The organism is Streptomyces sp. NPDC127108, assembly GCF_042677545.1.
In the GTDB taxonomy this organism is placed as follows: Bacteria; Actinomycetota; Actinomycetes; order Streptomycetales; family Streptomycetaceae; genus Streptomyces.
In genome coordinates this window covers 1-114674 of record NZ_JBHXTE010000031.1, presented here as the reverse complement: position 1 = coordinate 114674, position 114674 = coordinate 1, and the positions used below count along the sequence as shown (strand labels likewise).

Here is a 114674-nt window from a genome sequence, read left to right as displayed (position 1 = left end):
CCCACCTACGGCGGCTACTCCACCCGCATCGTCGTCGACGAGGCCTTCACCCTCCGCATCCCCGACGGCCTCTCCCTGGACGTGGCCGCGCCGCTGCTGTGCGCGGGCATCACCACGTACTCCCCGCTGGCCCACTGGAACGCGGGCCCCGGCAAGAAGGTCGCCGTCGTCGGGCTCGGCGGTCTCGGCCACATGGCCGTCAAGATCGCGCACGCCATGGGCGCCGAGGTGACCGTCCTGTCGCAGTCCCTGCGCAAGAAGGACGACGGCCTGCGCCTCGGCGCCGACCACTACTACGCGACCAGCGACGACGCCACCTTCGAGCAGCTCGCGGGCAGCCTCGACCTGATCGTCTCCACGGTGTCGGCGCCGCTGCCCCTGGACAAGTACCTCGGCCTCCTGAAGACGGACGGCGCGTTCGTGAACGTGGGCGCCCCCGAGGAGCCCGTGTCGCTCAACCTCTTCTCCCTGATCCTGGGCCGCAGGAGCCTCGCGGGCTCCGGCATCGGCGGCATCCAGGAGACCCAGGAGATGCTGGACTTCTGCGCCGAGCACGGCCTGGGCGCGGAGATCGAGCTGATCTCGGCCGAGCAGATCAACGAGGCGTACGAGCGGGTGCTCGCGAGCGACGTGCGCTACCGCTTCGTGATCGACGCGGCGACGATCTGACCTGGTGGGACGGCCCGGCCTGGGGGCCGGCGGCCTGGGGCGTACGCGCCATCGCCGCCCCCTGACCGGATTTCGTCTGGGACCAGCGGCCTAGGGCGCAATGCGCAGCGCGCGCCGAACCGCTGACCGATGTCGGGCCGGGCGGCCGAACGTAGCGTGGTGGATGTCAGGCACACACGTCACCCACCGCGAGGCCGGGCAGAGTGGCACCGGCCGGACTACGAGGAGGTCCGCACGATGACCATCGAGCTGAACCACACGATTGTGGCGGCCACGGACAAGAAGGCGTCCGCGCAGTTCCTCGCCGACATCCTGGGGCTCGAAGTCAGCCCGCAGTACGGCCCGTTCATCCCCGTGGAGATCCCCAACGGCGTCACGCTCGACTACTACGAGGGCGACGGCGGCCCGTTGGTGCCCCAGCACTACGCGTTCCTCGTCTCCGAGGACGAGTTCGACGCGATCTTCGGCCGCATCAAGGAGCGGGGCCTGACCTACTGGGCGGACCCGTACCACAAGCAGGAGAACCAGATCAACACGAACGACGGCGGCCGCGGGGTGTACTGGGACGACCCGGACGGCCACAAGCTGGAGATCATCACGCGGGCGTACGGGTCGGGGGAGTAGCACTGCCGGGCGGCCGGCCGCCCCGACTTCGGGCCCCCACGCCCTCCCCTCCGCCTCACGCCTCGCCGTCGCGCAGGAATCCGAGCACCAGAGGCGTGGCCACGTCCGCGAACTCCTCGAAGTAGGCGTGCCGCGCGCCCGGGACGAGCCGCATCCGGGCGTCCGGCAGGCGCCGCGCGAGCAGGGGCGCGTTGGCGGTGGGGTTGAAGGCGTCGTCGCTCCCGTGCACGACGAGCGTCGGCGCCTTGATCCGGACGAGCGCGTCCCACGCGTCGTGCCGGGCGCTGGCCCGCAGATGGCGGCGGCGGGCGTGCGCGGGCATCGACGGATCGCCGAGCGTGCCGAACTCCCGCCGACCGGCCGCCTCCTGGGCGTCGATCCACGCGGGCGTGTACATCAGCTCGAGCAGCGCCCGCCGCGCCGCCGCCGGATCACCCTGTGTGAGCGCCCGCCGCACCTCGGGCCCGCGCTCGACACCGTGCGGCGCCCCCGGCGACGTACACCCGAGCACGAGCCGCTCCACCCGCTCCGGAAACTCCGCAGCGATCCACTGCGCGACCCGCCCGCCCATCGACGTCCCGTACACACGGGCCCGCCCGATCCCCGCGTCATCGAGCACGGCGACGACATCATCGGCGAACCCCCGCGTGCTGTACGTGTCGGTGTCGGGCCGATCACTGTCCCCCGTCCCCCGCCAGTCCACCGTGACGACGGTGAACACGGCGGCGAAGTCCTCGACCACCGGATCCCACCAGTGCCGGTCGTTGGACTGCCCGCTCAACAACACCAACGGCTCACCGGAGCCCCGGAGTTCGTAGTGCAGGGCGGTGCCGTCGGGGGCGTAGGCGTGGGGCATGGGGGTCCTTGGCGGGCCGTGTGGGTGGGCGATGCTTCCCGGCGCCTACTGCTGTGACGTCTCCGGGGCCGGGGCGATCCCCGTCGGGCAGGACACGCCCCAGTTCGTCTCGAAGGGGTCGCCCAGCTTCACGCCCGTGCCGCCGATGCCGCAGTAGCCGTCGGGGTTCTTGTCCAGGTACTGCTGGTGGTAGGCCTCGGCGGGCCAGAAGGTGCGGTCGGCTGCGGGGAGGACCGTTGTGGTGATCTCGCTGTGGCCCGCTGCCGTGAGGACCTGCTGGTAGGCGTCGCGGGAGGCCGTGGCGGTGGTCTCCTGGGCGGGGGTGTGGGTGTAGATCGCGGAGCGGTACTGGGTGCCCACGTCGTTGCCCTGGCGGAAGCCCTGGGTGGGGTTGTGGGACTCCCAGAAGAGCTTGAGGAGCTCGGCGTACGTGACCTTCGTGGGGTCGAAGACCACGCGGACGACCTCCGTGTGGCCGGTCAGGCCGGAGCAGACCTCTTCGTAGGACGGGTTCCGGGTGTAGCCGCCCTGGTAGCCGACGAGGGTCGTCCAGACGCCGTCGGTCTGCCAGAACTTGCGCTCGGCGCCCCAGAAGCAGCCGAGGCCGAAGTCCGCGACCTCCAGGCCCTCGGGGTAGGGGCCGAGCAGGGCGTTGCCGAGCACCGTGTGCCGGGAGGGGACCTCGAACTCGGGCGTCTCGCGGCCCTTCAGGGCCTCCTCGGGCGTGGGGAGGACGGGCGTGCGGCCGAAGATCATGGGGTTTCACTCCTTGTGGCGGGCCGGGCGGCGGCCAGTAGGCGGCGGCAAGTAGTAAGAACGCCGCTACGGGGTCCGGCATTCCTGCCGGTCAGCGCGGCAGCGTGGCCGGGCTGCCGCCGTTGGCCTCGTAGCCGGCGACGGCCAGGGCGCGGTAGACCGCGTAGTCCGCGGCCGGGTCGGGGGACAGGGTCCAGGGGAGGGCGCCGACGTGGCCGTCGACGTGGATCAGCTGGTCCATGGCCTCGCCCCAGCGCTCGCAGCGCACCAGGAAGAAGACCAGGAGATGGCGGACGTGGGCCAGCATCGGGTCGTCCGGGCGGGCGGAGTGCACCGCGAACTTGGCGCCCTCGATGGCCTTGGTGACGACCTCGCTCTGGTAGAACCCGCGGACCAGGTTCACCTCGGGCAGGTGCTCGTACACCGCGAACAGGGGGAGCGCGGAGAGCAGGGAGCCCTTGGGGGCGCGGGCCGCCGCGGCCTCCGCGAAGGAGTACGCCTCCTCGCGGGTGCCGTGCCACTTCTCGCACCAGTAGTGCAGCGCCGCCAGATGCGCCCCCATGTGGGCCGGGGCGCGGTCCAGGATCTTCAGCCACAGCTGCTCGAAGTCCGCGCGCGGGTACGCCATGCCGCGGGCGATCGACAGCTCGACGATGTACGGAATCGGGTCCCCGGGGGAGAGCAGCGCGGCCTGGCCGCAGGCCTCCTTCGCCTCCTCCAGGATGATCCGGAACTCGTCCGTCCCCGCCGTCGAGGAGCGCCAGGCCTGCTGCACCAGGAACTCCGCGTGCACGGCCGCACCGCCCGCGTCCTTCGGGGCCTCCGCACGCCACACCCGCAGCCACTGCCCGCCGGGAGTGTCACTGACCCCGCCCGGCCGCTGCGCCAGCTCCAGGGACGCCGCGCCCGCGAACGCCTGCACACGCTGCCACCGCTGCTCACCGTGCACCTCCGTCCCGGCGAGCAACTGCGACGCGGCACGCCAGTCCTGCGTGCGCTGCACCAGGTCGAGGACCTCGATCAGGTCCGCGTCCGGCCCCGGCATGCGGATGTCCAGCTCCTCCTGGCGCGCGAAGCCGTAGTTCGCCGGGTCCGCCGCGTCCGGGGCGCCCGGGTGCACCTGGCGGATTCCGCCGCGCCTGCGCAGCAGGACCGGCCCGAGAACCGCCCCGATCATGACCACTGCCATCAGGACCCAGAGAATCTCCATACGTACAAGCGAACCAGACGCCTGTGACAATTGGCCAACCTGGCCGCCCCCGCCGGTCAACCTGCGGCGCCGGACCCCGGCCACCACTCGCCCCGCCCGGCCCCGGGCGTCGCGCCGCATTACGCTCAGGCCGCATGAGTGACTCGCACAGCAGCCAGAATTTCGAGACCGTCGCCATTCACGCGGGCAACACCGCCGACCCGCTCACCGGCGCCGTCGTCCCGCCCATCTACCAGGTGTCCACGTACAAGCAGGACGGAGTCGGCGGACTCCGCGGCGGCTACGAGTACAGCCGCAGCGCCAACCCGACGCGCACCGCCCTGGAGGAGAACCTCGCCGCCCTGGAAGGCGGCCGCCGCGGCCTCGCCTTCGCCTCCGGCCTCGCCGCCGAGGACTGCCTGCTGCGTACGCTGCTCGGCCCCGGTGACCACGTCGTCATCCCCAATGACGCGTACGGCGGGACGTTCCGCCTGTTCGCCAAGGTCGTCTCGCGCTGGGGCGTGGAGTGGTCGGTCGCCGACACCTCCGACCCGGCGTCGGTGCGGGCCGCGCTCACGCCGCGCACGAAGGCCGTGTGGGTGGAGACCCCCTCCAACCCGCTGCTCGGCATCACCGACATCGAGGCCGTCGCCCAGATCGCCCGCGAGGCCGGGGCGAAGCTCGTCGTCGACAACACCTTCGCCAGCCCCTACCTCCAGCAGCCGCTCGCCCTCGGCGCGGACGTCGTCGTGCACTCCATGACGAAGTACATGGGCGGCCACTCCGACGTCGTCGGCGGCGCCCTCGTCGTCAACGACGCCGAGCTCGGCGACGAGTTGGCGTTCCACCAGAACGCGATGGGTGCCGTCGCCGGGCCCTTCGACTCCTGGCTCGTCCTGCGGGGCATCAAGACGCTGGCCGTCCGCATGGACCGGCACAGCGAGAACGCCGAGCGCGTCGTCGACATGCTCACGCGGCACGCGCGCGTGACGAAGGTGCTGTACCCGGGGCTCGCCTCGCACCCCGGCCACGAGATCGCCGCCAAGCAGATGAAGTCCTTCGGCGGAATGGTGTCCTTCCAGGTCGAGGGCGGCGAGGAGGCGGCCGTCGCGGTCTGCGACCGGGCTCGCCTGTTCACCCTCGGCGAGTCCCTCGGCGGCGTCGAGTCGCTCATCGAGCACCCCGGCCGCATGACCCACGCCTCCGTCGCGGGCTCCGCCCTGGAGGTCCCGGCCGACCTGGTCCGCCTCTCCGTGGGCATCGAGTCGGCGGACGACCTGCTGGCGGACCTGCAGCAGGCGCTGGGCTAGGCGCGCGGGCGCTTCGGCGGCATGGGGCGGTCGGGGGTCTCCCCGGCCGCCCCTGGCTGCCCGGCCGCCCACAGCGGGTGACCGACGTTCCCCTGTGCCAGCAGGGGTTCCCGGCCCGCAGCAGCCCTACCAGCTGGTCAGGGGCGGGGTGCGGTTCGAGGGGGGCTCCACCCAGGGTTGGGTCTCGGCCGCCCAGACGGTGAACGCGATGACGGCGACGAGCAGGAGGAGCCACAGCAGCCGCCGCACGACGGTGCGCCGCCGCAGCATCCGGGCCCCGCGCCGCACCGCGTCCGCGTGCAGGTCGGGCGGTACCGACACGGGCCCCTCGGCGTCGAGCATCCCCCGTACGACGGCCTCCCGCCGCTCCTGCTGGCTCATGACGGGGCCGCCTTCCCGAGGGGGGCACCGGGCGGCACGGCGGGTGCGGCGGGCGCCGGCCCCCGCGGCGGATGCAGCACCGCGGCGACGGCCCGGGCGCACAGCACCCGCACCCGCTCCACGGCGAGGCCGAGCAGCGCCGCCGTCTGCTCCTCGGCGACGCCCTCGTACAGGCGAAGGACGAGGACGAGCCGCTCCTGCGGGGACAGCCGGGCGAGCAGCCCACCGCGCCCGCGGGAGCGCCGCCAGGCGCCCCGCGCGAAGCGGACGACGAGGACCGTGCGGGTGCGGTCGTACGGATCCTCGCCGCGCAGCCTGTCCCAGGAGGCGTACGTGGACGCGAGCGCGGCCGTGAGCAGCGCCCGCGCGCGCGGGTTGGCGTCAGGACGCTCACCGGTGAGCAGCGTGGCGGCATGCAGGAGACGCCCTGCCGCGCCCGCGACGAACGCCTGGAACTCCCGGGCACGGCGGGCCTGTTGGGCGGCCTGCCGCTCTCGCACCGTGCCTCCCGCCGTCCGGCGTAGGGGGACTCGGTTTCATCTGAGGCCAGGCACGGTGCCCAGGTCAAGAGCCCTGCGCGAGCGGACACTGCCGCCCTGCGCCCGGCCGCGGTGGTCGGCGTACCGCGGCCGGTGGCTCAGGAGTCGGTCGGAGTGACGGAGTCCGGTACGGCCTGGGACGACTGCCGTGCCGAGAGCGCGGTGTTGAAGCGGGTCAGGAGCGCGGTGAAGCTCTCGCGTTCAGCCGGAGCCCAGTCCTGCGTGAGCTCCGCCATCAGCTCGCGCCGTGAGGAGCGGACCTCGTCGAGGCGGGCCTGTCCGCGCGGGGACAGCTGGAGGACGACGGCACGGCCGTCCTCGGGGTGGGAGGTGCGCTTGACCAGGCCGGTGTCGACCAGGGGCGCGACCTGACGGGTCACGGTCGACGAGTCGATGCCCATGCTCGCCGCGAGCGCCTTGACGCCCATGGGACCTTCCTTGTCGAGGCGGTTGAGCAGCAGGTACGCGGCGCGGTCCATGGAGTTGCGGACCTGTCCGACGCCGCCGAGGCGGGTCTGCTCCGCACGCCGTGCGAACACCGCAACCTGGTGCTGCAGCGTATCGAGGAGGCCGGGATCGCTGGCGGTCGTCATGTCCGGAGTTGTGGGCATGGCCGGGGGCTCACTTCATGGGAAGGGTGGTGGGTTGGGGGACAGGGTACGCGGCCCGGGCGCTACCCGTACCGGCGCTGCGCAAACCCGTCTCGCCGCTTGGTCACGCCGGGAGGGGACGGGCGTGAACTGCGAGACTGCAGTCATGAGCTACCGCACGACTCGCTCCTTTCCCGCTGTCACGCTCGACGACGTACGGGGCGCCCAGAAGATGCTCGTCGGCGTCTCCAGGGTCACCGCCATGGAAGGCAGCAGGCACCTGTCGCAACTGGTCGGCGCGCCGGTGCACCTGAAGTGCGAGAACCTCCAGCGGACCGGCTCGTTCAAGCTCCGCGGCGCCTACGTGCGCATCTCCGGGCTGCTGCCCGAGGAGCGGGCCGCCGGAGTCGTCGCGGCCAGCGCCGGGAACCACGCGCAGGGCGTGGCCCTCGCCTCCGCCCTGCTGGGCGTCCGCGCCACGGTGTTCATGCCGGCCGGGGCCCCGCTGCCGAAGGTCGCGGCGACCCGGGACTACGGCGCGGAGGTCCGGCTGCGGGGCAACGTTGTCGACGAGACGCTGGCCGCCGCGCAGGACTACGCGCGCGAGACGGGCGCGGTCTTCATCCACCCCTTCGACCACCCTGACATCGTCGCCGGGCAGGGCACCGTCGGCCTGGAGATCCTGGAGCAGTGCCCGGAGGTGCGCACGCTCGTCGTCGGCGTGGGCGGCGGCGGCCTCGCCGCGGGCATCGCGGTCGCGGTGAAGTCGCTGCGTCCGGACGTGCGCCTGGTGGGGGTGCAGGCGGCGGGCGCGGCGGCGTACCCGCCCTCGCTGGCCGCGGGACGTCCGACGTCGATCGACAACCCCGTGACCATGGCGGACGGCATCAAGGTGGGTCGCCCCGGAGACGTGCCGTTCCGGCTCGTCGAGGAGCTCGTGGACGACGTCGTCACGGTCTCCGAGGACGACTTGTCGAGTGCCTTGCTGCTCTGCCTGGAGCGGGCCAAGATGGTCGTCGAACCCGCGGGCGCGAGCCCGGTGGCGGCGCTGCTGAGAGATCCGCGGGCCTTCGAGGGCCCGGTCGTCGCGCTCCTGTCCGGCGGCAATGTGGACCCGCTGCTGATGCAGCGCATCCTGCGCCACGGCATGGCGGCGGCGGGCCGCTATCTGTCGCTGCGGCTGCGTCTGACGGACCGGCCGGGCGCCCTGGCGACCCTGCTCGGGGTGCTGTCGGCGGTCGACGCCAACGTCCTCGACGTGAGCCATGTGCGGACCGACCCCCGGCTCGGGCTCACGGAGGCGGAGGTGGAGCTGCAGTTGGAGACCAAGGGTCCGGAGCACTGCGCGGAGGTCGCGACGGCGTTGCGGGACGCCGGGTACACGGTCATCGGCTGACGTAGGAGCACGTCGATCGGCCGATGCCGGGGCACAGCCGTCGGCTGACGCGGGGCACGTTGATCGAATGACGCCGGGTACGTCACGTGTGCCCGGGAGGGCGCGCGGACGACGCGGGGGGCGTGCGGCGGATCCCGTGCCCCGTCGGTTTTCGCAAGATTCGCCGAATGCGTTGAGTGACGCGATGTATCGCGTTAGTGTTGTGACTCACGCCACTGAGAGCCGGGCGATCGGAACCCGGCGATCCTAAGCTTTTCGCTAGGAAACCACCCAAAACATGGGAGACCCTATGCCAGGCGCCATCTACGCCGAAGGTCTCGTGAAGACCTTCGGTGACGTAAAGGCTCTGGACGGCGTCGATCTCGATGTCCCGGAAGGCACCGTCCTCGGCCTCCTCGGGCCGAACGGCGCGGGAAAGACGACGGCGGTCCGCTGTCTGACCACACTCCTCACCCCCGACAGCGGCAAGGCGTTCGTCGCCGGGATCGACGTCCTGAAGCATCCGAACGAAGTGCGGCGCTCCATCGGCCTCTCCGGCCAATTCGCCGCCGTGGACGAGTATCTGACAGGCCGTGAGAATCTCCAGATGGTCGGCCAGCTCTACGAGATGCGGGCCAAGGAGGCCAAGGAACGGGCGGGCGAGCTGCTCGAGCGCTTCAATCTCGCGGACGCGGCGGACCGCCCCTCCAAGACGTACTCGGGCGGTATGCGCCGCCGCCTCGACCTCGCCGCCGCCCTCGTCGTGTCGCCGCCGGTGATGTTCATGGACGAGCCCACGACCGGCCTGGACCCGCGCAACCGCCAGCAGTTGTGGGAGGTCATCCAGGAGCTCGTCGCCGGCGGCACCACCCTCCTGCTGACCACGCAGTATCTGGAGGAGGCCGACCACCTGGCGCACGACATCTGCGTCGTGGACCACGGCCGCGTCATCGCCCGCGGCACCGCCGACCAGCTCAAGGCCCAGATCGGCGGCGAGCGCGTCGAGGTCGTGGTGCACGAGCCGGACCACATCACGACCGCCGTCGAGGTCCTGACCGGCTTCGGCAAGGGCGAGGCCACCGTCGACCGGCACACCCGCAAGCTGACCGTCCCCGTCACCGGCGGCGCGAAGCTGCTCGCCGAGGTCATCCGCGAACTCGACACCCGCGGCATCGAGATCGACGACATCGGCCTGCGCCGCCCCACGCTCGACGACGTGTTCATCTCCCTGACGGGCCACCTGGCCGAGGTCAAGGACGAAGAGAACGGCGCGAACGGCGCGAACGGCGCGGCCGTCGCCAAGGACAAGCACCAGAAGGAGGCCGCCTCGTGAGTGCCGTCACGCGCACCGCTCCCGCCCCCAGACCCGCGGGCGGCATCGGCAAGTCCGTCCGCGACTCCCTGGTCATCGCCCGCCGGAATCTGATCAGGATGTCCCGGATCCCCGAGATGGTGCTTTTCGGCCTGATCCAGCCGGTGATGTTCGTGGTCCTGTTCACGTACGTCTTCGGCGGGTCCATCCAGGTCGGCGGCTCGCTCTCGTCGCAGGACTACCGCGAGTTCCTGATGGCCGGAATCTTCGCCCAGACGGTCACCTTCGCCACGGCCGGTGCGGGCGCCGGTATCGCGGACGACATGCACAAGGGCCTCATCGACCGCTTCCGCTCGCTGCCCATGGCGCGCGGCGCCGTCCTCACCGGCCGCACCGTGGCGGACCTGGTGCAGACCGCTCTGACCCTGGTCGTGCTGGCCCTGGTCGCGCTCCTCATCGGCTGGCGCACCCATGAGAACTTCGGCAAGATCCTCGCGGGCTTCGCCCTGCTGCTCCTGCTCGGGTACGCCTTCTCGTGGATCGGAGCCCTGATCGGCCTGTCGGTGCGCACACCGGAGGCCGCGACCTCCGGCGGGCTCATCTGGCTCTTCCCGCTGACGTTCATCTCGAACGCCTTCGTCGACTCCAACAACCTGCCGACGTTCTTCCGGCACATCGCCGAGTGGAACCCGTTCAGCACCACCGTGCAGGCGTGCCGCGAGCTGTTCGGCAATCTGCCGCCCGGCTTCAAGACGCCGGACGCCTGGCCCATGCAGCACCCGGTCCTGGCCTCGGTGCTCTGGTCGATCCTGATCCTGGTGGTCTTCCGCACGCTCGCGGTGCGCAAGTACCGCTCGGCGGCCGCCTGACACCCCGGCCGCCGGTCACCCGCAGGCGGCGTGCACCCGGCCGTCCGCGGGGGTCCGTCGCCCGGTGAGCCCCGCCTGCCAGGCGACGCGGGCCACCTGCAGCCTGCCCCGGATGCCGAGCTTGCCGCAGATGCTGCCGACGTGGTCCTTGGCGGTGTCGGAGCTGATGGTGAGGGCGGCGGCGATCTGCGGGTTCGACAGGCCCTCGCCGACGAGTTCGAGCACTTCGAGCTCGCGTGTGGACAGGGTGGCGAGGAGGGCCCGGGCCTCGTCCCGCGCCGACGGGGCGCAGCCGGGGCACGGACAGGCACCGGCCACCACGTCGACCAGCTCGGGGCCGAGGACGGGACCGCCCGCGGCGGCCGCGCCGACCGCCCACGGCAGATGGGCGGCCGCGGTGGCCCGGTGCAGGACGCCCGCCGGACGGCAGGACAGGATCCGGCGAAGGCCGCCGCAGGTGAACCGTCCGGCGAGCAGCAGGACGGCCACCGGCGCGGGCGCGGCGGCGAGCCGGTGCAGCGCGGCGGCCGCCGACTCCTCGTCGCCCTGGCTGACCACGACCACCCGGGGCCGGGCGCGGCGCACGAGCGCCACCTCCCGGCCCGGCTCGTCCTCGGCGACGATCAGATGCCGCCCCTCCGCCTCCAGGGCGGCACGCAGCTCCGCCCGTTCCGGTCCGCCGCGCGCGATGACACCGACCGAAATCACAGTTGACCCCCGTGTCTCACTGCTTCCCCGTGGTGAGTGCGCAGCCGGTGGTCCATCACGGCAGTGACTACGTGATCAGGCTGCATACGCCCAAGATGGTGCGACGCGGAAGGTGAACTCCGAGTGACATGAACATGAACCATCGGCACGAAAGTGCGTCGGGCGTGGCGCGAAAAGATCCCCTGGGCGGGGGGTACTGCCGGGGAGCGCGGGGCTGGAGGCTACAGACGCCGAGAACGTCCGGGTGGCGCGCCCCGGCCGGTCCGGCCGACCGACGTACAGCCAACGAGGGGAAGACCATGTCGAAGGTGCGGATGGGGGCGGCCGCGGCCGTGATGGCGGCCGCGATGGTGACGGGGGCGGCGTCCCAGTCGTCGGCCGCGGCCCAGGAGTTGGAGCTGGTGGCGTACCAGCCCAAGGCGCAGAACGGCAAGGTGTGGGCCAGCGGGTTCTACGAGGGTTACAAGAAGGTCTGCGTCACGCTGCTCCAGGAGAGCCTCGGGACCATCCCGCCGATCCCGGTGACGAGCAAGTGCCAGAACGTGTCGCCCAGTTCGCTGGGCAGCATCAGCGTCGGCGCCAAGTGTCCCCGGGAGGGCATCTTCCGGACCCTGCTCTCGGGCACCCGGACCAACAACCGCAAGGACATCAAGGACTCGGCGCCGCGCTTCGTCAAGTGCAGGTGACCATCACGGGCGCGACCGACCGACAGAGCGAGGGGAAGTCCATGTCGAAGGTGTCCAAGGCGCGGATGAGCGCGGCCGCGGCCGTGATGGCGGCCGGAATGGTGATGGGGGCGGCGTCCCAGTCGTCGGCCGCGGCCCAGGAGCTGGAACTGATCGCGTACACACCGAAGGTCCAGAACGGCAAGGTCTGGGGCAACGGGTTCTACGAGGGCTACAAGAAGGTCTGCGTCTCGCTGCTCGGGCAGACGCTCTCCGGCTGGGTGCAGCTCACCAACAAGTGCCAGAACGTGTCGCCCAGCTCGCTGGGCAGCATCAACACGTCCGTGAAGTGCCCCACCCGCGGTGCCTTCAAGACCTTCCTGTCGGGCACCAGGACCAACAACAGGGTGGATGTGAAGCAGTCCGGCGGCATCTACCTCGAATGCAGGTGACACCCGCGACGCACAAGACCCCCGGCGCGGATCGCGCCGGGGGTCTTCGGGTGTTCCGAGGGGCTCGCGCCCCGGTCCGCGGGGACTCAGCCCTGGTACGGCTTGGCCTCGAGGATCTTGACGGAGGCCAGCTTGCCGTTCGGCAGTTCGTACTGGGCGTCCGCGCCGATCTTCTTGCCGTTGACGCCGCTGCCGAGCGGTGACTGCGGCGAGTACGTCTCGATGTCGCCGCTCGCGTACTCCCGGGAGGCGAGCAGGAAGGTCACCGTGTCGTCCTCGTCGCCGTCGAAGGCGATCGTGACGACCATGCCGGGGGCGACGACGCCGTCCTCCGCCGGCGCCTCACCGACCTTGGCATGCTCCAGGAGCTGGGTCAGCTGGCGGACGCGGAGCTCCTGCTTGCCCTGCTCCTCCTTGGCCGCGTGGTACCCGCCGTTCTCGCGCAGGTCGCCCTCCTCACGCGCCGCCGCGATCTTGGCCGCGATCTCGGTGCGCGCAGGACCAGACAGGTACTCCAGCTCGGCCTTGAGCTGGTTGTACGCCTCCTGGGTCAGCCAGGTGACGTTGTCGCTGGTCTGGGTCACAGGTGCTCCTCGTAGGTACTGGGAATACAAAGCATCGCCCTACCCAGAAGGATGTTCCCTAACGGGTGGGCGAAACCACGAGCCTAACAATTTCGGTGCCTGAGGGGGAGGACATAAGCCATCAGAAATGTGTTAGCGCAGGTGAGCGCGTGGGCGCCGGGAGCAGTGGGGCGTGTCGCCGCGTCCGTGCGTGCCGTCAGTCGGCGTGGCAGCCGACGAGCTCCGCGCTGGTGGCGCGCTCGGCCGTGCGCAGCGTGACGACCTTGTCGACGCGCCCCTTGTCCTGATCGAAGCGGAAGTCGGCGCGGCCCACCTCGGCGCCGTTCTCGGCCTGGGAGCGGAGCGTGCAGTAGCCGTTCGCATCCGCGTCCTTGCGCACTTCGAGGTGCACCTCGACGGCCTTGTCGGACACCACGTCGAATTTGATCATCTCGCCGCTGAGCTTGGACCCGGCGGAGATCGAGCCGTACCCGATCCAGCCGACCACACCCAGCAGCAGCACGCCGAGGACGGAGCCGACGATCTTCAGCGTGCGGTCGGCGCGCTCGTCCGCGGACCTGCCGTAGCGGTCCTCCGGAACGCGCGTGGCCACACCGCCGCTGTCACCGCCGCTCACCGCGGTCATGATCGTCCTCCAGACGGGCAGGGAATGCCGGAATTTTCCGCCCCCCGGTTCCGTCACTATAGAAGCCCCGTACAACGCCTGATGACCGAGGGCGCCACAGCACGCACCGGCGCCGGACACCTGAGGATCGAGTCTTGACTGAGCAGCTTCGACTGATGGCCGTTCACGCCCACCCCGACGACGAGTCGAGCAAGGGCGCGGCCACCATGGCCAAGTACGTGTCCGAAGGGGTGGACGTGCTCGTCGTGACCTGCACGGGCGGAGAGCGCGGCGACATCCTCAACCCCAAGCTCCAGGGGGACACGTACATCCAGGAGCACATTCACGAGGTGCGCAAGAAGGAGATGGACGAGGCCCGCGAGATCCTCGGGGTCAAGCAGGAGTGGCTCGGCTTCGTCGACTCGGGCCTGCCGGAGGGCGACCCGCTGCCGCCGCTGCCCGAGGGCTGCTTCGCCCTGGAGGACGTCGACAAGGCGGCCGGGGAGCTGGTGAAGCAGATCCGTACGTTCCGCCCGCAGGTGATCACGACGTACGACGAGAACGGCGGGTATCCGCACCCGGACCACATCATGACCCACAAGATCTCGATGGTGGCCTTCGACGGCGCGGCGGACGCCGAGAAGTACCCGGAGAGCGAGTTCGGCCCCGTCTTCACGCCGCAGAAGCTGTACTACAACCAGGGCTTCAACCGGCCGCGCACCGAGGCGCTGCACCAGGCCATGCTGGACCGCGGCCTGGAGTCGCCGTACGGGGAGTGGCTGAAGCGCTGGGACGAGTTCGAGCGGGTCGAGCGCACGCTGACCACGCACGTTCCGTGCGCCGACTTCTATGAGATCCGCGACAAGGCACTGATCGCGCACGCCACGCAGATCGACCCCGACGGCGGCTGGTTCCGCGTCCCGATGGACATCCAGCGGGAGGTCTGGCCGACCGAGGAGTACGAGCTCGCGAAGTCTCTCGTCGATACCTCCCTCCCCGAGGACGACCTCTTCGCGGGCATCCGCGACAATGCCTGACATGAGCGGAAGCGCAAGCCTGGCAGTGACGCACCTCGTCCCCCTCGCCAAGGAGGTCGACGAGAACAAGGTGACCCCCGGGGTCCTGGGGTTCATCGTGTTCGCGGTGATGGCGCTCGCTGTGTGGCGACTGATGAAGTCCATGAACCGGCACATGGGGAAGGTCGACTTCAAGGAGTCGTCTGGCGGGGGCGCCTCGGAGGACTCGGGTGTCGCCCCGGACGCCGAGCCCGCCGAGCCCGCCGCGTCCGGGGCGACGCCCGCCTCCGGCGCGGTGGGCGACAAGGGGGCCAAGGGGGCCAAGGGGGTCTGAGGCTTCTGGCGGGGCGCCCGGGCCAGGTCGTCCGGCGCGCCCCTCTCGGGGGCTCCGCCCCCGGACCCCCGTTTGTCGGCGCTCCGCGCCTCGTCCTCAAACGCCGGACGGGCTGAAATTCTGCGCGCCTCGTCCTTGAGTGCCGGTCGGGCTGAAATTCTGCGCGCCTCGTCCTTGAGCGCCGGGCGGGCTGAAATACGCCGCGCCTCGTCCTGGAACGCTCACCGCGAGTGGTCCGCCAGTGACAGCAGCAGGTGTGCCGACTCCGGGCGCAGGTGGTCCGAGTGTGCGCCCGCCGGGCCCCGGCCGTGGACGAAGACCTCGCTCGCGTCGACGCTGACGAAGCGGTGGTCGAGGGTGGTGTGCGGGTACGGCTCGGCCGTGGGGCGCATGCGGATGCACGAGACAGGGGCGGGGGCCGTGCCGATGCCCGCGTACCCGATGCCCGCCCGTTTCTCGGCCCGCAGGTGCCAGAAGCCGGTGGCGCGGTCGTGTTGCGAGTACGTCGCCACGACGGGGCCGCGCAGCGGCGCGCCCCCGAGTGCGGTGAACGTGGCCGCGAAGGCGTCCCGCGCCGCCGCCATCTGCAACAGCAGCATCGAGTCGACGGTGAACGGCCGCCCCGGCGGCGCGGGCGTGCTCCACCCCAGCGTCCCGCCCGGCGGCGCGGCGGCCCACTGCACGGCCTCGCACAGCAGTCGGCAGCCGAACGAGTGCCCGACGAGGTGCAGGTACTGGCCGCCCCGGGCGGCGAGGACGGGTGCGGCGCGCGGGTCGCCCCGGTGGGCGTCCAGATAGCCCAGGAGCTGCGCTATCACGCGGGCGGCATGCCCCTCCGTACCCATCGCGTGGGCGCGGTCGCGGATGCGGCGGTAGCCGCCGAGGGAGGGCAGGGAGCGCGACGGCCAGCGGACCAGGACCGGCCACGGGGCGAAGCCTCGGTGCGCGGGGGTGTCTTCCCGGCGCGCGGAGATGTCTTCCCGGAGTCGTCCGGAAGCGTTCCCCCGAAGCCGACCGGAAGCATCCCCCTGGAGTCGTGGATACAGCTCCGCCCGTTCGCCCCGCTGCCGCTCCACGAGCCCCATCAGCGTCCGCAGCGCCCCCAGCGCCGACGCCTGCGAGGTCTGCCACCCGTGGACGTACACGACGATGTCCGTCGCCCAGGGCGGCGGGGTCAGCCGCTGCGCGAGGTACGTGTCGAGGCCGGGCGGTGGCACGGGGCGCGGTCCTTCGCGGGTGGGGCGCAGGGGCCAGCCGGTCTCGTCGAGGTCGACCACGGTGACGGCGGTGGCGTCGGGATCGTCCTCGTTCACGCCGTGCGCTCCAAGCGGCTGTCCATGCCGCTGTGCAGGGCGTACGCGAAGCCCAGCGGGTTGTGGCAGGTGTCGGCGAAGTGCCGGGACAGGGCGTGGGCGATGTCGCCCGCCGTCTCCCGGCCGGTCAGATAGCGGGTGACGAAGGCGAGCGCGTACTCGGCGGCGAAGCGCTGCGGCATCTCGATCTGCGGCCCGAGGATCCCGCTGGCGCCCGCGTCGAACAGGGCCCTGCCGAGGTAGGCCAGGTCGGCGTTGCCGGGGAGCCCCGCGTAGCAGGCGTTGAGCAGCACGAAGGGCCGGAACGGCACACAGGAGCGCGGGGGCGGGCGGTGGGCGCGCAGGCTGTGCGCGTCGATGGCCCGCTGGTCGGTCAACTTCAGTACAAGGTACGGGGGTTCGTCGCCGGACGCGGTGAAGTGGCCGTGGCACCAGAAGTACATCAGCTGCTCGTCGAGCAGGGTGTCGCCGAGGGCGCGCTCCAGTTCGGCACGGGTGGTACGTTCGACGAGGTCGCCGCCGTCGGCGAGGGCGGTGGCGACGTCGGCGGCCCGGGTCAGGCCCTCCGCGTCGACGCCCGTGTCGTGGTTGAGGCTGACGGCGGGGGCCGAGCGGGACGGCGGGTCGCGGTCGTCGGCGACGCGGGCGTAGGCGTTGCCGCCGGTGTGTTCGAGCTGGTGGCGGTAGCCCAGGAAGCGGCCGAACAGGCCCGTGAGGCCCGGCTCCGGGCCTTCGTCCGGGGCGGCGGGCAGAGACAGCATCGGCCAGGGCAGGTAGAGGTCCGAGTGGAAGCGGACGCGCAGCGGCCGGTCGCTGCCGAGGACGTCCGTCAGGAAGCCGCGGAAGAGCTTCAGCTCCTCGGACTCGCCGCCGAGGAGGACGTCGTACAGCAACTGGGTGCCGTCCAGGGCCAGTCGGGCGAGCGCCGCGCGCAGTTCGGCCGCGGGCTCGGCGGTCAGGTCGACGAGGGAGGCGTACGGGAGCGGGGTGCGGCCGAGGGCGGGGCGGCCGGACTCGTCCACCGGCTGCAGTGCCACGAACTCGTCCTTCCACACCTGCCGCAGCCGTGCCGCCACCGAACGGACCTCGCGCGGGCGGACGTTGAGCGTCACCGTGTGCTCGGAGCCGCTCAGCGAGGGCACGGCGGGCCCGTACATCCGGGCCTGCACCGGCTCGTCCTCGCGGCGCGCGTCGAGGCCGACGACCAGGTCGGGGTGGCGGATCACATGCCGGGGGAGCCGGGTGAAGCCGAGGCTGGGGTCGTGCGTGACGCGCGTCGGGAGTTCGTGGGCCATCGGTCCTAGGCCCTCCGCAGCGCTTCGGGCGACAGCGCGTCCCGCGGACCGCTCTCGCCGTCCGTGACGTCGATGTAGGTCTCGACCTGCTGGAGGACGGTGGCCGTCGCGGAGTCCTCCACGGTGAAGAGCAGCCGGTGGCGGCCCGCCCTGCGCGGTGTGAAGAGGAACTCCGCGCCGTCCGGGTCGTGGGGAGAGGGCTTGAGCGTCAGGGCGTGCGCGGGCTCGACGTCGGCGGCGGTGAGGGGGGTGGCGCGGGCTGTCAGCCAGGGGAGGGCGGGGGAGGGACTCGACCAGGGGTGCTCGGGGCCCGGTTCGATGCGCAGGGCGATGCGGGATGCGGTGCCGGGGGTGGATTCGTCGTCGAGGAGGGTGAGGCGGATGTGGGAGAGGGTGGTGGGGAAGGAGGCGGGGGCGCCTGGTTCCGGGATGAGGTGGCGGACGGCCAGGGGAATGGGTTGGGGGCCGCGGCCGTGGTCCAGGGTGTGGGCACGCAGCGACATGGCCCACGCCCGACCGTGGGGGTCGCCGATGGCCTCGAACCGGCGCTCGGCGTCCCCGTACAGCCCGGCCGCCGACAACGGACTCCCCTCCCCTCGCCGCCACAGCTGCGCCAGCTCCAGGGTGTTCCAAGCCTGGCCGTGGAGGCAGCTGGACATCTGGAAGCGGTTCATCGCCGATTGGAGCTGTGCCAGTGCCGTCGGCGATCCCGGGCCGCCGACGAACGGCAGGAGCGCGCGACAGTGCAATGCCCAGGCGTGGCCCAGCTGATCGGGGACGGCGCTCAGTTCATTCTCCGCCGTGCGGGCCAGGGGCGTGGCACCCTCCCGGTCCCCGGAGGCCTCGTGGGCCAGGGCGAGATACAGGTAGGTCCACCCCTTGCCCCGCGTGTCGCCGTTCACCAGGTGAAGGCCGAGCGCCTTGTGCAACTGGTGGAGTGCCTCCGCGTGGCCGCCGAACAGCACTTGGTTCCTGCCGAGTTCGGTCTCCGTCCAGGCCTGGCCCTGGAGGTCACCCAGCTCCATGAACATGTGCCGGGCGGCCTCCAGGCGCTTCTGCGCCTCCTCCAGGTCGCCCCGGACCATCCGCAGCCGCCCATAGTGGTGAACGGCCCAGGCCTCGCCTCGCGCGTCCCCTCGCACCTGGTGCGCCTCCACGGCGCTGCGCAACAGCCGGTCGGCGCCATGCAGCTGGCCCATGTCGCACTGGACGGCGGCACGGGTGTGCAGCACCCAGCCGTCCGGCGGTACGGCGTCGGGGATCGCGTCGAGCGTGTCCGCGGCCTCGCGCAGCAGACCGGCGTGGCGCAGGGTGATCGCCTTGTGGACGGCGGCGCGCGAGGAGTCGAGGGCGGCCAGGGCTTCCAGAGCGGACAGAGGGCTGCCGGTCTCCCTGGCGGAGGCGGCCGCCACGAGCTTCAGCGGCTCCCAGTGACCCGTCGCGTGCCAGTGGGACTGCTTGAGCCGCAGCAGCCTGAACAGGCCCTGGCGGCCCATCAGTTGGGGTTCGAGCCGGTTGAGCAGGGCGGCGGCGGTCTCCTCCGCCCCGGCGCGGGTGAGGCGCGCCACGAGGTCGACATACGCGTCCACCCCGTCGCGCGGGTCGGCGGTGCCGTCGAGCACCGCCTTGGCGAGGTCGAGGTCCAGGTGGGGGAGGCTCCCTGCGCGCTCGGTCGGGCGCAGCCGGTACCACTCATGCCGCGTGGCCTGGACCAGCCCGCTCGCGTACAGGTCCCGTAGCGCCCTCCGGACCTGATCGACGGGCTGCGACTGCCCCGTGCGCAGCCTGGCTGCCACCGGTGCGTTGACCTCGTCGCCCTGCCAGCGTTCAAGTGACTTCAGCAGCGTCCGGGCCAGTGCGTTGATCTCGGGTGCACGGCCCTCCGGGCCATCCGTCACCTCGTAGGCGATCAACGGCACCACGGTCGCCTCGTGCACGGCCTCGGAGACGGCCAGGACCCGGGAGTCCGTGCCCGCCACAAGCCAGTGGACCATGCGCAGCAGATCGAGCCCGGGCTCCCCGGCGGGCAGTCCGTCGAGCACCACCAGGCGGCGTCCGTGCCGCAGAATTTCACGGCACGGCCAGGCCAGCGCCTCATCAAGCCCGGCGGGCTCGGCCAGCACCAGGTCGTACAAGGAACGCGGAGGGCGGCCGTCGAGCAACTGCTCCAGGAGCGGCAGCAGGACGAGATCGGGCGTGGTGCCCACGGCGCCGAGAGGCACCCAGCAGGGTGTGAACCGCGCCGCCTCCTCCGCCGTGTCCCGCGCCAGATGCGCAAGCCGGACCGCCAGCGGATACGTCTCGGCGCCCGGCGCCCCGTACAGCTCCAGGATCGCGGGGTTCCAGCCGCCGGGCTGGAGGAACGCCCGCAGCGCGGGCGGCAACTCGGCCACCTCACGAGGCCCGTCGTACGGCGACAGATCCTCCGGCAGCCACCCCTCCACGAACCCCACCCCCGCCCCTGTTCCCCTCAACTCCCCACTATGGCGCGCCACTCAAGGCGCAGTCACCGAAACCCCCATGATCTCCCTGGCATGCCGATCCGGCGTCATCCCGAGCCGCCACGCCTGCCACCCCGCATCCAGCTCGGCCCCCCGCTCCAGAAGCAACAGATACGCCTCGACGTACTGGTCGAGCTTGCCGTCCCGCAACGGATGGACCGCGCGGGCCAGTTGGACCAGCTCCTCCTGGGCGACGGCCGTGCCGATCTCCCAGCCGCCGGGGGAGGCGTAGGGCAGGAGCGTGGCGCGCAGGAAGTGGGCCCAGTCCTCGCCGCGGCGGTCGCCGTAGGAGGCGAAGAGGGCGATGGCCTCGTCGCAGAGGGAGAGCGCGGCCTGCGTGCGGGCGTTACCGGCGTCGACGACGGCCAGCTCCAGGCACGTCCACCCCTCGCCGTGGGCGACCCCGATGCGCTGGAAGTCGGCGCGGGCGTCCATCAGGAGCTGGCGGGCGAAGCCGGAGTTGCGCAGGGAGCCGGTCTGCGCGGCGCGCTGGTCGCGGGTGACGCGGGCCGAGTGGTGGCGGGCGCAGGCGAGGCCGTAGACGTCCCGCATGCGGGAGAACATCGTGCGGGCCCGCTCCAGGTCGCGGACGGCCTGTTCGAGGTCGCCGGTCTCCTCCAGGGCCTGGCCGAGGTAGTACAGGGACCAGGCCTCGCCGCGGGCGTCCTCGTTGTCGCGGTGCCGGGAGACGGCCTGGCGCAGGCCGTCGACGGCGGGCGCCGGGTCGCCCGTGACGAGCCGGGCCCGGGAGAGCTGGGTGAGGGCCCAGGCCTCGCCGCGGGAGTCACGGGTGCTGCCGTACAGGTCGAGGGCGCGCCGCAACTCCTCCTCCGCGCGCGGCACGTCGCCCATGCGCAGGCACACCTGCCCGAGCTGGAAGTGGGCCCAGGCCTCGCCGTGCACGGACTCGCTCTCGCGGTGCAGGACCAGGGCGGTGCGCAGCATGTCCTGGGCCTCGCCGAGGCGGGAGCGGTCGCGTTCGACGGCGGCCAGGGCGTGCAGGGTCCAGGCGCGGTCGCCCGCGAGCTGGTCGGACACCTGCAGGTCGAGGGCCTCGCGCAGGCGGGCCGCGGCCTCGGACAGATTGCCCTGGTGGTGCAGGGTGATGCCGAGGGAGCCGAGCGCGCGGGCCGCGCCCGCGTCCTGGTGGGCCTCGAAGTAGAGGTCGACGACGGACGACAGGGTGGAGCGGGCCTGGTCGAGGTCGCCGATCTGGCGAGCCGCGATGCCGGTGCGCCACTGCACGCTGCGCTCCATCCGGCCCTGCCCGGACCGCCCTCCGGCGGTGGCCCCGTCCTTCTCCAGGGACTGCGCGAACTCGCTGATCTCACCGAGGCGGTAGAGGTCGCCGCGCAGCAGGCAGTAGTCGCACAGGGCGCCCAGGAGATTGAGGACGGCCTGCTGGTCCACGCCCTCGGCGTGCCGCAGCGCCGCCGTGATGAAGCTCGACTCGTCGTCGAGCCAGCGCAGCGCGGAGTCCAGGGACGTGAAACCGTGCTGCCCGAAGTGGTCGGCGCGGGTGGAGGTCTTGCCGTCGACGAGGCGGATCACGGAGTCGGCGAGCTCGCCGTAGCTGACGATGAGACGTTCCTGCGCGGCGGTGCGCTCCCCGGGCTCCTCCTCGTCGGCGAGGCGGGCCTGGGCGAAGGAGCGCACGAGGTCGTGCAGCCGGTAGCGGGCGCCCCGGACGTGGTCGACGAGGCCCGCCCGGGACAGCGCGGTGAGCTGGCGGCCCGCCTCGGCCTCGTCGGTGGCGAGCAGCGCGGCGGCCGCGGCCGCGCCGAGCGAGGCGCGCCCGGCGAGCGCGAGCCGTCGCAGGAGGCGGCGGGCGGGCTCCGCCTGGTCGGCGTAGCGCAGTGAGAGGGCGCGCTCGACGGGGGCGAAGGCTTCCGGAGGGCCGTACGCGGAGAGGTCGTTGACGAGCTCCAGCGGGGTGCGCGGTCCGAGCGAGGACCCGGCGGCGCGCAGCGCGAGCGGCAGCCCGCCGCACAGGTCGCGCACGGTCTCCAGGGACGCCGCGTCGTAGGGGCCCGTCAGCTCCTCCGCGGAGGTGCGCAGCAACTGCTCGGCGCCCGCCGCGTCCAGCTCCGCCACCGGCAGCTGGTGCACCCACGCGGGCAGGTCCTCGGGCAGGTCGAGGGGTTTGCGGGCGGTGACGAGGACGAGGCTGTCGGAGCGCTCGGGGATGAGGGTGCGCACCTGCTCCGGGTCGCAGGCGTCGTCGAGGACGACGACCACCTCAAGGCCCGTCAGATGCTGGTGGTAGATCTCGCTGAGCCGTCTGAGCTGCTGCTCCTGCGTGGACCGCTCGCGGAACAGGAGCTGCTCGCGGGGCGCGCCGAGGCGGTTGAGGAGGTGCAGGAGCGCGTCGCGGGTCGACAGGGGCGGGGTGTCGGGGCTCTCGCCGCGCAGGTCCACCAGGCAGGCCCCGCGAAACTGGTCCTTCACGTCGTGCGCCGCCCGCACGGCGAGCGCGGAGCGGCCGGCGCCGGGCGCCCCGTGCAGCACCACCACCGTCGGCTTCGTCTGGGTGCTCGCGCGCGCCGCGTGCACCCACTGCGCGATCCGGCCGAGCTCCGCCCGTCGTCCCGCGAACGTGCCGTCGGGCTGCGGGAGTTGGGCGAAGGACTGTTCGAGGACGGTACGCCGCCGGGCCGCCGCGCTCTTGTCGGTGCGGCGCAGCTGCGGCGCCGCCTTCTTCTGGCCGCCGCTGCCGCCGGTCACCCCGCCGCCGCTCGCGGCGTTGAGGACCCGCTGCTGGTCGAGGAACGGCCGGATGCCGCGCACTTCGAGGGCCGTCAGCCACTGCAGCCGCAACTGCTCGGGCCCGCCCGGCTGGCTCACCGCGCCCGCGTGCCGCTGGGCGGCCGGGACGTGCGAGGCCGTCACCTTCACCACCGTCGCGGCGGCACCCGCCACCGCGACCGCCGCGCCCGCCCCGATGGCCGTGCCGCCGCCCGTGCCGAGCGCGAGGTCGGCGGCCGTGGCGGCGACGGCGGCGACGGCCACGACGAGCAGCGGCGTGCCCGCGCCCTCCTTCGCGTACCGCTGGGCGAAGGTGAGCTGTCCGGCCGCCGCCTCGTCCAGGGACCGGGTGTACGCCTCGTACTCCTCGGCCGCCGTCTGCGCCATGGCGTCGAGCGCGCCGCGCGCCCGCGACAGGAGCACCCCGCCGTCCGTGCGCCCGCCGGTGCGCCGGACCTCCTCCTCGACCGCCCGTGCCAACAGCCGCTCGGCTTCGGCCCGATGGCTGTCCCGCATGTGGTCCCCCTCCGAGAGCGGCACGTGCCGTCGACACGTGTCCGTGCGTGTGCCCCGTGCAGGGGTACGTCTGCCCCGTACCTCTACATGTACGTGTCAGTGTCCTGCGTACGTGGCGTCGGCGCGAGGGAGTCGGCGGATCAGGGGCCGGTGTGCGCGAGGATGGGGCCATGCCGAACCGACTGGCCCATGAGACGTCCCCCTACCTCCTCCAGCACGCCGACAACCCGGTCGACTGGTGGCCCTGGTCGGCCGAAGCGTTCGCCGCCGCCCGTGAGCGCGGGGTGCCGGTGCTCCTGTCCGTCGGATATTCGAGCTGCCACTGGTGTCATGTGATGGCGCACGAATCGTTCGAGGACGAGGCGACGGCCGCACTCATGAACGAGCACTTCGTGAACATCAAGGTCGACCGCGAGGAGCGCCCCGACGTCGACGCCGTCTACATGGAGGCCGTGCAGGCCGCCACCGGGCAGGGCGGCTGGCCCATGACGGTCTTCCTCACCGCCGACGCCGAACCCTTCTACTTCGGCACCTACTTCCCGCCCGAGCCCCGCCACGGCATGCCGTCCTTCCCGCAGGTCCTCGACGGCGTGCGGCGGGCGTGGACGGACCGCCGTGACGAGGTCGCCGAGGTCGCCGCGAAGATCACCCTGGACCTGTCGGAGCGTCAACTGGCCGTCGGCGACGGCGGCCGCCCCGGCGAGGAGGAGCTGTCCCAGGCGCTCCTCGGCCTCACCCGGGACTACGACGCCACCCACGGCGGCTTCGGCGGCGCCCCCAAGTTCCCGCCGTCCATGGTCGTCGAGTTCCTGCTGCGCACCCACGCCCGCACCGGCTCCGAGGGCGCCCTGCAGATGGCCGCCGACACCTGCGAGCACATGGCGCGCGGCGGCATCTACGACCAGCTCGGCGGCGGCTTCGCCCGCTACTCCGTCGACCGCGAGTGGGTCGTGCCGCACTTCGAGAAGATGCTGTACGACAACGCCCTGCTGTGCCGCGCGTACGCCCACCTGTGGCGGACCACCGGATCGGACCTGGCGCGCCGCGTCGCCCTGGAGACGGCCGACTTCATGGTCCGCGAACTGCGCACCAACGAGGGCGGGTTCGCCTCCGCCCTGGACGCCGACAGCCCCGACGCCACGGGCAGGCTCGTCGAGGGCGCGTACTACGTGTGGACGCCCGCGCAGTTGCGCGAGGTCCTCGGCGAGGACGACGGGGACCTCGCGGCCGCGTACTTCGGCGTGACCGAGGAGGGCACCTTCGAGGAGGGCGCGTCCGTGCTCCAGCTCCCCCGGGGAGAGGACGGCACGGTCGCCGACGCCGACCGGATCGCCGGCATCCGCGAACGGCTCCTCGCGGCCCGCGCCGAGCGGCCCGCGCCCGGACGCGACGACAAGGTGGTCGCGGCCTGGAACGGCCTCGCCATCGCCGCGCTCGCCGAGACGGGCGCCCTCTTCGACCGCCCCGACCTGGTCGCGGCGGCCGTCGCGGCGGGCGACCTGCTGGTCCGCCTCCACCTCGACGACCGCGCCCGGCTCGCCCGCACCTCCAAGGACGGGCACGTCGGCGCCAACGCCGGGGTCCTGGAGGACTACGCCGACGTCGCCGAGGGCTTCCTCGCCCTCGCCTCCGTGACCGGCGAGGGTGTGTGGCTGGACTTCGCCGGGTTCCTGCTCGACCACGTCCTCGCGCAGTTCGTCGACGCGGACTCCGGGGCGCTGTACGACACGGCGGCGGACGGGGAGCGGCTCATCCGGCGCCCGCAGGACCCCACGGACAACGCGGCTCCCTCCGGGTGGACGGCTGCGGCGGGCGCGCTCCTCTCGTACGCGGCGCAGACCGGGGCGACGCCCCACCGGGAGGCGGCCGAGCGAGCGCTGGGCGTCGTCGCGGCCCTGGCGCCGCGCGCGCCGCGGTTCATCGGGCACGGGCTCGCCGTGGCGGAGGCCGCCCTCGACGGGCCGCGCGAGGTGGCCGTCGCCGGTGCGGTCGGCGGCGCCCTGCACCGCGTCGCGCTCCTGGGGACCGCGCCCGGCGCCGTCGTCGCCGCCGGGCAGCCGGACGGCGAACTCCCGCTGCTCGCGGGGCGGACGCTGGTGGACGGTGAGGAGACGGCGTACGTGTGCCGGGGGTTCGTCTGCGACCTTCCGACGACGGACGCGGAGGAACTGGCGCGGGTGTTGGGGGCGGCCCGGTAGCGCCCTCCGCACGCCCCGGGGGCCGCGCCCCTGCCCGCCCCGGACCGTGATCCGTCAGCGGGCCGTCAGCGGTCCCCGGCAAGGATCGACTGCCATCGGCATGCACCCCTTTGATGGAGGTCCCATGGCAGTCAGTCGGCGCAACCTGCTGCGGTCCGCCGCGGCCGTCGTACCGGCGCTCGCGGTCGGGGGCGCGCTGCCCGGCGCGGCCTCGGCGGCGGGCGCGGCCCAGGCGCAGTGGCAGCTCTTCCCGGTCAGCGGCGGCTCGGGGGGCGGTTACGCCTTCAACCGGCTCGGCCTCGCCCCGAACGGCAGCGCCACCGCGCTCGCCACGTACATCACCTTCGACGGGAACAGCACCGAGGAGGAACCCGCCGCGTTCGGGTTCGACGGCAGGACCTGGGAGTCGTACCGGCACAGCCGCTTCCCCGACGGCACCAGACCCCTGAACGGCCTGTCGGTCGAGACGGGCGGAGCCTGGGGCGTGGGCTCGAGATGGAACAAGCAGACGATGCGGGACGACGCCCAGATCCTGTACTGGGACGGCAGCACGTGGGCCGACAGGACCGCGGGTGCCGCCATCGGTGAGCCCCATGACGTCGACGGGACCGGGGCCGACGTCTGGGTGGTCGGCGGCGCGAAGCATCCGGCCACCGGTGCGGTGGCGTTGCGCCGCGGCGGCTCGGGCTGGACGTCGGTGCCGCTGCCGTCCGGGCTCGGCGCCGGGGCGCGGCTGCTCACCGTGCGGGTCGTCGCCGCCGACGACGTCTGGGCGGGCGGCTTCACGGCGGCCGAGGCCTTCGGGACGCGGACGCCGCTGGTGCTGCACTGGAACGGGTCGTCCTGGAAGAAGCTGCCCAACCCCTTCGGCACGGCCAACGGGCAGGTGTCCTCGCTCCTGTCGCACGGCGGCGCGCTGTGGGCCGGGGGCTTCACCGGGCCCGGCATCGGCGGCGGGGTCGGCGACCGTGCCGCCGTGGCCGCGTGGAACGGCGGCGCGTGGTCGTCGCGGACCCCGGCGGGCCTGGAGGCCTCCGAGGCCACGCAGTTGGCGGCGTACGGCTCGGAGGTGTGGGTCGCCGGCAGGCGCACGCCGCTGCAGCGCTGGACCGGCGGGTCCTGGTCCCCGGCGGCCGGACCGAAGCCGGAGCCGCTGACCGTAGGTGCGCTGGCCACCGCCGCGGACGGGTCGCTGTGGCTCGGTGGCAACACCGAGGGCGGCAGCGCGTACTTCTTCGCGCGGCTCCCGGCGGCCTCCTGACCGAACCGGCTTCCGGGGGACCGGGGGAGGCGTCAGCCGGGCGGCAGCGCGACCGTGCCCTCCGACGCGGCGACGGCCTGCCGGACGATGGACTGCAGGCGTTCGTGGTGGGCGCCCCGCCAGTACACGCGGGCGCAGTCGCCGCACTCCGCGAACACGTCGTACGTCCCCCGGGTGCCGCCTTCGAGCCGCTCGGCCACGTCCTCCTTGGTGGCGGCCCGCAGCGTGCCGTTGCAGGCCGTGCAGCGCGTCCACGGCCGCAGCGGCGGCGCGAACCGCTCCAGGACGTCGCTGAGCTGGTCATCGGGCCGGTCGCTGTAGACGTACGCCCCCGCCCACAGCTCACGGCGGCGCAGCAGTCCCCGGTCCCGGCTCAGCAGGACGCGGCGCTCGGCGGCGGAGCGGGCGGCGAGCGCGGGGTCGCCGATGTCCGTGCTCTCGTACGCGGTGTCGACGCCGAGCAGCCGCAGGCGCCGGGCGAGGGTGCCGAGGTGGACGTCGAGCAGGAAGCGCAGCGGTTCCTCGGGGGACTGCTCGTCGGGCCGCACCCGCTGGGGCCGCGGCACGCAGCGCACCTCGACCCGCTGTCCCGCGGCGGGCACATGGCCCGCCGGGACCTCGCGGCCGTCCACGACGAGCGCGCCGACCTCGGTGAGGGGGACGCCGAGCGACTCCACGACATGCCCCAGCGAGGACGCGCCGTCGGTGACGGCGGTGGTGGCGCGTCCGCGGCGCTCGTGCGGGACGAACAGGGCCAGGTCTGGGGCGAAGTCGATGAGGATCTCCGGACCGTTCATCGGCCCAGGATGGCATGTTCTGGCGGGGGCGCCCTGGGGTTTGTGGCTTGCCGTTCTCGGCTGGGGCTGCGCCCCTTTCCCCCCTGTTGGCGCTTCGCGCCTCGTCCTCAAGCGCCGGACGGGCTGATTCGTGCCTCGGTTGGTTCAGACGTGTGCGGGTCAGAGCCCCCGGGCCATGCCACCCGACCGTGCCCCTGCCCCCCTGCCACCTCACGCGTGCTGATACGCCACCATCGAGATCCCCACGTAGTGCACCGCGAACGCCGCCAGGGTGAACGAGTGGAAGACCTCGTGGAAGCCGAACCAGCGGGGGGAGGGGTTGGGGCGTTTGAAGCCGTAGACCACGCCGCCGACGCTGTAGAGGAGGCCGCCCACGACGACCAGGACCAGGACGGCGATGCCGCCGGTGCGCAGGAAGTCGGGGAGGAAGAAGACGGCTGCCCAGCCCATGGCCAGGTAGCAGGGGGTGTAGAGCCAGCGCGGGGCGCCGACCCAGAAGACGCGGAAGACGATGCCCGCGGCGGCGGCCGCCCAGATGCCCCACATCAGCCACTGGCCCTTGGCGTCGGGCAGGAGCAGCAGGGTCAGCGGGGTGTACGTGCCCGCGATGATCAGGAAGATGTTGGCGTGGTCGAGCCTGCGCAGGACGCCGTCCGCGCGGGGGCTCCAGTTGCCGCGGTGGTAGAGCGCGCTGACGCCGAACAGCAGGCAGGCCGTGAGGACGTAGATCCCGCACGCTATGCGGCCGCGGGTGGAGTCGGCGAGGGCGGTCAGGAAGAGGCCGGAGACGAGCACCGCGGGGAACATCCCGGCGTGCAGCCAGCCGCGCAGCTTGGGCTTCACCGGATGGACGGGCGCGGACGTGTCGGCCGGGGCCGCGTCGGGGCCGCCTTCGGGGGCGTTCACGAGCGCGTCGGGGACGGGTGAAGTCATGGGCGGCATCGTACCTACGGAACCGTAAGTTAGGTGTCAAAGGGGATGCGGACTGAGCTTACTAGTGGTGAGGCTCACGGTCACGGGGTGGGGAGAAGTGCGGTGGGCGGGAGTGGCAATGCTCACGCCGCTCAGTTGTGGGGCACTCTGGACAGATGCGCATATGCGTCGGATGATCAAATGAGTGCGGTCGGCACCGGATGAGCGCCAGGAAGATCGAAGCAGTGAAGCATCCGGGTCGCAGCCCCCACGGGGCCCCAACCACAAAAACCCTCGTATAGGAGCAATCGTGGCGCGCGATATCGCGGCTCCCCCGTCAGTGACGTCCCCGGACACCGTCCCCACCGACCACCAGGCCCTCGTGTCCTGGGTGAACGAGATCGCCGAACTGACCCAGCCGGACAGCGTGGTCTGGTGTGACGGCTCCGAGGCCGAGTACGAGCGCCTGTGCGAGGAGCTCGTGGCCAAGGGCACCTTCAAGAAGCTGGACCCGATCAAGCGGCCCAACTCCTACTACGCGGCCTCCGACCCGACCGACGTCGCCCGCGTCGAGGACCGCACGTACATCTGCTCCGAGAAGGAGGCGGACGCCGGGCCCACCAACCACTGGAAGGCCCCCGCGGAGATGCGGGAGGTCTTCTCCGGCACGGGCGGCGAGGGCGGGATCTTCCGGGGCTCCATGCGCGGGCGCACGATGTACGTCGTGCCGTTCTGCATGGGCCCGCTCGGCTCGCCGCTGTCCGCGATCGGCGTCGAGATCACCGACTCCGCGTACGTCGCCGTGTCCATGCGCACCATGACCCGCATGGGACAGCCGGTCCTGGACGAGCTCGGCTCCGACGGCTTCTTCGTGAAGGCCGTGCACACCCTCGGCGCCCCGCTGGAGCCCGGCCAGGCGGACGTACCGTGGCCCTGCAACTCCACGAAGTACATCTCGCACTTCCCGGAGTCCCGCGAGATCTGGTCGTACGGCTCCGGCTACGGCGGCAACGCCCTGCTCGGCAAGAAGTGCTACGCCCTGCGCATCGCGTCCGTCATGGCGCGCGACGAGGGCTGGCTCGCCGAGCACATGCTGATCCTCAAGCTGACGCCGCCGACCGGTGAGTCCAAGTACGTCGCCGCCGCCTTCCCGTCCGCCTGCGGCAAGACCAACCTGGCCATGCTGGAGCCCACGATCTCCGGCTGGACCGTGGAGACCATCGGCGACGACATCGCCTGGATGCGGTTCGGCGCGGACGGCCGCCTCTACGCGATCAACCCCGAGGCCGGCTTCTTCGGCGTCGCGCCCGGCACCGGCGAGCACACCAACGCCAACGCGATGAAGACGCTGTGGGGCAACTCCGTCTTCACCAACGTCGCCCTCACCGACGACAACGACGTCTGGTGGGAGGGCATGACCGAGGAGCAGCCCAAGCACCTCACGGACTGGAAGGGCAACGACTGGACGCCCGACTCGGAGACCCCGGCGGCCCACCCCAACGCCCGGTTCACCGTACCCGCGTCGCAGTGCCCGATCATCGCGCCCGAGTGGGAGGACCCCAAGGGCGTGCCGATCTCGGCGATCCTCTTCGGCGGCCGCCGCGCCTCCGCGGTGCCGCTCGTCACCGAGTCCCTCAGCTGGAACCACGGTGTCTTCCTGGGTGCGAACGTCGCCTCCGAGAAGACCGCCGCGGCCGAGGGCAAGGTCGGCGAACTGCGCCGCGACCCGTTCGCGATGCTGCCGTTCTGCGGCTACAACATGGGCGACTACATGGCCCACTGGGTGGACGTGGCCAAGGACAAGGACCAGTCCAAGCTGCCGAAGATCTACTACGTGAACTGGTTCCGCAAGAACGCGGACGGCAAGTTCGTGTGGCCCGGCTTCGGTGAGAACTCCCGCGTCCTGAAGTGGATCGTCGACCGTCTCGACGGGCGCGCCGAGGGCGTGGAGACCCCCATCGGCGTCCTTCCGACGCCCGCGTCCCTGGACACGAACGGCCTCGAACTGCCCGCCGCCGACCTGGAGTTCCTGCTCACGGTCGACAAGGAGGTCTGGCGCGAGGAGGCCGCGCTCGTCCCCGAGCACCTGAACACCTTCGGGGACCACACCCCGAAGGAGCTGTGGGACGAGTACCGCGCGCTGGTCGCCCGTCTGGGCTGACCCGACCGGTACCGACAGGTGCCTGACCGGTAGATGACACCCGGGCCGCACGCCGCTGAGGCGCGCGGCCCGGGGTCGTTCAGGCGGCGCCCACGAGGTGGGCGGCGGCCGCGTGCGCGTCCATGCGCTCGGCGGCCAGGATCGCCGCGCCGGTGTCGGCGCGGGAGGCGGCCACCACCAGGGCGCGGCCCGCGAGGGCGTGCGCGCGCTGGTGCAGGCCCGACACGTGCGGCTCGTGGATGGCGGCGACCACGGCCGAGCGGACCGGCGGCAGCCCGCCGCGCAGGCGGGTGACCTGGGCGGCCAGCTGCTCGGCGGCGGCGTCGAGGTCCGGCGAGGGGGTGAGCCCGCGCAGCTCGTCGGTCACGGCGAGCAGGGCGGCGAGGTGTCCGGCGAGCTGGATGTCCAGCTCCTCCTCGCGGGAGCGGTGCGGGAAGTCGCCCGGGTCGGCCATGGCATGGACCGACTTGGTGCGGATCGGCTCGTACATGAGATGGCCTCCAAGCGGGTTGCTTGAAAGTCATCCTAGCTTAGATTCTGTCTAAAGTTGAGTCGATCCTGGAAAGCGGGGGCGCGCCCGGCCGCGAGCGGGGCTACGGCTGGCTGTAGCCGTCCAGGAAGCTGCCGATCCGGGTCACCGCGTCCGCCAGGTCCGGCGCCGTCGGCAGCGTCACCACGCGGAAGTGGTCGGGCTCGGGCCAGTTGAAGCCGGTGCCGTGGACGACCATGATCTTCTCGGCGCGGAGCAGGTCGAGGACGAGCTGACGGTCGTCCTTGACCTTGAAGACCTTCGGGTCGAGCCGCGGGAAGAGGTACAGCGACCCCTTCGGCTTCACGCAGGTCACGCCCGGGATCTGGGTCAGCAGGTCGTACGCCGTGTCGCGCTGTTCGAGCAGGCGTCCGCCCGGGAGCACCAGGTCGTTGATGGTCTGCCTGCCGCTGAGCGCGGCGACCACGCCGTGCTGGCCCGGCATGTTCGCGCACAGGCGCATGTTCGCCAGGATCGTCAGGCCCTCGATGTACGAGGCGGCGTGGGCCTTCGGTCCGGAGACCGACATCCAGCCGACGCGGTATCCGGCCACGCGGTACGCCTTCGACATGCCGTTGAACGTGAGCGTCAGGAGGTCCGGGGCGACCGCGGCGGTCGGCGTGTGCGTGGCGCCGTCGTACAGGATCTTGTCGTAGATCTCGTCCGAGCAGACCAGGAGGTTGTGGCGGCGCGCGATGTCGGTGAGGGCGCGGACCATCGCCTCGTCGTAGACCGCCCCGGTCGGGTTGTTCGGGTTGATGATCACCATCGCCTTGGTGCGGTCGGTGATCTTGCGCTCGATGTCGGCGAGGTCGGGCATCCAGTCGGCCTGCTCGTCGCAGCGGTAGTGCACGGCGGTGCCGCCGGAGAGGGAGACCGCGGCGGTCCACAGGGGGTAGTCGGGTGCCGGGACCAGGACCTCGTCGCCGTCGTCGAGCAGGCCCTGCATGGCCATCACGATCAGCTCGGAGACGCCGTTGCCGATGAAGACGTGCTCGACGTCGGTCTCGATGCCGAGCGTCTGGTTGTGCATCACCACGGCGCGGCGCGCCGCCAGCAGGCCCTTCGCGTCGCCGTACCCGTGGGCGTCGCCGACGTTGCGGAGGATGTCCTCAAGGATCTCCGGCGGGCACTCGAAGCCGAAGGCCGCGGGGTTGCCGGTGTTGAGCTTGAGGATGCGGTGGCCTGCGGCTTCCAGGCGCATCGCCTCCTCGAGCACCGGGCCCCGGATCTCGTAACAGACGTTGGCGAGCTTGGTCGACTGGATCACCTGCATCCCCCGAGGGTATCGGGCGGGGGCGCCTTGGGTGGGGAGAGCTCGGTCACCTGTGCCCGTTGTCGGGTGCGGGTTCGTTCGGGTTGCTCGCGCAGTTCCCCGCGCCCCTGGCCATACATCTCTGGCGTCGGACTTGGCTGTACGCGGTCTTGTGGTGGCGTCGGCGGGACCCAACAATGCGCATGACAAACCTGAGGGCTCAAGAGGCTCTCGGTCGTGCAGTCATTCAGAGGGGACCCCCACATGAACAAGCCTCTCGTCGGAACCGCGCTCGCCGCCGTACTCCTCGGTGCCGCGAGCGTGCCCGCGGCGGCCGTCAGCAATGACGCGCCGTCGTCCGACAAGCGGACGGCGGCCGCCGTCAAGGCACCGGCCGCCAAGGCCGTGAGCTTCGCCGGCACCGTGGCGCTCAGCAACTGTTCCGGCTCCGTCGTCCGCGTACCGTCGTCGCAGCCGACCGACCCGGCGCTCGTGATGTCCAACGGGCACTGCCTGGAGACCGGCTTCCCGGCCCCCGGCCAGGTCATCGTCGACCGCGCCTCGTCCCGCAGCTTCACGCTCCTGAACGCGAGCGGCGGGAACGCGGGCACCGTGCGCGCCAGCAAGATCGCGTACGGCACGATGACCGACACGGACGTCTCGCTCTACCAGCTCACCAGCACGTACAAGGACATCGAGACCCGGTACGGGATCAAGGCCCTTGAGCTGGACTCCGCGCGGCCCGCGCAGGGCAAGGCCATCACGGTCGTGTCCGGCTACTGGAAGCGGATGTACAAGTGCAACGTCGACGGCTTCGCGTACCAGTTGAAGGAGGGGCGCTGGACCTGGAAGGACTCGGTCCGCTACACCTCCGCGTGCCAGACGATCGGCGGTACCTCGGGCTCGCCGGTGGTCGACGACGCGACCGGCAAGGTCGTCGCCGTCAACAACACCGGCAATGAGAACGGCGAGCGCTGCACGGACAACAACCCGTGCGAGGTCGACCAGAACGGCAAGGTGACCGTCCGCCAGGGCATCAACTACGGCCAGCAGACCTACACGATCGTGCCGTGCGTCGGCGCGGGCAACAAGATCGACCTGAACCGTCCGGGCTGCACGCTGCCCAAGCCCTGACCCTCCCGGGGATCAGGTCCCGGTCCGGCGCACGGCACGTCCCGCGAGGACGTCCGTGCGCCGGCCGTCCTCGATCACGAACCTGCCGTCGATCAGAACGTGCGGGATGCCGACGGGGAGCGTGCGCGGAGCCTCGAACGTCGAGCCCGCCGCGACCGTGTCCGGGTCGAAGAGGACCAGGTCGGCGCGGTAGCCCTCGCGGACGAGGCCCCGGTCGGGCAGGCGGAGGCGGGCCGCCGGACGCGAGGTGAGGTGCGCGACGCACTCCTCCAGGGACAGCACCCCCAACTCCCTCACGTACTTGCCGAGGTACTGCGGGAACGTGCCGTACGCCCGCGGGTGCGGCTTGAAGCCCTGCAGGATGCCGTCGCTGCCGCCCGTGTGCACCGGATGGCGCATGATCGCCCGGACGTTCTCCTCGTGGCCCACGTGCTGGAGGATCGTCGAGCCGAGCCGGTCGTTGATCAGCAGCCGCCGCGCCGTCACCCAGGGCTCCTCGCCGCGCATGTCCGCCGACTGCTGGATCGTCTTGCCCACGCAGGAGGCGAGACCCGGGTCGGAGACCCCTGAGATCTCGATCGTGTCCCACTCGATGGGCACGCCGTGGCACCCGTCCGCGCCGACGACCTCCATGTGGTGGCGGATCCGCGCGGCCGTCCCGTCGTCCTGGAGCCGGGCGAGGATCGCGTCGGGGCCGCCCTCGCTCGCCCAGCTCGGCAGCATCGCCACGAGCGTCGTGCAGCCGGGCGTGTACGGGTACGTGTCCAGGGTGATGTCGGCCCCGGCCGCGAGCGCGTCGTCCAGGAGCGCGAGGAGGTCCGGTGCCTTTCCCTTGTTCACGCCGAAGTTCATGGTGGCGTGGGCGAGGTGGAGGGGGCAGTCCGCGGAGCGCGTCAGCTCCACCATCTCCTCGTACGCCTCCAGGGCGCCCGCGCCGTAACTGCGGTGGTGCGGGCAGTAGTAGCCGCCGTACGACGCCACCACCCGGCACAGCTCGGTGAGTTCGGCGTCCTTCGCGTACATGCCCGGGGTGTACGTCAGGCCCGACGACATGCCGACGGCGCCCTCGCGCATGCCCCGCGCGACCAGCTCCCTCATCCGCTCCAGCTCGGCCGCCGTCGCCTCGCGGTCCTCCCAGCCCATCGCGTACATCCGGACCGTGCCCTGCGGGATCAGGTACGCCGCGTTCACCGCGATGCCGCGGCCGCCGTGCGCCCCGTCCAGGCGGTCCAGGTACTCGCCGACCGAGCGCCAGTCGAAGTCGATGGAGGTGTCCCCGGGCGCACCGCCGTTCCAGCCCGTGATGGCCTGGCGGACCTGGGCCAGGGTGCGGTCGTCCACCGGGGCGTACGACAGGCCGTCCTGGCCGATGACCTCCAGGGTGACGCCCTGGGCCGCCTTCGCGCTGTGGTCGGGGTCGCGGAGCAGGGCTAGGTCGCTGTGGGCGTGCATGTCGATGAAGCCGGGGGCGAGGGCGAGGCCGTCGGCCTCCACCGTCCTCGTGCCCGCCGGTGCGGTCGGGCGGGGGCCCGTGCCCTCTCGGTGGATCTCCGTAATGCGGCCCTCTGCTATGGCCACGTCGGCTCTGTACGAGGCGTCGCCCGTGCCGTCGATGAGGCGGGCTCCGCGGATGACCAGGTCCATGGTGTGGGTGCCTTTCTGGTGCGGGTGGTTGCGTCCTCGCGGGGGCGCCCCAGTCCCACCCCTTTCCCGAAACCATGGGCTTCGCCCCTGGACCCCGGGGGTGGGTGTCCCGTTGCCGTGGGACAGTCCGCCCCCGATCGGCGCTCCGCGCCTCGTCCTCAAACGCCGGACGGGCTGAGAACAACTTCGCCGAGGCGGGCTGAAAGGGACCGGGCGGGCTCTCCCAGGCAGACAGGCCGGGCAGATGGTGCCGACCGCCAGGGTCGAACGACTGGTGGGGGCGGGTGGGTGGGAGATAGCCCGTCCGGCGATTGAGGACGAGGCGCGGAGCGCCGATTGGGGGAGGGGTGGCCCAGCCGCACCGGACGTGGGGTCAGAAGTAGGTGCGGATGTAGTCCGTGACCGTTCCGTCGGCCTCGACGAGGGGGATCAGCTGCCACTTGTCGAAGGACGTGCAGGGGTGGGAGAGCCCGAGCCCGACCCAGTCCCCGACGTCGAGGTCCGCGCCGGAGGAGGTCCGGAGCCACCCGTGCTGGTCGGAGAGCCCGGTCACGGTGACCCCGTCGGCGGCGGTCTCCGTCCCGTCGGCCCGCCGGACGACCTGCGCGGCGGGCAGATCCAGGTCGTACGCGGCGTCCCGCTTACCGGCGTTGACGAAGGCCTGCTCGGACGTGGGCCGCGAGACGACCTGTGCCCACAGCCGGAAGGCGGGCTGGAGGGCCCCCTCCGAGGGGACGCGGTTGAACGGCGTGAGGTGCGCGTAGTGCCCGTCGTCGTGGGAGACGTACGCCCCGGAGCGAAGGAGCTTCAGGACGGGCAGCGAGAGCCGCGGGACGGAGGCGAACTCGTCGGCCACCGCGTCGAACCACGCGGACCCCCCGGCACTGAGGACGATCTCGTCGAGCCCGCCGGACTTGAACCGCCCCGCCACGTCGAACTCCTCGGCGAGCGCGACGAGCCGCCGCAGCCAGGCGTGCACGCGCTCGGGCGTGGCGTCCGGCACCTCCCCTTCGTACCCGGCGACACCGACGAGCCGCAGCGTCCCGACCTCGGCGACGGCGTCGGCGACGGCGGCGCAGTCGGCCTCGGTGCGCGCGCCGGTGCGGGCACCGTCGCCGGCGGCGAGTTCGACGACGACGTCGACGGGGCGGCGCGCGCCCGCCGAGCGGAGGGCGGCGTCCATCAACTCCACGCCGCGTACCGAGTCGACGTAGCAGACGAAGCGGAAGTCGGGGTCGGCGTCGAGCTCGGCGGCGAGCCAGGCGAGGGCGGCCGCGTCGACGAGTTCGTTGGCGAGGAAGATCCGGGCGACGCCGAACTCGCGTGCCACGCGCACCTGGTGGGGGACGGCGAGGGTGATGCCCCAGGCGCCGTGGGCGAGTTGGCGCTCGAAGAGCTGGGGGGCCATGGACGTCTTGCCGTGCGGCGCGAAGGCGAGGGCGTGCCGGGTGGCGTACTCCTCCATGAGCGCCAGGTTGTGCTCCAGGCGCTCGGCGGACAGGGCGAGCACGGGGGTGGTGAAGCCGCCGGTGAAGAGGTTGCGGCGCTCGGCGGCGAGCTCGCCGACGGTCAGCCCGTCGGCGTCCGGCGGCAGCGCCTTGAAGCGGTGGTCGATCCGCTCGTCGGCGAGGCGCTGGGCGGTGTGCGCGCGGCGGTCGGCGGGGGCGGGCTTGTCGGCGGCCATGGGGCGCCTCCTCGGCTCTTCGGGCCCGTCAGCCTGGCGCTGCGCGAGCTCCTCGGTGTGGCTTCGCAACGCCCCCCATCGCGGGCGTTGCACAATATGCAACGTTCATTGCGTATGTCGCTTACTGCTGTCTAACATCCGAGCCAACGCCGGGTCAACGGATCCGGCGGGCGAGTGAAGCGAGCGAGAGGCTGACACCGACGTGACCCGAGCAGGCGCCGCCGGAGACACGAACTCCCTGGACACCGACGTGGTGGCGGTGGGCGAGTCCATGGTGACGTTCCTGCCGTCGCGCCCGGGACGGCTCGCCGACGTGCCGTCGTTCGAGCGCGGCATCGGCGGCGCCGAGTCGAACGTCGCCTGCGCCCTGGCCGCCGCGGGCCACCGCACCCGCTGGGTCGGCCGCGTCGGCGCCGACGGCTTCGGCGACCACCTGATCGAGACGATCGGGCACTACGGCGTCGACACCTCCGCCGTCGGCCGCGACCCGCACCGCCCCACCGGCATCTACTTCCGCACCGCCGACGACCGCGGCACCGACGCCCACGAGGTCGTCTACTACCGCGCGGGCTCCGCCGCCTCCGCGATGTCGCCCGCGAACATGCCCTACGACGCCCTCTGGTCGGGCCGCGTCCTGCACCTCTCCGGCATCACCGCCGCCCTCTCCGCCGACTGCCTCGCCCTCGTCCGCGACCTGTGCGACCGCAAGCCCGGCCGCCGCTCCCTGGTCTCCTTCGACGTCAACCACCGCCCAGGGCTCTGGCGCGACGGCGACGGCGCCGGCGTGCTTCTCGACCTCGCGCGCGGCGCCGACCTCGTCTTCGTCGGCGAGGACGAGGCCGCGGCGGCCTGGGACGTCACCGGCGGCCCGGCCGCGATCCGGGCGGCGCTCCCCGAGCCCGCCGTGCTCGTCGTCAAGCAGGGCGCCCGCGGCGCGACGGTCTTCGCCGCCGACCACGCCACCGGGTGCGACACCATCACCTTCGTGCCCGCGCTGCGCGTCGACGTCGTCGCGCCCGTCGGCGCCGGGGACGCCTTCGCCGCCGGTTTCCTCTCCGCGACCCTGCGCGGCCTGCCCGCCGAGCGCCGCCTGCGCCACGGCCACCTGATGGCCGCCGCCGCGCTCACCGTCCCCGGTGACCTCGCGACCCCGCCGTCGCGCGGCCACGCCGACACGCTCGCCGCCCTGGACCCCGCCGACTGGGAGACTCTGCGTCTTCGCCCCGGCTGGACGGCGGCCGACCCGACCCGGGCCACCGCCGTGGCCGACGAGGAGGTACGTACGTCATGAGCCAGACCGTCGACCGCGCCCTGTCCATCCTGCCGCTTCTCGCCGAGGGCCCCGCCGACCTCGGCCAGGTCGCCGACCGCCTCGGCGTGCACAAGTCCACGGCCCTGCGGCTCCTGCGCACCCTGCACGAACACGGCCTGGTCTTCCGCCAGTCCGACCAGCGCTACCGCCTGGGCGCCCGGCTCTTCGCGCTCGCCCAGGAGGCCGTGGAGAACCTCGACGTCCGCGAGATCGCGCACCCGCACCTGCTCGCCCTCAACGAGAAGTGCGGGCACACCGTCCACCTCGCCGTGTACGAGGAGCAGGAAGTCCTCTACATCGACAAGGTCGAGAGCCGCTACCCGGTCCGCATGTACTCGCGCATCGGCAAGCCCGTCGCCATCACCGTCGCCGCCGTCGCCAAGCTGCTGCTCTCCGACTTCCCCGAGGCCGAGCGCCGCGCCTTCGCGGAGAAGCTCGACTATCCCGCGTACACGTCCCGTTCCACCCCCAACGCCGCCGCCTTCCTCAAGGAGCTGGCGCAGGTGCGCGAACAGGGCTGGGCCACCGACCTCGGCGGCCACGAGGAGTCCATCAACTGCGTCGGCGCCCCCATCCGCGGCGCCGACGGCCGGGTCGTCGCCGCCATGTCGGTGTCCGCCCCGAACGTCGTGGTCACCGCCGAGGAACTGCTGCGGCTCCTTCCGCTGGTGCGGCGCACGGCGGAGGCCATCAGCAGGGAGTACTCGGGCCACGCCCCGGAGAAGTAGTCCCAGGGAACCCCGGGTTCCGTCAGCCCGGCGCCACTCGGCACCCAGCACCCGTAACACCCCTGAAGGAAAGAGCAAGTTCATGAGCGAGAAGACCGCCATCACCCCCGCCACCCACACCGCCCCGCCCGCGAAGTTCTCGCACGGCGTCAAGAAGGGCAACATCCTCCAGGTCGCGGGCCAGGTCGGCTTCCTGCCCGCCGAGGAGGGCAAGGCCCCCACCCCCGCGGGCCCCACCCTGCGCGAGCAGACCCTGCAGACCTTCGCCAACGTCAAGGCGATCCTCGAAGAGGGCGGCGCCACCTGGGACGACGTGATGATGATGCGCGTCTACCTCACGGACGTGGACCACTTCGCGGAGATGAACGAGATCTACAACCAGTACTTCGAGGAGCAGGGCCTCAAGGCCCCGGCGTCCGCCCGCACCACCGTGTACGTCGGCCTGCCCAAGGGCCTGCTCATCGAGATCGACGCGCTGGCCGTACTCGGCTGACCGCCGTCGCCCGCGCCGGCTGAGCGGGGCAGGCCGCACCCGGCCTCCCCGTCTCCCGCCGCACCCCACCCCCCGCACGCAAGCCGCACGTCGTCACGGCGCCGCGCCCCACTCCCCCAAGCTCTCGGCTTCGCTCGAGCAGGGGGGGACCCCCATCCGGGGCGCCGCGCCGCGATCCCCCCTGCCCAAGAAAGCCCCATGCACTTACGAGGTCAACGATGTCCCCGTCCTCCCCCCTGTCCGCGACACTCGCGGCCACCGCCCCCGCACCAGAGACACCACCGCACACCGGCGGCCTGATGGCCCTGATCGACGGCACGGCAGGCCTGCTGACCGTCGCGGCCCTCGGGATCCTGCTGCTCCTCTTCCTGATCATCAAGGTCAGGCTCCAGCCGTTCGTCGCGCTCCTCGCGGTCTCCATAGCCGTCGGCCTGGCGGCGGGCCTCTCGGTCACCGAACTCTTCGGCACCGTCCAGAAGTCGGACGCGGTCTCCCTCATCGAGTCCGGCATGGGCGGCATCCTCGGCCATGTCGCGATCATCATCGGCCTCGGCACCATGCTCGGCGCGATCCTGGAGGTCTCCGGCGGCGCCGAGGTGCTGTCCAAGCGCCTCCTCGACCTCTTCGGCGAGAAGCGCGCCCCCGTGGCCATGGGCCTGACCGGCCTCATCTTCGGCATCCCGGTCTTCTTCGACGTCGGCATCTTCGTCCTCGCGCCGATCGTGTACGCCGCCGCCAAGCGCAGCGGCAAGTCGATCCTGCTCTACTGCCTGCCGCTGCTCGCGGGCCTGTCCATGACCCACGCCTTCCTGCCCCCGCACCCCGGGCCCGTGGCGGCCGCGGGGCTGCTGAAGGTGGACCTCGGCTGGGTCATCCTCATGGGCATCGTCTGCGGCGTCCCGGCCGTGCTCGCGGCCTGGGTGTTCGCCGCCTGGATCGGCAAGCGGATCTTCGTCCCCGTACCGCAGGACATGCTGGAGGCCTCCGAGGAGGCGAAGGCGGCCGTCGCCGAGGAGCAGCGCGCGCAGGGCCTGACCCCGACGGAGGAGCCGGTCGCGCTGAGCACCGTCTTCCTGATCATCGGCACCCCGCTCCTTCTCATCCTGCTCGCGACGTTCTCCTCGATCGCCTTCGACCCGTCCACGCTCCGCAGCGTGATCGAGTTCTTCGGCCACCCCTTCGTCGCCCTGACGATCGCGCTCCTGATGGCGTACTACCTGCTCGGCATCCGCCGCGGCTGGTCCCGCAAGTCCCTGGAGACGGTGTCCACGGCGTCCCTGAAGCCGGTCGGCAACATCCTGCTCGTGGTCGGCGCGGGCGGGGTCTTCGGCGCCGTGCTCAAGGGCAGCGGCGTCGCGGGCGCCCTCGCCGACACCTTCAACGACGTGGGTCTGCCGGTCATCGTCCTCGCGTACCTCATCTCCCTGGTCCTGCGCGTGGCCCAGGGATCGGCGACGGTCGCGATCGTCACCACGGCGGGCATCGTCGCGCCGCTGCTCGCCGAGGGCGACTACTCCAACGCCTTCACGGCCCTGGTCATCATGGCCATCTCCGCGGGCTCGATCTTCGCCTCGCACGTCAACGACGGCGGCTTCTGGATCGTGGCGAAGTACTTCGGCATCTCCGAGCGCGACACCCTGAAGACCTGGACGGTCCTGGAGTCGGTGCTCTCGGTCGCGGGGTTCGCGGTGGCGGCGGTGGTGAGCCTGTTCGTGTAGCCGTACCTCCGGTCTCCGGCGGTACGGGAACGGGGATGCGCGGCGACCCGTCCGCGCATCCCCGTCCGCGTGCTCAGTACGGCTGCTTCTTGCTGACCGCGCGGGCCACGGCGAAGGCGCCGACCATGGCCACGGCCAGGCCCGCGAGGGCGATGCCGGCGTCGACGCGCTCCCACCAGAACTTGTGCGGAGACGTGGGCTCGTTGTCCAGCATCGTCTCCAGCAGGTCGGTGCCGCCGATGTCGAGCAGGGTGAACACATAGCCGTTGGTGACGCCGAGGTACGCGCCGAGCGCGGCCAGGACGCCGGCCCAGACGGCCGGTCCGGCGCTCCGGCCGCCCGTGCGGCCGGTCACCACGCCCACGACCACCGCGAGCACCGCGGCACAGGCCAGATAGCTGGCCTGGAGCCCCACCCGGGAGAGGTCCTCGTGGCTCGCGACCAGCAGGCCCGCGTAGGCGAGGCCGACACCCGCCGAGATGAGCAGGCCGAGGAAGAAGGCCTTGCCCGGCTGCGCGCCGCCGGGGGGCGGGAAGCCGGGTGAGTAGGGGTAGGCGTGCGGCACCGGCTGCTGGGGCGGGTAGGGGCCCGTGTTCTGGCCCGGGCCCGGATAGCCGTATCCCGGCTGCTGCGGTGGCTGGCCGTACTGCGGCTGCTGGCCGTACTGCGGTGGCTGTGGCTGCCAGGGATGGCTCATGGGTCCCCCGATGGTGGATGTGCTCCCTGCACATGAGTGCGGGAGCGGTCAAGGTACCAAGGGGTCCGTGCGGTCATGGAGTCCGAGACGCGGGACGGTGCCGTACGGCCGAGGAGTCCGCCGTGGCGAGCTACAGGTTGGGCACGGGAGCGCAACGGGAGTGCTACGGGAGCGGCCTCCCACGGATTTCCGGGAGCGACCGGGTAGCCTGCCCGGGGCTCTTTGCCTTTCAATCACGTGTTCGCACCGTCCGCACCGTCCGATCCATGCGCTCTGTGCGCTCTGTACGAACTATGCGAACTGTGCGAACTATCGGAAGAATTCAGTACTCGGGGGATCAGTACATGCGTGTTCGTCGCACCGTCGGCGCCGCCGCTCTCGCTCTCGCCGCCGTCGCCGTGCTCTCCGGTTGCACCGACGACCCGGAGGACAAGGCCTTCGGCGGCGGCGACGCGCCCGCGCCACCGACCATGCCGACCATGCCGAACCCTTCGCTGTCGCCCAGCGGACTGCCCGACTCCCCGGGCACGTCGTCGGGCGGCTCCAGCGACTCCGGCGGCCTCAGCTCCGGTGGCTCCAGCGGCTCCGGCGGGCTCAGCTCGGGCGGTTCCAGCGGCTCGGGCGGGCTCAGCTCCGGCAGCAGCAGCCAGCCGACGTACGACTCGAACGCCATCGGCGAGGTGATCGGCCAGAACTGCAGCTACGAGCGCAGCACCGGGCGGATCAACTACGACGTCGACATCCAGAACTCCTCTTCCGACCAGGCGTTCCGGTACTCCTTCTCGGTGGTGTTCAAGGTCGGCCAGTCACCCAGCTCCGCGGTCGCGAGCAGGACCATCGCCTACCGGAGCGACACGGTGACCGTCTCCTCGGGCGGCGACCGGACCGTCAAGATGCACGCGTCGTACAGCACCAACGACCGCCTCGTCTACTCCTGCCAGGTGTCCTCGGCCACCAAGTACCCGGCGACGTAGCGGACGCGGCAAAGGCCGCGCCGGTCGCGGACGGACCGTCGTCCGACCCGGATCCGACCCCGAACCGCCCCGCCGCGACCCGTCCCCGACCGGCCCCTCCTGTGCAATGGAAGGCAGAGGGGGGAGCCGGGTGGGCGGGGCTTGTGGTGGGTGTGGGGCGATGCGATCCTTGCCGCCATGCCGGTCACTCCCCGCCCACCCGATCACGGATCGGTTCTCGCGGAGGTGAGGAGAGTGCGGCGAGCCGGACTCCTCAGGCTGCGCGAGCTGGAGACACCCGAACTGATCCGCATAGCCCGCGAGTTACCCTCGGCCTCGCCGTCCTCGACGGACAGCGGGGCCGTCGAGCGGCTGCTGCGGACCGCCGTCTCCGCCGTCGGCGGCGGCTCGCTCCAGGAGGCCGCCGAGTTCACCCTCGGACTCGCCCAGGGCACCCGGGACTGGCCCGCCTCCTCCCGGCGCAGGCGCGCGGCTCAGGTCTACGGCGTCAGCGTCGAACGCTTCCGCAAACACCATGAGCTGATGGTGCTCGGGCAGGTCGCGGAGCGGATCGTGGACATCGCGGCGCCGCCCGCGCCCGCACCGCCGCAGCCGTTGCCCCTACCGGGAGTGGCGGCGGCGGCTTCGGGGGCCGTGGTCGAGGGGCGTCCGGGCGTCGGCAGGTTGGCCCTCCCGCCCGCCCACCGCACCGTCCGCGTCCGCCTCGCCCACCGCACCGTCCCCGTCACCGTGCACGTCCACTCGGTGGACCTGCTGCGCGACGTCGACGTCGTCCTCTCGCCGTCCAACACCTACTTCTCGCTGCCCGCCGCCTACAAGTCGTCCGTGGCGGCGACCCTGCGGCGGGCCGGGGCGCGCAGGGACGTGTCGGGAGGACTCGTCGAGGACCGCGTCCACGACGAGTTGGCGCGGTGGGCCGCACGGCACGCGGCGCCGGGGCGGGAGGCGCTGCCCGGCACGGTCGCCGCCACCTCGGCGGGAGCGCTCGCCGGACAGGGCATCCGGCGCATCTACCACGTGGCCGTGGCCGTGCCCCGGCCCGGCACCAACGACTACGACGTCCAGCCCGCCGACCTGACCCGCGGCGTCGCCCGCGCCCTCGCGCTGCTCGCGGCCGAGAACGCGCACGCCGAACCACCGCTCACCTCCATCTGCCTGCCGCTCCTCGGGGCGGGCCGTGGCGGCCTCTCGCCGCTGGAGAGCTTCTCCGCGCTGTGGGCGGCCGTGGAGGCGGAACTCGTCCGCGGCGCCGAACTCGACGTGCACTTCGTGGTGCGCAGGCACGCCCGCGCCGACCTCGTCGAGCGACTCCTCGCCGGACTCGGCGGTGAGGGGCCCGGCCCTGGTGGGGGCCTTGGACTCGGCGGTGAGGGATCCAGGCCTGGTGGGGGCCTTGGACTCGGCGGTGAGGGATCCGGGCCTGGTGGGGGCCTCGGACTCGGCGGCGAGGGACCCGGACCCGGTGGTGAGGGCCTCGGACCTGGCGGCGAGGGACTCGGACCTGGCAGCGGGGGCCTCGGGCCCGGCGAGAGCCGGTCATGACCGGGGCAGGGACAGCGGGCGCCCACCGCGGCGCCCGGGCCACCAGCAGAGGAGAGGTGGAAGAACCGTGAACCCCTACGTCGTCCTGGCCGCCACCGCCGCGGCCTGGGACCGCCTCGCCGACCGGCTCGCCGGGCCACCCCGCGACACCCTCACCGGCCTGCTCGCCGTCGTACGCCGCCGGGGCGCGGCCGAGACCGAACGGCGGGCCGCGGCCGAGGAAGCCGCCGCGCTCCTTGTGCGCCACCTCCCGGACGAGTTCGGCGGCGCCGGACCGCAGGGGCGGTTCGCGGGCGCCCTCGCCGACGCCGCCCCCGACACCGAACCGCACCCCACCTACCAGGGCTTCTCGGCCGAGGACCTCGCCGTCCTGCTCACCGACGGGCACCGCATGGTCGGGCCGGTGCTCGGACCCGTACGGGAACGCCTGCTCGCCGCGCCCGCCTGGGACGCGGACGCCCTGACGCGGCTCGGCGGCGCCCCCGACCAGCCCGGCCTCATCAGGCTCCCCGGCGCGGGCGGCCGGCCACGCCTGCCCCGGTTCCAGTTCACCGCGGCCGGGGCGGCGAGGCCCGTCGTCATCGAGGTCAACACCCACCTCGCCGCCGACCGGGACCCGTGGGGCGCCGCCGACTGGTGGCTGTCGGACAACGCCTGGCTCGGCGACCGCCCCGCCCGGCTCCTCGGCACCGACCGGGACCGCCAACTCGCCGACACCGCCCGGCTGTTGATGGAGGAGGGGTAGACGTGCCGAACTACCGCCCCCCGGAGCGGCCGCAGGGCACGCCCACCAAGGCGACCCTGCCGCGCGGCACCACCCTGTACCGCGTGCACTCCGGCCACCGCGACGCCGCCGCCTTCAACCCGCGCCCCTCCCACTGCCTGTACGGCGGCGGCCGGTTCGACGGCACGTCCTGCGATCCGTACCCCTACCTCTACGCGGGCATCGGCACGGCCGCCGCCGTCTGCGAGACCCTGCTGCGCTCGCTGCCCTTCGACCCGGCCGGCGGGCCGCGCCTGCTGCCCCGGGTGAGCGTCGAGCACCGGCGCCTGAGCACCCTGCGCCTCGCCGCCGACACCGACGTCGTCTCCCTGACCACCGCGCGGGACCTCGCCGCCGTGCATCAGGACAGCTGGCTCGTGCACACCGAGGCGAACGAGTACGCGTACACCCGTGACTGGGCGCACTGGATCCGGGGTCATACCGGTCCCTGGGCGCAGGGGCTCGTCTGGGCGTCCAAGCGGGAACCCGGCGAACGGGCGGTCGTGCTCTTCGGGGACCGCTGCCCGCCGGGGACCGTCGAGGTCGTCGAGGACGGCGTCGTGGACTTCGGCACGAAGGACGGCCAGGAGTGGCTCGACTCCCTGCTTGAGCCGTACTTCGTGCGGATCGCGCCCTGACTTCCGCTCCTTCCCGTCCTGTGCGCGGGTCCGCCCCGCGCTTCCCGTTCCGTGAAGGCCGCCCGTACCCACTCCTGTGAAGGCCGCCCGTGACCACTGAAGACGCCGCAGAGACCACAGAAACCGCAGAAGGCTCCGCAGAGACCACTGAGGACACCGCGGCCTCCGCGACCGCCGACGGCCTCCGCGCCCAGCGGGACGAAGTCCTCGACGCGCTCTCCGGCCTGGCCCCCGACGACCCGGACGCGCCCGAACTGTGCGCCCGCGCCGGGTTCCTGGGCTTCCTCGCGTTCATGGAGGACTGGCGCCCGGAGGACCTGAGCCAGGCGGCCGAGGCGTTCGACGTGGCCTTCCGGGCACCCGGTGACTCGGCCGACTGGAGCCTGTGGCGGGCCGCGTACGCCCACGTCACCGCGTTCCGCTACGAGGCCGACCCGCGGCTCGAACTCCTCGACGAGGCCCTGCGCCGGTACGAGGAAGTGGGCCGCTGCGCGGGACTGGACGACGCCGTCGTCCTCGGAGTGCGCCGGAACCAGGGCCAGTTGTGCCTCCAGCGCAAGCTCCGGCACGGTGGCGGCGCTGCCGACGCCGAGGCGGCCGTCGCGCACTACGGGGCGGTCCTCGAAGCGGGTCATCCGTCCAGCGACCTCCCGGAGGCGCGGTACGGACGGGGCGCCGCGCTGACGGAGTTCGCGTTCGCGTCCGGCACCCTCCTGTCGAGGACGATCGACCGCGCCGGGCTCGAAGAGGCCGCGGCGGAGTTGGACCGCGCGCTGAGCGAGGCGCGGCAGCGGCCCGGAGACGAGCCGCCCTGGGCGAAGGACGCGACGATCCGCTCCGCCTACGTCCACGGCGCGGTCTGGAGCACCTGGCCCGACCCGCAGCAGGCCGCGGCCGTGGAGGAGAAGGTGCTCCGCGTGCTCGACGACCCGGAGACCGAGGCCCTGCTCGGTCCGGCCCACTTCGACGGCTTCGGGAAGCTCCTCTACGAGCAGTCGACGCTCCGCGGCGACACCGAGGGACGCGAACGGGCCATCGCCCTGATACGGCGCGCGATCGCCGAATGGCGGCCCGAGCGGGAGGGCAGCGTGGCCAGGACGGCGCTGTGTCTGGCCGTCTTCCTCCAGGCGCGCTACTACGACGACAAGGACGTCCGCCGTCTCCACGAAGTCACCGAGGTCGCGAACCTGATCCTCGCCGAGGGCAGGTCCGAGGAGGACCGGGTGTCCCGCACCGTGTACGCGGGCGGGCAGATGATGGCCGGCTGGGCCCGCTTCCTCCTGCAGGAACGCGGGCTCGTCCCGGACTCCGACGAGGCGACATCCGCCGCCGTCCAAGGGCTGATGAACGCCGTGGAGGAGGGGGACCTCTACATCGACCACAGCGGTCGTGTCGAGGGCATGCCCGGCTGGTCCGCGGGGGCCACGGCGGCGGACGAGCTGATACCCCGCTTCAACCGGGGGTTCGAGGCCTGGAGCGGCACGGAGTCCGAGGAGCGGCGCGCGGACGCGGCGCTGGAACTCCTGAGGTACCTGCCGCACATGCCGATGTTCTTCGACCGGGCGAAGGAGAAGGACGCGCTGATCGCTTGCGTCCTCGCGTTCCGCCCGGACGACCCCGACTGGCAGCGCCAGGCCCACGCCGCCGTCGGCAACGTACGGCTGCGGGACGCCGCAGCAGGACGCGGCGCACAGTTCGACGAGATCGTCGACCACTTCACGCGGGCCGGAGCCCGCCCGCCCACGGGAGCACCGGGCGCCTCCGAGGACGGAGCCGACGCCGCGACGGACGCCGAGAGGCAGCACCAGCACGCCGCCGACATCGGCTACATCCAGGCCCTCGGCGCCCGCTCGCAGCACGCCGCGACCGGCGACGACCGGGACGCCGCCCGGGCCGAGTGGGCGCGGGTGCGCCACAGCCCGCAGGTCACCGAGCACAACCGCCGCCTCATGGACGCGAAGTTCGCCGCTGTGGACGCAGAGCAGGCCGTGGCACGCGGCGACGTGGCGGCGGCCGACCGGCACATCCGCATCGCGGCCGAGGCCCGCGACGGCCTCGCGCACGACCACCCGGCACGCGCCGAACTCGGCACGGTCCTCGAGGAACTGCTTTACTCCCGCGACCAGCTCGCCCGCACCCTCGGAGTTCCGGCCGCACCGCCCCTGGCCGACCGGCCCACCGCGGACCGGCTGCGCGCCGAGGCCCGGCGCCTGGAGCCCGACCGCCAGGCCCGGGTCCTCGGGGACACCGGCGCCGCGCGCCTGGCACGCGCCTCCGACGCCCGGGATCCGGCCGCGTTCCAGGAAGCCATGGAGCTGCTGCAAGAGGCGTACGACCTGGCCGCGCAGGGCAGCGACGACGGCCTGCGGTACGCCACGGCTCTCGGAGGGGGCCACTGCGCCCTCGCCGAGGCGGAGCCCGACGCCGCCGCCCGCGACCGCTCCCTCGCGCGCGGCGTCGACTTCCTGGAGACGGTGCTGCGCGGCTGCGGCGGCCCCGAGCACCGCCTCTACGCCCACGCGGGCCTCACACTCGCCGGTGCCCACCGCTTCCGCGGCGACCACGCGTCGTCCCGCCGCATCGGACTCGACGCCCTGCGCGGCCACGCCTGGGCGGCGCTCCTCCAGTCCGGCACCGGCCACGCCGCACAGGCGGCCGCGAGCGCCACCTACGCCGCGCTCGAAGTCGCCGCCTGGTGCCTTGACGACAACGCCCTGGCCGACGCGGTGCAGGCCCTCGACGCCTGCCGCGGCCTGGTGCTGCACGCGGCGACCACGTCGAGCACCGTGCCCGAGCGGCTGCTCGCCGCGGGCCGCCAGGACCTCGCCGAGGAGTGGCGGGCGGCCGCCACGGACACCGCCCCGGACCCGTCGGGGGCGCCGCCCACCGTGCCGAGCTCGTTGCGCCGCCGCGTCCTCGCGGTCCTCACCACCGCCGACGGCGGCCCGCAGGACCGGCTCCTGAATCCACCCACGACCACCGAGATCGCCGACGCCCTGCGCGCCTCCAGCAAGGACGCGCTGGTGTATCTCGTGCCCGCGTCCGAGGGCGCGGGCGGCACCGCCGTCGTCGTCACGTCGACCGGCGACATACACGCCGTACCGCTGCCGCTCCTGACGTCGGACGCGGCACCGCTGCGGGACTACGACCCCGCCGCCACGGCCGCCCGCGACGTGGGCCCGGTGCCGGGTGGGGTTTCGGGTGGTGGTCCGCTGTTGTCGGGGGAGGGTGACTTCGCGGCTGGGGCTGTCCGTGGCGTGGGTTCGGTGCCGGGTGTGGTTTCGGGTGATCGTCCGCTGCCGTCCGGGGAGCGTGACTCCGCCGATGGGGCTGCCCGCGACGTGGGCCAGGTGCCGCAGGAGGCTCCGGGTGATCGCCCGGAGCCGTTGCGGGCGCGTGACTCCGCCCCTGCGGGCGCCCCCGACTTGGGCCCGACTCCGGGCGCCGACCTCAGCCCGACTCCGGGCCCCGCCCTGAGCCCGGCTCCGGGCGCGTCTCCCGGACCGCTGCGGTGGTACGACCTTCCCGCCGCGCCTGCTCGCGATGTCGGCTCGGTGCCGGGTGGGGCTCCCGGTCACCGCCCACCACCCCTGCGGGAGCGCGATGCCGCTGCCGCGCCTGCTCGCGATGTCGGTCCGGTGCCGGGCGGGGCTCCCGGCCACCGCCCGCCACCCCTGGGGGAGCGTGACCCTGCTGCCATGCCCGCCCGCGACCTCGGCCCGGTGCCGGGCGGGGCTCCCGGCCACCGCCCACCACCCCTGCGGGAGCACGACCCCGCCACCACCCCCGCCCGCGACCTCGGCCCCGTCCCCGGCACGCCCCCGGCCCACCGCCCCCCACCCCTGCGCGCCCAGCTCGACCGCCTCTGCGCCTGGGCCTGGCACGCCGCCGTCAAGCCCCTGTTCGACACCCTCGACACCCTCGACTCCTTCGACACCCCCGCGGGGCGCGGCCCGCGTCTGGTGCTCGTGCCGATGGGCACCCTCGGCCTCGTACCCTGGCACGCGGCCTGGGCCGAAGGGCCCGACGGTCGCCGCCGGTACGCGCTCGCCGAGTCGGAGATCTCCTACGCCGCGTCGGCGCGGCTGCTCTGCGAGGTGGCCGCCCGTACCGTCGTCCCGCACACGGGCGCCGCCCTGGTCGTCGGCGACCCCACCGGGGACCTGCGGTACGCGGGCGAGGAGGCGGACGCCGTGCAGCGCGTCTTCTACCCGCGCGGCCAGTTCCTCGGGCGTCGCGCGGGCGCGGGCGGCACCGGTACCGGGACGCCGCGCGAGGTGGTGTCCTGGCTGACGCGCGACGGCGGCGACGACGGCGCGGTCCTGCACCTCGCCTGCCACGCCACCGTCACGCCCAGCGCCCGGCGCAGCTCCCATCTGAGCCTGTACGGCGGCGAGTTGTCGGCCGAGGAACTCACCGAGGCGGTGGGCGCGGGCCGCCGGGGACGGCTCGGCCTCGTCCTGCTCGCGGCCTGCCGCAGCCATGTCTCCGGACACGGCCACAACGAGGCGTACAGTCTCGCGACCGCGTTCCTGGTGGCGGGCGCGCGGTCCGTCGTGGGCTCGCTCTGGCCGGTGCCCGACGACGCCACGTCGGTCCTGATGTTCATGGCCCACCACTACCTCAGGGCCGAGGGCGAGCCGCCCGCGCGGGCCCTGCGCCGCGCCCAGCTGTGGATGGTCGACCCGGACCGGGTCCTGCCGCCCACGCTGCCCCCGTCCCTGGCGTTCCGGGCCCGGCACGTCGACCCGGACGACCTGAGCGCGTGGGCGGGGTTCACGCACCTCGGTCAGTAGCCGCCGGGCACGACGGTGCGCAGGTTGATCGTGCGGGCGGTCCAGCGGCCGGGGGAGCCCGAGGTGACGCCGCCGAGGTCGCGGCTGCCGACGGCGGCCTCGGGCGGGTCGAGCCGCAGCGCCCCCGTGCCGAGGCCGACGACGGCGTCCCGCGCCCCGGAGCGGTCCGCGTCCCACGCGGGCAGGTGGAACGGCACCGTGTTCAACTCGCCCTCGGCGACGACGAGCTTCAGCCAGTCGCGCGCCGACGCCCCCGGCACGGCGGGCCGCGACGCGGGCAGGGACAACTGCACCGGCTCGCCGTCCAGCGCGTGCCCGGTACGGCCCGGCCCGATGAAGTGGCCCGGGAACAGCGCGGAGTGGCTGCCGTAGCTGTCGGTGAGGTCGAGCAGCAGACACCACAGGGTGCGTCCGGGCGACCGGTTGTGCAGCCGGATGGACACCCAGGGCTCCCGCGGCTCCGCCCCCTCCGGCCCGTACGAGCAGACGATCTCACCGCTGCCGTTCGGCACCAGCGCCTGTCCCGGCGGGGCGCCCCACGGTGTGATCTCCACCTGGATCAGGTTGTCGAGCCCCGAGGGGCGCGGCGCCAGATCGCGGATCTGGTGCCAACGGGTGAGGTGCGCGAGGCAGTCCACGAGGCGCGGTACGTCGCCGGGGCCGGCCAGGGGCAGCGGTGCGGTGAAGGGGGTGTCGTCGCGCCGGAGTATGTGGGCGAGGCCGTCGCGGGGTTCTACGCGGAAGTGGAGGTCGGCGGGGGCGGTGGTGGTGGCGTGTGTGTCGGGGGCGGCGTGCGTGTCGGCGTCGGCGTCGGCGTCGGCTTTCACGTCCGCGTCGGCGTCCGCGTCCGCGCCGGTGGAGGCGTCGGTGCCGGTGGGCGTGGTGATCAGGCGGAGCAGGGGAGAGGGGCCGTTGCCCGGGCCGGAGGTCGCCACGGCCTGCGTGAAGTCGGCCTTGAAGGTGGGGTGTTGGGGCCTGCCGGCTTCCGTCGCGCGCGGTCCGCCCGACGGCGTCCCGAAGCTCACCGTGGCGGGCGCGAGGGCCAGCGCCGAGAGGGCCACCGGGTACACCCGTCCGGCGTCCGGCTCCCACCCCAGCGGGTCCACGAGCGTGTGGTCGGCGTACACCTCCCGCGCCCGCAGCTCCCGGGCCTGCGCCCGAGTTCGTGCCTGGACCTGGGCCTGGGCATGGGAATCGGCGTGGGCGTGGGAATCGGCGTGGGCCTGGACCTGGGCCTGGGCCTGGGCTTGGACCCGAGCCTGCGGCCACCCCTCGACCGCGTCCCCGTCCTCTCCACGACCCCCTTCCTCTTCGTCCCCCACGACCCGGAACTCCGTCCCCGCCGCCCCCGCCCCGTCCCGCAGCCCGTGCCCCGTCCCGCAGTCGACCTCCCACCCGCGCGCGCCGAGCCGCAGCAGATGCGGGCCCGGCGTTCGGGCCACGGCCCCGCCCAGGAACGGCAGGTCCGCGACGCCCCCCGGAGCCGCCGGGAACAACACCGGCTGCTGGCCGACGCCGCCGCGCTGGACTCGCGCGTCCGCCGCGGCGAGGAGGTTGCGGTACGTCACGTCGGGCCCCGCGTCCCGGACCGCGCCGAGGAGCGCGTACGTGAACGCGCCGTGCGGTCGGCCGCCGAACCGCCCCTCGTACGAAAGCTGGTCGAGCCGACTGGCGGCGAGCAGCACGTGCTGCCCGGCGTCCTCGCGCACCGGCACGTCGCGGCTTTCGGCCGCCCACGGCTCGCGCGGGTGCGACGGCTGCGGGGCGGGCGACTGCTCAGTGCGGGGTGACTGCTCCGCGTCGGACGACAGCCCCATGCCGGACGACTGCTCCGGGCCGGACGGCGGCTCCACGCCGGACGACTGCTCCGCGCCGGACGACTGCTCCGCGTCGGACGGCGGCGCGAACCGTGCGACGAGGCCCTCCGGCTCCCGCGTCGCACCGCCCGAGAAGCAGCAGTCCAGGACGGCGGCGACATGCGCGCCGCGCGCGGCCACCGCGTCGAGCAGCGCGCCGAGGCGCTTGTCGGGCAGCGGCCCGTCCGCGCACAGCAGGGCCTGGTTGCGGCCGGTCGCCTCGACGAGCAGGTCGGCGCCCGTCGCCCGGGTGTGCGTGCCGTGCCCGGAGAACCAGAACAGCGCCGTGTCGCCCGGACCGGCGGCGCCCAGGAAGCGACGGATGCCGTCCTCCACCACGGCCACGGTCACCTCGGCGTCGCACACCACGGCGGTCCTGGCCGCGCCGTTCGTGCGCCGGGTCAGCAGCTCGCGGGCGGCGGTGACGTCGTTGACGCAGCCGCGCAGGGGTCTGGCGAGCCGCGGATCGTAGGCGTTGACGCCCGCGAGGAAGGCGAAGATCGATCCCATGCCGGGAGTCTGGCAGCCCGCCGCCCTCGGCGAAATGCTTCAACTGGGCGCCAGCTGACCGTCTTTGGGCTCGATTCGGGGCACACTCCAGCCAAAGCACTCGATGTTGCTCATGATTGACGGCGCGTCACAAAAACGCATGTCTTGCGGGCGAGGGAGCGACAGTCGCAACAAGAGGCGACTGGCGCGACCACGCGAGAGACGAATCGCGTCGGCCGGGGGTGCGCCGTCGCGGCGGACCGTGGTCATGGGCAACCGAAGGGTGCACGTTCGGTGACGTGAGGCGCACTGAACGTGTCCGAAGTGGCTATAGTTGCCCGTCGGGTCGACGCCGGGTGACGGTCGACGCCCGGTGGCGCAGGTGCTCGTCGGGGGAGGCCGCGGGATGGTGTGGGACGAGTGGGAGCAGCTGAAGGCGCGCGCCGCCGAACGGCACGCGGACCGTACCCGGTTGACCGGTGACTCACCCGCCAACTCTCCCTCCGGACCGGCAGCCACCGCCGACCTCGTCGTCCACGACGATGAACTCGGCAGGCTCGGCGGCCTCGCCCACAGGCTCCGCGATCGCCTCCGGCGGGACTCCGACCACGCGCGCGAGGCGACGTTCGGCGCCGCCGTCGAACTGTCCAACGAAGGACTCGACATGGGCTCCGCCCTCACCACGCTGCACGACGCCTGGAACTCCAAGTCGAGGACCCTCGTCGACGCGTGCGGCCACATCTCCAACCACCTCGACTTCACGCGCGCACAGCACAAGAAGGACGACGACGAGGTCGCCACGTCTGTCTCGGTGTCGGTCATCAGCACGTACATGAAGTGACGGGGGCGGGACGGAGCCGGGGTGAGGGCATGCTGACCGTTCAGGACCTCCTCGGGCTGAGGCTGGGCAAGCTGGCGTCCGCCGTGGACGACTGGGAGGTGATGGCGCGGCGTCTGGACGCGCTGGCCTCCGGCGCGGGCGGCGGCGACAGCGCGGCCCTGCTCAAGCGCAAGGCGGAGCTGGCCGACTGGAAGGGCGTCAACGCCACGGTGGGCAAGGCGTTCGTGGTCAGGACGGCATCCGAGTTCGACGACGCCGTCGCGTCGGCTCGGAGTGTCCTCGCGATCCTGCAGGGCGCGCACAAGGCGTTCACCCACCACAAGCAAGAGATGGAGCGGGTGGCGGACAGCGCCGCGAAGCGCAACATCCGCATCACGCCCGAGGGCGGGGCGGAGGCCCGCTCTCCCGGGGACGCCGCCAAGGACGGCGCCCCCACCCAAATGGACCTGATCGCGACCATGCGGGACGCGACGCGCGTCCTCCAGGAGGCGGACGAGACGGACCAGGTCGCCGAACGGGCCCTGCGGGCCCTGGCCCGCGGCAAGCACGACTTCTCCGACGTCCGCGTGAACGGCCTCGCGCACGCGAAGGACCTTCAGGGCCGCGCGGACGCCGACCGCTGGGCCAAGGAGGTCGCCAAGGGCGACGTCGCCGGGTGGAGCGACGAGAAGCTCAAGCGCTTCAACGAGGACCTCGACAGGTACCGCGACACCCCCGCCTTCGCGGAGCGCTTCGCCACCGCGATGGGCGCCGAGGGCACTCTCCGTTTCTGGCGCGACCTCGCCCATCCGGCCGACACCATGGGCGTGGTGGGGCGCGAACGCGCCGAGATCCTCGGCGGCGTACAGGAGAACCTGAGCCTCACGCTGGCCGCGGCCACACAGGTCGACAGCCCGGCGATGGACGCGTGGAAGCGGGACATGATCGAGGCCGGCGGCCAACGCCTGCCCGCCGCCCCGGGAGCCGGCGCGGGCTCCTCGCCGTACGGCTTCGACGTCATGTCGAGCCTGATGCAGCGGGGGAAGTTCGACACCGAGTTCCTCCAGGACTACGGCGACAGACTCCTGGACCACGAGAAGGGCCTCGCCCCGTTCGAGTCACGCCCTCCCGCGGACCAGCTCAACCACCTCCCCGGCGACGCCCCCAGCGACGCCGTCTCCGGCTTCATGGAATCCCTCGGCCACAACCCGGAGGCGTCCCTCCAGTTCTTCCACAGCGGTCCTGACGCCAAGAGCCACTGGGACTACCTCGTCGGCCACGGGGACGGCTCCCGCAACAGCTTCTACGACGCCGCCGAACCGTTGGGCGTGGGCGGTGGCCCCCGCGACCAGTACGAGACCAGCCTCGGCCACGCCCTCGAATCGGCGGCCATCCGCACCCCCTACGACGCCGACGCCCCACCCCGGCCCCACTCGGCCGCCAGCGCGTCCTTCGTCAACCGTCTTGTGGACTACTACGGCAGCAATCCGGAGTACTTGGAGGACTCGAAGCTGCGGGGCAGCATGGGGAACATCGCGGCGGAGTACATGCGGGACTTCCAGGACGGGATGAACGGGGAGAGGCGGATCGCGACCAACGGAAGCAACGCGGACCTCGGCTCCCTGGGAGGTTCCACACCGCGGGACTTCCTGGGTGCGGTCGGGAAGGACCCCGACGCCTACGGTGCCATCCTCAACGCCCAGCAGTCCGTCACCACGGACCTCGTCAACGAGACCCTTCGGAACCGAGAGGGAATGTCCGACGGCATGATCGCGACGGACGTGAAGAACCTGGTTTCTCCAGGCGGCCAGATTGCGGGAGTCATGGCAGAAGCGCGCACGCAGGCCGTCTACGACGACAGAATCGCGCAGGACGCCGAGTTCAACGAGGGCATTCGCACCGCTGACAAGTGGGCTGGGCGCGTCATTGATCTCGGAGCCAATAGGCTTCCGGTCGTCGGTGATGTGATCAGTTGGGTCGCCGAGGATGCCCGTGAGTCCGTCGTTGAGAAATACACTCGAGACTCAAGTGTTGTGGCAGGGCAGGAGAGAAGAGATTTCTTGATCGATCAACTCGACAGTTCCGGCAAGGCGGTCTTTGACGCAACCCATCGTGCCGCCCTGGAGCAGGGCTACTCGGAGCGTAAGGCAACTGTACTGGCTGATGCTGCGCAAAAGGACATTCAGGTCTTCTACAGAATTGAGATGCAAGGTGGAGGTGGCGCCGGGTGAGGAGGACCTTGTGGGGCGCCGTTTCAGCCGCGGTTGCAGCCTCCGTGGGCGTTGCCGTATGGCAGCTTTCACCATCTGATGAGACGGCTGTTTCAGTTCCTGCCAGGGTGTGCGATGAATCGTTGCCCGCGAAAGCCGTCGCCCAGATTCTGCCGAAGAGCGGGAAGGAGTACTTCGAGTACATCAACGGGAATGCGTTCGGAACGACCTTCCGTCCCGGTGAGTCGCCTCCGATCTGTACCGTCACCGGCGGGGGGCAGCGGATAAGGGTTGAGTACAACCGTCACTTCAACGCACCCTCCCTTGAGATCATGGCGGCCGACGATGCGAGGAAGCAGGCCAAGAAGGAGTCCAAGGCTCCGGGCAATGCGTCACTCTCTGCCGGAGAGTCATACGGATACGCGTCGGAGCATGGCGCAGCACTCCTGCTCGACTGCCGAGACGACGGTGAGACGGGAATCGTAGAGGTGAGCGTCGACGCAGGGAAGGACTTCTCGGCCGACAGCTCTGACATCAAAGCCTTCGCCGAACTGGCCGCAGAAACCCTTCGCATGGCTACCCGCCAGGTGTACCACTGCGATGACAGCAAGCCCCTCCCGGCGGGCCCGCCCGCCCTCGGTGCACCGAGGGGAGCCTGACGGCAAGCCACGCGGGCGTGGGGCGCCCGAACCGGACGCCCCACGTCGTACGTCGGACAGGCTCACGTGCCGGAGCAGTACTGCTGCTCCTTCCCAATAGACCGATACATACAATCCGCGTTCTCCAGAAGCTGAAGCACAGCATCCCGGTTCCGCGACGTCTCGCGTTCGATGACCTCGTCGGGCGGGTAGAAGCCGCCGCCACCCGAGCGCGGGTACATCTCGAAGGTGTAGCTGAAGATCTTCTGGTTGCCCCACAGCCAGTCGTCGATGGAGCCGTCGGTGATGTAGAGGTCGCTGGCCTGTTCGGGGGTGTAGCCGTTGCTCGCGGCCATCTTGCGGCCGACCGCCGCGTGCGCGTCGCGGTCGTCCTGGGTGAGGCCGGGGGCCGTGTCGGCGGTGGTGTAGCCGTAGGGCCACAGGATCAGTTCGCTGTACGTGTGGAAGTCGATGCCGGCCTTGATCTGCTGCTTGCCGCCGACGACCCGGCTGCGTACGAAGTCCGCGACGACCTTGACCTCGGGGGCCGACTCGGCGCGCGGGCCGCGGTAGGTCTCGGATCCGGTGGAGCCGGAGGAACCGCCGCAGCAGCCCCACTTGAAGTTCCAGTTGCGGTTCATGTCGGTGCCGACGTTGCTCGAACCGGCGTTGGGCTGACGGTTCTTGCGCCAGCTGCGGTAGGACCCGCTGGCGATGTCGTACTCGCCGCCGTCGGGGTTGAGGTCCGGCACGATCCAGATCTCGCGGGAGTCGACGACCTTCTTGACGCGGGCGTCGGTGGAGTAGCCGGCGCCGAGCTCGCGCATCAGGTAGAGGGCCATCTCCACGGTGAGGTGCTCACGCGCGTGCTGGTGGTGGGTGAAGAGGACCTCGGGCTCGCTCTCGTCCGTGCCGACGTTGTCGCTGATCTTGATGGCGACGATGTCGCGGCCCTGGTGCGTCTTGCCGATGACGCGCTTGCTCATCAGGTTCGGGTACTGCTGGAGCCGCTGGTCGATCTCCGCGTTCATCTCCGCGTAGTTGTGGTAGCGGGAGTCGGCGGGCGGGAAGTCCCGTACCTCGACGCGCTTGCCGTCGGTGCGGGCGGGCGGCGCGGGGAGCACCTTGAGCTTGTACCCGAGGGCCCGCAGCTTCTTGGCCTGGGCGGCGTCCGCGGTGACGACGACCGCGTGGTCGTCGGCCTCGTCGATGGACACGCCGGTGGCGGCGACCGCCGTGCGGGCGGCGGGGGTCGAGGGACCCGGGATGGAGTACTGGCGGACGTCCTCGTCGGCCGCGGTGGCGGCGGCCGCCTTCTTGGCCGAGGGCGACGAGGAGTCGGAGGCGTTGGCGCTGAGGGGCGCCGCGACCGCGAGGGCCAGCATGGCCGCGAGGGCCGCTGATCTCTTTCCGCGTATGCGAAGTCGCATGAATGCTCCTGTGGGGGTGGGGGGTCGAGCCGTGCGACGTGCGGGCGTGCGGCCCCATGGTCGCGGTGTGGCATGCTCCGGTCAATGGCGCGTTTGAGCCGTCCCTGCGCGCCTCTTGTGCACCAGGAGTCTTTGCGCTTTCTTGATCGCATGGCCGAAACCAAGGGTGGACCCACCGCATCCGGCGGGGACGTCGCGTCCGCGCCCCGCAAGTCCAGTTGGAAGTACATCGGGCCCGGCATCGTCGTCGCCGCCACCGGCGTGGGCGCCGGTGACCTGGTCGCGACCCTGATCGCGGGCAGCAACTTCGGCTACACCCTGCTGTGGGCCGCCGTCATCGGCTGCGTCGTGAAGATCTCCCTGGCGGAGGCGGCCGGCCGCTGGCACCTGGCCACGGGCCGCACCCTCTTCGACGGCTGGTCGAGCCTCGGGCGCTGGACCACGTGGTTCTTCGTCGTGTACGTCGTGATCTGGGGCTTCGTGTACGGCGCCGCCGCGATGTCGTCGTCGGGACTGCCGCTGCAGGCGTTGTTCCCGGACGTCATGGAACTCAAGTGGTGGGCGATCCTCACCGGCGTGGTCGGCCTGGTCTTCGTCTGGTTCAACAAGTACGCGGTCTTCGAGAAGGTCATGACGGTCCTTGTCGGCGTCATGTTCGTGGTCACCGTGTACCTGGCGATCCGCGTCACCCCGAACCTCGGCGACGCCTTCGCGGGCCTGCTGCCCGTCGTACCGGACGAGAAGGACTCGATCCTCAACACCCTCGGCCTGATCGGCGGCGTCGGCGGCACCATCACGCTGGCCGCGTACGGCTACTGGGTGAACGCCAAGGGCTGGACCAACACGGGCTGGATGAAGGTGATGCGTCTCGACAACCGCGTCGCGTACATCACCACCGGCATCTTCGTCGTCGCGATGCTCTTCGTGGGCGCCGAGATGCTGCACTCCACGAACATCGCCATCGCCAGTGGTGACAAGGGTCTGGTCCAGCTCGGCGACATCCTGGAGAAGGAGTACGGAACGGCCACGTCCAAGCTGTTCCTGATCGGCTTCCTCGCCACGTCCTTCACGTCCCTGATCGGCGTGTGGCACGGCGTGAGCCTGATGTTCGCGGACTTCGTCGAGCGCTACCGCAAGCCGAAGGCGGGCGCCGGCAGCGAGGCCCGCACCGGCGAGGAGGTGGCCTCCGGCGCCCGCGAGAAGTCCGTGCCGTTCCGCGCCTACCTCCTCTGGCTGACGTTCCCGCCCATGATCCTGCTCTTCGAGGGCCAGCCGTTCCGCCTGATCATCATCTACGGAGTGCTGGGCGCGGCCTTCATGCCATTCCTCGCCCTGACCCTGATCTGGCTGCTCAACTCCGCGCGCACACCGGCCGAGTGGCGCAACGGCTGGGTGAGCAACGGCATGCTGGCGATCGCGGGCCTGCTGTTCCTGATCCTGTGCGTCAAGCAGATCACGGATCAGGACTGGGGCAGCTTCTTCTAGTACGCGTGCGGCGCCTGAACGCACAGCAGCGCCGCCGGGGGAGCGGCGGCGCTGCGGAGGAAGGGGCCGCGCGCGGGCCAGGGGCCGCGCGCGGCCCGGGGCCTACGGGAGCCCGTGTACGTGCGGACCCACGGCGTTGGACCACGCGTTGCCGCCCGCCGCGTCCCAGTTGGTCGACCAGGTCATCGCGCCCCGGATGCCGGGGTAGGTCTTGGACGGCTTGAAGGAGCCGCAGTTGGTGCCCTTGGCCAGGCAGTCGAGGGCGTTGTTGACGACGGACGGGGCGACGTAGCCCGATCCGGCGCCGCGCGTCGACGCGGGGGTGCCGATGCCGACCTGGGACGGCGCGAGGCCGCCCTCCAGCTGGATGCAGGCGAGGGCGGTCAGGAAGTCCACGGACCCCTGGCTGTACACCTTGCCGTCGCACCCGAGCATGGAACCGCTGTTGTAGTACTGCATGTTGACGACCGTGAGGATGTCCTTCACGTTCAGCGCCGTCTTGAAGTACTCGTTGTTCTTGTTCTGCATGTCGATGGTCTGCGGCGCCATGGTCAGGACGAACCCGGGGCCCGCCTTCTGCCCGAGCGACTTCAGGGCCTGCGTCATATACGTGGAGTTGAGCCCGTTCTCCAGGTCGATGTCGACGCCGTCGAACCCGTACTGCTGCATCAGCGAGTAGACGGAGTTCGCGAAGTTCGTCGCGGCGGCGGAGCTGTTGACCGCGACGGCGCCACGCTCACCGCCGACCGAGATGATGACGGACTTGCCCGCCGCCTTCTTGGCCTTGATGTCCGCCTTGAACTGGTCGACGGTGTACCCGCCGAGCCCGGCCGAGTCCAGGTTGAAGGTCACCTGCCCGGGCGTCCCGGTGGCATCGGCGAAGGCCACCGCGATGATGTCGTACTGGTTCTGCACCTGGCTGAGCTTCTGCACGGTGGCACCGTTGTTGAAGTTCTGCCAGTAGCCGGTGACGGCGTGCTTGGGCACGGCCTTGGCCCCGGCGGCGGCCTGCGTCCCGGCGGCGCTCCGGGCCCCGGCGTCCTTCGCACCCGGCGAGGTGTCCGCACTCGCGGTACCACCGGTCGCGAGCCCGGCGATCGCGAGCCCGAGCGCGGCGAGCCCGCCGACGAGGGCACTCCTTCTTCTGCGTGCGCGGTCCATCTTCTGCCTCCGTGGGGGGGAGTGGGGGAGGAGGTACGAAAACGGTGGCCACCGCTGCTGCTTGGTCGTACAACGTGGTCCAGACCAATGGGGATGTCAAGGGTTTTGGCGGAGGGCAGAGAGGTGATGGTTCGTCAGGTGGGGCGTCAGTGCCGCTACGTGAAGTGACCGCACCGCTCCTCTTGTGGCCATATCTGCTCGCTCGCGGCCGGTTGAAGGCTGGGGCGGCAACGTCGCTCCGGCAAACCCTGCACCCATTCAAACCGTTCTCGCTTCGCGTTTCCGCAAGTGGCGCAAACGCGTCACCGGAGCGCATGGGTGGTCACGGTGCGTAATAGTGGCGCGTCAAGAGGTTCCGGGCGGAGTCGTAAGTTCCGGTTTTCTGGAGCCCATCAGGGTCGCGTCATTGCTCAATTTTGTGCCGCAGTTCACCTTGACTTGGGGAACTCGCCCCGCGTTAACTCACTCCGCCTGCAAACTGTGAAGCTTTCGTGACTCTGGGGTGGGGACTGTGGGGTTGAGGTGGGGGCATCGCCATGCCCGGACGCGTGAGAGATCGCGCCGCGTGACGGGGGGAGCGGCCGCGGCAGTCGTACTCGCCTCGCTGCTGCCCGGGGTCGCGTTCGCCGTTCCCGATGGTGAGGCTCACACCTCGGTGTCGGGCGCTGGGCGGACGGAGCAGATGGCGTCGGAACGGGCTGCGGCGACCGGGGAGCCGGTCGAAGTGAGCTCGGAGCGCACCGAGTACACGACGACCATGGCCAATCCCGACGGCAGCTACGTCCTGACGCAGTCCACGGAGCCGCAGCGGGCCCGCGACGAGAACGGGGTTTGGCAGGACATCGACGTCACGCTGGAGAAGCGGGCGGACGGCACGGTCGGGCCGAAGGCGGCCGTCGTCGATCTCGCCTTCTCGGGTGGCGGCAGCGGAGCGGGGCTGCTGAGCCTCGGGATGGGCGAGCAGCGGCTCAAGCTCGGTTGGCCGACCTCCCTTCCCGAGCCGTCACTCGACGGCGCCACCGCCACGTACGCGAACGTGCCCGTCAACGGCGTGGACCTGCAACTGACCGCGACCGCGGAGGGATACCGCGAAGTCCTCGTGGTCAAGTCGGCCGACGCCGCCGCAAGTCCCGAGCTGGAGAAGGTCAAGCTCAGCGCGGCCGGTGAAGGCCTGAGCGTGGTGCCGGGGGCGGACGGCGGCCTGCGCGCTGTCGACGCGGACGGCAACGCCGTCTTCCGCGGCCCTTCCGGCCAGATGTGGGACTCGGCGGGCGATGTCGCGCCCACTGTTCGCAAGGGGCTGCGGTCGGCTGCCGCGGGAGAGCAGCCGAACAAGCACGATGCCCCCGGGGACCCCGCGCAGCCCGGAGCGGGCGACGTGACCGCCGACCTGCCCGTGTCCGTCGGCGACGGCGCGGTGTCGGTGACCCCCGACCTCGATCTGCTGCGCGGCAAGAAGACCGTGTACCCGGTCTTCATCGACCCGTCGGTGGGCCTGGGCAAGTCGGAGTGGACGAAGCTGTCGTCGGACGGAGACAGGTTCTGGAAGTTCAGCGAGCCCGAGGGCGTGGGGCGCTGCGGCATCGCTGACGACTACTACTGCAGTCTGAAGGGCTACACCGACCGGATGTACTTCGAGTTCGGCCCGTCGAAGCTGGCAGGCAAGCATGTCCTGGACGCCACTTTCCGGGCGTACGAGACCTGGTCGTACAACTGCTCGCCGCACTGGGTCGACCTGGAGCGCACCGACAACATCTCCGAGGGCACACGGTGGCCCGGACCGAAGCAGTTGAACCAGATGGGCGACCGTTACGTCTCGGCGGGCCGGGGTGACCTGTGCAGTCCCGAACAGCCCAACTCCTGGATCGAGTTCAACGACAACCCGGCCGAGAAGGACGAGAACCTCACCTCGACGGTGCGGGCGCTCGCGAACGGCAAGATGTCCCGGCTCACGCTGATGCTGCGGGCCAAGGACGAGGGGGATCCGCGGGCGTGGAAGCGGTTCGACAAGAACGCTGAACTCAAGGTCTGGTACATGCACAAGCCGGGGGTGCCCACCTCTGTCGGGGCGATTCCGGGAACCGGCAACAAGGCGCAGTGCCGGCCTGCGAAGGATCCGCTGACGGTGACAGTCGACTCCCCAAGGGTCCAGGCCAGCGTTCAGACCAAAGTCGAGCAGCATCAGGGTGACGAAGAGGGCTCGTTGCAGGCCGAGTTCGTGATGCAGCGCTCCAGCACGGATACGACGTCCGGTTCGTGGTCGGAAGTGTGGAAGGACTATGAGCCCGACTCTGGCTGGTCCCCGGACGGCACGAGGGAAGAGACGACCACCACCAAGCGCGCCGACGGCGGGCTGTATCGCTTCAAGGCACGGACCCAGTCGCACTGGGTCTACGGCGGCAAGAAGGGCGACCTCTTCTCCCCGTACTCGAAGTGGTGCTACCTGCGCATCGACTCGACGGCACCGAAGGAGCCGACGATCGTTTCGCACATGCCGTTCACGGAGTGCGTGGCCGATGACTGCGTGGCCAACGGGCACCCCGGGACGAACGGCGCCTTCACCTTCAAGCCGAACAAGGCTGACAAGGATGTGAAGCAGTACAGGTGGCGCCTTCTGACATCGGAGGCGGACGCCACGCAAACAAGGCCCGCTCGGCCCGACGGCACGGCTCCCGTCGCCGTCAGACCGGGACTCGCAGGCACCCAGACACTTTCGGTGGAGGCCAGCGACCTGAAGCTGGACAAGGAAGGCCGGGTGCGTTGGGGCCCGCCCGCGGAGTTCGTCTTCAAGGTCGGCCTGGCCGAGGGATCCACCGGGCGTTGGCGGTTCGACGACGCCGGCCCGGGGTCGAGCAGGCTGACCGCCAATGACACCGGCCAGGTCGGTGCGCGCCACGACGTCATCCTGCGCGAAGAGGCGGCGACCGGCTGGTCGACGATGGGCCGCCGGGGCGCCGGGGACTACTCGCTGCGCCTCAACGACAACCAGAGCGACCCGGACAAGCAGGTCGGCTACGCCTCCACGGACGGCGTCCCCGTCAACTCGCAGGACTCCTTCACGGTGTCCGCATGGACGTATCTGACCGACGCCTCCGCCAACCGCGCGGTCCTGTCCGCCCCGGGCGAGCACGGCTCGGCCTTCACGCTCTACTACTCGTCCGCTGCCAAGAAGTGGGTGTTCAACCGCACCGACCGGGACAAGGACGGCCCTGTCTACATCCGGTCCCTGGCCGATGCCGAGAACCCGCCGCTGAAGGTGTGGACGCATCTCGTCGGCGTCTTCGACACACAGGGCGACGCGGACAAGAGCAACGACACGATCCAGCTCTACGTCAACGGACGCCCGCAGGGGAAGCCGGTGGTCCTCGCGGACGAGGCCCCCGCGTACACACCGTGGACGGCCGACCGGAACATGATGGTCGGGCGCTCCAAGGTCGGCGGCGGCTACGGCGAATACTTCCTGGGCCGGCTCGACGAGATCGCCACGTGGCAGCGGCCGTTGGAACCCGACGAGATCCGTGAGGAGAGCCGCCTCGAACGCAAGGGGGCGCCCACCAACGAACTGGTGGCGCATTGGGACGCCACCATCTCCTCCGGCGGCAAGGTCACAGAGAGCCCGGAGGACCCGGACGATCCGTCCAGCACAGCTTTCCCCTACCGCAGGGGTGCGATGGACCTGTCGGACTCGGGTGCCCGGCTGACGGGCGACGACGCGACGGCCCTCGTACTGGACGGCAAGAGCGGGTACGCCTCGGCCGCGGGCCCCGTCGTCGACGAGACCGGCTCGTTCACGGCGTCGGCGCGGGTGCGGCTGACCAAGTCCGAGTTCGCGGGCAAGGACATCGGCTACCGAGGGCTCGTGGCCGGGCAGACCACGCCGGTGGGCAAGGAGTCGTCATGGGCGCTGTGGGTGGAGAAGACCGGCGACGACATCTATCGGTGGAAGTTCGGTCGGACCGCGGTCAGCGCCAGTGGAAAGGTCGCCGCCAGTGCTGTCGTCGAGGCGGAGGAGCCGATCGGCCCCGAGGAGTGGGACACCTGGGTCGACGTGACCGGTGTCTTCGACGCGGGTCTCGACTTCACGGACGACGAGGGCGACCAGCGCTTCGGCGTGGCCAAGCTCTACGTCGGGCAGTTCGCCCAGCAGGGCGAGGACGACGCCGGACTCGCACGGCCTCAGCAGGGCGACGGTGCCCTGACGGCAGGGCGCGGGGCGGCGAAGGGCGCGACCGGCCACTACCTGCCGGGGGATCTCGCGAAGCTGCGGGTGTGGACGGGCGCGATGACCCCAGCGCAGGTGACCGACCAGATCGCTGAGCCCTCGACGTAGGCGCGAGGCGGTCTCTCACCGCAGGCCACGCCCCCTGCATCTGCCCGGCTTCCCTCTGCCTTTCGACCGCGTGGGGTCGCCGCCGAGCGACCCCACGCAAGGAGACACGCAATGAATCAGCTCGGCCTCGGGCTGCCCGGAATAGGTAGTTCCGTCAGACGCCGATGGAGTCTGCGGATCGCCGCCGTCACCGGCTTCGCCCTTCTGCCAGGCCTCCTGTCGCCGGTGGCGTTCACGAACACGGCGTCCGCGGCCACCGATCCGCTGGGCCGCCCCAAGCTGGACGCGCCACGCTCAGCGAAGGTGTCGCCGTTCACAGCTCGGACGAACGACAAGAACGCGGCCGTCGTACGGAAGTCCGCCGACGCGGGCCGCAAGGCGGCCGCGCGGGCGCGGGCCGACCAGCGCCGCACGGTGACCTGGCCCAAGGGCGGCAAGGCGACCCTGGAAGTAACCGAATCCGGAGCCGCGAAGGCGGCCCCCGGAGCGCTGCCGCTCACACTCGCGGAGCCGAAGGCCACGAAGGGCGCACCCCAGCGGACGGCCGAGCAGCTCAAGGTCGAGGTCATGGACCAGCGGGAAGCGAGCAAGCTCGGCGTCAAGGGCGTCGTGCTCACGGCCACCGCACCCAAGGACGGCGGCAAGGCACGCCTGGGTATCGACTACTCGGCGTTCGCCTCGGCATACGGCGGCGACTGGGCCGGACGTCTCCAGGTCCTGAGCCTGCCGGACTGTGCCCTCGACACGCCCGGCAAGGCCGACTGCCGTACCCGCGCGCCGGTCGAGTTCACCAACGACCGCAAGGACGAGCGGCTGAACGCGTCGCTGTCCTTCCCCGCGGCCAAGTCCAGTGCGAAGGCCGGACGGACGATGGTCCTCGCCCTCGCCGCCGGCACCAAGTCGGGCTCCGGCGACTACAAGGCCACCCCGCTCGCGGCCTCCTCGACCTGGGAGGCAGGCGGCTCGTCAGGCTCCTTCACCTGGTCCTATCCGCTGCGGACGCCTCCGTCCGCGGCGGGCCCGAAGCCGGAGCTGTCGATCTCCTACGACTCCGGCAGCGTGGACGGCCGCACGGCGTCGACGAACAACCAGGGCACGGTCATCGGTGAGGGCTTCGACATCACCTCCTCGTACATCGAGCGCAAGTACGGCTCCTGCGACGACGACGGGCAGGAGAAGAAGTACGACCTGTGCTGGAAGTACGACAACGCGTCGCTGGTCCTGAACGGCAAGGCCACCGAGTTGGTCAAGGACGACAAGAGCGGCCAGTGGAGGCTGAAGGACGACGACGCGTCGACCGTCAAGCACCACACCGGCGCCACCAACGGTGACGACAACGGTGAGTACTGGACCGTCACGACCGGCGACGGCACGACGTACACCTTCGGCCTCAACAAGCTGGAGGGCGCGGGCGCGGACGTCCGCACCGAGTCGGTGTGGACGGTCCCGGTCTTCGGTGACGACAAGGACGAGCCCGGCCACGAGGGCGGCTCGAGCTTCTCCGACCGGGACAAGAAGCAGGCATGGCGCTGGAACCTCGACCTCGTCCAGGACACCCGCGAAAACGCCATGACGTACTGGTACGAGGCCGAGCACAACAACTACGACAAACTCGGTGACGACAACACGGGCACCGACTACACGCGCGGCGGCTACCTCAAGGAGATCCGCTACGGCCAGCGCGCCGACGCGCTCTTCTCCGCCACGCCCGACGCCTCCCACAAGGTCACCTTCTCCTACGCCGAGCGCTGCGAGGCCTCCGGCACCGGCTGCGACGAACTGACCGAGGACAAGCGGGACAACTGGCCCGACGTGCCGTTCGACAGCGTCTGCAAGGACGACAAGAAGTGCACCGGCAACGTGGGTCCGTCCTTCTTCACCCGCAAGCGCATGACCGGCATCAACACGTACGCCTGGAACGCCTCCCTGCCCAAGCCCGCCTACTGGGGGATCGACGGCTGGAAGCTGAAGCAGCGCTACCTCGACCCGGGTGACACTGGTGACTCCACCGACCAGGCGCTGTGGCTGGAAGAGCTCCAGCACACCGGGAAGCGCGGCGCCGACGACATCGCCCTGGAGCCGGTGAAGTTCACACACGAATTCCAGCCCAACAGGGTCGACGGCGCCGCCGACAACATCATCTCCCTCGACAAGCCCCGCCTGAAGACGGTCACTTCGGAGACGGGCGCGCAGACGATCGTCTCGTACAAGCCCGCCGAATGCGTGGCCGGTCAGACCATGCCCAAGCCGGACGAGAACACCCGGCGCTGCTACCCGGTGTACTGGTCCCCCAACGGCGAGAAGACCCCGAAGCTGGACTGGTTCCAGAAGTACCCGGTCTACGCCGTCTCCACGACCGACCCGCGCGGCGGCGGGGAAGCCGTCCAGCACACGTACGAGTACTCCGGCGGCGGCGCCTGGCACTACAACGACGACCCGATGACGCCGGAGAAGGAGCGCACCTGGTCGATCTGGCGGGGTTACGAGAAGGTCACCCACTACACCGGTGACAAGGGCACTGACCGGCTGAAGACGGTCAACGTCTACATGCGCGGCATGAACGGTGACCGCGTCGCGAAGCTGGACGACGAGAAGACGCCCGACCCCGACAAGCGCAGGACGGCCGACACCGAGGGCATCAAGGCCCCCAAGATCACCGACTCCGAGCAGTACGCCGGCTTTGCCCGCGAGACGGTGACGTACGACGGCGACACCGAGGTCTCCGCGACCGTCAACGACCCCTGGTCCAAGCGGACGGCCACGCAGCACAAGTCGTACGCCGACACCGAGGCGTACTACGTCCGCACCGGCGCCACACACGGACGCACCCGCGTGACCAGCGGCTCCGAGCCCCGCGACCGTGTCCGTTCCACCAAGACCACGTACGACGAGTACGGCATGGCCGAGACCGTCGAGGACCGGGGCGACGACGACGCCGCGGGCGACGAGACGTGCACCCGCACCTGGTACGCCCGCAACGACGAGGGCCTCAACTCGCTCGTCTCGCGCACCCGCACGGTCGCGAAGGCGTGTGGAACCTCGGACGCGGACCTCGACCTGCCCGCCGACTCCAAGAAGCCCGGCGACGTCATCTCCGACACGGCGACCGTCTACGACGACCCCGACGCCACGACCTGGTCGGCCTCTCAGAAGCCGACCAAGGGCCAGGCGACCTGGAGCGGCCGCGCGAAGTCGTACGGCACCGACAACGCCCCCGCCTGGCAGAAGACGGCGACGACGACGTACGACACGCTCGGCCGTCCCGTGGAGGTCAAGGACACCAACGGTCTGGCGACCGCCACCACGACCTACGAGCCCAAGGCTTCGGGTCCGCTCACGTCCAGCACCGTGACCAACGCCAAGCAGCACAAGACCACCACGGAGCTGGACTTCGGCACCGGCGCCGCCGTGAAGGTCACGGACCCGAACGGCAAGGTCACCGAGACGGCGTACGACGCCCTCGGCCGCACCACCCAGGTGTGGCTGCCCAACCGCCTCAGGGCCGACAAGACCCCCAACTACGTCTACGACTACAAGGTCCACAGCAAGGACATGTCCTGGGTGTCCACCGGCACCCTCAAGGGCGACGGCTCCGGCTACAACACTTCCTACGAGTTCTACGACTCCCTGCTGCGCCCGAGGCAGACCCAGACCCCGACCCCTGTCGGCGGACGCCTGATCGGCATCACCCTCTACGACACGCGCGGACTTGCCGTCAGTACGCAGGGCGACACCTGGGACGAGTCGAAGGCGCCCGAGGGTAAACCTGTGCAGACCGAGGGCAGCCAGGCCCCGGTGCAGACCGATACCACCTACGACGCGGCGGGCCGTCCCACGAAGGCCGTCACAAAGAACTTCGGCGTGACGCGCTGGTCTACCACCACGGCGTACACCGGTGACACGGTGACCACGACCGCTCCCGAGGGCGGCCAGGCGACCGCCGAGGTCACCGATGCCCGCGGCCAGATCACGCTGCGCCGCGAGTACGGCAGCCCGAAGCCGACCGGAACCGACTTCACGTCCACGCGGTACACGTACACGCCGGGTGGTCAGCAGGAGACGATCACCGGCCCCGACAAGGCCAAGTGGTCTTACTCCTACGACCTGTTCGGTCGCCAGATGAGCGCCGATGACCCGGACAAGGGCGTCACGACCACCTCGTACGACAGCCTCGACCGCGCCCTGAGCACGACGGACGTGGAGAAGCGGAAGCTGTTGTACGGCTATGACGACCTCGGTCGCAAGACGGGGATGTGGCAGAACGAGAAGACGGACGCCAACAAGCTCGCCGCCTGGACCTTCGACGGTCTCGCCAAGGGGCAGCAGGACACGGTGGTGCGCTACGAGGGCGGCCTGACCGGGAAGGCGTACACCCAGAAGGTCACCAGCTACACGAGCCTCTATGAGGTCAGAGGCAGTGAGCTCACGTTGCCCGACGACGATCCGCTGGTGACGGCGGGCGTCCCGAAGAAGCTGTCCTTCAGCACGGGCTACCGCTTCGACGGCAGCGTCAGCCAGGCCTCCCAGCCCGCCGTGGCCGGGCTCGACGCCGAGACGGTCGACTACACCTACAACGACACCGGCCAGCAGCTCAAGCTGCGCGGAACCACCGGCTACCTCCAGGGCGCCGCGTTCTCGCCCCAGGGCGACCTGCGCCAGCTCACGCTCGGCATGAGCGGCGGCGCCACCGACAAGAAGGCCTACCTCAACTACGACTACGAGGCCGGCACCCGCCGCCTGACGCGCTCCTACGTCACCGACGACGTCCACGGCTACATGCCGCAGGAGCTGAAGTTCACGCGCGACGACGCAGGCAACGTCACGTCGATCTTCGACGCGACGACGCAGGGCGGCACGAAGGAAGCCGACTTCCAGTGCTTCGACTACGACGGCTACAGCCGCTTGACCGACGCCTGGACCCCGAAGACGGCGGACTGCGCCGCCGCGAAGCGCACGAAGTCCAACATCGACGGGGCGGCCCCGTACTGGACGTCGTACACGTACAACGAGGCGGGTCAGCGCAAGACGGAGACCCAGCACACGGCGTCGGCCGACGAGACGACGACGTACGACTACGGCACCCCCGAGGGCCAGCCGCACCCGCTCACCAAGACCACCGGCGCGCGGGCGGCCACGTACGAGTACGACAAGACGGGCAACACCACGAAGCGCCCCGGGCCGAAGTCCCAGCAGAGCTTGACCTGGAGCCCCGAGGGCAAACTGGCCAAGACCCTCGAAGGCACCGCGGAGACGGGCTACCTGTACGACGCCGACGGCGAACTCCTCATCCGCCGCGCGAAGGGTGACGGGGACACGATCCTCTACCTCGGCGCCACAGAAGTCCGCCTGACGACGAAGGGCACGAAGAAGACCCTCTCCGGCACCCGCTACTACACGGCCAACGGCCAGACGATCGCGGTCCGCACAGCTGCCGACGGCACTGCGGAATCACAACTGAGCTTCCTCGCGGCTGACCATCACGGCACGTCGAGCGTGGCGTTGGACGCGACGACGTATGCGGTGACCAAGCGGTACACGTCGCCCTTCGGAGCGCCACGCGGAGAGAAGACACCGAACTGGCCGGACGACAAGGGGTTCTTGGGGAAGCCGGCGGACAAGGGGACTGGGCTCACGCACGTCGGCGCACGCGAGTACGACCCCACAATTGGCCAGTTCATCAGCGTGGATCCGCTCCTCGAGCATCAGAAGCCCGGCAGCCTCAACGGCTACAGCTACGCGGAGAACAGCCCCGTCACAGCATCGGACCCGTCGGGTCTGGGCAGCCAATTCACGTGCAAGGGCAGTTCGTGTGGTGGCGGAGCAGCAGACTTCATTGACTCCAACGCCTCACCGGACTTCTCCTCCGGTCAGACTTGGGCTGACAAGTACCCGAACTTCCCGAACAACTCCGGTTACGGCAACGCGAGGGATACCTATCAGTGCGGTTACCCCGGTTGCGGCAGCCGTGGAGTGACAGGCTACGGGCCACGTATCGACAGGTTGCACGCATTCAAGAAGGGCCCTGGGGACAACGATAATTGGTTCACCAAAGCCATTGGTGTGGTGGTCGGTGTCATCGCTCCCGACTTCGGAGCCTGGCAGCGTTGTTCGAAGGAACTGAGCGCGGGCTGTGGCGTGCTGCTGCTGGATACCCCGATTGGCAAGCCCTTCAAGGCAGGGAAGGGCATCCTCAAGCTGGTCAAGAGGGGCGACAAGGGCGCGGACAAGGCGAAGAAGGGGGGAGTCCCCTCCAACTGCAAGTGCTTCCTCGCTGGAACCGAAGTCCTCATGGCGGACGGCAAGACGAAGGACATCGAAGACGTCAAGCTCGGCGACAGAGTCCTCGCCACGGACCCGAAGAGCGGCAAAACAGCGCTTAAGAAGGTAACGCGCCTCATCGTCACGGAGAGCGACAAGCACTTCAACAAGCTCTCCATAGCAACGGACAACGGGATCGAGAGCCTCACCGCGACCCATGAGCATCCGTTCTGGTCACCGTCCGAGCGCCGCTGGGTAGAGGCAAAGAACCTCGAACCAGGCATGACGCTCCGGACCGATGACGGCGACACCGTCACCGTGACGAAGAACGGCGCCTTCTCACAGCCTGCCCGGACGTACAACCTCACTGTCGAGGACATCCATACGTACTATGCGCTGGCTGGTGAGACTCCGGTTCTCGTTCACAACTCGACGCCATGCCCTCCTGCCATCGGCCCTCAGCGTCCCGCTGGAGTGGGTGACGACTGGGTGGCGCGAGCAGCTGACAACGGAAAGGGAAGTGTGTGGCAGAAGCCTGGGTCGACTGGAAATTCCGATATGCTTCGCGTTATGAATCCGACTGGCAGGTACCCGAATGGCTATGTGCGTTTCACCAATAAGCATGGCCAGCCGATCGGGGTCGATGGAAAGCCTGGCTCGAAAGCAGAAACGCATATCCCGATGAATCCTGACGGCACTTATCCGCTTCCGGTGGGGTGGTAAGCATGAATCTGAACCTTCAGGGTCAAGCGGTCGCTCGTGTCTGCTTCGATGCGGCTCTCACGATCCTGACCAGTGGGGATTGTGAACTGCGTGTCGAGACTGAGGCGCTTCTTGAGGTGGCGGCAGGGGAGCACGTTTCTTTCGATCCGGAATCGCCGGACGTTGCTGCGGTCCATCTCGTCCGGTTGGTCCGTGACGTGATTGCTGAAGCTGAGGTGGGAAGAGCCGGAGATCTCGTGATCAAATTTGAGAGCGGAACGGCACTGACCGTCAGGGCGAATGATGACTATGAGGCTTGGGGGCTTGGTGGGCCGAAGGGGAGGCGAGTGACCTGTATGCCTGGCGGGGAGATTGCAGTGTGGGGCGGGGCATGACATTCGGGAGCGGCTGGAAAGCTTGACCCTCATATGCAAGAGCAGTCTGTGGCCCCGGCGGAGTTCCTGGCGGGGCCACAGAACGTCTGACGGGAGTACAGGACGTCAGGTCGTTGGTGCGGGCAGGAGGGTCACCGGTGCGGGGCGCCGACCTGTCGGCCACCCGCGCCTACGCTCCCGATCTTCCGTCGGCTCAATGCTCCGCGCCCACTCCTGACAGCGGAGCCTCACGACAACCCGGAGGTGAACAGTGCGAAGTTGGGTGTTAGCCGGGGCCCCGCGTGGATATGGTGCACAGTCAGAGGCGCACGTGAACGCTGGCGTGCGGACGGGAGCGTGAGGACTCGGAGCCGGGGGTGTGCGCATGCCGACCGCGATAGCCGTCACCAGCCCCGAGCTGGTGCTGCCCTCGCCCGACCGGCACACCCCGACCGCCGCCGTCCTGCAGAGCGCCGTGCAGGCCGCGCGGGCGCACGCGGGCAAGGGGTACGCCGCCAAGTCGGCGGCCACGAAGGTCTCCACCAAGGCGTCGGCGAAGGCGCAGGGGCCCCAGGCGCAGACCCTGGACCAGGCCCTCACGGAGATGCACACCCTCATCGAGCACCACGGCTATGTGATCGTGCTGTGCCCGTCCTCCGCCCCGCCCGCCGTCCTGCACCGGCTGCATGCCATCCGGTCGGTCCTTGAGAGCGACCGCATCGCGCTCGTGCGCAGTGACCTGCCGCCCCTCGGGCTCTCCGTCCTCGCCCTGCAGCTGCGGCAGTTGTCGATCTGCGACTTCAGCCCCGGCGTGCTCGCCTGCGCCGCCCGGCTGCTCAGCCACTACATCTACGCGGGTGCCCTCCTCGGCTCGGTCGCCAAGCTCGACCGGGTCCCGGTGACGCTGCGGTCGCACACCAAGTCATGGGTTCCGGGAGCGCAGTTCGCGGTACTCGCCGCGCCGCGGCCCGAGCTGGTGAAGGTGGGCGGCGACGGGCTGCCCGCCGGGCCCGGGTTCAGCACGAAGCTGCTGTACGCGGCCGGGCAGCTCGCCCCCGACTGGGTCGTGGACACCCTCGCGCCCGCGTGGAACGTCCAGGGCTGCGTCGACGTGGAGCTGTCCGCGGACTCGCCCCGCTGGTGGGCCACCGGCAAGCTCGTCGAGTTCGCCGCGGCCATCCCGGACATCTCCGTGCTCTACCAACTGGTGTCGTCCGTGCGGAGGGAGGACTGCCACTGGTGCGGTCTCGAACTCATCGGTGACCGCTGCGCGTTCTGCGCCGCCCCGATGCCACCGGCCGCGCCCGAACCGGCAGTGCACGCCCTGCCCCGCGGCGGGACCTAACGCCGCACCCGCTCGCGTACCCACGCGTCCGACACCCACGCACCATCCCGCTCACTGTCCGTAGCCACACGCACTCGCTGCACGAACGAGGTAGGTAGTCCGGCCCATGAACTCACGCCAGCGCCGAGGTGTCATCCTGCTGGTCCTGTCGGTCCTGTGCGCGCTCGGCGCGTTCGCCGGGGTGCTCTCGGTGATCCGCGACGTGAACTCCAAGGTCGGGCCCGAGGTCGAGGCGTACGAGCTGAAGCGGGACATCGCGCCGTACAAGGAACTGGAGCCGGACCAGTTCAAGAAGGTCGAGATGCCCGAGCGGTGGCTGTCCGACAACGCCGTGACCAACCTCCGGGAGATCCGCGGGAAGATCGCCGTCACGCAGCTGCGCAAGGGGTCGCTGCTCCAGACCGACATGATCGTGAAGCGGCCCCGACTGGACCCCGGGCAGCAGGAGATCGCGATCATGATCGACGCGGCGACAGGGGTGGCGGGGAAGATCACGCCCGGCTCCACCGTCAACATCTACGCCACCTTCAAGGCCGAGACCGACCGCGGCAAGGACCAGTCGAAGGTCATCGTGGAGGGCGCCAAGGTCATCGACGTCGGGAAGCTGACCGCCCTCGACGGCGACCGCGACGACCGCAACCGCCGCCGCGCGGACGAAGCCGTGCCGATCACGTTCGCCCTCGACACGCGGGACGCCCAACGCGTCGCGTACGCCGAGTCGTTCGCCTCCCATGTGCGGCTCGCCCTGGTCGGGCAGGGCGGCGAGGCCGACGTGCCGCGCGGGGACCGTACGTACACCCTGGACGAGGACAAGTAAGGGGAGCAGGCCCATGAACGTTCCCGCTCAGCACACCCGCCGGGTCCGGCCCCGGGGAGGCCGCGCGTGATCACCCGCATCCTGCCCGCCGTCGGCGACGTCGACGCCGCCCGCGCCCTCACCGGCCTCGCCGCGCAGCTCCCCGACGCCGAACCCGCCCCGCCCGTCGCCGACTCCACGGCGCTGCTCGACACCCTGGCCCGGCTCGCCGCGACCTCCCTCGACGAGCTGCCCGAGGTCGTCCTCGTCCACGAACGCATCGCGCCCGTGCCCGCCCTCGACCTGATCCGCGACCTGGTCCTGCGCTTCCCCGCGGTCGGCGTCGTGCTCGTCACGGCCGACACCAGCCCGGCCCTGCTCACCGCCGCGATGGACAGCGGCGCCCGCGGCATCGTCACCTTCCCGCTCGGCTACGACGCCCTCGCCGAGCGGGTGCAGGCCGCGGCGGCCTGGTCGAGCGGGATGCGGCGCCACCTCGGGTCGAGCGCCGTCGAGCTGTACGGCGGCGGGCCCGGCGCGGCCGTCCCCGGCGGCGGCCAGGTCGTGGCCGTCACGGGCGCGAAGGGCGGCGTCGGCACCACCCTCGCCGCCGTCCAGCTCGCCCTCGCCGCCCAGGCCTCGGGCCGCAGCACCGCGCTGCTCGACCTGGACCTCCAGTCCGGCGACGTCGCCTCGTACCTGGACGTGCAGTTCCGCCGCTCCGTCGCCGACCTCGCCACCATCAGCGACATCTCGCCGCGCGTGGTCCAGGACGCCGTGTACGCCCACGAGACCGGCGTCGGCCTGCTGCTCGCCCCGGCCGACGGCGAGCGCGGCGAGGAGATCACCGACCGGGTCGCCCGGCAGACGGTCAACGCGCTGCGCGGGCGGTACGACGTCGTGGTCGTCGACTGCGGCACGTACGTCACGTCCGCCACCGCCACCGCCGTCGAGATGGCCGACCAGGCCGTCCTCCTCGTGACCCCCGACGTGGTCGCCGTACGCGCCGCCAAACGCATGGTGCGGCTCTGGGACCGGCTCCAGATCCGCAAGGCCGAGGAGACGGTGACGGTCCTCAACCGCGCCGCCCGCGGCTCCGAGATCCAGTCGTCCCTCGTCTCCCGCGTCACCGGCACCCGGGCGGCCCGCACCGCGGTCCCCGACGCCCCCAAGGAACTCCAGGCCCCCGTCGACGCGGGCCGCCTCCAGGACCTCGACAGCAAGTCGACGGTCAAGCAGGCGCTGTGGGGGCTCGCGGGTGAACTGGGGCTTGTGGAGCCGGAGTCGGCGGGGCACGGGCGGAAGGGTGGACGGGGGACGCGGCGGCTCGGGAAGTCGGAGCGGGGGCGGGGGGACGGCGCTGGAGCCGGGCCCGGGGCCGGATCCGGGGCCGGGGCCGGTGTCGGCAAGGACGGGCTGCGGTCCGACCGGGGTGCCGTCACTCTCGAATTCGCCGGGATGTTCCCGCTGGTCCTGACCGTCATCGGGCTGCTGTGGCAGTGCGCCTTGTACGGATACACGTACTCGTTGGCCGGGAACGCGGCCGACGAGGCGGCGCGGGCCGCGACCGCCGCGTACGCCGTGGACGGTGGCGGCCAGGGTGCCTGCGAGGCCGCCGGCAAGGAACACCTCCCCGGGGCCTGGCAGGACGCCGACATCTCCTGTGCGCCGGTGGGCGACGTGGTCGAGGCCACCGTCAAGGTGAAGGTGCCGCTGTTCTTCCCCGGGGTGGAGACGGGGTGGTCCGTCGACGCGAAGGCGGGGGCGGCGCGTGAGGGGGAGGACTCGCCGTGAGGGGCGTGCGTCGGCGTACGCCTGTCGCCCTGGACCGCGGTTGCCCCGGTGCGGCGGGGCGGGGGTGGCTGTCCGCGCGCCCGGCCGCCGGAGCGCGTCTCCGCACCCGGGTCACCGGCCCCCGCCCTCCGAGACGCCCGCACGCCCCGAGACGCCTGCATGCCCCGAGACGTCCGCACGCCCCGAGACGCCGCCGCCCCTACGACGACGCAGGCGTCTCCATGCTCGAATTCGCCGGGTTCCTCCCCATCCTCCTCATCATCGGCATGGCCGCGATCCAGCTCGGCCTCGTCGGCTACGCCGCGAACCAGGCGGGCTCCGGGGCACGGGCCGCCGCCCGGGTGGCCTCGCAGGGGGAGGGCGGCGGGGAGGCGGCCGGGCACGCCGCCATGGACGGCGGGATCGACGCCGACGTGAGTGTCAGCGAGGGCGGCGACACGTCGAAGGCGACCGTCGTCGTCCAGGTCCCCACCCTCCTCCCCTTCATCGACACCGACTGGACCGTCGAGAAGTCCGCGACGATGCCCAACGACGACCCCGAGGCCGGAGGCTGACCCGGATGAGCCTGAGAGCCCGTATCGCCTCGCCCGCCGACGCGGTCACGCCCGACCGCGACGAGGGCCTCGTGGCGACGTACCGCGCGAAGCTCCTCGAAGAGATCGACCTCGCCGAGATGTCGTCCCTCTCCGCGGCCGACCGCCGAGCCCGCCTCGAACGCGTCCTCAACCACATCATCAGCCGCGAGGGCCCGGTCCTCTCCTCCTCCGAGCGCGCCCACCTGGTCCGCCGCGTCGTCGACGAGGCACTCGGCCTCGGCGTCCTGGAACCGCTCCTCGCCGACGCCTCCATCACGGAGATCATGGTCAACGGCCCCGACTCGATCTTCGTGGAGCGGGCCGGACGTGTCGAACAGCTCCCCCTCCGCTTCGCGTCCGAGGACCAGCTCATGCAGACGATCGAACGCATCGTCTCCACCGTGAACCGCCGCGTCGACGAGTCCAACCCCATGGTCGACGCCCGCCTGCCCACCGGCGAACGCGTCAACGTCATCATCCCGCCGCTGGCCCTCACCGGCGCGACCCTCACCATCCGCCGCTTCCCGCGCGCGTACACGCTCCCCGAACTCATCGGCCTCGGCTCGCTCGACGAGCACATGCTGATGCTGTTCGCCGCGTTCGTACGGGCCCGCTTCAACATCATCGTCAGCGGCGGCACCGGCTCCGGCAAGACGACCCTCCTCAACGCCCTCTCCGGCCTGCTCCCCGCCCACGAACGCATCATCACCATTGAGGACTCCGCGGAACTCCAGCTCCAGCAGGACCACGTGATCCGCCTGGAGTCCCGCCCCCCGAACGTCGAGGGCAAGGGCCAGATAACGATCCGCGACCTGGTACGCAACTCCCTGCGCATGCGCCCCGACCGCATCATCGTCGGCGAGGTCCGCGGCGGCGAGACCCTCGACATGCTCCAGGCCATGTCCACGGGCCACGACGGCTCCCTCGCCACGGTCCACGCGAACACCGCCGAGGACGCCCTCACCCGCCTCCAGACCCTCGGCTCCATGTCCGAGGTCCAGGTCCCCTTCGAAGCCCTGCGCGACCAGATCAACTCGGCCGTCGACGTCGTCGTCCAGCTCGCCCGGCACGCCGACGGCTCCCGCAAGGTCGCCGAGATCGTGCTCCTGGTCAGCCACGGTCGCCAGCAGTTCCGCATCGCGCCCGTGACCCGCTTCGTCCCGCGCCCGGTCGGGCCCGACCGCATCGTCCACGGCTACTTCGAGCACCTGCCGCTGCCGCGCCCCGTCGCGGAGAAGCTGTACGTGGCGGGGGAGCCGGTGCCGCCCGCCTACGGCGTGGCCGAGGCCATCGACGTACTGAACACGAGGGAAGCGATCGGCTGATGGACAAGCACACGAGGGACGCCTCGGGCGCCTGGGACGCGAAGGAACTGACCGGCTGATGAACAACCCCACGCTGCTGGCCCTGGGCGCCACGCTCCTCACCGGCACGCTGGCCGTCGCCGGACTCCAGACGTACGCCTCCGGGCGCGCCCAGCGCCAGGCCCTGGAGGACCGCCTGACGGGCGAGGGCACCCGACCGGCCCTGGAGGGCGGCGGCCGCGTCCGCCGCTTCACGGCCGTGGACCGCCGCCTGCGCCGCACGCGCCTGGGCCGCGAACTCCAACTCCGCCTCTCCGCGACGGGCCTGGACCTGACCCCCGGCGAGTTCTTCACGTACGTCATGGCGGTCGTCGCCGCCCTCTGGCTGATAGCGGCCGCGTCCCTGGCCCCCTTCTTCGGCCCCATCGCCGGGATCGTGGCCGTCTGGAGCGCGGTCATCTTCCTCAACTGGCAACGCCAGAAACGCATCGAGGCCTTCATCAACCAGCTCCCCGACGTGGCCCGCATCCTCGCCAACGCGACGGCGGCGGGCCTCGCCCTGCGCACGTCCCTGGCAATGGCGGCGGAGGAACTGGAGGCCCCCGCGGGCGAGGAACTCTCCCACGTGGCGCACCAGCTCACCCTCGGCCGCTCCATCGACGACACCCTGGAGGAACTGGCCCGACGCCTCCCGTCCCGGGAGTTGATAGTGCTGGTAACGACGTTGGTCCTGTCCAACAAAGCGGGCGGATCCGTCGTCAACTCCCTCCGCAACCTCACCCAGACCCTGGAGGACCGCAAGGAGACCCGGCGCGAGGTCCGCACGATGCTCTCGGAGGTCCACGCGACGGCGTTCACGGTCCCGCTCCTGGGACTGGGATCGCTGCTGCTGATCAACTCGTCGAACGAGGGCGCCCTGGAGCGCGTGACCGGCTCCCCCCTCGGCCAGACCCTGATCCTGATCTCGCTGGGCCTCTACGCCGTGGGCTTCTTCGTGATCAGGCGCTTGGGAAAGATCGAGGTGTGAGGGTGGACGTCGGACGTGTACGAGGGGGGCTGGGGCTCTTCGCCCGAGGGGAGTCGGGGTTCTCCGCCCGAGGCGACTTGGGGCCCTCCGTCCGAGGGAAGCTGAGGCTCCGATGACCGCACTGCTCCTCGCCGCCCTCATGGGCCTGGCCGTCGCCGGCGCGGCACAGGGCATCCGCATGTACCGCGCCGAGGCGAAACTCCCGGCCGACCTCGCCGTAGCCCTGGAGGTGGGCGCGTCCCGCGTCTCGGTCGCGGGCGGGGCGGTGGACCGCCTGGGCATGCGCTTCGCGCCACTCGTCCTGCGGCTCATGGGCCCGAAGCGGGTGACGGCGAAGCGCCGCCGCATCGACATGGCGGGCAACCCGGGCGGCCTGACGATCGACCGCTACGCGGCGCGCCGCGCGGTGTACGGCATCTTCGGCCTGGTCCTCGGCCTCGTCTTCCTCACGAACTCCCAACCCCTCTTCGCGGCCATGACCTTCGTCTTCGGCGCGGTAGCGGCGGACGCCCTGATCTGGCAGGCGGTACGCGAACGCCGCGAGGTCATCGACCGCACGCTCCCCGACTTCCTGGACGTCCTCGCCGTGGTCGTCTCCGCGGGCCTGGGCTTCCGCCAGGCACTGGACCGCGTGGCCGAGAAGTACGAGGGCCCGTGGGCCGACGAACTCCGCATCACCCTCCGCCAGATGGACATGGGCGTAAGCCGCCGCCAGGCCTTCGACGAACTCCGCAAACGCAACGCGTCCGAACAGGTGGCCCAGTTCGTCTCCGCCCTCCAACAGGGCGAGGAACTCGGCTCCCCCATCGCCGAAACCCTGATCCAACTCGCCACCGACATGCGCCGCACCGACGCCCAGAACTCCCGCCGCCGGGCAGCGAAGACGATCCCGAAGGCGACGATGGTGACGCTCGTCTTCATGCTTCCGGCGACGATGATTCTGATCGCGGCGGGCATGTTCCTCGGGTCAGGGTCGGACTTCGGTTCGATTTTGGGACGGTGAGGATCGTCAAATGACTTCCTGCATGGTTTCCCGCATGACTTCGCGCATAGCCGCGTGCCGGGCGAGGCTGGAGCAACGCACGGGGAGGCGCGCGCGGAGGCGGACCGCACCGCGAGAATTACGCCAACCTTTCAGCGTCGGCTCAAGCCGGTTGCGCAAGGCGCCTCTTGGGGCAGTTGATGTGTCGTACGGTGCGCGCGTGCGCGTGATCGGTCAAGTTGTCGGTTTCGGGTGGGAGAGAAGGGTCGTCCGTCATGCTGAAGGATCGCGTGCTGGGAGCGTGGATGACGTGGACGCAGGCGGTGGCTACCAGGGTCCGGGTGACTCGGGGGAGCGAACGGGACCGGGGAGCGGGGTTCGTGGAGTACGCGGGATTGATGATTCTCATCGCGGGAATCTTCGTCCTCATCGACGGACTGGGACTGGACGGCCAGATCTCCGGAGCCATTCAGGACGCCGTGTCCGACGTCATTGGCGGCTGAGGCGCGCTCTACTCCACAGCGACAAGGGCGGAACACTGCCGCTCTACATCTGGCTGACGGGGATTCTGCTCTTCGTGTCCCTGGCGTTCTTCGCATTCGCCCAAGCCGCGTCCGCGCGCAATGGAGCCCAATCAGCCGCGGACGCGGCGGCATTGGCGGCAGCGCAGGACGCCCGTGACGAGATGGTCGAAGGGCTGGGCGACGCCATCGAGGCGGGCGAGGGGGACGAGTGGCTTGACTGGCTCCTGGGCGACATGGTCGCCGATGACGGAGCGGGGGGTGCGGCGGACTCGCTGGCGGCCGACAACGACGCACACGTGACGGGATTCGACACGGCAGAGGTCAACGGCTATCCGGGCTTCCGCGTGGAGGTCACCACCAACTACACCGTCGGCGATTCGATCATTCCGGGCACGGAGGGACAGCACGCGCGGGCTGACGCGACCGCTGTCATCAAGCCCCGTTGCGACCTGGCTCGGTCAGCTGACCCGGAGAAGGCGGTGGAGTTCGTCTGCGACGGCGATGATGCCCCCATCGTGATCGACCCGGACGACTTCGACCTGGACGATCTCCCGGACTCGTCGACACTCTTCTCGGTACACCTGGCCAACTGACAAGTGAGCAAAGAGAGAAGGAAGCCGTAGCGATGATACTTCGGCGCACCAAGAAGACTCGCAGGGCAATGACCGCGGCTGCGATCACGACTGGGCTGGTCCTCGCGGTGGCTGGCTGCGGCGGCAGCGACGGCGGAGGTGACGAATCGAAGGACTCCGACAAGAAGAACACGTCCTCGGGCACCTCCAACAACGACACGGGTGGTGACGACAAGGGGCAGGAGGAACAGCAGCCCCAGTCCTCCGACGACGTGCTGGCCGAGGTCAAGGGTGAGGAAAGCATCACGCTGACCGTCAAGTCGGCGGTTCGTGACGAGGGTGGCTTCGTCACGGTCTCCGGCACCGTCACGAACAACGGAAGCCGCTTCTTCGCAGCGGCCAACTGGCGTGGTGAAGAGCGTGAGTTGAACAAGAACGGCTCGTCGGTGGCAGGTGCCAACCTTGTCGACGGCAAGGGCAAGAAGCGCTACCTCGTACTGCGAGACACCGAAGGCCGCTGCCTGTGCACCAAGTTCACCGGTGGCGTCAAGCCGGGGCAGACCAGTGAGTGGTACGCGCAGTTCCCCGCCCCGCCCGAGGGGACGACCGCGGTGAACTTCCAGGTCGGCGCGATGCCGCCCGCGCCCATCGAGATCTCCGAGGGCGAGTAGCCATGACCCGCTCCCGATCCCTGGCCACCGCGACAGTCACCACCCTCAGCGCCTTCCTCCTCCTCGCCCCCGCCCCCACGGCCTGGGCCGACGACGACGATCCCAGCGCACCCCCCGGCAGCACCAGCACCTCCCCACCCCCCAAAGTCGACTCCAACAGCCCCGGCCTGAAGCTCGCCGACGGCGCCACCCTCGCCCCCGCCAAGGTCCTCGACATCAAGTCCGTCGTGGAGGACATGGGCGGCGAGGAGCGCCGAGAGGACACCAACACGGACGTGAAGTTCGCCCTCCAAGCCGAGGTCCTCTTCCCGAAGGACAGCTCCAAGCTGAACCCGGAAGCGGCGGCCCGCATCAGGGCGATCGCCGAGGAGGCCAAGGTCCAGAAGGCCACGGACGTGCGCGTCTTCGGATTCACGGACAACCTCGGCTCGTACGGCCACGGCAAGAAGCTCTCGAAGGAGCGAGCCGAGGCGGTCCACGACGAACTGGCGACCCACCTGGGTCCAGAGGTCACGTACGCCGTGCGCGGCTACAGTGAGGACTATCCGATCGCGGACAACGGGTCCGAAGAGGGGCGGAAGAAGAACCGCCGCGTGGAGGTGTCCTTCCCGAGGGGCGGCGCGTCGGGCGACGTCTCGGCGGAAGGCGGCGGCTGAGGCGGCCTGCGCCACGCACGCCTCCAGGGCGCGCCGCCCCGCCTACGGACCGTTTAGCCCCGCGTCCGCCCCACGCCGCCGTACCCCATCACCTCGGTGACCTCCGTGGCATCGTCCGGCCGCCACTCGAAGAGCGGCACGAGACCGGGCTCGACGAGATCCATGCCCTCGAAGAACGCCAGCAACTGCTCGATGGTGCGCGGCTGGTAGGGCAGCGCTCCGGGCGCGGCGGAGTAGACCTCGCACGCGGCGATGATCGTGGGCGTGGGGATGTCGTGGCTGAGCATGAGGCAGCTGCCGGGGGCCAGGGGTTCGAGGAGGCGGCCGATGAACGCGTGCGCCTCGTCGTCCGAGAAGTGCCCCAGAACGCTGCTGAAGGTCAGCATCACGGGCTTGGTGAGGTCGAAGCGCTCGGCGGCGTGGGTCAGGACGGTGTCGGTGTCGCGCATGTCGGTGTCGATGTAACCGCTCAGGGGCGGGTCCTGGTATGCGCTCTGGTGGGCCAGGACGACGGGGTCGCTGTCGACGTACAGCACGCGGGCGTCCGGCTGGTGCCGGCTGACGATGTGGTGGATGTCGGGCGCCAGCGGCAGACCCGCGCCCAGGTCCAGATACTGCGTGACCCCCGCCTCGGCCGCCGCCCAGCGGACGGTCCGGCGCAGGAACTGGCGAGCCGAGCGGGCGTCCGCGGAGATGCCGGGCGCGACCTTCTCCACCGCCTCGACGGCCTGCCGGTCCCGCTCGTAGTTGTCCTTCCCACCCTGGGCCGCGTTCCAGAACCGCGCGCTGCTCACCTCTCCGTCATCGGCCGACGGCAGTCCGGAGTGGTCGACTGTGGGCTCGCCCATGGATGGACTCCTCAGAGATCGTTGGCAGGAAACCGGACCCGGACCAGGTTCCCGCGCTGGCACAGATGTCTAGTCATGAGACTACGTTCGGTACGGGGAAGATCCCAGCGATCTCCCGTTCCCGGCAAGCCAGTTGGTGTTCGGGCGGCACTTCACAGCAGGTGCGCCGTCGGACAGCCAGTGGAGCGGCCGGTAGCAGGACGCTCGCCCGACACCCCACAAACGCATGGCCTGCCCGATGACCAGATGCCTACGATCACCCCATGACCACCCCCACGTCCCCCGCATCCCCCACGTTCGACCAGCTCGTAGCCGAAGCCGAAGCCGCCCCCACAGAAGGCTGGGACTTCTCCTGGTTCGAGGGGCGGGCCACCGAGGCGCGGCCCTCGTGGGGGTACGCGCGGGCCATGGGGGAGCGGCTCGGGCGGGCCGGGGCGGCGCTCGACGTGCAGACCGGTGGGGGTGAGGTGCTCGCCGCCGCGCCCGTGCTGCCGCGGCTCGCCGTCGCCACCGAGGGGTGGGCGCCCAACGTCGCCAAGGCCGCAGCCCTGCTGCACCCGCGCGGCGTGGTCGTCGTGGCCTCGCCCGAGGACGCGCCGTTGCCGTTCGCGGACGGGGTGTTCGACCTCGTCACCAGCAGGCATCCGGTGACACCGCACTTCGACGAGATCGCCCGCGTGCTGCGGCCCGGCGGGACGTACTTCGCCCAGCACGTGGGGCCGAGCAGTGTGTTCGAGGTCGTCGAGTACTTCCTGGGGGAGCAGTCCGAGGAGGTCCGGGGCGCGCGGGATCCGGAGGGGGAGCGGGCCGCCGCCGAGGCCGCCGGGCTCGATGTCGTCGCGCTGCGCGCCGAGCGGCTGCGGATGGAGTTCCACGACATCGGGGCCGTCGTCCACTTCCTGCGGAAGGTCGTGTGGATGGTGCCGGGCTTCACGGTCGACGCCTACCGGCCGCGCCTGCGCGAGCTGCACGAGCGGATCCGCGAGGAGGGGCCCTTCGTCGCCCACAGCACCCGGCATCTGTTCGACGCGGTCAAGCGGTAGCTGCGCCGTCAAGCGGCCGTCACCCGTTCGGCGGTACTGTCGGTTCGGTAAGTGAGCCGGTGGAGCCCGTACGCGGACGAGGAGTTGGCATGGCGCATCGCAAGGGACCGTACCTCTGCGGCCTGGACGCGGCCGTCGATGTCGTCGGCGGCAAGTGGAAGCCCCTGATCCTGTGGGCTCTGTACGCGGGTCGTACGCTCCGCTTCGGTGAGCTGCGGCGGCACGTGCCCGGCGTCAGCGAGAAGATGCTCATCCAGCAGCTCCGCGAGATGGAGGCCGACGGCATCGTGCACCGCGAGGTCTACCGCGAGGTGCCGCCCAAGGTCGAGTACTCCCTCACCGAGCTCGGCGAGACCCTGAACGCGGCGCTCGAACCCCTCGGCATCTGGGGCGACCGGCACATGGAGCGGCTGGTGGAGCGGCACGCCGAGAAGACCGGCGGCAGCGGGGAGAAGAAGAGCGGGGAGGAGAGCGGGGAGAGGAGCCGGGCGAAGAAGGGGGACGGTGTCGCCGTCCAGTCCGCCTGAGGCGACCCCGCCCCGGTCCAGTCCGCCTGAGGCGACCCCGCCCCGGTCCAGTCCGCCTGAGGCGACCCCGCCCCGGTGTGAATGGGGACAAAGCGGCAAGGCCCCGCCAGTCGATCCCGCATCGTTATGCGAACTGGCTCGATTCCGTCCCACGCCTCCCGTAAGTTCAGACCAACGCTAATTCGCGTGAGCAAAGCTGCGCGGGCGGTGCCGCGCAGTGGAGGGGGCTGCGCGGCCTCGTGCACCCCTCGAAGGCCCCTTCTTCCCGGCCTTCACCCGGCCGCCGCTCCACCTGGAGCCCACCGGTCCCCGGCCCCGCCCCGCCGCCGTCAAGCCCGCTCCCCTCGCCCGCGTCACCCTTCGGGAGTACCCGCCCCCGGCGACCGGATCCCGCCGGGAGGGCCGAAATCCGGTGGGAGAACAGGCTCAGCCAGTTGTCGGGCGATTTCGGAGCGTAGTTGTGGCACGCCGATGCACCCCGAACCACTTACGAAGGGTTATGGTGGAAACCCCCCCTCGGGCCGGTCCGTCTCCCCCCCACGGACCGGCCCGTTTTTTGTGCCCGCTTCCGGGCCCGTCCCACGGCGCGCAGTGGGCACCGATTCAGCCCGTCCGGCGCTTGAGGACGAGCGCGCAGCGCGATCGGCGGCGCGCCCGGCCCAGGGCAACCCTCCGGCCCAGGGGACCCTCGGACGCAGGGCACCCCCCAAGGCGCCCCCGCCAGACCTAGGCCCGACCAGCCCAGATGTTCGTCCCCGGCGTCGACACCGCGAACGTGTCGATCTCCGTGAGCTCCGCGTCCGTGAGCTTCGGACCCGAAAGGGCCGCCACGTTCTCCTCCAACTGCTTCACGCTGGAGGCGCCGATGAGCGCGGACGTCATGCGCTCGTCACGCAGGACCCAGTTCAGGGCCAGTTGCGCGAGCGACTGGCCGCGGCGGGCGGCGATGTCGTTCAGGCCATTGAGGCGGCGTACGACCTCGTCGTTGAGGAGCTCCGGGTCGAGGGACTTGCCCTGGGTGGCGCGGGAGCCCTCGGGGATGCCCTTCAGGTACTTGTTCGTGAGCAGGCCCTGGGCGAGCGGGACGAAGGAGATGCAGCCCATGCCGGCCTCCTCCAGGGTGTCGAGCAGCCCGTCGTCCTCGGTCCAGCGGTTGATCATCGAGTACGACGGCTGGTGGATGAGCGGGCGCACGCCCATCTCGCGCAGGAGCCGCGCCGCCTCCGCGGTCTGCTCGCTGTTGTACGAGGAGACGCCGACGTACAGCGCCTTGCCCTGCTGGACCGCCGAGGCCAGCGCGCCCATCGTCTCCTCGAGGGGGGTGTCCGGGTCGAAGCGGTGCGAGTAGAAGATGTCGACGTAGTCCAGGCCCATGCGGGTCAGGGACGCGTCGAGCGAGGACAGCAGGTACTTGCGGGAACCCCACTCGCCGTACGGGCCGGGGTTCATGAGGTACCCCGCCTTGGTCGAGACGATCAGCTCGTCCCGGTAGGGGGCGAAGTCCTGGGCGAAGAGCTTGCCGAAGTTCAGCTCCGCGCTGCCGGGTGGCGGGCCGTAGTTGTTCGCCAGGTCGAAGTGGGTGACGCCCAGGTCGAAGGCGCGGCGCAGGATCGCGCGCTGGGAGTCCAGGGCGCGGTCGTCGCCGAAGTTGTGCCACAGGCCGAGGGAGACGGCGGGCAGCTTCAGACCGCTGCGGCCGCTGCGCCGGTACTCCATGGAGTCGTAACGGTCCGATGCTGCGCGGTACTCGGAGGTGTCGTTCATGAGGACGAAGCTACTTCAGGGAACCGGGACGTGGACCGCACGCGTGTACACACAAGGCCCGGGCCGGAAACGGAAGGCGGGCCGCACCCCGGATCTGGAGGCGTCCGCGCAGCGGTACGCTTTCGCCTTCGGGGACTGCCGTCTGTATGGAGGGGCTGACAAAGGTGAAGCTGCGCGACCTGGTGTACGGACTCTACGCACGCCGGGTGGAAGGCCGCCTCGACCACGACCAGGTGCCCAAGCACATCGGCGTCATCCTCGACGGCAACCGCCGCTGGGCGAAGGCCTCCGGCGGCACCACCGCCCAGGGCCACCAGGCGGGCGCGTACAAGATCGAGGAATTCCTCGGCTGGTGTGCCGAGACGGACGTCGAGGTCGTCACGCTGTGGATGCTCTCCACGGACAACTTCGACCGCCCCGAGGACGAGCTGGTCCCGCTCCTCGGCATCATCGAGGACACCGTCCGCAGCCTCGTCGACGACGGCCGCTGGCGCGTGCACCACGTCGGCGCCCTCGACCTGCTGCCCTCCCGCACCCAGGGTGTGCTCAAGGAAGCGGAACAGGCCACGCACACCCGCACCGGCATACTCGTGAACGTCGCCGTGGGCTACGGCGGCCGCCAGGAGATCGCCGACGCCGTCCGCTCCCTGCTGCTCGACCACGCCGACCGCGGCACCTCCATCGAGGACATCGCCGAGAGCGTCGACGTCGAACAGATCTCCAAGCACCTCTACACCAGCGGCCAGCCCGACCCCGACCTGGTGATCCGGACGAGTGGAGAACAGCGCCTCTCGGGCTTCATGCTCTGGCAGTCCGCTCACTCCGAGTACTACTTCTGCGAAGTCTTCTGGCCGGCCTTCCGGAAGGTCGACTTCCTGCGTGCGCTGCGCGATTACGCCGCGCGCCACCGCCGTTACGGCGGATGACACAGCAGCCCCTTTGAGGTCTCGGTAACCAGGAGTTAACCAACGCGCCGTCATATGCCATGGCATGGCTGCGCTTGTTCGAGGGAATACCACTTGCAGGTCGGCGTCCGATTCACGGACGCCGGATCTCAGCGGACGGCACGGGGCCGTCCGCCCGGGAGGCCCTTTGCACCAGGACGACCGCGCGCCGAGCGCGGACGACAGGGAGGGCCGGTGCTCGGCCCGCGCAGGGTGGCCAGTCACCGGCCCAGTTCCCTCCGTCGCTCCCCGACCTCATCCGAGGGGGTACGTCCTTCCGTGGTGACCAGCACAAAGCGCCAGCAAGGCCGGCGCACCTATGTTCTCGACACCAGCGTTCTGCTCGCCGACCCGAACGCCCTGTCCCGCTTCGACGAGCACGAAGTCGTGCTGCCGATCGTCGTGGTGACGGAGCTGGAGGCCAAGCGGCACCATCCCGAGCTCGGCTACTTCGCCCGGCAGGCGCTGCGCCTGCTCGACGACTGCCGGATCCGCTTCGGGCGCCTGGACGCGCCGATCCCGATCGGCGGCCTCGGCGGCACGCTGCGCGTCGAGCTCAACCACTCCGACCCCGGCGTGCTCCCGGCGGGCTACCGCCTGGGCGACAACGACTCACGGATCCTCGCGGTGGCACGCAACCTCCAGGCGGAGGGGTACGAGGTCACGGTCGTCTCCAAGGACCTGCCGCTCAGAATCAAGGCGTCGTCCGTCGGTCTCCTCGCCGAGGAGTACCGCGCGGAGCTCGCCATCACGGACGCCTCCGGCTGGACCGGAATGTCCGAGCTGACCCTCTCGGGGGAGCAGGTCGACCTTCTCTTCGAGACGGAGAGCCTCTACGTCCCCGAAGTCGCCGAGCTGCCCGTGCACACGGGCCTGACCATCCAGTCCGAGCGGGGGAAGGCGCTCGGCAGGATCTCGCCCGAGGGCAACGTCCGTCTCGTACGCGGCGATCGCGAGGCCTTCGGCATCAAGGGGCGCAGCGCCGAGCAGCGCATCGCGCTCGACCTCCTCCTCGATCCGGACGTCGGCATCATGTCGATGGGCGGACGCGCGGGCACCGGCAAGTCGGCGCTCGCCCTCTGCGCGGGCCTCGAGGCCGTCCTGGAGCGCCGTCAGCACCAGAAGGTGATGGTGTTCCGGCCGCTGTACGCGGTGGGCGGGCAGGAGCTCGGCTATCTGCCGGGCACCGAGGCCGAGAAGATGGGGCCCTGGGCGCAGGCCGTCTTCGACACCCTCGGGTCCGTCGCGGGCAAGGAGGTCATCGAGGAGGTCTCGGCGCGCGGCATGCTGGAGGTCCTGCCGCTGACCCACATCCGGGGCCGCTCGCTGCACGACGCCTTCGTCATCGTGGACGAGGCCCAATCCCTGGAGCGGAACGTCCTCTTGACCGTTCTGTCCAGGATCGGGGCGAATTCACGTGTCGTACTGACCCATGACGTCGCCCAGCGCGACAACCTCCGGGTCGGCCGGTACGACGGAGTCGTCGCCGTCATCGAGAAACTGAAGGGGCATCCGCTCTTCGCGCATGTCACCCTCACCCGGTCCGAGAGGTCGCAGATCGCGGCGCTTGTGACCGAAATGCTGGAGGACGGGCAGATCTGACACCACCTGACACCACCTGACAGGAGGCGACCGAGAGGTCCGTTGGATCTGGGGCATCTGTCCAAGTTCGGTCCCCCTACGGGGTAGTTGGCGCCGCCCGGCGAAGCGAGTGAGCCTAGCCGGGCGGCGTCTTGGTGTGCGGGTGTTTCCGCAAAACTCCTGAGGCAAACGGGGTGTGAGCTTTCACACGCAACGCAGAATTGCCTCGCGGTGTCTCGCTACGGCAGAGTCTGGGTCCTGTCAGGCCCCGCATACGGCACTCCTGTACCCCCAGCGGTACGGAACAACAGAACTTCATAGTGGTAGCCGTATGCCGCCCGAGCACCAAGCGGCGCTCCTGTCCCAGGAGTTGTCCACCGGGCCCGCGCCTCCCGTGACCGATGTACCCAGCGGAGGCCAGCGCCAGGGGCACGATTGCGTCCGCGGGGTCACCTATGCGGGCGATGCTGGAAGGAAACCGTGTGAGCCGGATCTCGGTCCGGGGATTCGCGGTGGCTTCGGCCACTGCGGTCACCACCGTCGGCGCCGTCGTGGGTGTTGCCTCGGGCGACACCCAGTCCTCGAAGTCCAACGACCTCGAGACGACGGCAAGCGACGCGACTCTCCTCGCAGACATACCCGCGGGTCAGCACGCCCAGGTGCAGACCACCTCCGTGGCGCAGCAGGCCGACGCCCAGGCGATGGCCGCCGACACGGCCGCGAAGAAGTCCGCCGCGGAGGCCGCGCGCAAGCAGGCCGCCAAGGACGCCGTAGCCAAGCAGCAGGCGGCCGAGAAGGCGGAGAAGGCCGAGAAGGAAGCCGCCGCGAAGAAGGCCGCGGAGAAGAAGGAGCGTGAGAAGGACGCCGCCGAGTCCAAGGCGAGCCGCTCCTCCGGACGCGACGCCTCCGACTTCGCGCCGCAGAGCTCCTACACCGTCGCGCAGGTCCAGGCGATGGCCCGGCAGATGGTCCCCGCCGGTCAGTTCCAGTGCTTCAGCAACATCGTGAACCACGAGTCGACCTGGAACTACAAGGCCACCAACGCCTCCTCCGGCGCGTACGGCCTGGTCCAGGCGCTCCCCGGTTCCAAGATGTCCTCCGCGGGCGCGGACTGGCGGACGAATCCGGCCACCCAGATCAAGTGGGGCCTGAACTACATGAACGACCGCTACGGCAGCCCGTGCGGTGCCTGGGACTTCTGGCAGAACAACAACTGGTACTGAGGTCTGCGACCGGCGCTGACCAGTAGTGAACAGCGCCGAGATCGCTCTCAACCTTCAAGGACCCCTCACCGTCCTACGGTGAGGGGTCCTGTCCGTGTACGGTCGGTCCGGCAGTCCCCCGGGAAATCCGCGGGGGACTTGGTACGTGGTGGGGCAAGACGGGGGTAGAGGACGGATCATGGCGCGAGTTCCAGGGTGGCGCGGCCGCGTGGGCGGCGCGCTGACCAGGATGGGAGAACGCCTGGGCGCGGACGGCTCCAAGGGGCCGTCGGCGGCGGGCGCGAAGGCCGAGTCCGGCGCCGGGGCGCGGGATGAACCGGCAGACTCGACGCCGTCCGGCGCGGCCGCGTCCGACGCGGGTGCCGCCACCGCCTCCGACAAGAGTCCCGTCGCCGTGGGTGTCCCCGGCAGTGCCCCGGTCGACGGCGTCACCGCTGACGGTGCCGGTGCCCAGGGGAGGCTGTCGCTGCGCAAGCGGTACGCGGACCGGGTGCGGGCCGCCGCTGCCGCCGAGGACGAGCTGGACGGACTCGACGGACTCGACGGCCTGTCCGGCGACAAGTCGGGGGAGAACGGCGCGGCCGACTCCGGCGCCGCCGACCAGGTCCCCGCCCCGCCCGCCTACGCGCCCGACATAGGAGCACGGCCCGACCCCGTCGCCGCCGTGCCCTGGGGCGTGCGGGTCGCCGCCGAGGCCGGCTGGCGGCTGCTCGTCCTCGCCGGGACCGTCTGGGTCCTGATGAAGGTCATCAGCGCCGTCCAGCTCGTCGTCTTCGCGTTCGTCGCCGCGCTGCTCATCACCGCGCTGCTCCAGCCCACCGTGGCCCGCCTCAAGCGGCTCGGGCTGCCGCGGGGGCTCGCCACCGTGTGCACCGCCGTGCTCGGCTTCGTGATCATGGGGCTCGTCGGCTGGTTCGTGGTCTGGCAGGTCATGGAGAACGTGGACACGCTCTCCAGCCAAGTCCAGGACGGTATCGAGGACTTGCGGAAGTGGCTGCTCAACAGCCCCTTCCACGTCACCGAGGACCAGATCAACGACATCGCCAAGTCCCTGCGGGAGGCGGTCGGCGCCAACTCCGAGGAGATCACCTCCGCCGGGCTCGAGGGCGTCACCGTCATCGTGGAGGCGATGACGGGGATCCTCCTCGCCATGTTCTCCACGCTCTTCCTGCTGTACGACGGGCCGCGCATCTGGAAGTGGTTCCTGAAGCTGGTGCCCGCCGCGGCCCGGCCGGGGGTCGCGGGCGCGGGGCCGCGGGCGTGGCGGACGCTCACCGCGTATGTGCGGGGCACGGTGATAGTGGCTCTCATCGACGCCGTGTTCATCGGCGTCGGCATCTACTTCCTCGGCGTGCCCATGGCCGTGCCGCTCGCCGTCTTCATCTTCCTGTTCGCGTTCATCCCGCTCGTGGGCGCGGTGATCTCCGGGGCGCTCGCCGTGGTCGTCGCGCTCGTCACGCAGGGCGTGTTCACGGCGGTGATGGCGCTGATCGTGGTGCTCGCCGTGCAGCAGATCGAGGGACACATCCTGCAGCCGTTCATTCTCGGGCGGGCTGTGGCCGTGCATCCGCTGGCCGTGGTGCTCTCCGTCGCCGCCGGAGGGATGGTCGCCGGGATCGGCGGGGCGGTGGTGGCGGTGCCGTTGGTCGCCGTGACCAACACGGTCGTCGGCTACCTCCGCGCGTACGCTCGCGAGGCCGCGCTCAAGCAGGCCCCTCAGCCCCGGGGCGCCACGGCCTCCGAGCTGGCCCCCACCTCCACGAAACCCGACGCCTGATCTGGCGGGGGCGCCTTGTCCGGTGCGGCTGGGCCGATCCTCCGCCGATCGGCCTGCGGCCTCGTCCTCAAGCGCCGGACGGGCTCTCTCCCACCCACCCGCCCGAACTGCCCGGTCGGCCTGAGCCGTCGGCACTCCCTGCCCGGCCTGCCTGCGAGGGCGCTGCCCGAGGGTGCCGCGCTGTTGCGCGGCCCCAGGGGAGGGCTGGGCGGGTGGTGGGGAAAAGCCCGTCCGGCGCTTGAGGACGAGGCCGGAGGCCGACCGGGGGCGCCCCGGTTCGGGGCGCGGGGGTGCCGGGCTTTTGGTCAGCGGGGTGCGAGTTTGGGCGGGTGGGTGGGAGATAGCCCGTCCGGCGACTGAGGACGAGGCGCGGAGCGCCGAATCGGCGGCTGGACACGCGTAGGGCCCCGCTCGATGTGAGCGGGGCCCTACGTGACGTACAGGAGTCGTCGGCTGAGGTCAGCCGGCGAGGTGGGCCTCGGAGTCCAGGGTGACGCCCACCGCCTGGATCACGGCGGCGATCTTGAAGGCTTCCTGGATGGTCTCACGGTCGACGCCCGCCTTGCGGAGCACCTGCTCGTGGGAGTCGAGGCACTGCCCGCAGCCGTTGATCGCGGACACCGCGAGGGACCAGAGCTCGAAGTCGACCTTCTCGACGCCCGGGTTGCCGATGACGTTCATCCGCAGACCGGCGCGCATCGTCCCGTACTCCGGGTCGGAGAGCAGGTGACGCGTGCGGTAGAAGACGTTGTTCATCGCCATGACGGCGGCAGCCGACTTGGCGGCGGTGTACGCCTCGGCGGAGAGGTTCGCCTTGGCCTCGGGCTCCAGCTCGCGCAGCACCTTCGGGGAGCGGGAGGCGATCGCGCAGGCGAGCACCGTGCCCCACAGCTGCTGCTGCGGCAGGTCGCTGTTGCCGATGACCGAGCCGAGGTTCAGCTTCAGGTCCTTGGCGTAGTCCGGTACGGCGGACTTCAGTTCGTCGAGTGCCATGTCAGTCAGCTTCCGTTCACTCGCCCGAGAGCAGCGCGACCGGGTCCAGGGTCTCGTCGCCCTTGCTCCAGTTGCACGGGCAGAGCTCGTCCGTCTGGAGGGCGTCGAGGACCCGCAGGACCTCCTTGGGGTTACGGCCGACGGAACCGGCGGTCACCATCGTGAACTGGATCTCGTTGTTCTGGTCCACGATGAAGACGGCGCGCTGCGCGAAGCCGTCCTCGCCCTCGATGCCGAGGTCACGCATGAGCTCGTGCTTGGAGTCGGCCAGCATCGGGAAGGGCAGGTCGGTCAGGTCCGGGTGGTCCTTGCGCCAGGCGTGGTGCACGAACTCGGAGTCGCCGGAGAAGCCGAGGACCTGGGCGTCACGGTCGGCGAACTCGTCGTTCAGCTTGCCGAAGGCGGCGATCTCGGTCGGGCACACGAAGGTGAAGTCCTTGGGCCACGCGAAGACGACCAACCAGCCCTTCTCGTCACGGTTCCGCTTCAGCCACTCGCTGTCAATGCGCGCGAACTCCTTGCCCTTCTCCAGAGAGACGCAAGCCATGAGGTCGAACTCGGGGAACTGGTCACCGACAGTGAGCACGTTGTAGCCCTTCGGGTGGTGCTGAGGTTGGACGTCGCAACCCTGTCATGCCTCGCAGAGTCGGTGAAATCGATCAATCTGCTTAGTGTGATCAGTAATATCGATCAATGGCGCTCCGGGCTCTGCCAGGGCTGTTCGCTCAGCGGTGAGACCCCACACCTGGTTCTCGTGGGGGTCTCACCTGCGACGCGTTCAGCCGGGCTTCCGTCGGTCACGTCATGTAGGAGAGGGGCCCACCTCGCCCTCTCCGTTGGACTTACCGCAGGGGGCGGCTCTGCGGAGGGCTTGACCACGGATCTGTGCGCTTCGGCTCTGGCACGGGATCACTCTCGCAGTTCCGGGAACCACTGAGCCCCGGCTAGGGAAGATCGTTCCCTAGCCGGGGCTTGCCCGCTGCCCTGCCTACCCGTAAGGGCAAGGTGCGGGCGGGCGGCTCAACTCGCCACCGTCCGGAGTCAGAACGGCCCCCCGGCGAGCTGAGCGGGTCTGGAACAACGGGGCCCCGGCCGTCCACCATCGCGCCAACGGCCGGGGCCTGTTGCTGGCTCAGCTACCCCCGATACACACAGGAGCCCTAAGGCTGAGCCATACCGCGCCCCCTGAGTGGCACGACAGGGCGCGGGGGCTGTTGCAACCCGCCTCGTCCTCGGAACGCGCTAGGCGTGCATCGAGGAGAAGGCGGGCACTTTGGGGCGGTCGACGTCGGGGATGCCGCCCTGCCACAGGTAGAGGATGCCTCCGCCTTCGCATTGATCCAACGCCCGGCGCACTCGGCGCTCATAGGCCAGTGGAATGTACTTGCTGAGGTCCTTGGGGGGAGACCATTCGAAATGGCCTAGATCTCCGTTGATGAGGATCGACGGTGCGCGGTACTCAAGGGTTCCACCGTTGAAGACGAAGCAGTGACTTTCAGGTACCGCGTGTGCGGCGGGGGCGTAGTCGACGGTCATCAGGGTGTCGCAAGGCACCTTGATGCCCACGTCGGCCAGAACGCCACGGGTGCACGCCAGATCTGCGCTCTCGCCGTTCTCGGCACGCGCACCGGGAAGCCTCATGGTGGCGGCATACCGGTTGCGTACTAGGAGCACGGAGCCCTCTGAGTCACGGATTACTGCCACGCCACTGATCCGCCGGGGCGGTGGTGCTGAAACCATCTGTTCCTTGCTCATTCGGGCGCCTCCTTGAACGGCACGCTGTGGTTGCGACCCTGGCCCGATTCGGTCGCCATGGGGTGTGCGGGCGCTGGCGGCAATCCGTCAGCCCCTATGAGTTCTCAGAGCTGTCCCGTGAAAAAGACGGTGAGAGTCCATGTGACAGCGGCCGTAACGGCCATGCACGGTATTGCCTCGTAGTCCCATAAAAATCGCCTGAGGAAGCTCATGATTCTCCTTTCTCGGTAGAGGTGTTCGCGTTGTCTGTGATGTGCAACGGCGCTTCAGTTAGGGGAGCGACTCGGCACCACGGGCACTGACAGGGTGGGAAGGCCATGGAACCGGGAGGCAAGTCAGCGCCGCCGAACTCTCCCGTGTCTTCGGTCTTGGGGATCAAGAGCATTCCGGCCGTGCCGCGCGCGGCAATGAGGAGCGCGAGGCGGCGCCGTGGGTTGCTGGTCACGACTCCCCCAAGAGCTGTTGCAGTCGGGTTTGTACGGTCCGCAGGTCGACGTGGTCCGCGTCGGTGTAGCCGGTGCGCGGGACCCAGGAAGGGGCTAGCCCCCAGACGCCTCCCGCTTGTATGAACGCCACCAGATGGGCTACGTCGTCCGGCGCTGTGCGGTGCGAACTGGGCTGTCCCTCCATGGTGGTTGCTCCGCTCGTCCGGCTGGTCTGTCGTGTCCAGAAGTCCTACGTTGACGAGCATGTAGATCCGCAGCGATGTTGGAAGTGTGGAGTCCAGTTAGACCCACGCGTGCGCGGCGTTAACCAACAAAACCAACAGGAGGGGACATGCCACCACGACGGACGGCGACAGATCGAAGCCAGTCAGCGCGCGCACGCTACGCACAGGAGTTGGCGCTACTTCGTAGCGAAAAGGGGGTCTCGCTGCGGTCGTTGGGGGACGCCGTGCGTGCAGATCACACCCACCTGAGTCATATGGAGCACGGTCGGAGCATCGGCGGTCCAGAGTTGGCGCGGGCGCTCGACGAGTACTACGGCACGACCCACCTCGTCATCTTGTGGGAGGCGGCAGCTCGTGATCCTTCGCGCTTCCGCGAGCAGTACCAGACTTATATGACCTTGGAGGCGCAAGCCCTGGGGCTTCAGCAGTATGCGCCTAGCGTCATGCCGGGTCTGCTTCAGACTGAGCCCTACGCTCAGACGCTGCTACAAGCGGCAGGTCCGATAGATGCAGATGCGCTCTCTGAAGATGTTGCGGCGCGGATGGGTCGGCAGGATCTCCTGAGCCGTACAGATGATCAGCCGGAGTTTCGCGCGATCCTTGACGAAGCCGTGTTGCGTCGCCCGTTGGCCGATTCGAAGGAGTGGCACGGGCAGCTGGCGCACCTCTGTCAGGTTGCTGAACTGCCGAACGTGACCCTTCAAGTAGTGCTGTCATCCGTCGGACTCCACGGACTGACGAACACAGACACCACGTTTCTGTGGCTGTCCGACGGTCGGACAGTGGCGTATGTGGAGACTGGCTACTCAGGTTCGGTCGTCGAAGACGCAAGGAATGTGGATCGGCTCCGACGGTCGTACGATCACCTTCGTGACCTGGCGCTGTCTCCGCGCAAGTCATGCGACGTGATCACTAAGTACATGGAGGAAGCACCATGCGAGCCCCCCGAATATGCGTGAACACTGCGCGCTGGCGACGTTCCAGCTACAGCAACCAGGACGGGGGTAACTGTATTGAGTGGGCGCCCGAGTATGCCGCTCACGGTGTTGTCCCCGTGCGGGACAGCAAGATGCCAGGCGGGCCGCTCCTCGCGGTGTCCGCTGAGGCCTGGATCGCCTTTGTCGAAGCGGTGCGCACGAAGGGTTGATCCCAGCGCTTGCCCCGTCGCTCCGCAAGGAACGGCGGGGCTTCTTTCGCGCGGTCCGGTGTTCCAGGGGACGTGTAGGGCTTCGCGGTTGAGCTGTTGGTGAGCTGTCGGGTGCGGGGTCGTGAGGGCCACCTCCGGGCCTGACTCTGGCCCGTCGTCACCTCGGGTAGGGATCTTGGTGGACAACGTGCGGCTTGTGGATAACAGCGTCACCCTCCCGAGGGCGTGAGCGGCGGCGGGTGCTGGGCGCTGGCTTGTACGGCTCGGCGGGGATGCGGTCAGTGACGGATCACGGCTCCGCTGGCACCCCACCTCGTCTCTTTATGTCCGTTTTTCTCGTTACCGTGGGTGAGTTTGACCTTGCCGCCTGCGCTGCGTGCGCGTGGGCGCCCGCTTGATCGAACATCAACTTATCCGGATAAGCGGTTGACCCCTAAGTGGGGGTGTCCAATGCTGTGCACTTATCCGGATAAGCGGTTGGCCGGTAGGTCGTCCGCTTGTCGTCAAATGATCTGAAGGGGTTTCAGATGGCAAGCAAGACTGTGAGTCGAGTGATCTTCGCGGTGGCCGTGGCGCTCGGCTTCGGGATGGTCGGAGTGTCGGCGGCGTCGGCGGCTCCGCCTCCGGCAGCTCCGCCCCCGTCGGCATCGGCGGCGAAGGCTCCGTCCATGCCGATTCCGGGGCCGGGCGGTGTGCAGGCGTACGCCGCTGGCAGTGACGGGCGCCTGACCTACGGAGAGGTGGCGGCGGCCACCGTGAACGGGCTCCGGGTGCGGGGCGGCCCGGGTATCGGGTACGTGGTCCTCGGCCTGCTGGGCAAGGGCGACAAGGTCAAGCTGATCGGGGCCAAGCAGGACCGGCGCGGCCAGATATGGCACAGGGTCGTCCTGCGGGGTGGCTCGGACTACGGCCTGCCGAACGGCTATGTCGGCTGGGTGACGGCCTCTTACCTGTACTGAGGCCTGAGGCGGCGGCCTCCTCTCCGTGCGGCCTGCGGGGAGGGGGCCGCTTTCGCAGGGGTGCGCCTGTTTGCGGAACGGATATGACCATGGCAGTTCTGGGGAATTTTCAGCCTTGGCATTCCGAAACATCTGCGCAGACGGCATCCTGTAGTCAGTGCTCAGGATTAGACAGGTGCCCCGGTAGTCCCGGTAGCAACTATCGGTAGGTGCAGGGGAGTTGGCGGCAGCATACCCAGATAGGGTGCACGCGCACTCAGGAGGAATTTGCAATGGCTAACATATCGGGGGGCGGCAGTGGAGAGCCTGACGCGATGTTATGGGTGCCGGGGGTCGACTACGTGGGCCCCTGGCGGGAGGCTGCTGAGGCGGCGGACGCGCTCAACGCGGCGGCCGTGGAGTACGGGTTGGAGGTGCGGGCTTCGCCGCATGCCGGGGCGCGGGGTGAGCCGATGGTCTGGCTGCGGCCGGAGGGTGCACGGGTGATCGTGCGGGTGCTGTCCGAATGGGGTGCGGACCGGCGCGCGGACTAGCGGAGAGGGGAGAGTGCGGCATGAGGCACACCGAATGGTGGACCCGTAAGGGATCACGCGTGAAGCTTGACCGGGCGGAGGAGTTCATCATCTGCGGCGGCTGTCCCCGGCCCATCCGGATCACGGGTGCGGGTGCTGCGTGGATGGCCGCTGAGGAGCATGCGCGCCGCTGTGACCGGTAGGCGGGGAGGGGCCCCGACCGGAGCCGGGGCCCGTTCGCCTAGGCCGTGCCGTTGATCAGCGCTCAGGTCAAGGCATGGTCGACGGCACGGACTAGGCGAACGGGTTCTGGCGTTCCCCGTCATGGTCCGCAGCCAGGAGCGCGGTCGGTGGAGCGGCTTTGGGCGGGAGCTGCTTTGGGGCGAGTGATCATGGCCCCTTACGCTGGCCGCGATTCGGGCAGCACCTTGCCTGCCCGCAACAGCCCGAATCGGGGCCATGATCTTAGAGGCTCGCCCCAAAGTGGCTGCCTAAAGCCGTGGAACCGACCGCCCCCCGGATGGGTAGTTGCCCGGAATCTGTGGGCCCAGTTACGTGCACTCTGCGTCACGCTGTAGCTGGGACTGCCCCGGGCGGAATCGGTGCCGTTTCGGGTCAGGCAGGCTACTCAGGTGCCGGTAGGCCTGCACGGGCCCCACCTAGGGAGTGCTCCCTCCTCGTGAGGCGGGGCCCGTTCCTCGATCAAGCGCCCGGGGGGTGCGGGCCCCTCGATGTGCATGGCGCATGAGAGGCCTTCTGGTTACGTGCCCGGCTTTCTGCCGTTCATTGCCCGTTCTGGACCGGCACCACTGAAAGCCAGCCACGACGGCGGTGCGGAGAAATGCCGGCCGCGAGTGGATCACCTACGCCCCCTCCGGTATCAGCCACGCTACCTGGCGTTTCTGCCTCTTCTGTGGTCACAACCGCAATGGAGACGCGGAGACGCGCTGTCCCCGTTGGGCGCACCGCAGGGCCGGAGGCCTGAGCGGCACTCTTCGTACCGATCCAGTGTCTACGGGACAATGCGGCATAAGCGATTGGCGGCGGGGGCACGGTCTGTGAGGGGACTCGTGGTAGCTGAACTGGTGGGTGGGTCCGTGCGAGCAAGAACAGACGTGCTTCAGAAGACCTCGCTCGCAGCCATGCGTAGATCCCAATTGGCGGTCAAGGAGAGCCGATGCTTGATCGCCAAGAGCCGTGAGCTGATTGAGGACAGCCGCAAGATACTGGGCACGAGTTCGCGGGGGCTCTCTTGACGGTTGGGGCCTCGGCCGATGCCGGGCGGCTCCGGTCGTCCGGACGGGACCGGCCGGAGGCCGCATGCCCGGCCGGAGCGGCCGGAGCCGCCCGGCGCGCCGCGAGCGGCGCGCCCCTTGAGGAAGTAGAGAAAATCTACGCCGATGCTGGCGCCGACCGCGTGGCGGTCTTCCTGGCGGCCGGACGGCGCGTCGGCGTGATCGCGTAGACGATCTGTACCCGACTGGCGGCGGCGCGCAGCTCCTCACAGATCAACGGGCGTCCGGTCTCGTCACTGATCACGCGGTAGGTGATCAGCAGCGGGGACGCGTCGGCCAGCCCGAGCGACGTGCGCTCGTCGGGATAGGGCACGCGGGCCGTGACGGATTCGGTGATCGTCAGCGTCCGGCCGTCGGCGAGCCGGGCGTAGATCTCGGCTAGCGGGGCATCGGGCGCCTCGGCCAGTCCGGGCGCCTCGGCCGCCGTGGCCAACGGAATGATCAAGCGGTGGGCCACGCGCACACCGGTCTGTGGATCATGGAGTGTGCGGTCGATACAGAGCGCGTCCTGATCCTGCTGATCAAGGAGGGCGGCGGGCTGCCCGTCGATGGTGATCCGTGAGACGGCGGGCGTCTCGGCGTCGGTGAGATCGTCCGGCATCTGCCAGGCCTTGCCGGTGCGGTAGACGGACCGGTCCACCGTGAGCGCTGCTGTGGCGGTCGTCTGGTAGCGCACCATGGGCTGCTTGCCCTGGCGCACGTCGACCAGACCCATGCCCCGCAGCTCCGCAACGGCTTGCCTCACGGTGTGCTTGCTGACACCGAACATGCTGACCAACTGCGCCTCAGACGGGATGAGATCGCCCCCTGCATAGGTCCCGTCCTGGATCTCCTTGGCCAAGTGCTGTGCCACCTGCATGTACATCGGCGGTCGTCGCTCGATGAACGGATGATCTCGATTTCGGTCGGTTGCTGCCATGGCCGCTGCCTCCGGCTGTCGGCGGTGGATGTGGTGACAGTGCGTCGTGCGTAGTGCTCCCCACTCAAGAGGATAAGTGGTTGACCCCTATGGGTATAGGGCGGAGTATGAGCCTCCCGCTTATCCGGATAAGTGGATAGGTGACAAGTTAGGGATGAGGTGAACTCCTGTGCAGTACAAGCCCATTGACACTGCTCGGCTCGGCGTCATGCGCTGCGTGATCGCACCTGAGGCACGCATGACCCCGGACGGCGAGATACGCCGTGATCGCGAGGGTCGCGTCCAGTGGGTCACGGGACTGAGCGTGCGGCAGCTCGAAAGCCGCCGCGCGGACGTGATCAACGTCGTCGTGGTCGGTGTGCAGCCGGAGGGCGTGGCAGAGGGAACAGAGGTCCACGTGATCAACCTCTGGGCCAACGAATGGCAGATGGACGGACGGTCGGGGACGTCCTGGCGGGCCGATCGGATCACCCCGGTCACGCCTGCCGCCGGTGACGCGGCGGGCAGCAGTGGATCACGCGGAAAGACAGGGGAGAAGTGATGGATCGCTACTTCTGGCACCTGAACCAGCGTCAGGCCTCGGGCCTCGCCTGCGTGATCTGCGGCGGCGAACTCCTGACGGACGACACCAAGTTCGTGCCCGTCGGCCGCGACCCGGCGACCGAAACCAAGGTCTACGCCTGCACCAAGCCGTGCGCGGTGTCGGTGGCGGTGGAGGCCGAACGGATGGCACATGAGATGCGGATTGCCACCGGCACGGAGGGCGACACCCCGGACGCTGGACTGATCGGCCAGGACGGCGAGTTCGGCGCGCTGCTGCGCGACATGCGGGTCCTGGTCGGCATGGAAGCACTCCTCGCGGTGATCAGTGATATCCCGACGCTCCAGTACCTCCTTCAGATGACGGAGCAGCACGCGGAGTCGGCGAAGTACCGGGCCCGCACGGTTTGGGAGCGCACCGTCCAGCTCCACCAGGACGGGGGCCAGGGCGAAGAGGGAGCGGACTGATGCGCGTTCCCGTGATCGTCTGGGTTCTTCTCGGGCTGGCCGTCGTCGGCTGGCTGACCCGGCGGTGGTGGGAGCCCCGGCTAGCGGCGCGCGGTCTCAGCCTGGCAGAGCTGCCGGTGCGGTGGTGGCTGGTCGGCTACCCGCAGACGGTCTGGCGCATCTACACGACCTGGCGGCGGGTGTGCCTGCTCAACAACCTCGCCGTGAGTGACCGCTCCCATCAACGGCTGATCGGCAAGGACACCGTGGTGCAGGGCCAGGCACTCAAACCCAAGTCGCCCCGGCTGAGCTGGCCGGTGCCGACACCAAGCGGGCTGCGGGTCGGCGTGCTGATGTACCCCGGCCAGACCCCCTCGCCCTACTACGCGGCCTCACGTGCCCTGGAACACGCCTGGCGCGTCCACACGGTCAAGGTCACCTCTCCTCGACGCGGACACGTCCTGATCACTGCCACGGCCCGTGATCCGCTGACCGGTGAACTGCCCGCCGTGCAACCGGCCACTGATCAACTGCTGGCGGCTGACGTCGGGTGGTGCGAAGACGGCGTGGGGTTCGTGATCGATTTCCGGCGCATCCCGCACTGGCTGATCACGGGGGCGACACAGAGCGGGAAGAGCACCCTGTTGGGCGCGCTCGTGCGGGCCCTGAATCCGCAAGCCGTCGCCCTGGTCGGGATCGACTGCAAAGGCGGCATGGAACTCGCCCTGTACGGCGGCCGGTTTACCCGCCTGGCCACCAGTCGGGCAGAGGCGATTGAGGTCCTGACGCGCATCGTGGGGGAGATCCAGGAACGCACGCGGGTATGCCGCACGGCGCGCGTGCGCTCCGTCTGGGAACTGCCGGAGAGACAACGGCCGGTGCCCCTCGTGCTGATCGTGGACGAGCTGGCAGAGCTGTACCTCAACGACGGCTCCCGCCGGGCCCGGCATGAGGCCGATACCTGCGGCACCCTGCTGCTGCGCATCGCTCAACTCGGTGCCGCTCTCGGGGTGCACCTGGTGGCGGCCGGACAACGCGTCGGCTCTGACCTCGGGCCTCGGGTCACCGCACTGCGTGCCCAGCTCGGCGGCCGTGTCGCTCACCGGGCCCACGATGAGGCGTCGGCCGAAATGACGCTCGGCGATATCCACGCTGACGCGGTGGTGGTGGCGCAGAGCATCACCGAGGACGAGCAAGGCGTGGCTGTGATCGCCATGCAGGGGCGCTGGACCCGCGCACGCTCGCACCTGATCACCTCGGAAGACATCGCGGAAATCGCGGCCACCCTGCCCCCGCTGAATCCCCTCCTCTCCGGTCCCGAATCCGCTGCGACAACGAAATGGGGAGATGAGGAATGAAGCCGGGAACGATCTACGTCATTACCGCATTCCTTGGCTTGTATGCCTTCATGCTCGCGCGATCCCGCGAACTCAAAATCCATCAAGTTGTGCTCGTCGCGCTTGGCGGCTTTCTGCTCGCGTTCACGCCGCTCGGGTATCCCGTCTGGATGCTTATCCTCGCAATACTCAAAGGCGTGGGAACTGGATAACCCGCAAAGAACCTCGCCGCATACCGTCGAAAGGAAAGAAACATGACCTACATCGAGCATCTGCTATCCGTCATCGCCTCTGCCGCAATGAGTCTCCTCATGGCCATTACCGGACTCGGAGCGTCACACACCCCCGGCACGGCGTACGTGAAAGCCTCCGGCGCCACGGAGATTTCATGCTACGCCGTAAAGGTCCGCGACAGACCGCAAGAGGATTCCCTTGCCCACGGAATAGGATACCGAGGAGAAGGATTCGACTTCGAGAAATTCGCCTACCGGCGAAGCGAACGGGCCTGGTACTCGTACGGCACCGTGACCCGGAAATATGACGGCGAGAAAGTGCGCGGATACGTCCGCTATGAATGCGGGAACCCGCACGCATCGGATTCTGCGCCTCTCCCGAAAATCCCTGCCTGAACCGGAAAAACCTCTCTTCGAGAATTCGCTGACACGCACAGACTCACTCTCTCGCGCCAGACCACAAAAAACACGGAGCTGACCCATGACGAGCACGCTGACTCCGCACGAAAGGGGACCCCCGCTCATGTATCCCGCCACCGATCAGGCGCGGCGCTCGGCTCTCAACGAGGCTGAGCGTCTGCGCCGTCTTTCGTCTACCGACCGTGATCTGATCCGCCTCGTCCACGAACCCCAATTCCCGCGCTGGCTCGCACAGATCAAGGCGACCGGAGGATGCGCCCACCCGATCTACCTCTCCGGCCAGACCACCATCCGCGACGCGGCCGACGGCACCGTTCTGCATCACTACGACACGGCCAGCGAACCCGGCGGGCGCCTTGCCGTGCGCTGCCGGAATCGGCGCCGGTCACGCTGCGAGCCCTGCTCACGCGAGCACGCGGGCGACACCTACCACCTCGTCCGCTCCGGCCTGCACGGCGGCAAGGGCGTCAGCGAACGCGTCCAGCTCCACCCCCGCCTTCTCCTCACCTTGACCGCACCGTCGTTCGGCCCCGTGCACAAGGCCACCACCGACGGGCGTTTGTGCAGGTCAGCGAATGCCGGCAGCAACTGTGATCACGGCCGTTCCCACACCTGCCATCGACGGCACGAGGAGGGGGACCCGGCCGTCGGCCAGCCGCTCTGCCCGGACTGCTACGACTACCCCGGACACGTCCTGTGGCACGCCCACGCAGGACGGCTCTGGACCCGCTTCTGCCACACCGCCAGGCGGCGTCTGGCCACACGTGCCGGAATCGCTCAGACACGGCTCGGCGGCCACCTGACGCTCTCGTTCGCCAAGGTCGCCGAATACCAGCGCCGTGCCGCCGTTCACTTCCATGCAGTCGTCCGCCTGGACGGCCCCGACGGGCCTTCCACACCGCCCCCGGCTTGGGCGACGCCCGAACTCCTCGCAGAGGTCCTAGAAGACGCTGCCGCCGCTGCCCACGTGCGCACCGCCTACTCTCCTGCCACCGGCGAACGGCTCATTGCCTTCGGGCCGCAGATGGACGTCCACGCCATTTCCGGGACAGCCCTCTCCGGCGCCGTGACTGATGACGCCGTGGCGGCCTACGTGGCCAAGTACGTGTCCAAGAGCATCGGTGATGCGGGAGGCCTCGACCGGCGCGTCACCGACCGCGACAGCATCGAACTCGCCCCCGTCAGCGCCCATATCCGCGCCCTCATGGGCACCTGCTGGCGGCTCGGTGCGCTGCCCGAACTGACCTGCCTCAACCTCCGCGCCTGGGCTCACGCCCTCGGCTTCCGGGGACACGTCCTCACCAAATCACGCCGCTACTCCACCACGTACGGCGAACTCCGCACCGCACGTGCCGAGTACCGGGGTTCCCTGGGCGTGGTGAAAGCGAAAGAGGGAGGAACGCTCAGGGAGTCCTTTTGGCGCTTCGTGGGATCTGGCCATACAGCAGCAGAGGCAGAAATAGCTTCAGGCGTTGCTCGACACATCGAATGCGCGAGGCAACTCGAACAGCAGGATCGGGAGTTACAGAGATCACCCCGTGTGTCTGGGGAAGATCAATGACGAAGGAGGAATGGTTGGCGCGAGAACTGGCAAAGATGCCCAAGCGCAGCGCACAGTGGCGTGCCCGCGTGATGAAAACCTGGGGCCTCAAGTCTGCACCCAAGCAATAAAGGAGCCCTCTCCGCCGGAGAGGGCTCCTTTCCATTCACGCCGCTGAATCCTCGGCCTCCTGCTCAGCGTCCCCCGAATCGTCTTCTTCCTGCCAGACGATCTCGATGGCGGCAGGATCAAAATCTTTCCCCCGGCCGATGGGATGGATGATCACAGACTTTATGCTCTGAGTCAGGCGGAACCGCTGCTCCGAGATGGACAGGTTAGGCCAGTCGCCTAAGGCGTCAGGAGAAAGAAGTTTCTGAGCCTTGGCCTTTTGCACTAGCCGACTCTTCTTACTCCTGAGCTGTTTGCGCTCCCTCTCCAACTCCTCGATGAGGTTCAACGTCTCGGACATGGAAATCCGCTTTTGCCTGCGGCGCTCGTTCACCTGGCCAATCTCTTTGGCGATCTCACCTATTCTCGCGTCATGGACTGTGGCATCAATTTCGGCGGCCGGTTTCTCAACGGCATCTCCGAGACCTTCGCGTGTTCCTGCCAGGAACACGTCTGTCACGTGTTCATCGACGAGTGGCCCGCATCGTGTGACCCCGCCGCAGCCTCCTTGATTTACCAGACAGGCATAGCGGAATCCCCACTCTTTGTGGGAAGTGGTGCCGGGCGTGTAGGGGTTCATCCACATGCAGGAAAGGCACTTCCCACATCGCGCAAATCCCGAGAGAAGGTATTTGACGCTGGTGTCGTGAACTTGCTCGCTGTTCTCCTTGCGGGCTTCCTTGCGCCGACCTATCTCGTTGACGCATGCCCAGTACTCATCCGGAGTGCACACCCGCGTCCAGTCCCCTAGGACCGGATTCTGTTCGTCGTCGTGCAGGATGGCGTCAGGAAGCCATAGGCGTCCGGATGAGCGGCGTACATCCTGCGGCACGTACAGGCGAAAGCCTGCGTTGCGCGGGTTCGTCAGAATGGCTTCTGCGGCACTGTGCTGAACTGTACGGGCCCGATCCGTTCGTGACCGCTTCGTCATCACCGGCTGGTATCCGAATTCGGTGAGTTGTCGCTGGAAGGTGCCAACCTTCAGCCCTGCGGGTACGGCCCTGATTGCCTTAAGTAGGAATTCGGCTTCTCTCGCGTCCAGCGTTTTGCGGTCTTCCGCCCAACCGAAGGGACGCGGACCGCCGTGCATTGCTCCCTTGCGGGCGATCCGCGCATTGGTGCGCTTGGTCCGGCGCTTCAGGCTGCCGATTTCCATGCTGCCCATAGTGGCCTGCATGACGAACATCGCGCGTCCCTCGGGGCTGGCGAGATCGACGCTTCCCTCTACAGAGCGGCCGATGTAGTCGGGGTGCATCTCGAAAATCCGGCAGATGCGGGCCGCGTCGTACACAAGGCGCGCCAGGCGGTCAGAGTGTAGGAAGGCGACGCCGTGAATGATCCCGTTCTCAAGATCCCGTAACAGGTGCTCGAAGTCGTCGCGCACGATGAACGGATCTGACGCGGGAGTGTCGTTGTCGCAGTAGTCGCGGACCAGGACTGCGTTCCGGCGTTGTAGCACAGCGTCACTGGCGACGAGGTACCGGATCGCCTCGTCCTGCTCCTTGACCTGCTCCTCGACTTCGCGCCACGGAGATTCAACGCCCTTGAGGGCCTTGTCGATGGAGACGCGGCGGTACAGGCCGATCGGCTCGCACATGTCTGACTGAAGGGTCTGAATGACTCTCAAGGGTTTGCCCCCTAGCGATGTTCACTGCGCTGACGCAGTAGTCCATGCTGGTCAGCGGCTTGAAACACCGCCCCCTCAAGAGCGAGTGTTGCGCGTGCGTTCGAGAACCCGCAAAGGGTTTTCTACTTGCCTTCAGTCACGCGAAGACGATCTTCCACTTGCCTTCGTAGGTCTTGTGGTTGATCTGCTCGAACTCCTTGCCCGCCTCCAGCGAGACACAGGCAGTCAGGTCGAACTCGGGGAACTTGTCACCGACAGTGAGCACGCGCTCTCCTTGCAGCGTAGGAGCCCGGTAAGGGGCTCCAGGGGGTTGGACTGCTGTCGATCGTGGCACAGAGTGCATTGATTAGGGAAATAGCTACACTCGGTTGTGTTGATCGGAGGTGGCTATCAGTGCGAGCCATAAATAGGGGCAAGCAACCCAGCCTGGCGCAGCTGCGCGCCTTCGCGGCCGTGGCCGAGCATCTGCACTTCAGGGACGCGGCGGCAGCAATCGGGATGAGTCAGCCCGCGCTGTCCGGCGCGGTGTCCGCCCTGGAGGAGGCACTGGGTGTCCAGCTCCTGGAGCGCACCACCCGCAAGGTGCTGCTCTCCCCGGCGGGGGAGCGGCTCGCGGTGCGCGCGAAGGCGGTCCTCGGCGAGGTCGAGGCGCTGCTGGAGGAGGCGGACGCGGTGAAGGCGCCGTTCACCGGCGCGCTGCGGCTCGGCGTGATCCCGACGGTGGCGCCGTATCTGCTGCCGACGGTGCTCGCCCTCGTCCACGAGAAGTACCCGGACCTGGACCTCCAGGTGCACGAGGAGCAGACGTCCTCGCTGCTCGAAGGGCTCGCGGCGGGACGGCTCGACCTGCTTCTGCTCGCCGTGCCGCTCGGGGTGCCGGGGGTCACGGAACTGCCGCTCTTCGACGAGGACTTCGTGCTCGTGACGCCGCTCGACCACTGGCTGGGCGGCCGCGAGGGCATTCCCCGCGAGGCGCTGCGCGAGCTGAACCTGCTGCTCCTCGACGAGGGGCACTGCCTGCGGGACCAGGCCCTGGACATCTGCCGCGAGGTGGGGCGCGGGGACCTGCCCGTCACCACGACCGCCGCCGGGCTCTCCACCCTCGTCCAACTCGTCGCGGGCGGCCTCGGCGTGACCCTCCTTCCGCGCACGGCGGTCCGGGTGGAGACGAGCCGCAGCAGCCAGCTCCTGACGGGGTACTTCGCCGACCCGGCACCGACGCGGAGGGTGGCCCTCGCGATGCGTACGGGGGCCGCGCGGGCGGCGGAGTACGAGGAGCTGGCGGGCGCCCTGCGGGAGGCGCTGCGGCCGTTGCCGGTGCGGGTGTTGTGAGACAACGGGTGGGGGCACACAGCCGAGCTGTGTGCCCCCACCCGCCCCTGACGGTTCACCCCGCGAGAGCTACTCCGTGCGGAGCCCGTCCGGCCGCATCATCCGCCACAGCGCAGGCAGGCTCAGCACCGTCACCGTCGCGACCAGCGCCGCGCCCGCCGCGCACAGCGGCAGGAACACCAGCCAGTCGGTGACCGACTTGTCCACCATCCGGCACATCACGGCCCCGAGGGCCAGGCCGCCGGTGATGGCGAGGCCGAGGCCGAGCACCACCGGGACGGCCGTCTGCCACAGCACCGACCAGGCCATCGACGAGCGCCGGGTGCCGAAGGCGGTCAGGGCGGCCAGCAGCCGCTTGCGCTCGCGCAGTTGCTCGAGGGTGGAGACCAGCATGGACGCGGCGATCAGCATCATCGTGGCGATCGCGCCCGCCTGCAGGCCCTTCTGCACCGAGGCGTACTGCTTGTCGCGCTCGATCATGCGGATCGTGTACACCCGGATCAGCGGGTCGATCTGCGTGGCCGCGTTGCGCACGTACTCCTCGGCGTCCTCGACCTTCGGGTCGATCTGCACCATGGCCTGGGTGCTCGCGCCCGACAGTTTCGCCACGTCGATCGCGCCGGGCGTCACGAAGATGCCGTAGTAGCGGTCGCCCACCGGGTCGGGGCGCGAGGTGATCGTGCGGGTCGACTTCGGCAGCGTCCACGGCGCGTGCTTCCCGCGCCGCTCACCCGAGTAGTCGCCCCAGCTCTCGCTGTTGAGGTCGACCTTCTTGCCGGGCCGTGCCGCCTGGTCCACCCACTTGTCCAGTTCGCGGTCCCCGGAGTGCACGACGAAGGTGTCGCCGTCCTTGCAGGAGTTCACCCGCGCCAGCTCGCGCAGGGTCGCGCAGGTGCCGACGGACAGCTCCGTGGTGGGCCGCATGTCGTCGCCGTTCTTCAGCTCGCCCGGCTTGACCACGTACGACGAGACCCGGCCGATGACGCCCTTGACGCCCTTCGCGGAGCGGAAGTCGTCGATCATCCGCTGGGCCAGCGGACCGCTGGCCTCCGGCGAGCTGACGTTGAGCTGGGCGCGCCGCGGGTCCTGGTCGGTCGTGGTGTTGAAGTCGTCGTGCATGGTCGCGAACAGCATCTGCAGCGCGACGGCGCCCGCCACCGCGACCGTGATGCCGCTGACCGCGCGGGCCGCCGTGCCGCTGCTCAACTGCAGCCGCCGGGTGGCGAGCTGCCAGGGCACGGGGCCGCCGCGGAGCCTGGCCACGGCCGCCTCGACCAGCCAGGGCATCAGCGTCGCGAGGCCCACCAGGACGAGGGTGGCGCCCGCGGCGACGGAGTACACCTGCACGTTCTCGCCCGCGGTGCGGGTCACCTGGTCCTGGTTGAGCAGGATCACCAGACCGCCGACGGGCAGCACGAGCCGCCACCACAGCCGCCGCTTGCGTGCCGTCGTGCTGCGTACGACACCGAGGGGCTCGATGGCGACGGCGCGCAGCGAGACCAGGGTGACGAGCACGGACGAGACCGGCACGGCCACCACGATCAGCGCGGCGAGGCCGGGCAGCGGCACCATGTCGGAGGGGAACGCGCTGACCTTCCAGATGTCGACGACGCCCACCAACTGCCGTACGCCCAGGAAGAACACGGCGCCGAGCGCGAGGCCGAGGAGGGCCCCGAAGAGCGCCTCGCCCGCCGCGATCCGGCGCACCGCCCGCCGGTCCGCGCCGACGAGCCGCAGCGCCGCGAGCCGCTGGTCGCGCCGCTCGCCGCCGAAGCGCACCGCCGTGCCGATGAAGATGAGCACCGGGGTGAGCAGCACGACGCAGATCAGGACGACGAGCACGACCAGGAGGGGGTCGAGCGGCTCGGCCGGGTTCTTGAAGCCGAAGTCCTTGACGCGGTGGGCGCCCTGCGCCTTGGTGAGGGTGTCGGAACCCGTGTAGTAGTAGAGCTCCTTGGGGCTCATCAGGCCCGCGTCACCGATGGTGCCCGTGACGCGGTAGCCCTCGAAGCGCTCCTTGAGGAGCTTGCCCTCGGAGCTGTTCATCAGGTCGCGCAGGGCGGGCGAGACCACCATCTCGCCGCCCTTGGGCAGCTCGCTCAGGCCGGGCGGGAGCACGGGGTCGCTGCCGTCGGCGCGCACGGAGCGGCCGCCGATCTCCGAGTCGCGGAAGTCGGTGCCCGCGTCGACGATCAGGATCGTCGAGTCGCTGCGGTCGATCTTCTTGGCGGACATGGTGTCCGCGGGCTGGCGCGCCGTCGCGCGGGCGTCGCGGTTGGCGAGCAGGTCGGGCACGGAGGCGGCGCCGAGCAGCAGCGCGACGCCGAGGCCCACGCCGACGGCGGTGAGCGCGGTGCGCACCCAGCCCTCCCGGCCGCCGCCGACCGCGAAGCGGATGCCCATGACGAGGTCGCGCAGCCAGGCGCGGGCGCCGGTGGGTCCGGTGGGCCGGTCCGCGGCGACGGGCTGCGCCACCGGCTTCGTACGGGTCGCGCTCATACCAGGCGCTCCATGTCCCGGGACTTGCCGTCGCGCACGACGACCTCGCGGTCGGAGTAGGCGGCGACCCGGGTCTCGTGGGTGACGAGGACGACGGCGGCGTTGGTGGAGCGGGCGGCGTCGGTGAGCAGCTCCATCACGCGCTCGCCGTTGAGGGAGTCGAGGGCGCCGGTGGGCTCGTCCGCGAACAGCACACGCGGGCTGGTGACGAGGGAGCGGGCCACGGCGACGCGCTGGCCCTGGCCGCCGGAGGCCTGGCCGGGACGCTTGTCGCGTACGTCGTCGACCTCCAGGCGCTCCATCCAGGTCAGGGCGGTCCGCTCGGCGTCGCGGCGCTTGGCGCCGTTGAGCCTGAGCGGCAGCGCCACGTTCTCCAGGCACGTCAGCTCCGGGACGAGCTGCCCGAACTGGAACACGAACCCGAACTCGCTGCGGCGCAGCGCGCTGAGCGCGGTGTCGCTCATGCCGGCGAGGCTCCGGCCGTTGTACGTGATCTCGCCCGCGTCCGGCCGCACGATCCCCGCGAGGCAGTGCAGGAGCGTGGACTTGCCGGAGCCGGACGGGCCCATCACGGCGACGATCTCGCCGGGGTGGATGGAGAATTCGGCGCCGTCGAGCGCGGTCGTCGGACCGTACGTCTTGCGCAGTCCGTCGGCGGTCAACAGGGAACCCGCGGGAGTCATCCGGGGAGCACCTCCTTGGCGAGCTTGCCCAGTCGGGCGGAGGTGAGCTCCAGCCAGCGCAGGTCGGCTTCGAGATGGAACAGGGCGTGGTCGCAGATGAGCTGATCGGCGAGATCGCCCTTCCGCTTGCGGTCGGTGAGGATCCGCATCAGGCGCAGGTGTTCGGCGCGCTGGGTGTCGAGTATGTCGGCGGCGTCGCGGTGGGTGAGCAGCGCGAGGACGACCTTGGTGTAGAGCGTCGACTGGAGGTACGGCTCGGGCTTCTCCGGCGTCGCGAGCCACCGCTGGACATCGGTGATGCCCGCCTCGGTGATGGCGTACCGCTTCCGCTCGGGACCGCCGCCCGCCTCGACCCCGTCGACCTCGACGAGGCCGTTCTTCAGGAGCCGGGACATGGTCGAGTAGACCTGGCCGTAGTGCAGCGGCTTGTCGTGGCCGAACTTCTCGTCGAAGGCGCGCTTGAGGTCGTAGCCGTGGCGGGGCCCCGATTCGAGGAGCCCGAGGAGGGTGTGACCGATGGACATGCGGAGCACTATACACAGCACGTATACGTGGTGTGTATACGCGCGGTGTCTAGGTCGGCGGGCGCCTGTGTGTTCGGTTCCCGGGCAACCGTCTGTGGCCCTGGTGAGTCGATTTGGGTGGGACAGCACTGGTTCCCCTGTGCTGGGTGCTGATTGTCACGTCCGGAAAAGGCCGGATCGTGGGGCGTTTGTCCACTGGCGCGGTGTTAGCTTCATGAGCTGACCTGAGGTGCCACCGGCACTCACACGCAGTACGAAGACGACGAGACGAAGCGGAGCGCCACAGTCATGGGCCGAGCGGAAGAGCGAAAAGCGCGGCAGCGCGGTGCGCGCCGGGCAGCGCGCCCCCGCCAGTCCGGCGACGACGCCGCCACCGGCAGTCCGTCCGTCGCCGGACCCGGCGGGGACGGGCCGGGCGGCGGACCCGGCGGCCCCGGTGGCCCCGCCGGACCCGGCGACGACGACGGCGCGCGCGAGGGCATACCCGGCGGCGGTGGCCGCGCGGCCCGTCGCGCCCGCCCGGCCAAGCCCAAGAAGACCGGCATCCGCCGCTTCTTCACCTGGAAGAAGCTCCTGGGCGCGTTCTTCTCCTTCATCCTGCTCCTGATGCTCGGCTTCGTCGTGCTCTACCTGGTCGTGGACATCCCCAAGGGCAACGCCGCCGCGCGGCTGCAGAGCAACGTCTACAAGTACAGCGACGGCACGCTCCTCGCCCGCGACGGCGACGGCGACGTGAACCGCGAGATCATCGACCTGGACAAGATCCCGAAGCCCGTCCAGCGCACGTTCGTCGCCGCCGAGAACAAGTCCTTCTACAAGGACTCGGGCGTCGACCTGAAGGGCACCGCCCGCGGTGTCCTCAACACGCTGGCCGGCAAGGGCAAGCAGGGCGGCTCGACGATCACCCAGCAGTACGTGAAGAACTACTACCTCACGCAGGACCAGACCGTCTCGCGCAAGCTCAAGGAACTGGTCATCTCGCTGAAGGTCGACCGCGAGAAGAGCAAGGACGACATCCTCGCGGGCTACCTCAACACCGTGTACTACGGCCGCGGCGCCTACGGCATCCAGGCCGCCGCCCAGGCCTACTACGGCGTCGACGCCGAGAAGCTGAACGTCGCACAGGGCGCCTACCTCGCCGCGCTCCTGCAGGCCCCCAGCTCCTACGACTGGGCGACGGCCACTCCCACCGGCAAGAAGCTGGTCAGGGAGCGCTGGGACTACGTACTGAACAACATGGTCGGGCAGGACTGGCTCGACTCCGCCGAGCGCGACCGCCTGAAGTTCCCGAAGCCGCACGAGCCGAAGCCCGACCCCGAGATGAAGGGGCAGACCGGCTATCTGGTGCGGGCCGCCAACGAGTCCATCGAGGCGCAGCTCGTCAAGGAGGGCTACACCAAGTCCGAGGCGGAGGCGCAGCTCAAGGCGGGCGGCTACACCATCACGCTCAACATCGACCCCAAGAAGCAGCGCCAGCTGGAGAAGGCGGTCGACAAGAAGCTCAACGACAACCTGGAGCCGGGCAAGAGCAAGGCCGACGCGCGCGTGCAGGCCGGTGCGGTGTCCGTCGACCCGAAGACCGGCGGGATCGTCGCGATGTACGGCGGCCGTGACTATCTGAAGCACTTCACGAACAACGCCACCCGCGCCGACTACCAGCCCGCCTCCACCTTCAAGCCGCTGATCCTCGCCGCCGCCCTGGAGCAGGGCGCGCAGACGCAGGAGGGCAAGCCGATCACGGCGGACACCATCTACAGCGGCCGCAGCAAGCGCCCCGTCAAGGGCAGCGACATCGGCTTCGCGCCGCCCAACGAGGACGGCCACTCCTACGGCCCCGTCACCGTGCAGACGGCGATGAACAAGTCCGTCAACTCCGTGTTCGCGCAGATGGGCGTGGACGTCGACATGGACAAGGTCCTTCAGACCGCGGGCAAGCTCGGCATGGACGTCAAGGGCCTGCCCGCCGTGCCCGCGCAGACGCTCGGCTCGATGGGCGCGAGCCCGCTGGAGATGGCGGCCGTGTACGCCACGCTCGACAACCACGGCAAGAAGGTCACGCCGCAGCTCGTGAAGTCGGTCGAGCACAAGGACCGCTCCGTCGACCTGCCGGACGCGATCGGCGACGAGGTCATCAGCCGCGGTGCCGCGGACTCCGTCACGTCCGTGCTCACCGGCGTGGTCGACGACGGCACGGCGCGGGCCTCGGTGCGCGACGCGAGCAACCGCAAGGGCCAGTCGGTCGCGGGCAAGACCGGTACGTCCGACGACAACAAGTCGGCCTGGTTCGTGGGCTACACCCCGAAGCTGGTCACCTCCGTCGGCCTGTTCGGCGAGCAGCCCAAGGACGACGGCAAGTTCAAGCGCGGCCAGCAGGTGTCCATGCGGGGCGCGGGCGGCAAGCCGCGCGTCGACGGCGGCAGCTTCCCCGCCGAGATCTGGGCGGCGTACACGTTCAACGCGACGGGCTCCCGCACCAAGTTCAACCTGAAGACGGACATGGGCTCCGGCGTCGAGGCGCCGCCCGAGCCGACGACGCAGGCCCCGCAGACCCCGACGGCACCGCCCACCGAGACGGACGACGAGGACAAGGACAAGCCGTCGACGAAGCCGCCGTCGACGAAGCCCCCGACGACCCCGCCGCCGACGACCCCGTCCACGAAGCCGCCCACGACCCCGACGACGCCGACGAACCCGCCGACGACCCCGACGACGCCGCCGCCGACGTGGGGCATCCCGGACGACCCGGACGACAGGGCGGACCGCTCGGACCGGGCCGACTGAGCGGGCCGCGTACGCAGGTGTGCGAAGGCGCCCGGAACCGATGAGGTTGCGGGCGCCATGGCACATGCCGTCGCCGGGCAGCCGCACTGGTTGAGCTCGAAACAGAACACCATGACCCAGCGCAGGCGCGGGGGACCCCCCCGCCAGT

Annotated in this window: 92 protein-coding genes and 1 pseudogene (1 of these 93 running past the window's edge); 59 read left to right on the top strand and 34 right to left on the bottom strand. The window is 70.4% G+C overall.

Going from position 1 to position 114674, the window contains the following annotated elements; genetic code table 11:
* Together ACFVHO_RS25350 and ACFVHO_RS25345 are read left to right on the top strand one after the other, a co-directional pair.
* On the top strand, positions 1-669 hold the 3' portion of the coding sequence (locus tag ACFVHO_RS25350) for an NAD(P)-dependent alcohol dehydrogenase (protein WP_385718834.1). 384 nt of this gene lie to the left of the window's left edge; the window shows 669 of its 1053 coding nt (coding positions 385-1053); its start codon lies off the left edge, out of view; it ends in the stop codon at positions 667-669.
* A 237-nt stretch (positions 670-906) separates the two neighbouring features.
* On the top strand, positions 907-1293 hold the full coding sequence (locus ACFVHO_RS25345) for a VOC family protein (RefSeq protein WP_385718830.1): 387 nt from the start codon (positions 907-909) through the stop codon (positions 1291-1293).
* A gap of 55 nt (positions 1294-1348) precedes the next feature.
* On the opposite strand, the gene ACFVHO_RS25340 is transcribed toward ACFVHO_RS25345, so the two are convergent.
* From ACFVHO_RS25340 to ACFVHO_RS25330, 3 genes are all read right to left on the bottom strand, one after another.
* On the bottom strand, positions 1349-2149 hold the full coding sequence (locus ACFVHO_RS25340; protein WP_385718827.1) for an alpha/beta fold hydrolase: 801 nt from the start codon (positions 2147-2149) through the stop codon (positions 1349-1351).
* Positions 2150-2194: 45 nt separating this feature from the next.
* On the bottom strand, positions 2195-2905 hold the full coding sequence (gene msrA / locus ACFVHO_RS25335) for a peptide-methionine (S)-S-oxide reductase MsrA (protein ID WP_385718824.1): 711 nt from the start codon (positions 2903-2905) through the stop codon (positions 2195-2197).
* Between the two features lie 91 nt (positions 2906-2996).
* Positions 2997-4115, bottom strand: coding sequence for a hypothetical protein (locus tag ACFVHO_RS25330; RefSeq protein WP_385718821.1), 1119 nt, complete (start codon positions 4113-4115; stop codon positions 2997-2999).
* A 134-nt stretch (positions 4116-4249) separates the two neighbouring features.
* Here ACFVHO_RS25330 and ACFVHO_RS25325 point away from each other — a divergent pair, with 134 nt between their 5' ends.
* Positions 4250-5404, top strand: a complete 1155-nt coding sequence (locus tag ACFVHO_RS25325; RefSeq protein WP_385718818.1) for a cystathionine gamma-synthase — start codon at positions 4250-4252, stop codon at positions 5402-5404.
* Positions 5405-5530: 126 nt separating this feature from the next.
* On the opposite strand, the gene ACFVHO_RS25320 is transcribed toward ACFVHO_RS25325, so the two are convergent.
* From ACFVHO_RS25320 to ACFVHO_RS25310, 3 genes are all read right to left on the bottom strand, one after another.
* Entirely contained in the window at positions 5531-5785 is a 255-nt protein-coding gene (locus tag ACFVHO_RS25320; RefSeq protein WP_385718815.1) for a hypothetical protein, read from the bottom strand.
* Positions 5782-6285 carry a sigma factor-like helix-turn-helix DNA-binding protein gene (locus tag ACFVHO_RS25315; RefSeq protein WP_385718812.1) on the bottom strand — a complete coding sequence of 168 codons (504 nt, stop codon included), beginning with the start codon at positions 6283-6285 and terminating at the stop codon, positions 5782-5784. Before ACFVHO_RS25315 ends, ACFVHO_RS25320 begins: the two co-directional genes overlap by 4 nt.
* A gap of 137 nt (positions 6286-6422) precedes the next feature.
* A complete protein-coding gene (locus tag ACFVHO_RS25310) occupies positions 6423-6935 on the bottom strand; it encodes a MarR family winged helix-turn-helix transcriptional regulator (protein ID WP_385718809.1) in 513 nt (170 codons plus the stop codon).
* Between the two features lie 145 nt (positions 6936-7080).
* On the opposite strand from ACFVHO_RS25310, the gene ilvA reads away from it, so the two are divergent.
* The 3 genes from ilvA (at position 7081) to ACFVHO_RS25295 (ending at position 10470) form a co-directional block, all read left to right on the top strand.
* Positions 7081-8310 carry a threonine ammonia-lyase gene (gene ilvA, locus ACFVHO_RS25305; protein WP_385718807.1) on the top strand — a complete coding sequence of 410 codons (1230 nt, stop codon included), beginning with the start codon at positions 7081-7083 and terminating at the stop codon, positions 8308-8310.
* A 289-nt stretch (positions 8311-8599) separates the two neighbouring features.
* Positions 8600-9622: an ATP-binding cassette domain-containing protein gene (locus ACFVHO_RS25300; protein WP_385718804.1), complete on the top strand. Its 1023-nt coding sequence runs from the start codon at positions 8600-8602 to the stop codon at positions 9620-9622.
* Positions 9619-10470: an ABC transporter permease gene (locus ACFVHO_RS25295; protein ID WP_385718802.1), complete on the top strand. Its 852-nt coding sequence runs from the start codon at positions 9619-9621 to the stop codon at positions 10468-10470. The genes ACFVHO_RS25300 and ACFVHO_RS25295 overlap by 4 nt, the downstream gene beginning before the upstream one ends.
* Positions 10471-10485: 15 nt before the next feature.
* Here the strand turns inward: ACFVHO_RS25295 and ACFVHO_RS25290 are convergent, their stop codons facing one another.
* On the bottom strand, positions 10486-11178 hold the full coding sequence (locus tag ACFVHO_RS25290) for a response regulator transcription factor (RefSeq protein ID WP_385718799.1): 693 nt from the start codon (positions 11176-11178) through the stop codon (positions 10486-10488).
* Between the two features lie 299 nt (positions 11179-11477).
* Between ACFVHO_RS25290 and ACFVHO_RS25285 the strand changes: the two genes are divergently transcribed.
* Together ACFVHO_RS25285 and ACFVHO_RS25280 are read left to right on the top strand one after the other, a co-directional pair.
* Positions 11478-11864, top strand: coding sequence for a hypothetical protein (locus ACFVHO_RS25285; protein ID WP_385718796.1), 387 nt, complete (start codon positions 11478-11480; stop codon positions 11862-11864).
* A gap of 41 nt (positions 11865-11905) precedes the next feature.
* Positions 11906-12295: a hypothetical protein gene (locus ACFVHO_RS25280; RefSeq protein ID WP_385718793.1), complete on the top strand. Its 390-nt coding sequence runs from the start codon at positions 11906-11908 to the stop codon at positions 12293-12295.
* 86 nt (positions 12296-12381) lie between these two features.
* Here ACFVHO_RS25280 and greA read toward each other — a convergent pair whose 3' ends face one another.
* Positions 12382-12879, bottom strand: coding sequence for a transcription elongation factor GreA (gene greA, locus ACFVHO_RS25275; RefSeq protein ID WP_385718790.1), 498 nt, complete (start codon positions 12877-12879; stop codon positions 12382-12384).
* A 196-nt stretch (positions 12880-13075) separates the two neighbouring features.
* Entirely contained in the window at positions 13076-13504 is a 429-nt protein-coding gene (locus tag ACFVHO_RS25270) for a DUF4307 domain-containing protein (RefSeq protein ID WP_385718787.1), read from the bottom strand.
* A gap of 134 nt (positions 13505-13638) precedes the next feature.
* Here ACFVHO_RS25270 and mca point away from each other — a divergent pair, with 134 nt between their 5' ends.
* Both mca and ACFVHO_RS25260 read left to right on the top strand, forming a co-directional pair.
* A complete protein-coding gene (gene mca / locus ACFVHO_RS25265; RefSeq protein WP_385718785.1) occupies positions 13639-14520 on the top strand; it encodes a mycothiol conjugate amidase Mca in 882 nt (293 codons plus the stop codon).
* A complete protein-coding gene (locus ACFVHO_RS25260) occupies positions 14513-14833 on the top strand; it encodes a hypothetical protein (protein WP_385718782.1) in 321 nt (106 codons plus the stop codon). The genes mca and ACFVHO_RS25260 overlap by 8 nt, the downstream gene beginning before the upstream one ends.
* Positions 14834-15054: 221 nt before the next feature.
* Here the strand turns inward: ACFVHO_RS25260 and ACFVHO_RS25255 are convergent, their stop codons facing one another.
* The 4 genes from ACFVHO_RS25255 to ACFVHO_RS25240 are packed head-to-tail and all read right to left on the bottom strand — an operon-like array spanning position 15055 to position 23203.
* Positions 15055-16146 (bottom strand): hypothetical protein, encoded by a 1092-nt coding sequence (locus ACFVHO_RS25255; RefSeq protein ID WP_385718779.1) that lies wholly within the window; start codon positions 16144-16146, stop codon positions 15055-15057.
* Positions 16143-17441 carry a CHAT domain-containing protein gene (locus tag ACFVHO_RS25250; RefSeq protein ID WP_385718776.1) on the bottom strand — a complete coding sequence of 433 codons (1299 nt, stop codon included), beginning with the start codon at positions 17439-17441 and terminating at the stop codon, positions 16143-16145. The genes ACFVHO_RS25255 and ACFVHO_RS25250 overlap by 4 nt, the downstream gene beginning before the upstream one ends.
* A 5-nt stretch (positions 17442-17446) precedes the next feature.
* Positions 17447-19915, bottom strand: coding sequence for a hypothetical protein (locus ACFVHO_RS25245; protein ID WP_385718773.1), 2469 nt, complete (start codon positions 19913-19915; stop codon positions 17447-17449).
* A 21-nt stretch (positions 19916-19936) separates the two neighbouring features.
* Entirely contained in the window at positions 19937-23203 is a 3267-nt protein-coding gene (locus tag ACFVHO_RS25240) for a tetratricopeptide repeat protein (protein ID WP_385718770.1), read from the bottom strand.
* A gap of 170 nt (positions 23204-23373) precedes the next feature.
* Between ACFVHO_RS25240 and ACFVHO_RS25235 the strand changes: the two genes are divergently transcribed.
* Entirely contained in the window at positions 23374-25401 is a 2028-nt protein-coding gene (locus tag ACFVHO_RS25235; RefSeq protein ID WP_385718767.1) for a thioredoxin domain-containing protein, read from the top strand.
* 124 nt (positions 25402-25525) lie between these two features.
* On the top strand, positions 25526-26662 hold the full coding sequence (locus ACFVHO_RS25230) for a hypothetical protein (RefSeq protein ID WP_385718764.1): 1137 nt from the start codon (positions 25526-25528) through the stop codon (positions 26660-26662).
* Positions 26663-26694: 32 nt separating this feature from the next.
* Here ACFVHO_RS25230 and ACFVHO_RS25225 read toward each other — a convergent pair whose 3' ends face one another.
* Positions 26695-27459 carry a Mut7-C RNAse domain-containing protein gene (locus tag ACFVHO_RS25225; protein WP_385718762.1) on the bottom strand — a complete coding sequence of 255 codons (765 nt, stop codon included), beginning with the start codon at positions 27457-27459 and terminating at the stop codon, positions 26695-26697.
* A gap of 210 nt (positions 27460-27669) precedes the next feature.
* Entirely contained in the window at positions 27670-28392 is a 723-nt protein-coding gene (locus tag ACFVHO_RS25220) for a hemolysin III family protein (protein ID WP_385718759.1), read from the bottom strand.
* A gap of 289 nt (positions 28393-28681) precedes the next feature.
* On the opposite strand from ACFVHO_RS25220, the gene ACFVHO_RS25215 reads away from it, so the two are divergent.
* On the top strand, positions 28682-30532 hold the full coding sequence (locus ACFVHO_RS25215; RefSeq protein ID WP_385718757.1) for a phosphoenolpyruvate carboxykinase (GTP): 1851 nt from the start codon (positions 28682-28684) through the stop codon (positions 30530-30532).
* 79 nt (positions 30533-30611) lie between these two features.
* Here the strand turns inward: ACFVHO_RS25215 and ACFVHO_RS25210 are convergent, their stop codons facing one another.
* Positions 30612-31022, bottom strand: a complete 411-nt coding sequence (locus ACFVHO_RS25210; protein ID WP_385718754.1) for a hypothetical protein — start codon at positions 31020-31022, stop codon at positions 30612-30614.
* Between the two features lie 103 nt (positions 31023-31125).
* Entirely contained in the window at positions 31126-32337 is a 1212-nt protein-coding gene (locus ACFVHO_RS25205) for a pyridoxal phosphate-dependent aminotransferase (protein WP_385718751.1), read from the bottom strand.
* Positions 32338-32580: 243 nt separating this feature from the next.
* On the opposite strand from ACFVHO_RS25205, the gene ACFVHO_RS25200 reads away from it, so the two are divergent.
* Positions 32581-33450: a serine protease gene (locus ACFVHO_RS25200; RefSeq protein WP_385718748.1), complete on the top strand. Its 870-nt coding sequence runs from the start codon at positions 32581-32583 to the stop codon at positions 33448-33450.
* Between the two features lie 12 nt (positions 33451-33462).
* On the opposite strand, the gene ACFVHO_RS25195 is transcribed toward ACFVHO_RS25200, so the two are convergent.
* Both ACFVHO_RS25195 and ACFVHO_RS25190 read right to left on the bottom strand, forming a co-directional pair.
* A complete protein-coding gene (locus ACFVHO_RS25195; protein ID WP_385718745.1) occupies positions 33463-35094 on the bottom strand; it encodes an amidohydrolase family protein in 1632 nt (543 codons plus the stop codon).
* Between the two features lie 373 nt (positions 35095-35467).
* Complete coding sequence (locus tag ACFVHO_RS25190) at positions 35468-36778, bottom strand: alanine racemase (protein WP_385718742.1); 1311 nt, start codon at positions 36776-36778, stop codon at positions 35468-35470.
* A gap of 202 nt (positions 36779-36980) precedes the next feature.
* Between ACFVHO_RS25190 and ACFVHO_RS25185 the strand changes: the two genes are divergently transcribed.
* The 4 genes from ACFVHO_RS25185 (at position 36981) to ACFVHO_RS25170 (ending at position 41029) form a co-directional block, all read left to right on the top strand.
* Positions 36981-38069, top strand: a complete 1089-nt coding sequence (locus tag ACFVHO_RS25185) for a sugar kinase (RefSeq protein ID WP_385718739.1) — start codon at positions 36981-36983, stop codon at positions 38067-38069.
* Positions 38066-38818, top strand: coding sequence for an IclR family transcriptional regulator (locus ACFVHO_RS25180; protein ID WP_289946440.1), 753 nt, complete (start codon positions 38066-38068; stop codon positions 38816-38818). Before ACFVHO_RS25185 ends, ACFVHO_RS25180 begins: the two co-directional genes overlap by 4 nt.
* 82 nt (positions 38819-38900) lie before the next feature.
* Positions 38901-39311 carry a RidA family protein gene (locus ACFVHO_RS25175; RefSeq protein ID WP_030357976.1) on the top strand — a complete coding sequence of 137 codons (411 nt, stop codon included), beginning with the start codon at positions 38901-38903 and terminating at the stop codon, positions 39309-39311.
* Positions 39312-39529: 218 nt separating this feature from the next.
* Positions 39530-41029 (top strand): GntP family permease, encoded by a 1500-nt coding sequence (locus tag ACFVHO_RS25170; RefSeq protein WP_385718734.1) that lies wholly within the window; start codon positions 39530-39532, stop codon positions 41027-41029.
* Positions 41030-41102: 73 nt separating this feature from the next.
* Here the strand turns inward: ACFVHO_RS25170 and ACFVHO_RS25165 are convergent, their stop codons facing one another.
* Complete coding sequence (locus tag ACFVHO_RS25165; protein WP_385718732.1) at positions 41103-41726, bottom strand: hypothetical protein; 624 nt, start codon at positions 41724-41726, stop codon at positions 41103-41105.
* Positions 41727-42070: 344 nt separating this feature from the next.
* Here ACFVHO_RS25165 and ACFVHO_RS25160 point away from each other — a divergent pair, with 344 nt between their 5' ends.
* From ACFVHO_RS25160 to ACFVHO_RS25140, 5 genes are all read left to right on the top strand, one after another.
* Complete coding sequence (locus ACFVHO_RS25160; protein ID WP_385718729.1) at positions 42071-42700, top strand: hypothetical protein; 630 nt, start codon at positions 42071-42073, stop codon at positions 42698-42700.
* Positions 42701-42877: 177 nt separating this feature from the next.
* Positions 42878-44242: a hypothetical protein gene (locus ACFVHO_RS25155; RefSeq protein WP_385718727.1), complete on the top strand. Its 1365-nt coding sequence runs from the start codon at positions 42878-42880 to the stop codon at positions 44240-44242.
* A 67-nt stretch (positions 44243-44309) separates the two neighbouring features.
* Positions 44310-44987 (top strand): hypothetical protein, encoded by a 678-nt coding sequence (locus ACFVHO_RS25150; protein WP_385718724.1) that lies wholly within the window; start codon positions 44310-44312, stop codon positions 44985-44987.
* 2 nt (positions 44988-44989) lie between these two features.
* A complete protein-coding gene (locus ACFVHO_RS25145; RefSeq protein WP_385718721.1) occupies positions 44990-45643 on the top strand; it encodes an RES family NAD+ phosphorylase in 654 nt (217 codons plus the stop codon).
* Positions 45644-45732: 89 nt separating this feature from the next.
* Positions 45733-50439, top strand: coding sequence for a CHAT domain-containing protein (locus tag ACFVHO_RS25140; RefSeq protein WP_385718718.1), 4707 nt, complete (start codon positions 45733-45735; stop codon positions 50437-50439).
* Here the strand turns inward: ACFVHO_RS25140 and ACFVHO_RS25135 are convergent.
* Entirely contained in the window at positions 50433-52805 is a 2373-nt protein-coding gene (locus ACFVHO_RS25135) for a caspase domain-containing protein (RefSeq protein ID WP_385718716.1), read from the bottom strand. The two genes, ACFVHO_RS25140 and ACFVHO_RS25135, sit on opposite strands and share 7 nt — an antisense overlap.
* 385 nt (positions 52806-53190) lie before the next feature.
* Here ACFVHO_RS25135 and ACFVHO_RS25130 point away from each other — a divergent pair, with 385 nt between their 5' ends.
* Genes ACFVHO_RS25130 through ACFVHO_RS25120 form a run of 3 tightly spaced genes read left to right on the top strand, consistent with a single transcriptional unit; the run spans position 53191 to position 56473 of the window.
* Positions 53191-53625 (top strand): hypothetical protein, encoded by a 435-nt coding sequence (locus ACFVHO_RS25130; protein WP_385718713.1) that lies wholly within the window; start codon positions 53191-53193, stop codon positions 53623-53625.
* Positions 53626-53654: 29 nt separating this feature from the next.
* On the top strand, positions 53655-55835 hold the full coding sequence (locus tag ACFVHO_RS25125) for a hypothetical protein (RefSeq protein ID WP_385718710.1): 2181 nt from the start codon (positions 53655-53657) through the stop codon (positions 55833-55835).
* The gene (locus ACFVHO_RS25120) at positions 55832-56473 is read left to right on the top strand and encodes a hypothetical protein (RefSeq protein ID WP_385718707.1); all 642 of its coding nucleotides are present in this window, start codon (positions 55832-55834) and stop codon (positions 56471-56473) included. Before ACFVHO_RS25125 ends, ACFVHO_RS25120 begins: the two co-directional genes overlap by 4 nt.
* Before the next feature lie 62 nt (positions 56474-56535).
* On the opposite strand, the gene ACFVHO_RS25115 is transcribed toward ACFVHO_RS25120, so the two are convergent.
* The gene (locus ACFVHO_RS25115) at positions 56536-57882 is read right to left on the bottom strand and encodes a M14 family metallopeptidase (RefSeq protein WP_385718704.1); all 1347 of its coding nucleotides are present in this window, start codon (positions 57880-57882) and stop codon (positions 56536-56538) included.
* A 150-nt stretch (positions 57883-58032) separates the two neighbouring features.
* Between ACFVHO_RS25115 and ACFVHO_RS25110 the strand changes: the two genes are divergently transcribed.
* A complete protein-coding gene (locus ACFVHO_RS25110; RefSeq protein WP_385718701.1) occupies positions 58033-59367 on the top strand; it encodes an Nramp family divalent metal transporter in 1335 nt (444 codons plus the stop codon).
* 102 nt (positions 59368-59469) lie between these two features.
* Here the strand turns inward: ACFVHO_RS25110 and ACFVHO_RS25105 are convergent, their stop codons facing one another.
* Complete coding sequence (locus tag ACFVHO_RS25105; RefSeq protein ID WP_385718698.1) at positions 59470-60528, bottom strand: chitinase; 1059 nt, start codon at positions 60526-60528, stop codon at positions 59470-59472.
* Between the two features lie 682 nt (positions 60529-61210).
* Here ACFVHO_RS25105 and ACFVHO_RS25100 point away from each other — a divergent pair.
* The 14 genes from ACFVHO_RS25100 (at position 61211) to ACFVHO_RS25035 (ending at position 82438) form a co-directional block, all read left to right on the top strand.
* On the top strand, positions 61211-64858 hold the full coding sequence (locus ACFVHO_RS25100) for a LamG-like jellyroll fold domain-containing protein (RefSeq protein ID WP_385718695.1): 3648 nt from the start codon (positions 61211-61213) through the stop codon (positions 64856-64858).
* 111 nt (positions 64859-64969) lie between these two features.
* Entirely contained in the window at positions 64970-71839 is a 6870-nt protein-coding gene (locus ACFVHO_RS25095; protein ID WP_385718692.1) for a polymorphic toxin-type HINT domain-containing protein, read from the top strand.
* Positions 71840-71841: 2 nt separating this feature from the next.
* Entirely contained in the window at positions 71842-72213 is a 372-nt protein-coding gene (locus tag ACFVHO_RS25090; RefSeq protein WP_385718689.1) for a DUF6188 family protein, read from the top strand.
* A 364-nt stretch (positions 72214-72577) separates the two neighbouring features.
* Positions 72578-73537 (top strand): hypothetical protein, encoded by a 960-nt coding sequence (locus ACFVHO_RS25085; protein WP_385718686.1) that lies wholly within the window; start codon positions 72578-72580, stop codon positions 73535-73537.
* 106 nt (positions 73538-73643) lie between these two features.
* On the top strand, positions 73644-74354 hold the full coding sequence (gene cpaB, locus ACFVHO_RS25080; RefSeq protein ID WP_385718684.1) for a Flp pilus assembly protein CpaB: 711 nt from the start codon (positions 73644-73646) through the stop codon (positions 74352-74354).
* A 66-nt stretch (positions 74355-74420) separates the two neighbouring features.
* Entirely contained in the window at positions 74421-76127 is a 1707-nt protein-coding gene (locus ACFVHO_RS25075) for a CpaE family protein (protein ID WP_385718681.1), read from the top strand.
* Positions 76128-76348: 221 nt separating this feature from the next.
* On the top strand, positions 76349-76681 hold the full coding sequence (locus tag ACFVHO_RS25070) for a TadE/TadG family type IV pilus assembly protein (RefSeq protein WP_385718678.1): 333 nt from the start codon (positions 76349-76351) through the stop codon (positions 76679-76681).
* 5 nt (positions 76682-76686) lie between these two features.
* Positions 76687-78027, top strand: a complete 1341-nt coding sequence (locus ACFVHO_RS25065) for a CpaF family protein (RefSeq protein ID WP_385718676.1) — start codon at positions 76687-76689, stop codon at positions 78025-78027.
* Between the two features lie 58 nt (positions 78028-78085).
* Positions 78086-79033 (top strand): type II secretion system F family protein, encoded by a 948-nt coding sequence (locus tag ACFVHO_RS25060; RefSeq protein WP_385718673.1) that lies wholly within the window; start codon positions 78086-78088, stop codon positions 79031-79033.
* A 112-nt stretch (positions 79034-79145) separates the two neighbouring features.
* Positions 79146-80036: a DUF5936 domain-containing protein gene (locus tag ACFVHO_RS25055; RefSeq protein ID WP_385718670.1), complete on the top strand. Its 891-nt coding sequence runs from the start codon at positions 79146-79148 to the stop codon at positions 80034-80036.
* A gap of 284 nt (positions 80037-80320) precedes the next feature.
* Positions 80321-80518 carry a hypothetical protein gene (locus ACFVHO_RS25050; protein ID WP_385718858.1) on the top strand — a complete coding sequence of 66 codons (198 nt, stop codon included), beginning with the start codon at positions 80321-80323 and terminating at the stop codon, positions 80516-80518.
* Positions 80515-81132: a pilus assembly protein TadG-related protein gene (locus tag ACFVHO_RS25045; RefSeq protein WP_385718855.1), complete on the top strand. Its 618-nt coding sequence runs from the start codon at positions 80515-80517 to the stop codon at positions 81130-81132. Before ACFVHO_RS25050 ends, ACFVHO_RS25045 begins: the two co-directional genes overlap by 4 nt.
* Before the next feature lie 32 nt (positions 81133-81164).
* Positions 81165-81782: a hypothetical protein gene (locus tag ACFVHO_RS25040; protein WP_385718667.1), complete on the top strand. Its 618-nt coding sequence runs from the start codon at positions 81165-81167 to the stop codon at positions 81780-81782.
* A gap of 2 nt (positions 81783-81784) precedes the next feature.
* Positions 81785-82438, top strand: coding sequence for an OmpA family protein (locus tag ACFVHO_RS25035; RefSeq protein WP_385718665.1), 654 nt, complete (start codon positions 81785-81787; stop codon positions 82436-82438).
* Positions 82439-82491: 53 nt separating this feature from the next.
* Here ACFVHO_RS25035 and ACFVHO_RS25030 read toward each other — a convergent pair whose 3' ends face one another.
* Complete coding sequence (locus tag ACFVHO_RS25030; protein WP_385718662.1) at positions 82492-83286, bottom strand: SAM-dependent methyltransferase; 795 nt, start codon at positions 83284-83286, stop codon at positions 82492-82494.
* 263 nt (positions 83287-83549) lie between these two features.
* Here ACFVHO_RS25030 and ACFVHO_RS25025 point away from each other — a divergent pair, with 263 nt between their 5' ends.
* Together ACFVHO_RS25025 and ACFVHO_RS25020 are read left to right on the top strand one after the other, a co-directional pair.
* Complete coding sequence (locus ACFVHO_RS25025) at positions 83550-84329, top strand: class I SAM-dependent methyltransferase (protein WP_385718659.1); 780 nt, start codon at positions 83550-83552, stop codon at positions 84327-84329.
* Positions 84330-84418: 89 nt separating this feature from the next.
* Positions 84419-84856 carry a winged helix-turn-helix transcriptional regulator gene (locus tag ACFVHO_RS25020; protein WP_385718655.1) on the top strand — a complete coding sequence of 146 codons (438 nt, stop codon included), beginning with the start codon at positions 84419-84421 and terminating at the stop codon, positions 84854-84856.
* Between the two features lie 726 nt (positions 84857-85582).
* Here the strand turns inward: ACFVHO_RS25020 and mgrA are convergent.
* Positions 85583-86620 carry an L-glyceraldehyde 3-phosphate reductase gene (gene mgrA, locus ACFVHO_RS25015; protein WP_385718652.1) on the bottom strand — a complete coding sequence of 346 codons (1038 nt, stop codon included), beginning with the start codon at positions 86618-86620 and terminating at the stop codon, positions 85583-85585.
* 164 nt (positions 86621-86784) lie between these two features.
* Between mgrA and ACFVHO_RS25010 the strand changes: the two genes are divergently transcribed.
* From ACFVHO_RS25010 to ACFVHO_RS24995, 4 genes are all read left to right on the top strand, one after another.
* Positions 86785-87546, top strand: coding sequence for an isoprenyl transferase (locus tag ACFVHO_RS25010; RefSeq protein WP_087885707.1), 762 nt, complete (start codon positions 86785-86787; stop codon positions 87544-87546).
* A 297-nt stretch (positions 87547-87843) separates the two neighbouring features.
* The gene (locus ACFVHO_RS25005) at positions 87844-89166 is read left to right on the top strand and encodes a PhoH family protein (protein WP_385718649.1); all 1323 of its coding nucleotides are present in this window, start codon (positions 87844-87846) and stop codon (positions 89164-89166) included.
* A 443-nt stretch (positions 89167-89609) separates the two neighbouring features.
* On the top strand, positions 89610-90368 hold the full coding sequence (locus ACFVHO_RS25000; RefSeq protein ID WP_385718646.1) for a transglycosylase SLT domain-containing protein: 759 nt from the start codon (positions 89610-89612) through the stop codon (positions 90366-90368).
* 178 nt (positions 90369-90546) lie between these two features.
* Positions 90547-92145 carry an AI-2E family transporter gene (locus ACFVHO_RS24995; protein ID WP_385718643.1) on the top strand — a complete coding sequence of 533 codons (1599 nt, stop codon included), beginning with the start codon at positions 90547-90549 and terminating at the stop codon, positions 92143-92145.
* 459 nt (positions 92146-92604) lie between these two features.
* Here the strand turns inward: ACFVHO_RS24995 and ACFVHO_RS24990 are convergent, their stop codons facing one another.
* The 3 genes from ACFVHO_RS24990 to ACFVHO_RS24980 all read right to left on the bottom strand — a co-directional run bounded on the left by ACFVHO_RS24990 (position 92605) and on the right by ACFVHO_RS24980 (position 94893).
* The gene (locus tag ACFVHO_RS24990) at positions 92605-93138 is read right to left on the bottom strand and encodes an alkyl hydroperoxide reductase (RefSeq protein ID WP_385718640.1); all 534 of its coding nucleotides are present in this window, start codon (positions 93136-93138) and stop codon (positions 92605-92607) included.
* A 16-nt stretch (positions 93139-93154) separates the two neighbouring features.
* Positions 93155-93724 carry a peroxiredoxin gene (locus tag ACFVHO_RS24985; RefSeq protein WP_385718637.1) on the bottom strand — a complete coding sequence of 190 codons (570 nt, stop codon included), beginning with the start codon at positions 93722-93724 and terminating at the stop codon, positions 93155-93157.
* A gap of 656 nt (positions 93725-94380) precedes the next feature.
* Positions 94381-94893, bottom strand: a complete 513-nt coding sequence (locus ACFVHO_RS24980) for an NUDIX domain-containing protein (RefSeq protein WP_385718634.1) — start codon at positions 94891-94893, stop codon at positions 94381-94383.
* A gap of 777 nt (positions 94894-95670) precedes the next feature.
* On the opposite strand from ACFVHO_RS24980, the gene ACFVHO_RS24975 reads away from it, so the two are divergent.
* The 4 genes from ACFVHO_RS24975 (at position 95671) to ACFVHO_RS24960 (ending at position 98202) form a co-directional block, all read left to right on the top strand.
* Positions 95671-96522 (top strand): helix-turn-helix transcriptional regulator, encoded by an 852-nt coding sequence (locus ACFVHO_RS24975; protein ID WP_385718631.1) that lies wholly within the window; start codon positions 95671-95673, stop codon positions 96520-96522.
* On the top strand, positions 96498-96710 hold the full coding sequence (locus ACFVHO_RS24970; protein ID WP_385718629.1) for a DUF397 domain-containing protein: 213 nt from the start codon (positions 96498-96500) through the stop codon (positions 96708-96710). Before ACFVHO_RS24975 ends, ACFVHO_RS24970 begins: the two co-directional genes overlap by 25 nt.
* A gap of 527 nt (positions 96711-97237) precedes the next feature.
* Entirely contained in the window at positions 97238-97669 is a 432-nt protein-coding gene (locus ACFVHO_RS24965) for an SH3 domain-containing protein (protein ID WP_385718626.1), read from the top strand.
* A 314-nt stretch (positions 97670-97983) separates the two neighbouring features.
* On the top strand, positions 97984-98202 hold the full coding sequence (locus tag ACFVHO_RS24960) for a hypothetical protein (protein WP_385718623.1): 219 nt from the start codon (positions 97984-97986) through the stop codon (positions 98200-98202).
* Between the two features lie 1371 nt (positions 98203-99573).
* Here ACFVHO_RS24960 and ACFVHO_RS24955 read toward each other — a convergent pair.
* The gene (locus ACFVHO_RS24955) at positions 99574-100395 is read right to left on the bottom strand and encodes a GntR family transcriptional regulator (RefSeq protein WP_385718620.1); all 822 of its coding nucleotides are present in this window, start codon (positions 100393-100395) and stop codon (positions 99574-99576) included.
* 169 nt (positions 100396-100564) lie between these two features.
* On the opposite strand from ACFVHO_RS24955, the gene ACFVHO_RS24950 reads away from it, so the two are divergent.
* The 6 genes from ACFVHO_RS24950 to ACFVHO_RS24925 all read left to right on the top strand — a co-directional run bounded on the left by ACFVHO_RS24950 (position 100565) and on the right by ACFVHO_RS24925 (position 104933).
* Positions 100565-100936 carry a hypothetical protein gene (locus tag ACFVHO_RS24950; RefSeq protein ID WP_385718617.1) on the top strand — a complete coding sequence of 124 codons (372 nt, stop codon included), beginning with the start codon at positions 100565-100567 and terminating at the stop codon, positions 100934-100936.
* The gene (locus tag ACFVHO_RS24945) at positions 100936-101403 is read left to right on the top strand and encodes a hypothetical protein (RefSeq protein ID WP_385718614.1); all 468 of its coding nucleotides are present in this window, start codon (positions 100936-100938) and stop codon (positions 101401-101403) included. The genes ACFVHO_RS24950 and ACFVHO_RS24945 overlap by 1 nt, the downstream gene beginning before the upstream one ends.
* Entirely contained in the window at positions 101403-102740 is a 1338-nt protein-coding gene (locus ACFVHO_RS24940) for an FtsK/SpoIIIE domain-containing protein (RefSeq protein ID WP_385718611.1), read from the top strand. Before ACFVHO_RS24945 ends, ACFVHO_RS24940 begins: the two co-directional genes overlap by 1 nt.
* Positions 102737-102931 (top strand): hypothetical protein, encoded by a 195-nt coding sequence (locus ACFVHO_RS24935; RefSeq protein ID WP_385718608.1) that lies wholly within the window; start codon positions 102737-102739, stop codon positions 102929-102931. Before ACFVHO_RS24940 ends, ACFVHO_RS24935 begins: the two co-directional genes overlap by 4 nt.
* A 42-nt stretch (positions 102932-102973) precedes the next feature.
* Positions 102974-103348: a hypothetical protein gene (locus ACFVHO_RS24930; RefSeq protein WP_385718605.1), complete on the top strand. Its 375-nt coding sequence runs from the start codon at positions 102974-102976 to the stop codon at positions 103346-103348.
* Between the two features lie 85 nt (positions 103349-103433).
* Positions 103434-104933, top strand: coding sequence for a replication initiator (locus ACFVHO_RS24925; RefSeq protein WP_385718602.1), 1500 nt, complete (start codon positions 103434-103436; stop codon positions 104931-104933).
* 145 nt (positions 104934-105078) lie between these two features.
* Here the strand turns inward: ACFVHO_RS24925 and ACFVHO_RS24920 are convergent, their stop codons facing one another.
* Together ACFVHO_RS24920 and ACFVHO_RS24915 are read right to left on the bottom strand one after the other, a co-directional pair.
* On the bottom strand, positions 105079-106677 hold the full coding sequence (locus ACFVHO_RS24920) for a recombinase family protein (RefSeq protein ID WP_385718600.1): 1599 nt from the start codon (positions 106675-106677) through the stop codon (positions 105079-105081).
* Positions 106678-106846: 169 nt separating this feature from the next.
* Positions 106847-106972: pseudogene (locus tag ACFVHO_RS24915) on the bottom strand (peroxiredoxin); the annotation flags it as partial.
* A 128-nt stretch (positions 106973-107100) separates the two neighbouring features.
* Between ACFVHO_RS24915 and ACFVHO_RS24910 the strand changes: the two are divergent.
* Entirely contained in the window at positions 107101-108039 is a 939-nt protein-coding gene (locus ACFVHO_RS24910) for a LysR substrate-binding domain-containing protein (protein WP_385718597.1), read from the top strand.
* Between the two features lie 69 nt (positions 108040-108108).
* Here ACFVHO_RS24910 and ACFVHO_RS24905 read toward each other — a convergent pair whose 3' ends face one another.
* Genes ACFVHO_RS24905 through ACFVHO_RS24895 form a run of 3 tightly spaced genes read right to left on the bottom strand, consistent with a single transcriptional unit; the run spans position 108109 to position 111745 of the window.
* Positions 108109-110538 (bottom strand): FtsX-like permease family protein, encoded by a 2430-nt coding sequence (locus ACFVHO_RS24905; protein ID WP_385718594.1) that lies wholly within the window; start codon positions 110536-110538, stop codon positions 108109-108111.
* The gene (locus tag ACFVHO_RS24900; RefSeq protein WP_385718592.1) at positions 110535-111221 is read right to left on the bottom strand and encodes an ABC transporter ATP-binding protein; all 687 of its coding nucleotides are present in this window, start codon (positions 111219-111221) and stop codon (positions 110535-110537) included. The genes ACFVHO_RS24905 and ACFVHO_RS24900 overlap by 4 nt, the downstream gene beginning before the upstream one ends.
* Positions 111218-111745: a PadR family transcriptional regulator gene (locus ACFVHO_RS24895; RefSeq protein WP_381483542.1), complete on the bottom strand. Its 528-nt coding sequence runs from the start codon at positions 111743-111745 to the stop codon at positions 111218-111220. Before ACFVHO_RS24895 ends, ACFVHO_RS24900 begins: the two co-directional genes overlap by 4 nt.
* Before the next feature lie 288 nt (positions 111746-112033).
* Between ACFVHO_RS24895 and ACFVHO_RS24890 the strand changes: the two genes are divergently transcribed.
* The gene (locus ACFVHO_RS24890) at positions 112034-114526 is read left to right on the top strand and encodes a transglycosylase domain-containing protein (RefSeq protein WP_385718589.1); all 2493 of its coding nucleotides are present in this window, start codon (positions 112034-112036) and stop codon (positions 114524-114526) included.
* Positions 114527-114674 lie beyond the last annotated feature (148 nt).

Excerpts from the sequence above, each read along its gene's own strand:
- ACFVHO_RS25100 (WP_385718695.1), top strand. The coding sequence starts at position 61,211 with ATGGCGTCGGAACGGGCTGCGGCGACCGGGGAGCCGGTCGAAGTGAGC.
- ACFVHO_RS24925 (WP_385718602.1), top strand. The coding sequence starts at position 103,434 with ATGACGAGCACGCTGACTCCGCACGAAAGGGGACCCCCGCTCATGTAT.
- ACFVHO_RS25235 (WP_385718767.1), top strand. The coding sequence starts at position 23,374 with ATGCCGAACCGACTGGCCCATGAGACGTCCCCCTACCTCCTCCAGCAC.
- ACFVHO_RS25285 (WP_385718796.1), top strand. The coding sequence starts at position 11,478 with ATGTCGAAGGTGCGGATGGGGGCGGCCGCGGCCGTGATGGCGGCCGCG.
- ACFVHO_RS25160 (WP_385718729.1), top strand. The coding sequence starts at position 42,071 with ATGCGTGTTCGTCGCACCGTCGGCGCCGCCGCTCTCGCTCTCGCCGCC.
- ACFVHO_RS25320 (WP_385718815.1), bottom strand. The coding sequence starts at position 5,785 with ATGAGCCAGCAGGAGCGGCGGGAGGCCGTCGTACGGGGGATGCTCGAC.
- ACFVHO_RS25040 (WP_385718667.1), top strand. The coding sequence starts at position 81,165 with ATGATACTTCGGCGCACCAAGAAGACTCGCAGGGCAATGACCGCGGCT.
- ACFVHO_RS25115 (WP_385718704.1), bottom strand. The coding sequence starts at position 57,882 with ATGCGACTTCGCATACGCGGAAAGAGATCAGCGGCCCTCGCGGCCATG.
- ACFVHO_RS24980 (WP_385718634.1), bottom strand. The coding sequence starts at position 94,893 with ATGAGCAAGGAACAGATGGTTTCAGCACCACCGCCCCGGCGGATCAGT.
- ACFVHO_RS25325 (WP_385718818.1), top strand. The coding sequence starts at position 4,250 with ATGAGTGACTCGCACAGCAGCCAGAATTTCGAGACCGTCGCCATTCAC.
- ACFVHO_RS25190 (WP_385718742.1), bottom strand. The coding sequence starts at position 36,778 with ATGGCCGCCGACAAGCCCGCCCCCGCCGACCGCCGCGCGCACACCGCC.
- ilvA (WP_385718807.1), top strand. The coding sequence starts at position 7,081 with ATGAGCTACCGCACGACTCGCTCCTTTCCCGCTGTCACGCTCGACGAC.
- ACFVHO_RS24990 (WP_385718640.1), bottom strand. The coding sequence starts at position 93,138 with ATGGCACTCGACGAACTGAAGTCCGCCGTACCGGACTACGCCAAGGAC.
- ACFVHO_RS25065 (WP_385718676.1), top strand. The coding sequence starts at position 76,687 with ATGAGCCTGAGAGCCCGTATCGCCTCGCCCGCCGACGCGGTCACGCCC.
- ACFVHO_RS25240 (WP_385718770.1), bottom strand. The coding sequence starts at position 23,203 with ATGCGGGACAGCCATCGGGCCGAAGCCGAGCGGCTGTTGGCACGGGCG.
- ACFVHO_RS24930 (WP_385718605.1), top strand. The coding sequence starts at position 102,974 with ATGACCTACATCGAGCATCTGCTATCCGTCATCGCCTCTGCCGCAATG.
- ACFVHO_RS24965 (WP_385718626.1), top strand. The coding sequence starts at position 97,238 with ATGGCAAGCAAGACTGTGAGTCGAGTGATCTTCGCGGTGGCCGTGGCG.
- ACFVHO_RS25025 (WP_385718659.1), top strand. The coding sequence starts at position 83,550 with ATGACCACCCCCACGTCCCCCGCATCCCCCACGTTCGACCAGCTCGTA.
- ACFVHO_RS25210 (WP_385718754.1), bottom strand. The coding sequence starts at position 31,022 with ATGTACGAGCCGATCCGCACCAAGTCGGTCCATGCCATGGCCGACCCG.
- ACFVHO_RS24940 (WP_385718611.1), top strand. The coding sequence starts at position 101,403 with ATGCGCGTTCCCGTGATCGTCTGGGTTCTTCTCGGGCTGGCCGTCGTC.
- ACFVHO_RS25170 (WP_385718734.1), top strand. The coding sequence starts at position 39,530 with ATGTCCCCGTCCTCCCCCCTGTCCGCGACACTCGCGGCCACCGCCCCC.
- mgrA (WP_385718652.1), bottom strand. The coding sequence starts at position 86,620 with ATGAACGACACCTCCGAGTACCGCGCAGCATCGGACCGTTACGACTCC.
- ACFVHO_RS25300 (WP_385718804.1), top strand. The coding sequence starts at position 8,600 with ATGCCAGGCGCCATCTACGCCGAAGGTCTCGTGAAGACCTTCGGTGAC.
- ACFVHO_RS25205 (WP_385718751.1), bottom strand. The coding sequence starts at position 32,337 with ATGCAGGTGATCCAGTCGACCAAGCTCGCCAACGTCTGTTACGAGATC.
- ACFVHO_RS25020 (WP_385718655.1), top strand. The coding sequence starts at position 84,419 with ATGGCGCATCGCAAGGGACCGTACCTCTGCGGCCTGGACGCGGCCGTC.
- ACFVHO_RS24975 (WP_385718631.1), top strand. The coding sequence starts at position 95,671 with ATGCCACCACGACGGACGGCGACAGATCGAAGCCAGTCAGCGCGCGCA.
- ACFVHO_RS25330 (WP_385718821.1), bottom strand. The coding sequence starts at position 4,115 with ATGGAGATTCTCTGGGTCCTGATGGCAGTGGTCATGATCGGGGCGGTT.
- ACFVHO_RS25200 (WP_385718748.1), top strand. The coding sequence starts at position 32,581 with ATGAACAAGCCTCTCGTCGGAACCGCGCTCGCCGCCGTACTCCTCGGT.
- ACFVHO_RS25030 (WP_385718662.1), bottom strand. The coding sequence starts at position 83,286 with ATGGGCGAGCCCACAGTCGACCACTCCGGACTGCCGTCGGCCGATGAC.
- ACFVHO_RS25175 (WP_030357976.1), top strand. The coding sequence starts at position 38,901 with ATGAGCGAGAAGACCGCCATCACCCCCGCCACCCACACCGCCCCGCCC.
- ACFVHO_RS24945 (WP_385718614.1), top strand. The coding sequence starts at position 100,936 with ATGGATCGCTACTTCTGGCACCTGAACCAGCGTCAGGCCTCGGGCCTC.
- ACFVHO_RS25310 (WP_385718809.1), bottom strand. The coding sequence starts at position 6,935 with ATGCCCACAACTCCGGACATGACGACCGCCAGCGATCCCGGCCTCCTC.
- ACFVHO_RS25195 (WP_385718745.1), bottom strand. The coding sequence starts at position 35,094 with ATGGACCTGGTCATCCGCGGAGCCCGCCTCATCGACGGCACGGGCGAC.
- ACFVHO_RS24995 (WP_385718643.1), top strand. The coding sequence starts at position 90,547 with ATGGCGCGAGTTCCAGGGTGGCGCGGCCGCGTGGGCGGCGCGCTGACC.
- ACFVHO_RS24935 (WP_385718608.1), top strand. The coding sequence starts at position 102,737 with ATGAAGCCGGGAACGATCTACGTCATTACCGCATTCCTTGGCTTGTAT.
- ACFVHO_RS25105 (WP_385718698.1), bottom strand. The coding sequence starts at position 60,528 with ATGGACCGCGCACGCAGAAGAAGGAGTGCCCTCGTCGGCGGGCTCGCC.
- ACFVHO_RS25090 (WP_385718689.1), top strand. The coding sequence starts at position 71,842 with ATGAATCTGAACCTTCAGGGTCAAGCGGTCGCTCGTGTCTGCTTCGAT.
- ACFVHO_RS25250 (WP_385718776.1), bottom strand. The coding sequence starts at position 17,441 with ATGGCCCACGAACTCCCGACGCGCGTCACGCACGACCCCAGCCTCGGC.
- ACFVHO_RS24960 (WP_385718623.1), top strand. The coding sequence starts at position 97,984 with ATGTTATGGGTGCCGGGGGTCGACTACGTGGGCCCCTGGCGGGAGGCT.
- ACFVHO_RS24890 (WP_385718589.1), top strand. The coding sequence starts at position 112,034 with ATGGGCCGAGCGGAAGAGCGAAAAGCGCGGCAGCGCGGTGCGCGCCGG.
- ACFVHO_RS25220 (WP_385718759.1), bottom strand. The coding sequence starts at position 28,392 with ATGACTTCACCCGTCCCCGACGCGCTCGTGAACGCCCCCGAAGGCGGC.
- ACFVHO_RS25135 (WP_385718716.1), bottom strand. The coding sequence starts at position 52,805 with ATGGGATCGATCTTCGCCTTCCTCGCGGGCGTCAACGCCTACGATCCG.
- ACFVHO_RS25270 (WP_385718787.1), bottom strand. The coding sequence starts at position 13,504 with ATGACCGCGGTGAGCGGCGGTGACAGCGGCGGTGTGGCCACGCGCGTT.
- ACFVHO_RS24895 (WP_381483542.1), bottom strand. The coding sequence starts at position 111,745 with ATGTCCATCGGTCACACCCTCCTCGGGCTCCTCGAATCGGGGCCCCGC.
- ACFVHO_RS25095 (WP_385718692.1), top strand. The coding sequence starts at position 64,970 with ATGAATCAGCTCGGCCTCGGGCTGCCCGGAATAGGTAGTTCCGTCAGA.
- ACFVHO_RS25055 (WP_385718670.1), top strand. The coding sequence starts at position 79,146 with ATGACCGCACTGCTCCTCGCCGCCCTCATGGGCCTGGCCGTCGCCGGC.
- ACFVHO_RS24905 (WP_385718594.1), bottom strand. The coding sequence starts at position 110,538 with ATGAGCGCGACCCGTACGAAGCCGGTGGCGCAGCCCGTCGCCGCGGAC.
- ACFVHO_RS24955 (WP_385718620.1), bottom strand. The coding sequence starts at position 100,395 with ATGGCAGCAACCGACCGAAATCGAGATCATCCGTTCATCGAGCGACGA.
- cpaB (WP_385718684.1), top strand. The coding sequence starts at position 73,644 with ATGAACTCACGCCAGCGCCGAGGTGTCATCCTGCTGGTCCTGTCGGTC.
- msrA (WP_385718824.1), bottom strand. The coding sequence starts at position 2,905 with ATGATCTTCGGCCGCACGCCCGTCCTCCCCACGCCCGAGGAGGCCCTG.
- ACFVHO_RS25340 (WP_385718827.1), bottom strand. The coding sequence starts at position 2,149 with ATGCCCCACGCCTACGCCCCCGACGGCACCGCCCTGCACTACGAACTC.
- ACFVHO_RS25260 (WP_385718782.1), top strand. The coding sequence starts at position 14,513 with ATGCCTGACATGAGCGGAAGCGCAAGCCTGGCAGTGACGCACCTCGTC.
- ACFVHO_RS24900 (WP_385718592.1), bottom strand. The coding sequence starts at position 111,221 with ATGACTCCCGCGGGTTCCCTGTTGACCGCCGACGGACTGCGCAAGACG.
- ACFVHO_RS25125 (WP_385718710.1), top strand. The coding sequence starts at position 53,655 with ATGCTGACCGTTCAGGACCTCCTCGGGCTGAGGCTGGGCAAGCTGGCG.
- ACFVHO_RS25000 (WP_385718646.1), top strand. The coding sequence starts at position 89,610 with ATGCTGGAAGGAAACCGTGTGAGCCGGATCTCGGTCCGGGGATTCGCG.
- ACFVHO_RS24920 (WP_385718600.1), bottom strand. The coding sequence starts at position 106,677 with ATGTGCGAGCCGATCGGCCTGTACCGCCGCGTCTCCATCGACAAGGCC.
- ACFVHO_RS25085 (WP_385718686.1), top strand. The coding sequence starts at position 72,578 with ATGCCGACCGCGATAGCCGTCACCAGCCCCGAGCTGGTGCTGCCCTCG.
- ACFVHO_RS25050 (WP_385718858.1), top strand. The coding sequence starts at position 80,321 with ATGACGTGGACGCAGGCGGTGGCTACCAGGGTCCGGGTGACTCGGGGG.
- ACFVHO_RS25110 (WP_385718701.1), top strand. The coding sequence starts at position 58,033 with ATGGCCGAAACCAAGGGTGGACCCACCGCATCCGGCGGGGACGTCGCG.
- ACFVHO_RS25345 (WP_385718830.1), top strand. The coding sequence starts at position 907 with ATGACCATCGAGCTGAACCACACGATTGTGGCGGCCACGGACAAGAAG.
- ACFVHO_RS25060 (WP_385718673.1), top strand. The coding sequence starts at position 78,086 with ATGAACAACCCCACGCTGCTGGCCCTGGGCGCCACGCTCCTCACCGGC.
- ACFVHO_RS25155 (WP_385718727.1), top strand. The coding sequence starts at position 42,878 with ATGCCGGTCACTCCCCGCCCACCCGATCACGGATCGGTTCTCGCGGAG.
- ACFVHO_RS24970 (WP_385718629.1), top strand. The coding sequence starts at position 96,498 with ATGCGAGCCCCCCGAATATGCGTGAACACTGCGCGCTGGCGACGTTCC.
- ACFVHO_RS25035 (WP_385718665.1), top strand. The coding sequence starts at position 81,785 with ATGACCCGCTCCCGATCCCTGGCCACCGCGACAGTCACCACCCTCAGC.
- ACFVHO_RS25165 (WP_385718732.1), bottom strand. The coding sequence starts at position 41,726 with ATGAGCCATCCCTGGCAGCCACAGCCACCGCAGTACGGCCAGCAGCCG.
- ACFVHO_RS25225 (WP_385718762.1), bottom strand. The coding sequence starts at position 27,459 with ATGAACGGTCCGGAGATCCTCATCGACTTCGCCCCAGACCTGGCCCTG.
- ACFVHO_RS25280 (WP_385718793.1), top strand. The coding sequence starts at position 11,906 with ATGTCGAAGGTGTCCAAGGCGCGGATGAGCGCGGCCGCGGCCGTGATG.
- ACFVHO_RS25130 (WP_385718713.1), top strand. The coding sequence starts at position 53,191 with ATGGTGTGGGACGAGTGGGAGCAGCTGAAGGCGCGCGCCGCCGAACGG.
- ACFVHO_RS25180 (WP_289946440.1), top strand. The coding sequence starts at position 38,066 with ATGAGCCAGACCGTCGACCGCGCCCTGTCCATCCTGCCGCTTCTCGCC.
- ACFVHO_RS25230 (WP_385718764.1), top strand. The coding sequence starts at position 25,526 with ATGGCAGTCAGTCGGCGCAACCTGCTGCGGTCCGCCGCGGCCGTCGTA.
- ACFVHO_RS25070 (WP_385718678.1), top strand. The coding sequence starts at position 76,349 with ATGCTCGAATTCGCCGGGTTCCTCCCCATCCTCCTCATCATCGGCATG.